103 protein-coding genes, 8 tRNA genes, 1 other RNA gene and 9 pseudogenes (2 of these 121 cut by a window edge) are annotated in these 115,343 nt (G+C 35.8%); 54 read left to right on the top strand and 67 right to left on the bottom strand.

Annotation, left to right across the window (positions count from 1 at the left end; all coding sequences use genetic code 11):
• From ACJ5H0_RS22010 to rpsU, 15 genes and pseudogenes are all read right to left on the bottom strand, one after another.
• A protein-coding gene (locus tag ACJ5H0_RS22010; RefSeq protein ID WP_411252053.1) for an efflux RND transporter permease subunit crosses the window boundary here: on the bottom strand, window positions 1–2,047 show its 5' portion. It extends 1,052 nt beyond the left edge of the window; the window shows 2,047 of its 3,099 coding nt (coding positions 1–2,047); its start codon is at window positions 2,045–2,047; its stop codon lies off the left edge, out of view.
• A 50-nt stretch (window positions 2,048–2,097) separates the two neighbouring features.
• Entirely contained in the window at window positions 2,098–3,102 is a 1,005-nt protein-coding gene (locus tag ACJ5H0_RS22005) for an efflux RND transporter periplasmic adaptor subunit (protein WP_411252052.1), read from the bottom strand.
• 83 nt (window positions 3,103–3,185) lie between these two features.
• Entirely contained in the window at window positions 3,186–4,427 is a 1,242-nt protein-coding gene (locus ACJ5H0_RS22000; protein WP_411252051.1) for a TolC family protein, read from the bottom strand.
• Between the two features lie 72 nt (window positions 4,428–4,499).
• On the bottom strand, window positions 4,500–5,867 hold the full coding sequence (locus tag ACJ5H0_RS21995) for an ATP-binding protein (protein WP_273649603.1): 1,368 nt from the start codon (window positions 5,865–5,867) through the stop codon (window positions 4,500–4,502).
• On the bottom strand, window positions 5,868–6,548 hold the full coding sequence (locus ACJ5H0_RS21990; RefSeq protein WP_172280689.1) for a response regulator transcription factor: 681 nt from the start codon (window positions 6,546–6,548) through the stop codon (window positions 5,868–5,870).
• Between the two features lie 159 nt (window positions 6,549–6,707).
• Window positions 6,708–6,779, bottom strand: a tRNA-Thr gene (locus ACJ5H0_RS21985).
• A 42-nt stretch (window positions 6,780–6,821) separates the two neighbouring features.
• Window positions 6,822–6,894 (bottom strand) — tRNA-Gly (locus ACJ5H0_RS21980).
• A gap of 87 nt (window positions 6,895–6,981) precedes the next feature.
• Window positions 6,982–7,062, bottom strand: a tRNA-Tyr gene (locus ACJ5H0_RS21975).
• A gap of 19 nt (window positions 7,063–7,081) precedes the next feature.
• A tRNA-Thr gene (locus ACJ5H0_RS21970) sits at window positions 7,082–7,155 on the bottom strand.
• Window positions 7,156–7,246: 91 nt separating this feature from the next.
• A tRNA-Gly gene (locus ACJ5H0_RS21965) sits at window positions 7,247–7,319 on the bottom strand.
• Between the two features lie 86 nt (window positions 7,320–7,405).
• Window positions 7,406–7,486: transfer RNA gene (locus ACJ5H0_RS21960), tRNA-Tyr, on the bottom strand.
• Between the two features lie 16 nt (window positions 7,487–7,502).
• A tRNA-Thr gene (locus ACJ5H0_RS21955) sits at window positions 7,503–7,576 on the bottom strand.
• 109 nt (window positions 7,577–7,685) lie between these two features.
• On the bottom strand, window positions 7,686–7,976 hold the full coding sequence (locus tag ACJ5H0_RS21950) for an HPF/RaiA family ribosome-associated protein (RefSeq protein WP_172280691.1): 291 nt from the start codon (window positions 7,974–7,976) through the stop codon (window positions 7,686–7,688).
• Window positions 7,973–8,862 (bottom strand): annotated as a pseudogene (locus ACJ5H0_RS21945) (tyrosine-type recombinase/integrase). Before ACJ5H0_RS21945 ends, ACJ5H0_RS21950 begins: the two are co-directional and overlap by 4 nt.
• Window positions 8,863–8,949: 87 nt before the next feature.
• Window positions 8,950–9,147 (bottom strand): 30S ribosomal protein S21, encoded by a 198-nt coding sequence (rpsU, locus tag ACJ5H0_RS21940; protein ID WP_172280693.1) that lies wholly within the window; start codon window positions 9,145–9,147, stop codon window positions 8,950–8,952.
• A gap of 159 nt (window positions 9,148–9,306) precedes the next feature.
• Between rpsU and ACJ5H0_RS21935 the strand changes: the two genes are divergently transcribed.
• From ACJ5H0_RS21935 to ACJ5H0_RS21920, 4 genes are all read left to right on the top strand, one after another.
• Entirely contained in the window at window positions 9,307–10,062 is a 756-nt protein-coding gene (locus ACJ5H0_RS21935; protein ID WP_411252050.1) for a hypothetical protein, read from the top strand.
• Window positions 10,063–10,187: 125 nt separating this feature from the next.
• Window positions 10,188–10,590, top strand: a transfer-messenger RNA (tmRNA) gene (gene ssrA / locus ACJ5H0_RS21930).
• 329 nt (window positions 10,591–10,919) lie between these two features.
• Window positions 10,920–11,417 (top strand): hypothetical protein, encoded by a 498-nt coding sequence (locus tag ACJ5H0_RS21925; RefSeq protein WP_411252049.1) that lies wholly within the window; start codon window positions 10,920–10,922, stop codon window positions 11,415–11,417.
• Window positions 11,347–13,152: a reprolysin-like metallopeptidase gene (locus tag ACJ5H0_RS21920; protein WP_411252048.1), complete on the top strand. Its 1,806-nt coding sequence runs from the start codon at window positions 11,347–11,349 to the stop codon at window positions 13,150–13,152. The genes ACJ5H0_RS21925 and ACJ5H0_RS21920 overlap by 71 nt, the downstream gene beginning before the upstream one ends.
• 142 nt (window positions 13,153–13,294) lie before the next feature.
• On the opposite strand, the gene ACJ5H0_RS21915 is transcribed toward ACJ5H0_RS21920, so the two are convergent.
• Window positions 13,295–14,104, bottom strand: coding sequence for a helix-turn-helix domain-containing protein (locus ACJ5H0_RS21915; RefSeq protein WP_411252047.1), 810 nt, complete (start codon window positions 14,102–14,104; stop codon window positions 13,295–13,297).
• 86 nt (window positions 14,105–14,190) lie between these two features.
• A complete protein-coding gene (locus ACJ5H0_RS21910; protein ID WP_411252046.1) occupies window positions 14,191–15,087 on the bottom strand; it encodes an oxidoreductase in 897 nt (298 codons plus the stop codon).
• Between the two features lie 210 nt (window positions 15,088–15,297).
• Between ACJ5H0_RS21910 and ACJ5H0_RS21905 the strand changes: the two genes are divergently transcribed.
• The 9 genes from ACJ5H0_RS21905 to pyk all read left to right on the top strand — a co-directional run bounded on the left by ACJ5H0_RS21905 (window position 15,298) and on the right by pyk (window position 21,584).
• Window positions 15,298–16,122 carry an SDR family NAD(P)-dependent oxidoreductase gene (locus tag ACJ5H0_RS21905; RefSeq protein ID WP_411252045.1) on the top strand — a complete coding sequence of 275 codons (825 nt, stop codon included), beginning with the start codon at window positions 15,298–15,300 and terminating at the stop codon, window positions 16,120–16,122.
• Between the two features lie 89 nt (window positions 16,123–16,211).
• Window positions 16,212–16,454: a hypothetical protein gene (locus ACJ5H0_RS21900; protein ID WP_411252044.1), complete on the top strand. Its 243-nt coding sequence runs from the start codon at window positions 16,212–16,214 to the stop codon at window positions 16,452–16,454.
• The gene (locus tag ACJ5H0_RS21895) at window positions 16,414–17,106 is read left to right on the top strand and encodes a helix-turn-helix domain-containing protein (RefSeq protein ID WP_411252043.1); all 693 of its coding nucleotides are present in this window, start codon (window positions 16,414–16,416) and stop codon (window positions 17,104–17,106) included. The genes ACJ5H0_RS21900 and ACJ5H0_RS21895 overlap by 41 nt, the downstream gene beginning before the upstream one ends.
• A 300-nt stretch (window positions 17,107–17,406) precedes the next feature.
• On the top strand, window positions 17,407–17,646 hold the full coding sequence (locus ACJ5H0_RS21890) for an acyl carrier protein (protein ID WP_002976354.1): 240 nt from the start codon (window positions 17,407–17,409) through the stop codon (window positions 17,644–17,646).
• A 32-nt stretch (window positions 17,647–17,678) separates the two neighbouring features.
• Window positions 17,679–18,923, top strand: a complete 1,245-nt coding sequence (gene fabF, locus ACJ5H0_RS21885) for a beta-ketoacyl-ACP synthase II (protein ID WP_411252042.1) — start codon at window positions 17,679–17,681, stop codon at window positions 18,921–18,923.
• A gap of 9 nt (window positions 18,924–18,932) precedes the next feature.
• On the top strand, window positions 18,933–19,694 hold the full coding sequence (gene rnc, locus ACJ5H0_RS21880; protein ID WP_172280708.1) for a ribonuclease III: 762 nt from the start codon (window positions 18,933–18,935) through the stop codon (window positions 19,692–19,694).
• Window positions 19,672–19,953: an IPExxxVDY family protein gene (locus ACJ5H0_RS21875; protein ID WP_411252041.1), complete on the top strand. Its 282-nt coding sequence runs from the start codon at window positions 19,672–19,674 to the stop codon at window positions 19,951–19,953. The genes rnc and ACJ5H0_RS21875 overlap by 23 nt, the downstream gene beginning before the upstream one ends.
• A complete protein-coding gene (locus ACJ5H0_RS21870) occupies window positions 19,844–20,146 on the top strand; it encodes a hypothetical protein (protein ID WP_411252077.1) in 303 nt (100 codons plus the stop codon). The genes ACJ5H0_RS21875 and ACJ5H0_RS21870 overlap by 110 nt, the downstream gene beginning before the upstream one ends.
• Window positions 20,139–21,584 (top strand): pyruvate kinase, encoded by a 1,446-nt coding sequence (pyk, locus tag ACJ5H0_RS21865; RefSeq protein WP_172280712.1) that lies wholly within the window; start codon window positions 20,139–20,141, stop codon window positions 21,582–21,584. The genes ACJ5H0_RS21870 and pyk overlap by 8 nt, the downstream gene beginning before the upstream one ends.
• 138 nt (window positions 21,585–21,722) lie before the next feature.
• Here the strand turns inward: pyk and ACJ5H0_RS21860 are convergent, their stop codons facing one another.
• The 5 genes from ACJ5H0_RS21860 to hutI form a co-directional block, all read right to left on the bottom strand.
• Window positions 21,723–23,015 carry an aldehyde dehydrogenase family protein gene (locus ACJ5H0_RS21860; protein ID WP_411252040.1) on the bottom strand — a complete coding sequence of 431 codons (1,293 nt, stop codon included), beginning with the start codon at window positions 23,013–23,015 and terminating at the stop codon, window positions 21,723–21,725.
• Between the two features lie 135 nt (window positions 23,016–23,150).
• Window positions 23,151–24,065, bottom strand: a complete 915-nt coding sequence (hutG, locus tag ACJ5H0_RS21855) for a formimidoylglutamase (protein WP_172280716.1) — start codon at window positions 24,063–24,065, stop codon at window positions 23,151–23,153.
• Between the two features lie 21 nt (window positions 24,066–24,086).
• A complete protein-coding gene (locus ACJ5H0_RS21850; protein WP_411252038.1) occupies window positions 24,087–25,172 on the bottom strand; it encodes a DUF695 domain-containing protein in 1,086 nt (361 codons plus the stop codon).
• A gap of 102 nt (window positions 25,173–25,274) precedes the next feature.
• Window positions 25,275–27,290 (bottom strand): BCCT family transporter, encoded by a 2,016-nt coding sequence (locus ACJ5H0_RS21845; RefSeq protein WP_411252035.1) that lies wholly within the window; start codon window positions 27,288–27,290, stop codon window positions 25,275–25,277.
• Between the two features lie 199 nt (window positions 27,291–27,489).
• Window positions 27,490–28,719 carry an imidazolonepropionase gene (gene hutI / locus ACJ5H0_RS21840; protein ID WP_411252032.1) on the bottom strand — a complete coding sequence of 410 codons (1,230 nt, stop codon included), beginning with the start codon at window positions 28,717–28,719 and terminating at the stop codon, window positions 27,490–27,492.
• A 148-nt stretch (window positions 28,720–28,867) separates the two neighbouring features.
• On the opposite strand from hutI, the gene ruvB reads away from it, so the two are divergent.
• The 4 genes from ruvB (at window position 28,868) to coaE (ending at window position 32,110) form a co-directional block, all read left to right on the top strand.
• Entirely contained in the window at window positions 28,868–29,890 is a 1,023-nt protein-coding gene (ruvB, locus tag ACJ5H0_RS21835) for a Holliday junction branch migration DNA helicase RuvB (RefSeq protein ID WP_172280723.1), read from the top strand.
• An 83-nt stretch (window positions 29,891–29,973) separates the two neighbouring features.
• A complete protein-coding gene (locus tag ACJ5H0_RS21830; RefSeq protein WP_411252029.1) occupies window positions 29,974–30,585 on the top strand; it encodes an FMN-binding negative transcriptional regulator in 612 nt (203 codons plus the stop codon).
• 21 nt (window positions 30,586–30,606) lie between these two features.
• Window positions 30,607–31,473 (top strand): MBL fold metallo-hydrolase, encoded by an 867-nt coding sequence (locus ACJ5H0_RS21825; protein WP_411252026.1) that lies wholly within the window; start codon window positions 30,607–30,609, stop codon window positions 31,471–31,473.
• A 7-nt stretch (window positions 31,474–31,480) separates the two neighbouring features.
• Window positions 31,481–32,110 carry a dephospho-CoA kinase gene (gene coaE, locus ACJ5H0_RS21820; RefSeq protein WP_411252023.1) on the top strand — a complete coding sequence of 210 codons (630 nt, stop codon included), beginning with the start codon at window positions 31,481–31,483 and terminating at the stop codon, window positions 32,108–32,110.
• 101 nt (window positions 32,111–32,211) lie between these two features.
• Here the strand turns inward: coaE and ACJ5H0_RS21815 are convergent, their stop codons facing one another.
• The 5 genes from ACJ5H0_RS21815 to ACJ5H0_RS21795 form a co-directional block, all read right to left on the bottom strand.
• On the bottom strand, window positions 32,212–38,667 hold the full coding sequence (locus ACJ5H0_RS21815) for a GEVED domain-containing protein (protein ID WP_411252020.1): 6,456 nt from the start codon (window positions 38,665–38,667) through the stop codon (window positions 32,212–32,214).
• Between the two features lie 169 nt (window positions 38,668–38,836).
• On the bottom strand, window positions 38,837–41,326 hold the full coding sequence (locus tag ACJ5H0_RS21810) for a reprolysin-like metallopeptidase (protein WP_411252018.1): 2,490 nt from the start codon (window positions 41,324–41,326) through the stop codon (window positions 38,837–38,839).
• The gene (locus ACJ5H0_RS21805) at window positions 41,274–41,858 is read right to left on the bottom strand and encodes a hypothetical protein (protein WP_411252015.1); all 585 of its coding nucleotides are present in this window, start codon (window positions 41,856–41,858) and stop codon (window positions 41,274–41,276) included. The genes ACJ5H0_RS21810 and ACJ5H0_RS21805 overlap by 53 nt, the downstream gene beginning before the upstream one ends.
• A 361-nt stretch (window positions 41,859–42,219) precedes the next feature.
• Window positions 42,220–45,138 (bottom strand): reprolysin-like metallopeptidase, encoded by a 2,919-nt coding sequence (locus ACJ5H0_RS21800; protein ID WP_411252014.1) that lies wholly within the window; start codon window positions 45,136–45,138, stop codon window positions 42,220–42,222.
• Window positions 45,139–45,414: 276 nt separating this feature from the next.
• The gene (locus ACJ5H0_RS21795) at window positions 45,415–47,433 is read right to left on the bottom strand and encodes a M43 family zinc metalloprotease (RefSeq protein WP_172280736.1); all 2,019 of its coding nucleotides are present in this window, start codon (window positions 47,431–47,433) and stop codon (window positions 45,415–45,417) included.
• Window positions 47,434–47,790: 357 nt separating this feature from the next.
• Between ACJ5H0_RS21795 and ACJ5H0_RS21790 the strand changes: the two genes are divergently transcribed.
• The gene (locus ACJ5H0_RS21790; protein ID WP_411252010.1) at window positions 47,791–47,967 is read left to right on the top strand and encodes a hypothetical protein; all 177 of its coding nucleotides are present in this window, start codon (window positions 47,791–47,793) and stop codon (window positions 47,965–47,967) included.
• A gap of 30 nt (window positions 47,968–47,997) precedes the next feature.
• On the opposite strand, the gene ACJ5H0_RS21785 is transcribed toward ACJ5H0_RS21790, so the two are convergent.
• The 10 genes and pseudogenes from ACJ5H0_RS21785 to lpxB form a co-directional block, all read right to left on the bottom strand.
• Complete coding sequence (locus tag ACJ5H0_RS21785; protein ID WP_411252007.1) at window positions 47,998–48,546, bottom strand: DUF6048 family protein; 549 nt, start codon at window positions 48,544–48,546, stop codon at window positions 47,998–48,000.
• Window positions 48,547–48,623: 77 nt separating this feature from the next.
• Window positions 48,624–49,103 (bottom strand): DUF6452 family protein, encoded by a 480-nt coding sequence (locus tag ACJ5H0_RS21780; protein WP_172280742.1) that lies wholly within the window; start codon window positions 49,101–49,103, stop codon window positions 48,624–48,626.
• Between the two features lie 29 nt (window positions 49,104–49,132).
• Window positions 49,133–50,539: a 23S rRNA (uracil(1939)-C(5))-methyltransferase RlmD gene (rlmD, locus tag ACJ5H0_RS21775; protein WP_273649648.1), complete on the bottom strand. Its 1,407-nt coding sequence runs from the start codon at window positions 50,537–50,539 to the stop codon at window positions 49,133–49,135.
• 115 nt (window positions 50,540–50,654) lie between these two features.
• Window positions 50,655–51,341, bottom strand: coding sequence for a TlpA family protein disulfide reductase (locus ACJ5H0_RS21770; protein ID WP_411252003.1), 687 nt, complete (start codon window positions 51,339–51,341; stop codon window positions 50,655–50,657).
• On the bottom strand, window positions 51,328–52,197 hold the full coding sequence (locus tag ACJ5H0_RS21765; protein ID WP_411252001.1) for a hypothetical protein: 870 nt from the start codon (window positions 52,195–52,197) through the stop codon (window positions 51,328–51,330). Before ACJ5H0_RS21765 ends, ACJ5H0_RS21770 begins: the two co-directional genes overlap by 14 nt.
• 137 nt (window positions 52,198–52,334) lie before the next feature.
• Window positions 52,335–53,099, bottom strand: coding sequence for a succinate dehydrogenase/fumarate reductase iron-sulfur subunit (locus ACJ5H0_RS21760; RefSeq protein ID WP_411251999.1), 765 nt, complete (start codon window positions 53,097–53,099; stop codon window positions 52,335–52,337).
• Window positions 53,100–53,127: 28 nt separating this feature from the next.
• The gene (locus tag ACJ5H0_RS21755) at window positions 53,128–55,140 is read right to left on the bottom strand and encodes a fumarate reductase/succinate dehydrogenase flavoprotein subunit (RefSeq protein WP_172280749.1); all 2,013 of its coding nucleotides are present in this window, start codon (window positions 55,138–55,140) and stop codon (window positions 53,128–53,130) included.
• Between the two features lie 15 nt (window positions 55,141–55,155).
• Entirely contained in the window at window positions 55,156–55,818 is a 663-nt protein-coding gene (locus ACJ5H0_RS21750) for a succinate dehydrogenase cytochrome b subunit (RefSeq protein WP_172280751.1), read from the bottom strand.
• Between the two features lie 537 nt (window positions 55,819–56,355).
• Window positions 56,356–57,067 (bottom strand): annotated as a pseudogene (locus ACJ5H0_RS21745) (ComEC/Rec2 family competence protein).
• An 820-nt stretch (window positions 57,068–57,887) separates the two neighbouring features.
• Window positions 57,888–58,992, bottom strand: a pseudogene (lpxB, locus tag ACJ5H0_RS21740) (lipid-A-disaccharide synthase).
• A gap of 79 nt (window positions 58,993–59,071) precedes the next feature.
• On the opposite strand from lpxB, the gene ACJ5H0_RS21735 reads away from it, so the two are divergent.
• On the top strand, window positions 59,072–59,581 hold the full coding sequence (locus ACJ5H0_RS21735; protein ID WP_345991765.1) for a DUF2480 family protein: 510 nt from the start codon (window positions 59,072–59,074) through the stop codon (window positions 59,579–59,581).
• 118 nt (window positions 59,582–59,699) lie between these two features.
• The gene (locus ACJ5H0_RS21730) at window positions 59,700–60,350 is read left to right on the top strand and encodes a DUF937 domain-containing protein (RefSeq protein ID WP_172280759.1); all 651 of its coding nucleotides are present in this window, start codon (window positions 59,700–59,702) and stop codon (window positions 60,348–60,350) included.
• A gap of 54 nt (window positions 60,351–60,404) precedes the next feature.
• On the opposite strand, the gene ACJ5H0_RS21725 is transcribed toward ACJ5H0_RS21730, so the two are convergent.
• The gene (locus ACJ5H0_RS21725) at window positions 60,405–60,524 is read right to left on the bottom strand and encodes a 30S ribosomal protein THX (RefSeq protein ID WP_172280761.1); all 120 of its coding nucleotides are present in this window, start codon (window positions 60,522–60,524) and stop codon (window positions 60,405–60,407) included.
• A gap of 257 nt (window positions 60,525–60,781) precedes the next feature.
• Here ACJ5H0_RS21725 and ACJ5H0_RS21720 point away from each other — a divergent pair, with 257 nt between their 5' ends.
• From ACJ5H0_RS21720 to aspS, 3 genes are all read left to right on the top strand, one after another.
• On the top strand, window positions 60,782–61,012 hold the full coding sequence (locus tag ACJ5H0_RS21720) for a hypothetical protein (RefSeq protein WP_411252076.1): 231 nt from the start codon (window positions 60,782–60,784) through the stop codon (window positions 61,010–61,012).
• A complete protein-coding gene (locus ACJ5H0_RS21715; protein ID WP_411252075.1) occupies window positions 60,972–61,220 on the top strand; it encodes an ankyrin repeat domain-containing protein in 249 nt (82 codons plus the stop codon). Before ACJ5H0_RS21720 ends, ACJ5H0_RS21715 begins: the two co-directional genes overlap by 41 nt.
• A 143-nt stretch (window positions 61,221–61,363) precedes the next feature.
• A complete protein-coding gene (aspS, locus tag ACJ5H0_RS21710) occupies window positions 61,364–63,118 on the top strand; it encodes an aspartate--tRNA ligase (protein ID WP_411251998.1) in 1,755 nt (584 codons plus the stop codon).
• Between the two features lie 33 nt (window positions 63,119–63,151).
• Here aspS and ACJ5H0_RS21705 read toward each other — a convergent pair whose 3' ends face one another.
• The gene (locus tag ACJ5H0_RS21705; RefSeq protein ID WP_411251997.1) at window positions 63,152–64,441 is read right to left on the bottom strand and encodes an adenylosuccinate synthase; all 1,290 of its coding nucleotides are present in this window, start codon (window positions 64,439–64,441) and stop codon (window positions 63,152–63,154) included.
• Window positions 64,442–64,524: 83 nt separating this feature from the next.
• Entirely contained in the window at window positions 64,525–65,094 is a 570-nt protein-coding gene (locus ACJ5H0_RS21700) for a Crp/Fnr family transcriptional regulator (RefSeq protein ID WP_411251996.1), read from the bottom strand.
• Window positions 65,095–65,273: 179 nt separating this feature from the next.
• On the opposite strand from ACJ5H0_RS21700, the gene ku reads away from it, so the two are divergent.
• The 3 genes from ku to ligD (ACJ5H0_RS21685) are packed head-to-tail and all read left to right on the top strand — an operon-like array spanning window position 65,274 to window position 68,612.
• Window positions 65,274–66,059, top strand: coding sequence for a non-homologous end joining protein Ku (ku, locus tag ACJ5H0_RS21695; protein ID WP_172280771.1), 786 nt, complete (start codon window positions 65,274–65,276; stop codon window positions 66,057–66,059).
• Window positions 66,059–67,723: a non-homologous end-joining DNA ligase gene (gene ligD, locus ACJ5H0_RS21690; RefSeq protein WP_411251995.1), complete on the top strand. Its 1,665-nt coding sequence runs from the start codon at window positions 66,059–66,061 to the stop codon at window positions 67,721–67,723. Before ku ends, ligD (ACJ5H0_RS21690) begins: the two co-directional genes overlap by 1 nt.
• Window positions 67,665–68,612 (top strand): non-homologous end-joining DNA ligase, encoded by a 948-nt coding sequence (ligD, locus tag ACJ5H0_RS21685; protein WP_411251994.1) that lies wholly within the window; start codon window positions 67,665–67,667, stop codon window positions 68,610–68,612. Before ligD (ACJ5H0_RS21690) ends, ligD (ACJ5H0_RS21685) begins: the two co-directional genes overlap by 59 nt.
• A gap of 65 nt (window positions 68,613–68,677) precedes the next feature.
• Here the strand turns inward: ligD (ACJ5H0_RS21685) and ACJ5H0_RS21680 are convergent, their stop codons facing one another.
• The 6 genes from ACJ5H0_RS21680 to ACJ5H0_RS21655 all read right to left on the bottom strand — a co-directional run bounded on the left by ACJ5H0_RS21680 (window position 68,678) and on the right by ACJ5H0_RS21655 (window position 72,561).
• A complete protein-coding gene (locus ACJ5H0_RS21680) occupies window positions 68,678–69,373 on the bottom strand; it encodes a mechanosensitive ion channel family protein (protein ID WP_411251993.1) in 696 nt (231 codons plus the stop codon).
• Window positions 69,294–69,527, bottom strand: coding sequence for a mechanosensitive ion channel family protein (locus ACJ5H0_RS21675; protein WP_411251992.1), 234 nt, complete (start codon window positions 69,525–69,527; stop codon window positions 69,294–69,296). Before ACJ5H0_RS21675 ends, ACJ5H0_RS21680 begins: the two co-directional genes overlap by 80 nt.
• A gap of 351 nt (window positions 69,528–69,878) precedes the next feature.
• Complete coding sequence (locus ACJ5H0_RS21670) at window positions 69,879–70,613, bottom strand: SDR family NAD(P)-dependent oxidoreductase (RefSeq protein ID WP_411251991.1); 735 nt, start codon at window positions 70,611–70,613, stop codon at window positions 69,879–69,881.
• Between the two features lie 154 nt (window positions 70,614–70,767).
• Window positions 70,768–71,142 carry a preprotein translocase subunit YajC gene (yajC, locus tag ACJ5H0_RS21665; RefSeq protein WP_172280780.1) on the bottom strand — a complete coding sequence of 125 codons (375 nt, stop codon included), beginning with the start codon at window positions 71,140–71,142 and terminating at the stop codon, window positions 70,768–70,770.
• Window positions 71,143–71,147: 5 nt separating this feature from the next.
• Window positions 71,148–71,654 carry a DUF1573 domain-containing protein gene (locus ACJ5H0_RS21660; protein WP_411251990.1) on the bottom strand — a complete coding sequence of 169 codons (507 nt, stop codon included), beginning with the start codon at window positions 71,652–71,654 and terminating at the stop codon, window positions 71,148–71,150.
• 1 nt (window position 71,655) lies between these two features.
• Window positions 71,656–72,561 carry a transcription antitermination protein NusB gene (locus tag ACJ5H0_RS21655; RefSeq protein WP_172280784.1) on the bottom strand — a complete coding sequence of 302 codons (906 nt, stop codon included), beginning with the start codon at window positions 72,559–72,561 and terminating at the stop codon, window positions 71,656–71,658.
• Between the two features lie 90 nt (window positions 72,562–72,651).
• Here ACJ5H0_RS21655 and ACJ5H0_RS21650 point away from each other — a divergent pair, with 90 nt between their 5' ends.
• Both ACJ5H0_RS21650 and ACJ5H0_RS21645 read left to right on the top strand, forming a co-directional pair.
• Complete coding sequence (locus ACJ5H0_RS21650; protein ID WP_172280786.1) at window positions 72,652–74,313, top strand: ABC transporter ATP-binding protein; 1,662 nt, start codon at window positions 72,652–72,654, stop codon at window positions 74,311–74,313.
• Window positions 74,314–74,413: 100 nt separating this feature from the next.
• Window positions 74,414–74,749 (top strand): DUF3276 family protein, encoded by a 336-nt coding sequence (locus tag ACJ5H0_RS21645; RefSeq protein WP_034679055.1) that lies wholly within the window; start codon window positions 74,414–74,416, stop codon window positions 74,747–74,749.
• Window positions 74,750–75,125: 376 nt separating this feature from the next.
• Here the strand turns inward: ACJ5H0_RS21645 and ACJ5H0_RS21640 are convergent.
• The 11 genes and pseudogenes from ACJ5H0_RS21640 to ACJ5H0_RS21590 form a co-directional block, all read right to left on the bottom strand.
• Window positions 75,126–75,201, bottom strand: a tRNA-His gene (locus ACJ5H0_RS21640).
• Between the two features lie 35 nt (window positions 75,202–75,236).
• Complete coding sequence (bshB1, locus tag ACJ5H0_RS21635) at window positions 75,237–75,956, bottom strand: bacillithiol biosynthesis deacetylase BshB1 (protein ID WP_411251989.1); 720 nt, start codon at window positions 75,954–75,956, stop codon at window positions 75,237–75,239.
• A gap of 83 nt (window positions 75,957–76,039) precedes the next feature.
• Window positions 76,040–77,689, bottom strand: coding sequence for a tetratricopeptide repeat protein (locus ACJ5H0_RS21630; protein ID WP_411251988.1), 1,650 nt, complete (start codon window positions 77,687–77,689; stop codon window positions 76,040–76,042).
• A gap of 89 nt (window positions 77,690–77,778) precedes the next feature.
• Window positions 77,779–78,651: a PstS family phosphate ABC transporter substrate-binding protein gene (locus ACJ5H0_RS21625; RefSeq protein WP_411251987.1), complete on the bottom strand. Its 873-nt coding sequence runs from the start codon at window positions 78,649–78,651 to the stop codon at window positions 77,779–77,781.
• A complete protein-coding gene (locus ACJ5H0_RS21620) occupies window positions 78,641–78,838 on the bottom strand; it encodes a DUF308 domain-containing protein (protein WP_373428030.1) in 198 nt (65 codons plus the stop codon). The genes ACJ5H0_RS21625 and ACJ5H0_RS21620 overlap by 11 nt, the downstream gene beginning before the upstream one ends.
• 75 nt (window positions 78,839–78,913) lie before the next feature.
• Window positions 78,914–79,756, bottom strand: coding sequence for an energy transducer TonB (locus tag ACJ5H0_RS21615; protein ID WP_172280794.1), 843 nt, complete (start codon window positions 79,754–79,756; stop codon window positions 78,914–78,916).
• A 23-nt stretch (window positions 79,757–79,779) separates the two neighbouring features.
• Window positions 79,780–80,352, bottom strand: coding sequence for an ExbD/TolR family protein (locus ACJ5H0_RS21610; RefSeq protein ID WP_172280796.1), 573 nt, complete (start codon window positions 80,350–80,352; stop codon window positions 79,780–79,782).
• Between the two features lie 12 nt (window positions 80,353–80,364).
• Complete coding sequence (locus ACJ5H0_RS21605; RefSeq protein ID WP_172280798.1) at window positions 80,365–80,973, bottom strand: ExbD/TolR family protein; 609 nt, start codon at window positions 80,971–80,973, stop codon at window positions 80,365–80,367.
• A 62-nt stretch (window positions 80,974–81,035) separates the two neighbouring features.
• The gene (locus tag ACJ5H0_RS21600) at window positions 81,036–81,899 is read right to left on the bottom strand and encodes a MotA/TolQ/ExbB proton channel family protein (RefSeq protein WP_172280800.1); all 864 of its coding nucleotides are present in this window, start codon (window positions 81,897–81,899) and stop codon (window positions 81,036–81,038) included.
• A gap of 243 nt (window positions 81,900–82,142) precedes the next feature.
• A pseudogene (gene leuS / locus ACJ5H0_RS21595) lies at window positions 82,143–84,957 on the bottom strand (leucine--tRNA ligase).
• 174 nt (window positions 84,958–85,131) lie between these two features.
• On the bottom strand, window positions 85,132–85,599 hold the full coding sequence (locus ACJ5H0_RS21590; RefSeq protein WP_273649692.1) for a lipocalin family protein: 468 nt from the start codon (window positions 85,597–85,599) through the stop codon (window positions 85,132–85,134).
• 146 nt (window positions 85,600–85,745) lie between these two features.
• Between ACJ5H0_RS21590 and ACJ5H0_RS21585 the strand changes: the two genes are divergently transcribed.
• Together ACJ5H0_RS21585 and ACJ5H0_RS21580 are read left to right on the top strand one after the other, a co-directional pair.
• On the top strand, window positions 85,746–86,498 hold the full coding sequence (locus ACJ5H0_RS21585; RefSeq protein ID WP_345991736.1) for a glycosyltransferase family 2 protein: 753 nt from the start codon (window positions 85,746–85,748) through the stop codon (window positions 86,496–86,498).
• Window positions 86,498–87,124 (top strand): deoxyuridine 5'-triphosphate nucleotidohydrolase, encoded by a 627-nt coding sequence (locus ACJ5H0_RS21580; RefSeq protein ID WP_411251986.1) that lies wholly within the window; start codon window positions 86,498–86,500, stop codon window positions 87,122–87,124. Before ACJ5H0_RS21585 ends, ACJ5H0_RS21580 begins: the two co-directional genes overlap by 1 nt.
• Here ACJ5H0_RS21580 and ACJ5H0_RS21575 read toward each other — a convergent pair.
• From ACJ5H0_RS21575 to ACJ5H0_RS21555, 5 genes and pseudogenes are all read right to left on the bottom strand, one after another.
• Window positions 87,116–88,352, bottom strand: a pseudogene (locus tag ACJ5H0_RS21575) (3-deoxy-D-manno-octulosonic acid transferase). The gene ACJ5H0_RS21580 and the pseudogene ACJ5H0_RS21575 sit on opposite strands and share 9 nt — an antisense overlap.
• Window positions 88,353–88,355: 3 nt before the next feature.
• Window positions 88,356–88,700, bottom strand: coding sequence for a cupin domain-containing protein (locus tag ACJ5H0_RS21570; protein WP_411251985.1), 345 nt, complete (start codon window positions 88,698–88,700; stop codon window positions 88,356–88,358).
• Window positions 88,681–89,148, bottom strand: coding sequence for a DUF1648 domain-containing protein (locus tag ACJ5H0_RS21565; RefSeq protein WP_411251984.1), 468 nt, complete (start codon window positions 89,146–89,148; stop codon window positions 88,681–88,683). The genes ACJ5H0_RS21570 and ACJ5H0_RS21565 overlap by 20 nt, the downstream gene beginning before the upstream one ends.
• Before the next feature lie 10 nt (window positions 89,149–89,158).
• Window positions 89,159–89,875 carry a C40 family peptidase gene (locus tag ACJ5H0_RS21560; RefSeq protein WP_411251983.1) on the bottom strand — a complete coding sequence of 239 codons (717 nt, stop codon included), beginning with the start codon at window positions 89,873–89,875 and terminating at the stop codon, window positions 89,159–89,161.
• A gap of 69 nt (window positions 89,876–89,944) precedes the next feature.
• Complete coding sequence (locus tag ACJ5H0_RS21555; protein WP_411251982.1) at window positions 89,945–90,592, bottom strand: O-methyltransferase; 648 nt, start codon at window positions 90,590–90,592, stop codon at window positions 89,945–89,947.
• A 180-nt stretch (window positions 90,593–90,772) separates the two neighbouring features.
• Between ACJ5H0_RS21555 and ACJ5H0_RS21550 the strand changes: the two genes are divergently transcribed.
• Complete coding sequence (locus tag ACJ5H0_RS21550) at window positions 90,773–90,919, top strand: hypothetical protein (RefSeq protein ID WP_172280819.1); 147 nt, start codon at window positions 90,773–90,775, stop codon at window positions 90,917–90,919.
• A gap of 58 nt (window positions 90,920–90,977) precedes the next feature.
• Here ACJ5H0_RS21550 and ACJ5H0_RS21545 read toward each other — a convergent pair whose 3' ends face one another.
• Window positions 90,978–91,811 carry an OmpA family protein gene (locus ACJ5H0_RS21545; RefSeq protein ID WP_172280821.1) on the bottom strand — a complete coding sequence of 278 codons (834 nt, stop codon included), beginning with the start codon at window positions 91,809–91,811 and terminating at the stop codon, window positions 90,978–90,980.
• An 86-nt stretch (window positions 91,812–91,897) separates the two neighbouring features.
• Here ACJ5H0_RS21545 and tilS point away from each other — a divergent pair, with 86 nt between their 5' ends.
• The 10 genes and pseudogenes from tilS (at window position 91,898) to ACJ5H0_RS21495 (ending at window position 99,967) form a co-directional block, all read left to right on the top strand.
• Entirely contained in the window at window positions 91,898–92,488 is a 591-nt protein-coding gene (gene tilS / locus ACJ5H0_RS21540; RefSeq protein WP_411251981.1) for a tRNA lysidine(34) synthetase TilS, read from the top strand.
• Entirely contained in the window at window positions 92,439–92,771 is a 333-nt protein-coding gene (locus tag ACJ5H0_RS21535) for a hypothetical protein (protein WP_411251980.1), read from the top strand. Before tilS ends, ACJ5H0_RS21535 begins: the two co-directional genes overlap by 50 nt.
• A 13-nt stretch (window positions 92,772–92,784) precedes the next feature.
• Window positions 92,785–93,213 (top strand): tRNA lysidine(34) synthetase TilS C-terminal domain-containing protein, encoded by a 429-nt coding sequence (locus ACJ5H0_RS21530; protein ID WP_411251979.1) that lies wholly within the window; start codon window positions 92,785–92,787, stop codon window positions 93,211–93,213.
• 3 nt (window positions 93,214–93,216) lie between these two features.
• Window positions 93,217–95,292: a protein-disulfide reductase DsbD family protein gene (locus ACJ5H0_RS21525; protein WP_345991723.1), complete on the top strand. Its 2,076-nt coding sequence runs from the start codon at window positions 93,217–93,219 to the stop codon at window positions 95,290–95,292.
• A gap of 135 nt (window positions 95,293–95,427) precedes the next feature.
• The gene (locus tag ACJ5H0_RS21520; protein ID WP_411251978.1) at window positions 95,428–96,954 is read left to right on the top strand and encodes a T9SS type A sorting domain-containing protein; all 1,527 of its coding nucleotides are present in this window, start codon (window positions 95,428–95,430) and stop codon (window positions 96,952–96,954) included.
• Between the two features lie 196 nt (window positions 96,955–97,150).
• Window positions 97,151–97,665 (top strand): annotated as a pseudogene (locus ACJ5H0_RS21515) (biopolymer transporter ExbD).
• Window positions 97,666–97,731: 66 nt separating this feature from the next.
• On the top strand, window positions 97,732–98,241 hold the full coding sequence (locus tag ACJ5H0_RS21510) for a hypothetical protein (RefSeq protein WP_411251977.1): 510 nt from the start codon (window positions 97,732–97,734) through the stop codon (window positions 98,239–98,241).
• A gap of 10 nt (window positions 98,242–98,251) precedes the next feature.
• Window positions 98,252–99,035: pseudogene (locus ACJ5H0_RS21505) on the top strand (alpha/beta fold hydrolase).
• A 127-nt stretch (window positions 99,036–99,162) separates the two neighbouring features.
• On the top strand, window positions 99,163–99,474 hold the full coding sequence (locus ACJ5H0_RS21500) for a patatin-like phospholipase family protein (protein WP_411251976.1): 312 nt from the start codon (window positions 99,163–99,165) through the stop codon (window positions 99,472–99,474).
• Window positions 99,425–99,967, top strand: coding sequence for a patatin-like phospholipase family protein (locus ACJ5H0_RS21495; RefSeq protein ID WP_411252074.1), 543 nt, complete (start codon window positions 99,425–99,427; stop codon window positions 99,965–99,967). The genes ACJ5H0_RS21500 and ACJ5H0_RS21495 overlap by 50 nt, the downstream gene beginning before the upstream one ends.
• A 52-nt stretch (window positions 99,968–100,019) precedes the next feature.
• Here the strand turns inward: ACJ5H0_RS21495 and ACJ5H0_RS21490 are convergent, their stop codons facing one another.
• A complete protein-coding gene (locus tag ACJ5H0_RS21490) occupies window positions 100,020–101,024 on the bottom strand; it encodes a DHH family phosphoesterase (protein WP_411252073.1) in 1,005 nt (334 codons plus the stop codon).
• Window positions 101,025–101,256: 232 nt separating this feature from the next.
• Between ACJ5H0_RS21490 and rpmH the strand changes: the two genes are divergently transcribed.
• Both rpmH and ACJ5H0_RS21480 read left to right on the top strand, forming a co-directional pair.
• Window positions 101,257–101,415, top strand: a complete 159-nt coding sequence (gene rpmH, locus ACJ5H0_RS21485; RefSeq protein ID WP_172280837.1) for a 50S ribosomal protein L34 — start codon at window positions 101,257–101,259, stop codon at window positions 101,413–101,415.
• A gap of 157 nt (window positions 101,416–101,572) precedes the next feature.
• Window positions 101,573–102,284, top strand: a pseudogene (locus ACJ5H0_RS21480) (cell division ATP-binding protein FtsE).
• Between the two features lie 3 nt (window positions 102,285–102,287).
• Here ACJ5H0_RS21480 and ACJ5H0_RS21475 read toward each other — a convergent pair.
• Genes ACJ5H0_RS21475 through ACJ5H0_RS21465 form a run of 3 tightly spaced genes read right to left on the bottom strand, consistent with a single transcriptional unit; the run spans window position 102,288 to window position 105,023 of the window.
• Window positions 102,288–102,983, bottom strand: coding sequence for a tRNA1(Val) (adenine(37)-N6)-methyltransferase (locus ACJ5H0_RS21475; protein WP_411251975.1), 696 nt, complete (start codon window positions 102,981–102,983; stop codon window positions 102,288–102,290).
• Window positions 102,983–104,437 (bottom strand): sensor histidine kinase, encoded by a 1,455-nt coding sequence (locus ACJ5H0_RS21470; RefSeq protein ID WP_172280843.1) that lies wholly within the window; start codon window positions 104,435–104,437, stop codon window positions 102,983–102,985. The genes ACJ5H0_RS21475 and ACJ5H0_RS21470 overlap by 1 nt, the downstream gene beginning before the upstream one ends.
• Window positions 104,427–105,023, bottom strand: coding sequence for a riboflavin synthase (locus ACJ5H0_RS21465; RefSeq protein WP_273649719.1), 597 nt, complete (start codon window positions 105,021–105,023; stop codon window positions 104,427–104,429). The genes ACJ5H0_RS21470 and ACJ5H0_RS21465 overlap by 11 nt, the downstream gene beginning before the upstream one ends.
• A 49-nt stretch (window positions 105,024–105,072) precedes the next feature.
• Between ACJ5H0_RS21465 and pdxA the strand changes: the two genes are divergently transcribed.
• The 11 genes and pseudogenes from pdxA to ACJ5H0_RS21410 all read left to right on the top strand — a co-directional run.
• Complete coding sequence (gene pdxA / locus ACJ5H0_RS21460) at window positions 105,073–106,164, top strand: 4-hydroxythreonine-4-phosphate dehydrogenase PdxA (RefSeq protein WP_345991708.1); 1,092 nt, start codon at window positions 105,073–105,075, stop codon at window positions 106,162–106,164.
• An 85-nt stretch (window positions 106,165–106,249) separates the two neighbouring features.
• A complete protein-coding gene (locus tag ACJ5H0_RS21455; protein ID WP_411251974.1) occupies window positions 106,250–106,774 on the top strand; it encodes a YceD family protein in 525 nt (174 codons plus the stop codon).
• A 75-nt stretch (window positions 106,775–106,849) separates the two neighbouring features.
• A complete protein-coding gene (gene rpmF / locus ACJ5H0_RS21450) occupies window positions 106,850–107,053 on the top strand; it encodes a 50S ribosomal protein L32 (protein ID WP_172280851.1) in 204 nt (67 codons plus the stop codon).
• A 123-nt stretch (window positions 107,054–107,176) separates the two neighbouring features.
• Window positions 107,177–107,656 carry an acetyl-CoA carboxylase biotin carboxyl carrier protein gene (gene accB, locus ACJ5H0_RS21445; RefSeq protein ID WP_172280853.1) on the top strand — a complete coding sequence of 160 codons (480 nt, stop codon included), beginning with the start codon at window positions 107,177–107,179 and terminating at the stop codon, window positions 107,654–107,656.
• 98 nt (window positions 107,657–107,754) lie between these two features.
• Window positions 107,755–109,110, top strand: a complete 1,356-nt coding sequence (gene accC / locus ACJ5H0_RS21440) for an acetyl-CoA carboxylase biotin carboxylase subunit (RefSeq protein WP_411251973.1) — start codon at window positions 107,755–107,757, stop codon at window positions 109,108–109,110.
• Window positions 109,111–109,272: 162 nt separating this feature from the next.
• The gene (locus tag ACJ5H0_RS21435; protein WP_411251972.1) at window positions 109,273–110,295 is read left to right on the top strand and encodes an MAC/perforin domain-containing protein; all 1,023 of its coding nucleotides are present in this window, start codon (window positions 109,273–109,275) and stop codon (window positions 110,293–110,295) included.
• Window positions 110,296–110,468: 173 nt separating this feature from the next.
• A pseudogene (gene rocD, locus ACJ5H0_RS21430) lies at window positions 110,469–111,717 on the top strand (ornithine--oxo-acid transaminase).
• Window positions 111,717–113,270, top strand: coding sequence for a glycosyltransferase (locus ACJ5H0_RS21425; RefSeq protein WP_411251971.1), 1,554 nt, complete (start codon window positions 111,717–111,719; stop codon window positions 113,268–113,270). Before rocD ends, ACJ5H0_RS21425 begins: the two are co-directional and overlap by 1 nt.
• Window positions 113,271–113,309: 39 nt before the next feature.
• The gene (locus ACJ5H0_RS21420; RefSeq protein ID WP_172280862.1) at window positions 113,310–114,059 is read left to right on the top strand and encodes a glycosyltransferase family 2 protein; all 750 of its coding nucleotides are present in this window, start codon (window positions 113,310–113,312) and stop codon (window positions 114,057–114,059) included.
• 4 nt (window positions 114,060–114,063) lie between these two features.
• Window positions 114,064–115,044, top strand: coding sequence for a glycosyltransferase family protein (locus tag ACJ5H0_RS21415; RefSeq protein ID WP_411251970.1), 981 nt, complete (start codon window positions 114,064–114,066; stop codon window positions 115,042–115,044).
• A gap of 23 nt (window positions 115,045–115,067) precedes the next feature.
• Window positions 115,068–115,343 carry the start of a hypothetical protein gene (locus ACJ5H0_RS21410; protein ID WP_411251969.1) on the top strand. The gene runs 714 nt beyond the window's last position, so only the first 276 of its 990 coding nucleotides appear in the window; it begins with the start codon at window positions 115,068–115,070; its stop codon lies beyond the right edge, outside the window.

Raw genomic sequence — 115,343 nt, 5'->3', positions numbered from 1 at the left:
AAATCTTGATCCCGTTTTCGGCTTTGAAGCCGGCTACCGCCTCAGCAACATTATCAGAAATAGGCTGTGAATAATTAAATGTGATTCCCTGATAATTTCTTAGTTTATTATCAATCTCTTTGATCAGTTCATCGTATGAAATTTTCCGCTTCCATTCTTCCCGGGGTTTCAAATTTACAGCGAATTGAACAAAACCAAATCCATTAGGATCTGTTCCGTCATTACTTCTCCCAGTTTGTGCAAGAACATCTGTAACTTCCGAAAAGCTCATAATATCTTTCTTCAAAAGATCTGCGGTCTTTAAGGATTCTTTCAGAGAAGAGCTCATTGGCATTTCGGCGGTGATCCATAAAGATCCTTCATTAAGCTGTGGCAAAAATTCAGTTCCCAGAAATTTCCCCGAAAACAAAGTAACGACCAAAAATGAAATGGCAACGATTAAGCTCATCTTCTTATGTTTAAAAGTATAACGAAATCCTTTTAAAACAATCCGGTCCCAGAAGTTCACAAAAGGATTATTTTTTTCTTTTACATTCTTATTTAAAAGGATATGGGTAAGAACGGGTACTAATGTTAAAGTAAATATTAATGCTCCTGTCAAAGCAAATCCCAATGTAAATGCCAGAGGTGAAAACATCTTACCTTCCACTTTCTGGAATGAGAAAATAGGGATCAAAGAGGTAATGATAATAAGTTTGGAAAAGAATATCGCTTTACCCAAGCCTGTTCCTGTTTGTTTTATCCATCCTCCTTTAGCCAGTTTATTGAACTTCTCCATTCCATATTTATGGGCTTTATGATCAAGCATTACAAAAATACCTTCTACCATGACGACGGCTCCATCAATAATAATCCCAAAATCCACAGCACCTAATGAAAGAAGGTTCGCACTCATTCCCGCAAGCTTCAGACATAAAAACGCAAATAATAATGACAATGGAATAATAATAGAAACAATCAACGTAGTTCTCCAATCTGCCATAAAAATCAGAACCATTACAGTAACAAGCACAATTCCTTCGATAAGGTTATGCATTACGGTACGGGTTGTGAAATCCATCAGGTTATCCCTGTCATAGAATGTAACCATCTTCACATCTTTCGGAAGAATTTTCTCATTAAGCTCTTTGATCTTGGCTTTTACACCTACCAAAACTTCACGCGGATTTTCCCCTTTTCTCATTACGACAATACCTTCCACCGTGTCTTCGTGGTTATTCAGTCCTGCCTGTCCTACTCTTGGCATTGAGCTTTCATGAACATCAGCAACATTTTTTACCAAAACAGGGTTACCGCTATCATTTTCAATCGTAATATTTCCAATATCAGCTACCGATTTAACCAAACCGATTCCCCGTACTACATAAGCCTGTCCGTTCTTTTCAATAACATCTCCTCCCACATTCAAATTGCTCTTTGTAACAGCATCGTAGACCTGAAGCGGGGTCAGGTTGTATTTATCCAATGCCCGCGGATCAATACTTAATTCAAAAACTTTATCCTGTCCACCAAAAACATTAATATCAGCCACACCTGGCACTCCCCTTAAAGCACGATCCACTACCCAGTTTTGCAGGGTTAATAATTCCCGGGAATTTTTGTTTTTACTCTCCAGTGTGTACCTGAAAATCTCACCGGTTGGTCCGTAGGGTGGTTGTACTTCGGGATCTACCGCATCAGGAAGGCTTATAGTTCGTAGTTGGTTATTAACCTGATTTCTGGCAAAAGTATCGTCCACCCCATCATCGAACAGAATCTTTACAATCGAAAGACCAAACATGGTGGTACTTCGTACACTTGTCTTTTTCTGAACCGGACTCATTGCCAATTCTATGGGTGTCGTTACAAAACGTTCTACTTCTTCTGCGCTTCGTCCGTTCCATTGGGTGATAATCACAATCTGGGTATTGGTTACATCCGGAAATGCTTCAATCGGCATGTTTTTGAAACTGATAAAACCCGAAATGGCCAAAATTGCGACCCATATGAAGGTGAACGCTTTATTTTTAAGCGAAAAAGCAATTATATTTTTAATGAATTTATTCATAATAGTTTAAATTGATGACTCGAAAAGCCGTTTAAAAAAATGACTTTGATTTAGTTATTAAGAGAACGATAAATCAGCAATTGATTCTCTGTAATTACCTGTTCCCCCTCAACTAATCCATCAGATATATATGTTGTATCGCCTACTTGCTTCAAAACCTTAACTTCTTTAACCTTGAGATTAGTTCTGGATTTAAAAACCACCACAAAACTTCTGTTATCATCAAAAATAACCGCCTTGGAAGGAACCGTTAATGCCATATCATTTTCGGAAGTTGAAACTTTGATTGTTGCTTTACTATCAGGAATCAGCAGCCCGCTTGCATTGTCCAAAACAACTCTCGCCTGCATGGCGTTGGTTTGAGGATCGATAATTTTAAATATTTTATCAATTTTCCCATAAAACACCTTGTCAGGATATGACAATGTAGAAACTTCAGCCTTCATTCCAAGACTTATTTTATCAATATCCGATTCATTAACGTTCATAATTGCCCATACATTGGTTGTATTGGCTACGTCAAAAATATTATCACTCCTATCTGTTCTAAGCTGCATATCCTTATTGATATTTTTTTGAACAATGTATCCACTGATAGGAGCTAAAACATTATAGATATTTCCTTTTTTCACATTATAAACCGTACTTATCGCACTCGCTCTCTGCAGTTGGTCCTGTGCCTTTTGCAGCTGGCTCTTGGCTTCCAGAACATCTCTTTCAGTATTAAGCTTACCTTCGTACATTTCCTTGGCAACACGAAGATTGTTCTGAGCAACGACCAGATCCGTTTTTGCATCACTTACATCTTTCTGTACCTCAGCAAGCTCAGTACTTCTGATTGTCGCCAAAACCTGACCCTTCGTTACATGATCACCCAATTCCACATTGACACTTAAAACATTTCCTCCTACCAAAGGGTATACATCGATGTAACTGTTTTGATCTGCGGATATTTTACCGTAAAAATTATAATTATCCTCAATGTACTTCTTCTCAACTTTTGCAAGGACGATCGATTTAAGCATAGTATTGCTTAGTTCAAAACCTTTCGGCATTGCCACTTTCTGTTCTTCTTTTTTTTGAGCAGGACAATAATGCAATGGCTACCAATAATACAATTATATATTTTTTCATTTTTTTAATAGAAGATTTTAGTTTGTACTAGCTGATTAAGTTGTTCAGCCGATTGGATGATATCATTTTTCATATCATAGATCTGAAGGGCTGTTTGTCTGTAACTTTCCATAAAGTCAGTAAACTCAATAAGGCTTACATTTCCCTTTCTGAAATTGTTTAACATCCCATTATAAACAAGATCCAGATTATTGAGATCTGTTGCTTTAATTTCTGCTAATTGATCATATTGATTTTTCCATGTCCTGTACAAGGATTGTACTTTTGTTTCCAAATTGAGTTTTTGATACTCTGCATTTTTTTGGTTCTGTTGGATAGCGTAATTTGCTTTTTCAACATTTCCCTGATTGCTTTTCCATAAGGGTAATGGAATTCCTACCATTAAATTGATCTCATTTCTGAATGTTCCTCCATTCTGATCCCATCCGGCTCCCACATTAATATCCGGAACATTTAATGATTTCTGCCATTGAGCATAGAGTTTGCTATTATCAATTAACTTCATGTTATATTGATAATCTGCATTATTCTCCAATGCTTTTCGCTTCAGATCTTCTTCATCTCCGATGGGTTGGGTAGCCAAAATTTCCCGTGCCTCAGCCTCAGAAAGTTCAGGTTCTATATCTTCCGTAATTCCGGTTAAAACTTTTAAATTTTGTTCAACATCCAGAATATTTTTATTGATTTCTACTTTGTCGTTATTTAGCTGAATTACAATACTCTGCAGCCTCACCTCATCTTTAAGCGATACATTTCCCTTTGCAGACTGGACCTTATAAGCGCTTAAAAGCTCTTTCATATAACCCAATTGCTTGTTGATATTTTCCAACTTCAATTTTTGGAAGTAGAGATTGTAATAAGTAGTATGCAATTGTGTTTTGAGGTCAACGAGAAGTTGGGAAAATTGAAGTTGAGCCAGTTCTTTATTAGATTTTGCAAATGCAATCTCATTTTTCTTTTTTCCACCCATATGAATGAGCTGGGTAACCTGTGCTCCCTTTGCGTGTCCAACATCAAACACTTTCTTACCTTCAGGATTATAAGCATTGATCTGCCCGCTCAATTGTGGAAGATCCCAGATCTTAGCCTGTAAAATATCAGCATCGGCCATGTTGATATTATACTGCTGGGCGAGCAGCTGAAGGTTGTTCGTCTGGAAAGCTTTTTCACAATCCAGAAGAGACATTTGCTGTTGTGCTGTCATGAATGAGGAAATGACAACAAACAATCCTGCAATTTTGTTCATTCTTTCAATTTTATGAAAACAAAAGTGCTAAGACATGATTAAAACGAACTTAAATGAGCCTTAAAAAAAAAATTAAATTTTAGAAAATATCACACTAAACTTGTTAATATTTTCCGATGGCGAAGAGTAAATAATATCTGCACCATGGTATTCTAAAATTCTTTTTACAATCCGAAGTCCCAATCCGGAACCCGAAATATTCTGTGCATTATTCCCCCTCATAAAAGCCTCAAATAATTTCGACTGTTCATTCTCAGAAATTGTACTCCCCTGAGAAATAACATCCACAATCAGTTTTGAAGCAGTTTCAGTAATGAGAACATCTACTTCAATATTATCCGAATAAACCGCCGCATTTTTGAACAGGTTAATAAATACGATGTCCAGCAATGATTGTATTCCTTTTATAGTTAATAATGCTTGTTCTGAAGTTTCTTCAGAAATTAAAAAATCCATTTTCAGATCCGGATAACTTTTTTCTACTGTTTCGAAGGAACTGAATATAACTTCATCAATCCTTACTTCTTCATATAAACTTTGAATGTTCTCTTTGTCAAATTTAGTCAGAAGCAGCAGGGAATTAGTCAGGTCAGATAATTGATAAACATCTTTCTGAATCTGCTTTAATGAAGATAAGGTCTCCGGAGAATGCTGTTCGAACTTGATCAGATTCTCCAACTGGAATGCCATTCTTGTAATAGGCGTTCGGATCTCATGCGAGGCACTCGCCGTGAAATCTTTTTGCGATTGAAAAACATCGTTCAACCGTACAATCATGGTGTTAAATGATTGTGCTAATATACTAATTTCATCTTGTGATTGTTGTACGGGCACTTGTGTAGTTAACTTATGTGCGGTAACCTCTGAAATCTCTTTATTAAGATCTTCCAGGGGACGTAGAAACTGCCCCATAAAATAATAACTGAAAAGCCCAATGAGAAGCGTACTCATTACATAAGCCGTAACAAGCAAATATTTTAAATAAGATAATTTGGATTTTCCATTGCTGTCGTAGGCACTGGTTAGAATATAGTAGTTTTCTCCTTTTATATTTTTAAGTGCAGCATATATTTCGGGAATGGTTTTCTCGGTGTATATCGTTTTTCTTTGATCCAGCTCTTTTAATAAGGCAGCATCCCAGGTAACATTCCGGTCTTTTATTGTACTATAGATTAATTCTTTGTCTGCATTAAAAATCAAGATTTTCTCATTGAGAAGGATATTATCTGCATTTTCATTGAAAAAAAGAGGAGCTTCAGCTTCGAAGTTTTTAGATTCGGAGATAAAATGAGAGGTAAACTCGAGTCTTTGGCGAAACCTTTCTTTAAATTCATCTCTTCTAAAATCATTAAAAGACATATATATAATCATCATCACTATACCAAAAAGTAGTGAGAAGGCAATACTTAAATTTAAAGCAATCTTCCTTTTTAATGACATTTATAGTGGACTTAAATAATATCCAAAGCCTGATCGGGTATGAATAAGTTTAACTTTAAAATCTTTATCGATTTTCTTTCTTAGAAAATTAATATATACCTCAACAGTATTTGTATTTGTATTAAAATTGTGTTCCCATACATTCTCCGTAATCTGTTGTTTGGATACCGTTCTTCCCTGGGCTTCTGCCAGGTAAGCTAACAATTGAAATTCTTTCAGAGTTAGGGTAATTTCGTTTCCTCCTCTATAGACTTTTTGTTCAGTCTTATTGATGATGAGATCATCAATTCTTATGATTTCCTGATCTGAAGTATCTACCGGCATTTTTCTCCTCAAAAGAGAATTTACCCTTAAAAGTAGTTCTTCAAACTGAAAAGGCTTGACAAGATAATCATCAGCAAGTCTTGTAAAGGCATCTTTCTTATCAGAAAGATCTCCATATGCCGAAATAATGATGATAGGTGTATTTTTATCGAATGAACGAATGGTTTGGCAAACATCCAATCCGTTTATTTTGGGAACATTAATATCCAGTAAATAGAGATCGTACGAATTATTTTTTATCTGACGAAGAAAAGTCTCACCATCATAAATCTTATCACATGAAAAATTGTTTGATTCCAAAAACTTACAAAGTTCCGCGGAAAGAATGAGGTCGTCTTCTAATAAAAGTATATTCATCAAAAAATATTTATACGAATTTAACGAAAATTTTTATGATTTTTAAGGAAAATCATCTGCAGATGATTGAAATGAAAAGCATCAGAAAAAAGAATATATTTTATTAACAGAAAATACATTAAACAAAAAAATCCCGAAACAATTCGGGATTAAAGCCAGAGCCAACTACGGGACTTGAACCCGTGACCTCTTCCTTACCAAGGAAGCACTCTACCGCTGAGCTAAGTCGGCATTAAGCAAAAAAATCACACTTTAATAGCATGATTTTTTTTGAGCGGAAGACGGGGGTCGAACCCGCGACATTCAGCTTGGAAGGCTGACGCTCTACCAACTGAGCTACTTCCGCAATTTTGTTTCCAAAACTATTGGTAAACGCTGTGCAAATCTATAAAAAACCTTTTAAATCTGCAAGTTTTTTTTCAAATATAAAATGTGGGAAGAGCAGGATTCGAACCTGCGAAGCCGAAGCAACTGAGTTACAGTCAGTCCCATTTAGCCACTCTGGAATCTTCCCTCATGTTTATATTAAATTGAGCCTCCAGAGGGATTCGAACCCACGACCCCGAGATTACAAATCACGTGCTCTGGCCAACTGAGCTATGGAGGCAATTTAAACTGTCTGAGGCTATCCGAAGGCAATCTATCTTAAGCTGTATCAGGTTTAAAAAAAAATCACGCCTTGTGGTGTGATTTTACTGAGCGGAAGACGGGGGTCGAACCCGCGACATTCAGCTTGGAAGGCTGACGCTCTACCAACTGAGCTACTTCCGCAATTTTGTTTCCAAAACTATTGGTAAACGCTGTGCAAATCTATAAAAAACCTTTTAAATCTGCAAGTTTTTTTTCAATATAAACAGTGGGAAGAGCAGGATTCGAACCTGCGAAGCCGAAGCAACTGAGTTACAGTCAGTCCCATTTAGCCACTCTGGAATCTTCCCTAGTTTATATTAAATGAGCCTCCAGAGGGATTCGAACCCACGACCCCGAGATTACAAATCACGTGCTCTGGCCAACTGAGCTATGGAGGCATTAAAAAAAAAGAATTCAAAAGATCACTGTTCCCTTTTTGCGAGTGCAAATATAGAACGGATTTTTTGAATTCTCAAATTTTTACGCGATTATTTTAAACTTTTTTTTCTAAGCTGTTTCTTTTTTCTTGATTAATAGCTTCTTAGCAGTATCAACACAAAGATCCAAACTCTCTTCAAAACTTACAGCCGTCTTTTTTACTACGATATCGTCACCTGGAACCGCCAAAATAAGTTCAGCAGTTTTGTTTGATTTATCCGAATTATTTTCAACCTTCAGAAAGATTTTGCACTCGTGAATTTTGTCATAAAACGTTTCAAGTTTGCTTACTTTTTTTTCGATGTGTGATTCCAATGGTTCGTGTGGAGTTAAACCAATTGATTGTACTGTGATCTTCATAATTCTTCTTTTTTAGACGCTCTAGGATGAGCCTGATTAAACACTTTTTTCAATTGTTCTATATTAGCATTCGTATACACCTGCGTACTGGCCAGACTCGAATGTCCTAATATTTTTTTTTACTTTTGAGATCTCCGCCCCATTATCCAAAACGTGTGTAGCAAAGCTATGTCTTAGAATATGGGGACTTCTTTTTTGCTTCGAAGTTATAAGACTAAGGTACTTATTTACGACTACATAAACAAATTTTTCCGTGAGTTTTTTCCCCTTCTTATTAACGAAAAAACAGTTCTGAAACTCATCGAGAGGTTTTCTTAATGTTAAATAACTTCTTAATAAAACAGTCAAATCTTCAGATATGGGAACATATCTTTCTTTGTTCCCTTTACCTATAATTTTCAACTCATTTCCATCTAAGTTTACATTCTCAAATATCAAGCCACAAAGTTCGGACTTACGGATTCCGGTCTGGTACAGAACTTCTATGATACACTGATCAAGAATATCATGCGGCTCTTCAAAAATGGTATTATTAAGCACCTCCATTTCTTCTTGTGAAATAGGAATTTGTTTTTCGGTATAAAACTTAAGAGAGGAAATACTTTCAGTGGGCGAAACAGTAATTTCACCGATCTTTAAAAGAAAAAAAATAAAAACTTCGAAGAGAGGAAAGCTTTCGGTTAATACTCCTCTTGGATATATTATTTTCACTTAGTGCCACTATGAAATTCCTGACTACCCTTTTATCGGCTTTGGAAATATCATCGGAAGATTCTGTTTTGAGAAAAAAATAAGAAAAATCTTCCAGGTCTTTTTTATAGCTTGTAATAGTATGAGGTGAATACCTCTTTTCGAATTGTAAATATTCTAAAAATTTATTCAGCATCATGGATTACATATAATATAAAAAATTCACTCCTCAAATATAAGTATATTTAAGAAGTGAATTTAATATTTGTTTAAGAAAAATTTCTTAAGCTTGCTCCTCTTTGCTTAACGCTCTTTGTTTATAAGCCGCTTTTAATCTAGCTTGTCTCAAAGTTACAGAAGGCTTAACAAACTGTTGTCTCGATCTTAATTGACGAACTGTTCCAGTTTTATCAAATTTTCTTTTATATTTTTTTAGTGCTCTATCGATGGATTCACCATCTTTTACAGGAATTATTAACATACTTTACATCTCATTTTGGATTGCAAAAGTAGATATTTTTTTATTAATATGCAAAATTTATTTCTTTTAATTTAAAATAACTCATGTTTCAGAATTGCATACATTTTTCATACCTTTGGGATATACGATTTTAAAAACACAGTTTAAATAACAAAAAACATGAAAAATTATCTATCCTTAAAAGCTTTGCCTTTAGTTTTTGCTTTGACATTTCCTGTAATAACCCTTGCACAGGTTGGCATTAATACAACAAATCCCAATACTAATGCCGTATTGGATGTAAATTCGGCAAGCAAAGGACTTTTACCTCCCCGGGTTGCTTTAACAGCCACCTCCCAGCCCGCTCCTCTTACTGCACATGTAGCCGGAATGGTAGTTTATAATACAGCTTCTGTAAACGGACTATCTCCTGGCCTCTATTTAAATGACGGAACAAAATGGGGACAATTGAATGTAGTTTCAGAAACGGAAGGTACCGTATTGACTAAAGTAAAATACAGAGGTCGAAATCTTGACACCAATGGATATGATAAACCAACACTCAAGGTTCCTTCTATGAATATGGAGTTCAGATTTGCAACAACTTCCGGATCTACTTATCTTGAAGTAAGATTACTGTCAGCACCTGCAGCTACGATCACCTACTATGCAAATGAGCTATGGTTTGGAAACAGTACAAATGGAGGTAAACAATCAGTTACCTTTACTACAACAAACTGGGATACGTGGTCCAGAAGCCTTTCCAATGGAGTTTGGAATAATTCATGGGGCTATCAATATCAGATCTCCACAGGCAGCGGTATAGTACCGGGAAGTAATGACTTATTAGCAGGAAATTTTTATGGCTTTAATAATTATGGAAATGGTGCAGGCCCGGATAATGAGATGTATGTACTCGCATTTGAACAGTATTAATCTTATAACATTATTAAAATACATTACAGTGCCGGAAAAATTTCCGGCATTTCTCATACAATAGAGTTTATGAATATGAAATTTATTTAAACAAAAAGTAGTATCTTTGCACTCACTTTATTCATGGGGTTGACTGGTTTCGACAGCAAGATCAATGGGTAAGTAAGCATGCAGAGAACCGTAGCGCGATCTCTATAATCCCTTGCTACAAAATTTTAACTGGCAACGAAGAGTTCGCTCTTGCAGCTTAATATCGAAGTTTAGTAGATTCAAGCGCTTTCCCGAAGATTTTAGTAGGGAAGCAAGATATTCCACAAATGCTCTGTTCTGCGGCGTTTGATCCTGGGATATAGGAATGCAGAAATAAGGTTTTAGATGCTTCGGCTAAAACTCGAAAACCTCAGAAGATAAGCTGGAAGTTGGGTGTCTGCTCTCTGCCTCCAGTCGAAAACCAATAGTAGAATAAGCATGTAGAAAGCTTATGTATTGCTTGTTTGGACGAGGGTTCGAATCCCTCCAACTCCACTTAAAATAAACTCCTCATAGTTATTAATTATGGGGAGTTTCTATTTGCTCACATTGATAAACTACAAAAATGTCATTTTACATTCAGATTAATATTCTCACTATATCTCATATTTATTGAGAATTCTATCTCAAATTACTTAATATATAATTTTTACAATAATAAAAAACGCCTCATATTGTATTTTCCTTATAACTATTCCAAATATTTAATTAATTTTATAGTTATTTGTATTTTGAATTATTAAAATTAATTTAATAAAGATTTTCATTTTTTTTATTTCCACAAAAGCTAATAAAACCGAAACATCATAAAATTAAACATATAAATTATGAAAATTAAACAATTATTTTATCTGGGAATCTTTATTCTTTCCATTTCCCTTGGGAAGGCACAGGATTTTTTTACCACGATTAGTGAAAGATCCATTAAAGCAGATCCTAAAAGCAGAACGGTACAACCTGAAAAGTTCCTTACGTACAGCCTGGATGTCAATGGCATAAAGGGCTATTTCAGTACTGTTCCTGAACTAAAAGACAATGACCCTAAAGACAAAGCACCTATCATTGTCCTTCCAATGCCAGATGGTACAAAAGCAAAATTTAAAATTTGGAAATCTTCAGTGATGGCTCCCGAACTTGCTCAGAAGTTTCCACAATTGGTTACCTTTACAGGGCAAGGAGTTGACGATCAATACGCTACTATAAAGCTGGATTTTACAGAGCTTGGATTTCATGCTCAGATAAAATCGATTGTAAATGGAGATGCTTACATTGATCCTTACGCAAAAAACAATATCAACAATTATATCATTTATAAAAAAAAGTGATCTGATTGACAGAAAACCAAGAACTTGCGCAACCAAAGACGAAGATATTGTTCCTGAAAAAAAAAGCGTACAAAAAAGTGTTACCCCAAGCGTAGGTACCCAAATTAGAATTTTCAGATTTGCTGTAGCCTGTACCGGTGAGTATGCCCAAGCTGCAACAGGATTAACATCTCCTACGGTTGCTCAAACTCTTTCAGCTATTGTTACCTCAGTAAACAGGGTAAACGGAGTATACGAACAAGAGGTTGCGGTAAGGCTCATATTAATTCCCGATGAAACTAATATCATCTTTACAAATCCAACAACTGATCCTTTTACAGGTAATGATGACGCATATACTTTGATTGATGAAAGCCAGGCTCAGATTGATGCACTAATAGGCAATGCCAATTATGATATAGGACATACTTTCAGTACCGGAGGTGGTGGACTTGCCGGATTAGGAGTAATATGCAGTACAGGAAATAAAGGAAGCGGAATTACCGGATCTTCTAATCCCGTAGGAGATCCGTATGATATAGACTATGTTGCTCACGAAGTAGGACATCAGTTTGGAGGGCCACATACATTCAATGCAACAACAGGAAATTGCGCGGGTAATCGAAGCGCTTCCAATGCTGTTGAACCAGGAAGTGGTGTTACCATCATGGCTTATGCCGGTATTTGTGGGGCAACCAATAATCTGGCACCTAATAGTATTCCTACTTTTCATACCAAATCATTTCAATCAATCACTACAAAAGTTCAATCGACAAGCTGTCAGGTAACAACTCCGGTTACCAACACAGCACCTGTTGTGAATGCAGGGAACGATTACACAATTCCTAAAGGAACTCCGTTTAAATTAACAGGCTCTGCTACAGATGCGCAGAATAATGCGCTTACTTATTCATGGGAACAAAATGATGTAGGACCGGCAGGAAACTGGAATGCACCAACAGGTAATGCTGCTATATTCAGATCATTTTTACCGGTAACAGTTCCATACAGATACTTTCCAAAACTTACAGACGTAATCAACAACGTTACCACCAAAGGGGAAATCCTGCCTTCGTATGGAAGAACTATGGAATTCAGATTAACAGTAAGGGATAATAACGCAGGCTGTGCCGGAGTTGCTAATGATGACGCCATTATAACAGTAGATGGAAATTCTGGTCCGTTCACTGTTACAGCACCTATGACAGCCGTAAACTGGACAGGTAATTCCACTCAGACCATTACCTGGAACGTAGCAAATACGACCGCTGCTCCCGTTAGCTGCGCTAATGTGAGTATTTTACTTTCAACAGACGGAGGTCTTACTTACCCAACGACGATAGTTGCTTCTACCGCTAACGACGGTACAGAAACAATTACTATTCCTAATGTAAATACAACACAAGCCAGAATTATGGTTGCGGGACAAGGTAATGTATTTTATAATATCAATCCCGTAAACTTCACCATTACTCAGAATCTGGCTGTCAATGAAGTAAATGGAACCAAAGATGCATTTGTAGTGTATCCTAATCCAAGTAAAGGAATTCTAAATATCAGGTTTACCAACTCTAATGAAAATTATGACATCATGATATATGATACGAGTGGAAGACTGGCATTCAGTCAATTGAACAATACATTAAATGCTGGTAAAATCGGCACTTTCAATTTAACTCACCTGATGACAGGAGATTATCTTATTAAGATTAAAACCAGAAATATAGAGAAAACCGTGAAATGGGTTAAAGAATAAAAAAGAGCTTACTCTGAATTTAGTATAAAAGGTTGTTTTCATTGTAAAACAACCTTTTGCATTAAAAAAAATAACTGGTATTTAATTCCGGTGATTACTAACTAAAAAAAAGCCTGAGTCTAATTGACTCAGGCTTTCTATTTTAAAATCCGCCAATTTTACTCGGTGATAATCCATACTGTTTTTTAAATGCAAATGAGAAGTGAGAAAGATCTTCAAAACCGAGATCCATATAGATATCCGAAGCCATTCTTCCTTTTTCAGCAAGAAGATAATGTGCTTCCTGAAGTCTTTTTTGCAAGAGCCATTTTCCAGGAGTTTTTCCAAATATTTTTTCAAAATCCCGTTTAAAGGTAGCCAGGCTTCGTCCTGTGAGATAAGCAAAGCGGTCGAGATTTACATTAAAATGATAATTTTTACTCATGAACGCTTCAATATCTATTTTTCCAGGCTCATTAAAATCAAATAGAACATCTTTTAATTCTGGATTTGCCTGAAGTAACAGAAGAATTGCTTCTTTAATTTTGAGTTCGACCATGCGCGGATCTGAAAGCTGACCGGACTTCTGGTACATCATCAGAGCATCCATATATGTTTTCAGTTGAGGGCTGGAGTCAAATACAACTAAAGAGTTCGTAGAACATTTTTTTTCAGAAGCCACATCATAAGCAAGACTGAAATCCTGCAAGGTCTGCTGGTCCAGATGAATGGATAATGATTGGAATTCACCACCGGGAGGGGGTTGTTTCGTAAACTTTAAAAGTTGATTGCGCTTCAGAAAACGTATGGAACCTTTTTCGGACCGGTAGTCATTGACCCCATCACTTAAAATTAAATCTCCGGCAACCTGATAGCTGATTACATGATCGGATACAAAATGCTCTCCCTGCCTGCTCAACTGAACATAACAGGAGTACACAATATTTCCGTAATCTTGTCTTGTGGTTTTCATTTCATTACAAATATAATAAAGGATCTTCAGAATAAATTAATAAATAAGTGCAAGTATTTCTCTTGCACTTATTGAAGATTTGGACATTAATCCAAACGAATTCCTTTTTTAGCTAAAAACTGTTTCCCTTCTTCCGAATGCAACACATTTACCGCTTCATCATGATCGGTTGAAATACTTACATCGCGCCATTGTTCAAATTCTTTCTTCCTGTTTTGATCTGCACTTTGAAGGATAGCTGCAGCTTCACTTCCTAAAACCAAATGCATGGGTGGTGAAGGATGATCAACCAGGTCAACCATTACTTTTGCAGCCTTTGCCGGATCACCCATCGGAAGAAATTTTCCGGAAGTTAAATATTCTTTGATGCTGCCTACTGTTTCTTCATAACCCTCCACATCTTTAGCAAAACTCATAGAAGCTCCGGCCCAATCAGTTCTGAATCCTCCGGGCTCAATAGAAGTCACTTTAATTCCTAAAGGCAAAACTTCCTTGCTTAGAGACTCTGAAAAACCAGCGAGACCAAATTTTGCCGCCTGGTAAATAGACAAGCCAGCATTCCCTACTCTTCCTCCTACTGAGCTTATTTGCAAAATATGTCCGGATCGTTGCTTACGCATATAAGGCAATACTGCTCTTGTCACCTCAATAGGTGCAAATAAGTTAACTTCCAGCTGGCTTCTCACCTGCTCATCGGTAAACGCTTCTGCAGCTCCTGTAATTCCAAAACCGGCATTATTCACTAAAATATCAATTCTTCCAAAATGATCAACCGCTTCCTTAACCGCTGAATAAATCTGCTCCTTTACCTGAACATCAAGTTTTACTAATAATAATTGTGAAGAGTATTCCTCTAATAAACCTTTTAATATTTCGGGGTTTCTGGCTGTAGCCACCACGTAATCTCCATGTAATAATACTGCTTCCAAAAGACTTTTTCCAAGACCTTTTGAACTTCCTGTTATAAACCAAACTTTTTTCATTGTTTTTTATTTTAAATTTTATTGAGACAAAGTTCCGCCAAACCGGATAACATTCGTTTTGTTAAAAAGCTCAAATGCACTTTGTTAAAACAATCATTTATTCCCATTCCCATTGCATGTATTTTTGTGCTATTATTCAGCTGAAATGAACTAGTTATCTACACCTCCCCTCAATAAATTTGTATCATTAAATAATGTAAATACAAAATCATGAGTAAAACAATTTTTATTACAGGAGCATCCAAAGGGTTTGGAAAATTATGGGCAGAAGCACTTTTAGAACGCGGAGATAATGTGGCAGCCACTGCCAGGAATATTTCTGCCTTGGATGATCTTAAAAAAAAATATGGAGATCAGATTCTCCCATTAAAACTGGACGTAAACAACCGTCAGGATGTTTTTGATACTGTAAATACTATAGAAAAACACTTCGGAAGTATTGACGTTCTGATCAACAATGCCGGCTTTGGATTATTTGGGACAGTAGAAGAAACTACAGAACAACAAGCCAGAGAACAAATGGAGACTAATTTCTTCGGTTCACTATGGGTAACCCAGGCTGTATTACCAGTAATGAGAAAACAGAAAAGTGGTCACATCATTCAGATTTCCAGCTTCCTAGGCTTGACTACATTACCTTTACTGGGTCTCTATAATGCTTCTAAATTCGCAATTGAAGGATTAACGGAAACTATAGGAACGGAAACAGCCCATCTGGGAATCAAAACGACATTAATAGAGCCCAACGGATATGCTACAGACTGGGCAGGAGCTTCGGCGGTACAAACTCCATCTGATATTTTCGATTACAACCCTGTAAGAGAAGAATTCGCCAAATCCGGAGATAATCCTGACATCTGGGGAAAACCAGAAGCTACAATACAACCTATAGTAGATATTATTGATTCCGTAAACCCACCAAAACGTTTACTGCTTGGCAAAATAGCATACCACACAATGAATCAGGTATACAGAGACCGCCTTGAAGATATTGAAAACTGGAAAGAAGTGAGCGTTAGGGCACACGGCTACTAATAATATATTGTACCTCTTAATTGACAAATTCAATAATCTGCAGATAGATCCTGTCTGCAGATTATTGTAAATTAGTTTTTTGAAATCTGATGAAACATTATAATACTCTTACCGAACTTCATTCAGAAAGCAACTGGGAAGCTCCACAGCACCCTCTTTTGGGCATCGTGGGATGCTTATCCGGATGCACGATGGGAAACCGGGAGTTCACCACAGACTGTTACATGGTCGCCTTCAAGAAAATCAAATCCGGAATTTTTATGTACGGACGTACACCTTATGATCATGACAATGGCTGTCTTTTTTTTTACAAAACCAAGGCAGGTCATTGAGATGAGAGACCTGGAGTTCGAGGAACAAGGATTCATGTTGCTCATCCATGAAGACTATCTTAAAGGACATGAGCTGCATAAAGCTATTGAACAATACAGCTACTTTGATTACGAAGTTACTGAAGCCCTTCACCTTTCTCCAAAGGAAGAGCAAAATATCATTGAACTTCATGATAAGATTAATAATGAATATAGAAATAACCCTGATGAATACAGCAGAGAGATTATATTAAGCCACCTTTCAACAATTCTGAAATACGCACAACGGTATTATAAAAGACAGTTTATAGAACGGGAACAGATCACCGGAAAAATGGCATCAAGATTTAATGATGCTCTAAAAAATTATATCCATAATGGCCATTTAAAAAAGGATAGCGGACTACCCAATGTCACCCAATTGGCCAGCCAGCTTTCTGTTTCCCCCAGATACCTGAGTGATCTTCTAAAACAGGAAACAGGTAAAACAGCCATGGAACTAATCCACATCTTTTTGATTTCAGAAGCTAAAAACCTTTTAAGACTGGGTGAAAAAGGCGTTTCAGAAATTGCCTATGAATTAGGATTTGAAAATGCATCTTATTTTACCCGCCTTTTTAAAAAGCAAACCGGAATGAAGCCTTTAGAATTTAAAAAACTGCAGATTAATTAATCTCAACTATTCTATAAAACTTCAGTCTCTCAGAATAACAATAAAAGCTGAATATACAGCAGCAAAAGAACGGAATTCCATACCTGGATAAATGCATAAGTTTCAAAACCATGTTGTTCAATCTATGATTAATTTCATCTTCTGCTGAGCATACTAATTATAAACACCTGAAAACGAAAACACTATATCCCATCCTGATAAAATACGGATAGTCTATCCACAAAAAAGACTAAAAAAAATGTTTTATCGTAAAGAATTTTATATATTTGCACCATCTAACAATTAAAAAAATAATTTACTATGTCAGACATTGCATCAAGAGTAAAAGCTATCATCGCTGATAAGCTTGACGTTGAAGAAACAGAGGTAACTCCTGAAGCTAGCTTCACTAACGATTTAGGAGCTGATTCACTGGATACAGTTGAACTTATCATGGAATTTGAAAAAGAATTCAATATTCAAATCCCTGATGATCAAGCTGAAAAAATTACTACTGTAGGGCACGCTATCGCTTATATCGAAGAAGTAGTAAATAAATAATATTCTTCAACAAAGGAAAATTTAAAAAGTTTATGGAATTAAAAAGAGTAGTTGTAACCGGTTTTGGAGCAATAACACCGATTGGAAATAATGCGAAGGAATACTGGGGAAATCTTGTTAAAGGTGAGAGCGGTGCAGCTCCGATTACTCTTTTTGATGCCACAAACTTCAAGACAAAATTCGCTTGCGAAGTCAAGAATTTCGATCCGTTGCAACATTTCGATAAGAAAGAAGCAAAAAAAATGGACCGGAATACCCAGCTTGGGCTTGTAGCTGCAAGAGAAGCTGTAGAACATTCCAGAATTATCGAAGATTCTGTTGATAAAAACAGAGTTGGTGTAATCTGGGGCTCCGGGATCGGTGGTTTGGAAACTTTTGAAACAGAAGTTTTAGGATGGGCGAATACGGATATTCCAAGATTCAACCCCTTCTTTATTCCAAAGATGATCGCGGATATTACGCCTGGACATATCTCTATTGAGTATGGTTTTCACGGACCTAATTACACTACTGTATCTGCGTGTGCTTCTTCTGCAAATGCACTAATCGACGCTAAAATGCTAATCCAATTAGGAAAAGCAGATGTTATTGTATGTGGTGGCTCTGAAGCCGCTGTTACAGCGAGTGGTGTGGGCGGATTTAATGCTATGATGGCACTTTCAACAAGAAATGATGATCCGAAAACAGCTTCAAGACCTTTTGATAAAGACAGAGATGGCTTTGTATTGGGTGAAGGAGCAGGATGTATTATTCTTGAAGAATATGAACATGCAGTAAAAAGGGGCGCAACAATTTATGCAGAATTAAAAGGAGGCGGTCTGAGTGCAGATGCACATCACATGACAGCACCTCATCCTGAAGGTTTGGGAGCTTATCTGGTAATGAAAAGTTGCCTGGAAGATGCAGGGTTAACTGCTGATGAAGTAGACCATATCAATATGCATGGTACGTCTACTCCATTAGGAGACATTGCAGAATCCAACGCAATTTCAAAATTACTTGGAGAGCATGCTTACGACATTCAGATTAATTCTACAAAATCAATGACAGGGCACCTTTTAGGGGCGGCCGGTGTAATTGAGGCTATTGCTGCTTTAGGAACTATTATTCATGGTATTGTTCCTCCTACCATTAATCATTTTACTGATGATGAAAATATCGACAGCAGACTTAATTTTACATTTAATGAAGCTGTGAAAAAAGATGTAAAAGTAGCCATGAGCAATACTTTTGGATTTGGTGGGCACAATGCCTGCGTTCTGTTTATGAAAATCTAAATTTACTGAATGGAGTTACAGAAATACTTTTCTAAATTCCTTCTCAAACAAAGAAAAAGAAAATTATCGGAGAGAGACTATTTCCTTAGTACCGAGCTAAATAAACTGCTGGGTTCTGAGATACAAAATGTTGCGCTTTACCGGGAAGCTTTTTCTTTGAAAAATTCTTCTAAAAATCAAGACAGCAATTACGAAAGACTTGAATTCTTAGGAGATTCCGTTTTGGGTACAATTATTTCTTGTCATTTGTTCCAGACTTATCCTCAAGCGAATGAAGGATATCTTACACAAATGAAATCTAAGATTGTTAATAGGAAAAATCTTAATAAATTAGGGGAAGATTTAAAGCTTACAGACCTTTTAATTAAACAAAATTCTGTAGCTTTAGGTGAAAATATCTCCGGAAATTTATTTGAGGCATTAATCGGTGCTGTTTATTTAGACTTCCAATATGACACCTGTAAAAAGATCATTTTGGAACGTTTGCTGACGCCATCTGAAATTAATAAGCTCGAAAATAAAATTGTGAGCTATAAAGGCCTTCTTCTGGAATGGAGCCAGAAGAAAAAAGTAAATATAAAATATGAAACCTGTGAAGAAACTCAGGGGAATAAATCAATCGTTTTTCGTTGCCACGTCTGGCTCGGAGAAGAGAAGATAGCCAATGCCACTGAAACTTCAAAAAAGAAAGCCGAAGAAAAAGCAGCACAACGAGCATTTTATATTTTAAACAAAAAAGAGAACATACTTGGAAATTCAAAAACTTTATGATCACGACGATATAGAATTTGAAGATATTGCCATCGGATTGGTAAGATTAGCAAAAAATGTATTCGATCATGAATTTTTTTTCAAAATAAATCAAAATAACGATCTTAAATTTTCAAGGATAGACGACCTCGTCTTTCACGGATCATATTATGATTATTATTTCTCAAGATTCGAGGGTTATCACAAGTTTTCAAAGACTTACTTTACTTTCATTTCCAACAAATCCTGTGAAAGTAGACAAAAAAAAAATACAAACTGAGCTCTTCGCAGAAGAAGAAAATATTAAATTTTTATTAAATAATCAGGTAGATGTAGAATATATTCTGCATAGTTCGGAACAATTTCCTGATTTTTCCGTAATTTTGCTCCCTGAAAATCTTGTGTTTCCAATTCAAGATTATACATTGAGTTCTGAAGAGGAACTATATCAAATTATCCATTATTATGAATAAGTATTTAAAGAAGACAAAAATTATTGCAACGCTTGGCCCTGCATCATCATCTAAAGAAGTCATGTTAGGACTTATGAAAGCAGGAGTAGACGTTTTTAGAATAAATTTTTCACATGCAGATTACGACTTAGTTCGAACTAATATTGATATCATTAGAGAACTTAATAAGGAACATGGCTACTCTGTAAGTATTTTAGGAGACTTACAAGGTCCTAAATTGAGAGTGGGAGTCGTAAAGGAGGGATCATATCTTAATCCTGGAGATATTTTAACCTTTACGAATGAAAAAATTGAAGGGGATTCTACAAAAGTTTATATGACTTATCAACAGTTTCCTCAGGACGTAAAAGTGGGGGAAAGAATCCTTATCGATGATGGAAAGCTTGTTCTAGAGGTTATTGAAACCAACGAAAAGGACACTGTAAAGGCCAAAACCATACAAGGTGGACCTCTGAGTTCTAAAAAAGGAGTAAACCTTCCTAATACGAATGTTTCTCTTCCTGCCTTAACGGAGAAGGATATCCAGGATGCTAACTTTATGCTGGACATGGAGGTAGATTGGATTGCTTTATCTTTTGTACGTCATGCACAGGACATCATAGATCTTAAGGACCTTATTGCCAAGCATCCGAACGGCAAATTTAAAACGCCGATCATAGCTAAAATCGAAAAGCCTGAAGGGGTAAAAAATATTGATGAGATCTTATTGGAATGTGATGGATTAATGGTTGCACGTGGTGACCTGGGAGTAGAAGTTCCTATGGAAGAAGTTCCTGCGATCCAGAAAAACCTGGTTGAAAAAGCAAGATTCTATTCCAAACCGGTTATCATTGCCACTCAGATGATGGAAACCATGATCAATAGCTTAACACCAACAAGAGCTGAAGTAAATGACGTTGCCAACTCCGTATTGGATGGTGCTGATGCTGTAATGCTTTCAGGAGAAACTTCGGTGGGAAGATATCCTATCCAGGTAGTTGAGAACATGGCTAAAATCGTTCAGAATATAGAAAAGACAAATTTCTATCAGCACAAAAACGAGCCTATCGAAAAAGATTATAATTGTATTGATGAAAGGTTTATTACCAACAGGGTATGCCTTGCCGCAGTTAGAATTGCTAAAACAACAAATGTTACTGCAATTGTTACTTTAACACACTCCGGTTATACGGCATTCCAGCTTTCAGCCCACAGACCTAACTCACATATTATTGTGTACAGCGGTAATAAAAGGGTAATTACGATGCTTAACCTTCTTTGGGGTGTTCATGCTTATTATTATGATATGAACAAATCAACGGATGAAACAATTATCCAGGTTAATATGCTTACACATAATTACGGATATATTGAAAGCGGGGATTTTGTAATCAACATCAATGCTACTCCGTCATATGAAGGAGGAAAAACAAATACGCTGAGATTAACGACAGTATAATAAAGTAAAGGCGAAATCGCAAAAATGGCGAAACAGCTTTTCAAAATTGATATAAAAAAGAGCTCCTGAAATGTTCAGGAGCTCTTTTTATAATTATAATTTAGTATTAAAATCTTTAATACATCTACTGTTCAAAAATCAATTTCCCACAATTGTCTTCGGAGTAACAAACTCTTTTAATGCAATTAAAGAAAGCTCAGTACCGTATCCTGATGCTTTTGTTCCTCCAAAAGGAAAACGGGGATCAGAGCTGGTCATTCTATTGATGTTGACAGTCCCGGATTCCAAATTTTCAATAAAAAACATCTGACGGTCTGCATTTTGTGTCCAAACCGAATTGGAAAGTCCGAAAGGAATATCATTTGCCATTTTTAAAGCCTCATCATCATTCTTAGCAATCATCACCATACCTAATGGTCCAAACAACTCCTCTTGTAAAATAGGATTACCTTCCTGTACTCTTATTAGTCCAGGATTGAATTCATGATCGGAAATCCTTTCAAGAGGGATAATAATTTCTGCTCCGTTTTCTAAAGCTTTATTAAATTGTTTTTCAAGATCATCAGCCAGATCAGGTCTTGCCATACCGCTGATCTTTGTTTCCTTATTCATCGGATCAGCCGGAACAAATTTTTTGTACTCCTCTATGAATTTCGGTAAAAACTCATCCTCAACTTTCTCATTAATAATGAACCTTTTAGCAGCAACGCAGGTCTGTCCGCAATTTTGAAGTCTTGCCTGAGCTCCGACTTTTGCAGCTTTATCAAGATCAGCATCATCCAGAATGATAAAAGCATCGCTACCTCCCAATTCAAGCAAAGATTTCTTAATATTCAATCCTGCAATAGAGGCTACCTCCCCTCCTGCTCTTCCACTTCCGGTTAAGCTTACTCCTTTCACGGCATCGTGTTCCAGGATTTCTTTCACCTCCTTATGTCCCACTTCTAAATTCTGGAAAACTCCTTGTGGAAAACCAGCTTCCAAAAATACCTGCTCTATGGCATTACCACTTCCAAAGCAGATGGAAGCATGCTTCAATACAACAGTGTTTCCGGATAGAATAGCCGGGGTTGCAAATCTTAAAACCTGCCAGAAAGGAAAATTCCATGGCATCACACCAAGAATCACTCCCTTCGGAATATAATGGACTTCAGAAAATTTATATTCAGATTCTATTTTTTCCGCCTTTAAAATATTTTCAGCCTCCGCATAATAATTCATCATTAATGCAGATTTCTCTACCTCAGCAATTGATTGTGAAATGGGCTTATTCATTTCCCTTGTAATGATCTCTCCGAATTTTTCTGAATTCGCTTTTAGCACCTCCGCAGCTTTTGCAATTAATTTTTGCCTTTCTTCAAAGGGCACTTTTTTCCATTCTGAAAAAGCCTTATCTGCAATAATAAGTTTATTTTCAATTGATTGTTCCATAATGTAATTTTTGTTTCAAATTCAAAATAAATGAATTAGAATGCTTTACCGTAAAGCATGGATGAAAGCAACAAATTTTGTTCCTTTAAGCAAAATAAAATAATGATTTTCTCTATTAAAAGAATATATTTTTTGCTATACCATAAACCATTCGTTGATCAGGCTAGCCGCAAGTCTTGCTGTTCTCTCCTGAATATCGTAAGAAGGGTTAACTTCTGCCACATCGAGTGCGACCAGTTTTTCATTTTTCAAAATATGCCTGTAAAAATGCATAAATGTGCTATCTGCAAAAATACCATTATAGGCGGAAGCTGAAACTCCTGGTGCTACAGATGCATTAAAAACATCCATACAAATGGTAAGGTAAGCAACATCCACCTCATCCAACAAATCATTAATACGTTGGTATATGGACGGCAGATTCTCAAAGAATAGTTCGTCTGCCAAAATATATTTCATTCCGTATTGATGGGCCGTATCGAACAATTTCAGTGTATTGGAATTTCTTTGGATCCCGATATGCAGTGAGTGAATATCTCCTTCCTGGGCAATTTGCCAGAATCCGGTTCCGGAACTTGCTCCTACCCCTTCTTCCGGTTGGCGGTTGTCGAAATGAGCATCAATATTTATAATCCCGATCTTCTGTTCGGGAAATGCCGTTTTTACACCCAGATAATGGGCATATGTAAGTTCATGTCCACCACCGACAACGAGAGATTTACCTCCTTTTAATAAAACTTTTGATACATTTTTAGCAAGACTCTGCTGTGCTTTTTCAAGATGAGTATCCTCGCAGGTAATATTTCCAAAATCCCACAACGAAAAATCGGGAAGGATTACAGGAAAATTAGACATGTTCTTTCTTATAATATCCGGAGCATCTTTCGCTCCTAATCTTCCTTTATTCCTTTTTACTCCTTCTTCTACAGCAAAACCATGCAAAACGAAATCATTAGTAGAAATAACATCGTAATCATTTTCAATTTTTACTCTTTGAAAAATTCTGTGATAAAGTAATTCTTCACCATCCAATCTTCCTTGCCAAATCATGATTTTATTTAATTTTTTAATTTATATAGTGTAACGTTCAAAACTCTGCCAGTATTTGTCTTTATAAATTTCAAGAGAAATTTCGTATTCAGGATGCTCAACGATTATTTTCGGAATAACCCTGGAAGGATCGCGGAAATCTTTACTTGCAAAATAGCATTCTCTGAGATTATCTGCACTCTCGTGTCCTATATACAAATGTCCTTCTTCTACTTTTAATTTATTTATAATTTTTTCTTCAATCTCATTCAGCCTTTCATGATCATCATTTTCCGGAAGTCCGTTATTGCTTCTTCCTTCATATTGCATTCTTATCACTGAAATCCATGGATAGGAAGCTTTGGCATCATAGGTCAGCAGTGATGTATTCACTGTAGCAATAAGTGGCAACCCGTTTTGCAAACTTGCTTCCAACACCGAAAACTGTTCTTCGTCATCAATGTTCTTTACATTTTTATATTTTTCTGTAAACTCTCTCTCCCTCCATGCAAGGAAATCTTTTAATTTAATGACTGGAATCAGTTCTTTTTTCGCTTCTTCCTTACTTATAATATTAAATGTGTCAATCTGTGTCGCAAAATTCAATTCGCCTAAAAAATTATCCAGAAAAACACAGATCCCTTTTACAACAGATTCTTTATTCCCTGGGATTAAACCTTCATACACAAAGGTAATGTCTATTTCATCAGGATATCCCTCGCTTTCATTCGGATAAAATAAAATGTTTTCACCGGTAAACTCTAGGCCGTCCATTTGAATTCCGTGAGCAGCATCCATCTCAGGTTTTAAAGCGGTAAATTTCCAACGCTCCAAAACAGGAGAAGCATCAACAATTTCTTCTGCAAAAACAATATTTTTAATTTCGCCATCTACGGTAATAATGAGTTCTACAGTAGAATCATCGTACATCCCAACGAGAAAGTAATATCCTTGATTAATCTGTTTAAGTTTGGGAGAAATAATATCGAAAAAACCACTTTCAATATGATCATGATTTTTTATAATTTCATAAAAATCCTTTTCCTTAGTCAGAAACCAATCCCAAAAATCATTGTAATTCCTGGTCGCATTACCTATATTTCTTATTTCCTTACCGAAGAATCCCATACTGTTTTATTTTATTTTCATCAATAGAGTTTTGTCCGGTAAAACTATATAATATTGTGCATATACTCAAACTCCTTTTAATCAATTACACGATGTTCCTTTTTATACTTTATTCTGATTGGCATTGCTGCTGATAAACATTTCATTTTTTTCTTCCGAAACAATCTCCAAAAACCTCTCATAATGTTTCAGAACATCGGAGATCAGTTCGTTTTTAGTAAAATATTGTACATCATAACCTTCTCTTGCATCGCCAAAATATGATTTCGGATAATGGGTGGTATTATGTTCCAGGTCCGGAAGATTTTCCTCGTGGATAATATATTCTGATACCGTCTTTTCCTGGTTTTTAATTCCATAAATAAAGTTATTAACAACTCCATGATGAATTTCTATTTCTATTTTTGTAGGATTATCGCCGTAATTCATCTTCACTTCAATCCCATTATCTGCAAATTCTTTCTGCAGTTCCTGAAATCCTTCTTTCACTGTGGTATGGATAAAGCTATCCACGGATGAGTTGTCCTTAAATGAAACAATACGCTTCAAACGTTCTTTCCAGAATTCACCGGACCAGGGAACTGCAGAAGCCGAAAAGTTCCTGTCATAGTATTTCTGATCAATGATCAACGCCTTCATTAAACTTACAATGAATAAAAGTACAATAATTGAAAATGGCAGGGCTGTGATTAATGTCATACTTTGGAGTGCTTTCAGGCCTCCTACATTAAGCAATAATAGTGACAGTACAGCTAGCAAGAGCCCCCAGAATATCAATTGCCATTTTGGAGATTTCTGTGCATTTTTGGTTGCGATACTATTCATTACAAATATTCCTGAATCTGCTGAAGTCACAAAAAAGATTATAATGATAACGATGACGAAGAAGCTTGTAATCGTAGATAAAGGCATGTATTCGAGAAAACGAAACATTAAAGCATCAGGATCAGATGCAAATTGGCTCAACTTACCATGCGCGATATTGAAATCAAACCAAATGGCACTGTTCCCGAAAACGGACATCCATATAAAATTAAATAATGTAGGCAGTATTAAAACAGCCAGAATAAATTCTTTAATGGTCCTTCCTTTTGAGATTCTCGCAATAAACAATCCTACATAAGGGGACCATGAAATCCACCATGCCCAATATAAAATCGTCCAGTCATAAAACCATGGCAGTGTATCTTTTTCGTAAACATGGGTACTAAAAGTAAGATCGAAAAAATTATTGATATAATTTCCCAAACCTTCGGTAAAGCTTCCGATCAAGTAAACGGTTGGTCCTAATATCAGTACAAACAACAGAAGAACAATTACACTGATGACATTGATATTACTCAATATCTTAACACCTTTGTTTACCCCGCTGATCGCTGAAAAGACCGACAGAGAAATGAGAATGAAAACAATAATGATCTGGTATATGAATTTATTTTCCGGGATTGCTCCCAATATGTGTAAGCCGGAATTGATCTGGACGACCCCAAAGCCTAATGTGGTGGTAATTCCAAAGAAGGTACAGCAAAGGGCAAAAATATCAATAACGTTTCCCCATTTTCCATTGATTCTATCTTTAAGCAAAGGATAAAAACAACTTCTCAGAGATAGTGGCAACCTGTATCGATAAGCAAAATAAGAAAGTGATAATCCTACAATCCCATAAATAGCCCACGCGTGGATTCCCCAATGAAAAAAGGTATAAAGCTGTGCCTGTTTCGCCCTGTTTACATAATGGTTATTACCAAAAACTTCAGAGGAGTAATGCTGCATAGGTTCCGCTACACTAAAATATATTAAACCAATCCCCATCCCTGCAGCGAACAGCATCGAAATCCATGAAAACAGAGAATACTCCGGCTTGCTGTCATTGGCTCCCAGTTTTATATTAGCATATTTACTAAACATAAGGTACACGAGAAAAATCACAAAGATGGTGACTGCCCAAACGTAAACCCAATTCAGGTTAACAAAAATGAATTCCTTAATTCCATTTAAGATACTTTCTGTAGATTTCGGGTAAAGAGCTGACAGAAAACAAGTTCCTATGATAAAAATAAGACTTGGAATTGTTACTCCTTTATTAAATGTTGATCGCATACTTCGAAATTTCATCATATCTATTTTTCAAATTAAATTATTGATACATTATTCAGGCATAGCCGCAACAAAAGCATTCAAAAAGTAAGAAAAATAATATGATCTTTCTTTATCAGTACACTTAGGAACTACAGAATTACTTTTCACCCATGGAAAAATAACAGGAGCATATTAAGGAAACTTATAATAAGATAAACGGGAGAAAAGGTACTTTACATTACACTTTCCACTTTTTCCCATTGATATAAATATTTTCAGCGGTTAAACTTCCCTGATTATATAATACGTTTTGAAAATTATCGGTTTTAAAAGTTACAAAATCCGCTTTTAATCCCTTTTCTAATCTTCCCCTGTCTTCTAATCCCAGAGCATATGCCGAACGAAATGTAATACCTGCTAAAACTTCAGCGGTTGTTAACTTTTCGTATGTTGCTAAAATGGAAGCCTGGGTAATCAAGTTACCCATTGGTGCGGAACCCGGGTTCCAGTCACTGGCTATTGCAAGAATAGCTCCTGCATCCAACAACTTTCGTGCCGGAGTGAACTTCTCCCCCAGTCCTAAACTCGCTCCGGGCAGTGCTGTGGCCACTGTATTGGAATGAGCAAGAAACATGATGTCGTCATCAATTGTTGCCTCTAAATGGTCCGCAGACTGTGCTCCTACTTCTACTGCAATCCTTGAACTTCCGGGAGTAAATTGATCTGCATGAACAGTTATTTCAAAACCGAGCTCTTTAGTTTTTAATAAAAAATCCTTACTTTCTTCCGGTTGGAATGCTGACTTTTCAATAAAAATATCAACTCTTTTAGCAAGTCCTTCTTCTTTTACTTTAGGCAAAATTTCTGCGATAATAAAATCTAAATAAGATTTATTATCTCCCTCAAAATCTTTCGGTTTCAAATGTGCGGAAAGACAGGTAGGAATTAATGTGGCTTTGGTTAATGTTTGTGCTTTTTTTATTATTCTCAGCATCTTGAGCTCATTTTCCACATCCAGACCATAGCCGCTTTTCACTTCAATGGTTGTAATTCCCAATGAAATAAGAAAATTGATCCTTTCTGATAAAGTTTTAAGCAACTCTTCTTCTGACGCATTTCTTGTATGTTGTACAGAACTCCAGATGCCTCCTCCGCTTTCAGCAATTTCAAGATAAGTTTTTCCTTCATTTCTCATGGCAAAATCATTTGCTCTGTTTCCTCCAAAGCAAATGTGAGTATGGGAATCTATGAAAGCAGGAAGCACGATCTGTTCACCTTCAACCTCTTCAATTGTTACATTGGGATATTCAGATCTTAATTCTTCGAAATTTCCAACTTTCTGAATGGTTTCACCTTCAATCAAAATGCCTCCGTCAACTATAATTTCAAGTTGTTGATCAGATAATTTTCCTCTCAGTGAAAGATTTGCGAGTGTAATGATTTGCTTAAATGGTCCTATTAATTTCATAAGTAAATGGTCAGAAAATATTGTATTGGGATTTAAATTTCCATTCCAAAAATACTTAAAAAATATCTTTTAACCTTGATTTTTTAGCATAACCTTTTCCCCAACCTAAGTCTAAAATCCCTATCTTTGAGGTAAATGAAATGAATTAATGCCTGATTTTTTACATCCAGATAAGGAAAACTTTTCTCATGAAGAGCTCATGCAGGAAGAACAGATTCGTCCCCAGAGTTTTAAGGATTTTGCGGGACAGAGAAAGACGTTGGAAAATCTTGAAGTATTTGTAACTGCGGCTAAAAAGCGAGGCGGAGCCCTTGACCATGTTCTTCTTCACGGGCCTCCGGGACTTGGAAAAACAACTTTAGCGAACATCATTGCGAATGAATTGGGTGTGAATTGTAAAATAACATCAGGTCCAGTTCTTGATAAACCGGGAAGTCTGGCCGGCCTTTTAACCAATCTGGAAGAAAATGACGTTCTCTTTATTGATGAGATCCACCGTCTATCTCCTGTTGTGGAAGAATATCTTTATTCTGCGATGGAAGATTATAAGATTGATATTATGCTGGAAACAGGTCCTAATGCAAGGAGTGTACAGATCGGACTCAATCCTTTTACACTGGTTGGAGCAACTACAAGAAGCGGAATGCTTACCAAGCCCATGTTGGCGAGATTCGGTATCCAAAGCAGGCTTGAATATTATACCATAGAACTTTTATCCATGATCATCATAAGAAGTTCCAGAGTTCTTGGAGTAAAAATTTACGAGGATGCAGCCATTGAAATTGCAAGAAGAAGCCGCGGAACTCCCAGAATTGCTAATGCTTTATTACGAAGGGTACGAGATTTTGCAGAAATAAAAGGTAATGGAGAAATAGAGATCAATATCACAAAATATGCGCTCAACTCTCTGAATGTTGATGAATTTGGGTTGGATGAAATGGATAACAAGATCATGCGTGTCATGATTGAAAATTTTAAAGGAAAACCTGTAGGTATTTCAGCACTGGCAACCTCTATCGCTGAAAACCCGGAGACATTAGAAGAGGTTTATGAGCCTTTCTTAATTCAGGAAGGATTTATTATCCGTACCCCAAGGGGAAGAGAGGTGACAGAAAAAGCCTATAAACACTTGCAGATTCCGATACCTAAAAATCCAGGGGAGCTTTTTTAGGCTTGTTATTTAAAATATAATCGAGCTGATAAAGGTGTTGATCTTTTAGCCTTATGATAAGAAATATAAAGAGTTATTAATTAATGTTTATACCGAAGCTATACAGAAGTGAGGATTATAATGTAATGCGTGAAATCATTAGAGACAATGCTTTCGCTTTACTTATTTCTTCAGTCGACAAGATACGGGCCACTCATTCCATGATGATGCTTAATGAGGATGATCCGGATCACATTTATATTGAAACTCATATTTCCAAAGCCAATCCACAGGCAAAAACACTGAAAAAAGGAGATGAGGTATTATGTGACTTTTTAGGAGCACACACTTATATTTCCAGTAGCTGGTATGATCATATCAATGTTTCAACATGGAATTATGAAGCTGTACAAATTCATGGTAAAGTAGAATTTATGACTAATGGAGAACTTTACGCGCATCTGGAAAAGTTAACCAATAAGTATGAAAAGTTTCAAAAATGCCCTGTACTGGTAAAGGATATGGGTAAAGAGTTTGTAGAAAAAGAAATGAAAGGAGCATTTGGAATAAAAATAATACCAACGGAGATCTTTATTAAACAAAAACTTTCCCAAAACAGGAAAGAAAAAGATTATCAAAATATTATTTCCCATCTTGAAAATTCGGATGAGCAGGGAAAAAAGATTGCTGAAAAAATGAAACTTAATAAAAATTAAATACATAAAACATAATATTATATGAAGCTATATCCAATACAATGTGGAAAATTTAAGCTGGACGGCGGCGCTATGTTCGGAGTCGTCCCAAAGAGTCTGTGGGAAAAAACCAATCCTGCAGACGAAAGAAACCTGATAGAACTGGGAACTCGATCTTTGCTTATTGAAGATGGTAAGAAACTGATTTTAGTGGATTGCGGTCTGGGAAATAAACAGGATGAGAAATTTTTCGGACATTATTCTCTTTGGGGAGATGATAATTTAGATAAAAACCTTAAAAAATATGGCTTTGTAAAGGAAGACATTACTGATGTTTTTCTTACCCATCTTCATTTTGACCACTGTGGAGGAGCCATCGAATGGAATGACGATAAAACGGGGTACAGACCGGCTTTTAAAAATGCTTATTTCTGGACCAATGAAAACCATTGGCAATGGGCTACTGAGCCTAATCCGCGAGAGAAAGCAAGTTTTTTAAAAGAAAATATCATTCCTATGCAGGAAAGTGGTCAACTGAATTTTTTACCACTACCGACGACAGGAAACTATGGTTTCGCCCCGGACTTGAAAATGGATGTTATTTTTGTTGACGGACATACCGAAAAGCAAATGCTTCCTGTAATCCAATATCAGGAAAAAACAATCGTTTTTGCTGCAGACCTTATCCCTACAGCCGGACATATCAACCAGGTTTATGTGATGGGATACGATACAAGACCCCTCTTGACAATGGAGGAAAAAGGAAAATTTTTAAAGCAATGTGTTGATAACGAATATTTATTGTTTTTCGAGCATGACGCACATAATGAGCTGGCCAGTCTGAAAATGACAGATAAAGGAGTAAGGCTTGATGAAGTTCACAGTTTTAATGACGTTTTCGGATATTAATTGAAGTATGGAAGAATTGAATTCAGAAACACAAAAAGCAGAACCGGAACCAGCACCCAAGATCATTGGCCTTACTGGTGGAATAGGTTCAGGAAAAACAACGGTAGCCCATTTTATTGAAGAATGCGGATTTCCGGTTTATTACTCCGATGACAGAGCAAAAACCATTGTCAATGACAATGATATCCTAAAAGAAAAGATTAAAGAGCTCTTAGGAGCACAGTCTTATGATAATACCGGCCTTTATGATCGGAAATATGTTGCAGACAAAGTTTTTAATAATTCGGATCTACTGCAAAAATTAAATGAAATCATACACCCCGCTGTACGAATCGATTTTGAACAATGGGTAAAAGAACAGTCAAAATATTTAGTCTTTAAGGAAACTGCCTTATTATTTGAATTAAAGCTTAATCTGCAGTGCTACAAATCACTTTTAGTAACTGCACAAGACAACATAAGAATAAAAAGGGTAATGGACAGGGACAACAAAACTTACCGCGAAGTACAGGCTATTATGGAGCGGCAAATGCCTGAAAAAGAGAAAATAAGGCTTGCTGATTATATCATCTATAATGACACTAATTTAGAAGATTTAAAAGAGCGGACAGAACGCACCATCTTTGAAATAGAATAAAAAAAGAGCTCGTTAGAAAATAATTCTAACGAGTTTTTTATGTAAAAAAAAAATAAGCTCTCATTTCTGAGAGCTCATTTTTTTAATAGTAAATAATTTAATTATTCTTTGATAAACTTCTTTTGAGCTGTGCCCTGAACATCATCGATATCGATAACATATACTCCATTTATCAATCCGCTTACATCAATCTTATTATTGAGGATAATTCCTCCGGAAACAAGCTGACCTGCTGCGTTGTATAGCTTATAATTAGCTTTCTTGCTAATATTTTTCACATACAATATGCTGCTTACCGGATTAGGATAGATCAGAATTTCAGTCTGGTTAACAGGATTAGGTACTGCCTGCTTAGAAATTCTTACGGTATAATCTTCAACTTCTCCGTTTGCAAAACTTACACAATTCACAGGAATCGCATCTTTCTGCATGGCAACTCTCATCACAACATATTTAAAATCCGTCATGCTGATGAATGCATCCGCCGGTACACTGAACGTTCCTTTAACAGGGGTTGTTGAGTTAGGCGAAGACACAAGGATTCTTTCATTAGGATCAAATGTTCCACTTCTGTCGAAATCTATCCATACAGCAATACCTTCATTATTCGTTGTTCCTGTCCATGATTTAGCAATTGAAATCTCATTACCAGTAGATCCCTGAATCAATTCGATAAACTTGGTAGGATCTCCGGTAAAGTCTGAATAATTCTGTGCATTTGAATCATTTGACATTTGCGGTTTACCAGTAGGTTTTACCGTAACGTTTGAAATGTATTCACTCACTGAACTTCCAGACGACATCTGACAATAAATAACGGTAGGTGTTGTAAAGAAGTATGGTTGTGTATACGTACCAGGAGTACCGCTACAAATATTAGCAACCTGTAATTCGTATTTCGTCAGCTCTGTTAATCCCGTAAGGGTAAGTGTATTGGTAGCCACCGGAACCGTTGTCCAGCTCGGAATACCTACTTTTCTGTATCTTAAGATATAAGTAGCTCCCGGGAATGGATCCCAAACGACAACAGCTGTTGTAGGAGTCAGGTTAGTGATGGTTAAGCCCGGAGGTGGTAATTCACATGTCCTTTCTGTAGTAAATACTTTAGGATTTGAATATGGATTGATTGTAGTCTCACCCACACACTTGTTAGCCACCTGAACCTCATAAGTAGTGTAAGGGCTTAATCCTGTCAACTGATAAGAGTTCCCAGGTGTTACCGGCACAGTTACATCCACCCACGTGGTTGTTCCCACGACTCTGTATCTTAATACATACGTTGAACTTGGCGCAATTGGTGCCCATGTTACTAATGCAGAGTTTGTTGTTACGTTACTGATTGTTACAGTAGGAGGCGTAGGATCACATCTGGTAGAGAATGTTTTAATCGCGGTAAATGTACCTGGTGTTGTACCACAGCTTGCAGCAACCTGCACCTCATAAGTAGTAGCAGGAGTTAAACCTGTTAACTGAATTGGAGGGTTACCAAGAAGAGTAGAAACGTTAATACTCGTCCACGCAGTAGATCCCAAAGGTCTGTACTGTAAAATATAGGTAAGCCCATTGGTTACACCAGTCCAGTTTACTATTGCTGAAGTATGGGTAATCGTATTAAACGCAAGGTTTGTTGGTGTACCTGTTGCACATGGTCTTATTCTCACTGCATAATCTTCCACTTCACCATTCACAGCTACCTGACACATTACAGGAGAACTGGAACGTTTTAGCACCACTCTCATTGTTGTTGTAAGAGGTCCGCTGTATGCAGTAGACGGAACATTGAACAATGCATTAACAGTACTTGTTGAATTGGAAGCTACTGCCATGATTTGTTCATTTGTCTCGAATACCCCATTTCGGTTAAAGTCGATCCAGGCACTTACAGCATCACTGTTGGTTGCTCCTGCCCATCCTTTAGTTACGGCGATTTTATTTCCCGTTGAGCCAAGCTCAAGGTTAATCAACGTAGCTGGTGTAGTATAACTGATATAGTTTGTCTGTAATGAGGTATTACTCATTGGAGCAATTCCCGGATTTACGGAAGTCACTGTTACATTAGCTATATAATCGTTGGTTCCTGTTCCTGTCATGTTACAATAACTGATAGCAGTCGTTGTAAATGGAATTGAAGCAGAGAAGGCACCTAATGTACCACTACATCTTGTGGCAACCTGTACCTGATATCCGGTTAATTCGGTAAGCCCAGTAATCGTGTAGCTATTTCCAGGTGCAAGTACAGGATCAATTGTTGTCCATGCTCCTGTAGCCCCTAATCTCCATCTTAATACATAAGTAGCCCCCGTAGATGCTAACCAGGAAACATTAGCAGTAGTCGCAGTAATGTTGGACACTGTAATATTGCTTGGAGGAGCTGTCGTACATGGTTGAATGTCTACAAATTTAACTGCATAATCTTCTACTTCACCATTACTTGTTAAGTTCTGACATGCATTATCAATTGTATTATAGTATACGATAACACGCATTTTGACAATGTTCGTTCCTGTATATGCATTAGCAGGAACCGCGAAAGTAGCAGTCACAGGAGTAGTACTGGAATATCCAAGATTCATTACTCTCTCCGTACCATTATCAAACACGCCGTCTCCGTTATAATCAATCCATACTGATGTAGCATACGTACTTGATAAGATCACTCTACCAATAGAAATATTATTTCCGGTAGAACCGCGAACAAATGTAATAAGTTTAGTAGGGTCAGTAGAATAATCTGTATACGTCGTTGCTCCAGAATTATTGATCATCATAATCGAATTCGTTGGAGTAACGGTTACATTATTAATATATCCGTCACCTACAGTCGCAGTACCGGAGTTACAGTAACTAACGGCCAGTGTTGTGAAATTCACAGATGTAGACCAAGGTCCCTGAGTTCCTCCACAAATGGTTGCCACCTGCACTTCATAAGCAGTGGTTGCATTTAAGTTAAGGATCGTATAGGTATTTCCAGGCGCCGGAACAGGATTAACTGTTGTCCAGGCTGCTGCTGCTGTAGCCTTATATCTTAATACATAAGTAGCACCTGTAGAGTTTAACCAGGAAACCGTCGCAGTAGATGCACTAACACCTGTTACAGAAATTGGCGAAGGCGCAGCGGTAGAACATGGTTGTAGGTCTACAATTTTAACAGCATAATCCTCTACTTCACCATTAGTAACATTGACACATGGATCATTGATATTTGATGAAGAAATGATGACTCTCATTCTAAGGGTAAGCGGACCATTATACGATGTGTTTGGAACCGTATATGTTGCCGTAATCGGAGTTGTAGTACTCGTTGTACTGTTGATTACCCTTTCATTGTTTTCAAAAATTCCGTTTCTGTTAAAATCGATCCATGCTCCGACAGCCAGAGATGGAGGGAATGTACTTGGTGTGATCCATGATTTGCTCACAGAAATTGCATTATTTGCAGATCCACGTACTAACGTAATCAATTTAGTTGGATCGACGGAATAATCCGTATAAGAGTTTGCTCCGGAATCATTATTCATAATATATGAATTGGTCGGAGTCATCTTAACATTTGAAATATATCCGTTGGTACTGTTACCTGTTACTGTACAGTAGTTAACCGCCGGAGTACTGAACTGAACAGGAGCTGTAAATGTTCCAGTAGTCCCGGAACAAATATATGCCACACGAACTTCATACTGTGAAGATTCTGTTAAACCTGTAATCGTATAAGCACTGGTTGTTAATGGAACAGGTATCCATGCGGTTGCGCCAACAGCTCTGTATTCAAGTATATAGGTTGCTCCTACAGCTGGATCCCACATTACGTAAGCTGATGTAGCCGTAATATTTGTTACGCTTAAATTCAATGGAGCATTACTTGTACAAGGTATAGGCTGAATTAATTTCACAGCATAATCTTCTACTTCTCCATAAGTAAAGTTCTGACACATCACAGAAGGAGAGCTAAAGCTTAGAGCCACTCTCATTCTTGTTGTAGAAGGTCCATTATATGCATTGGCAGGAACTGGGAATGTAGCTGTAACCGGTGTAGTTGTACTTGCCGGAGAAGTCATTACCTGTTCATTTGTTTCAAAAATTCCGTTTCGGTTAAAGTCAATCCATACATTCACAGCTTCACTATATGTACTACCCGTCCACCCTTTCGAAACAGAAATTGTATTGTTAGCAGACCCGATTACAAGATTTACCAAAGCACTTGGTGTCGTCGTGTAATCAGTATAGGTAGTTCCTAAAGAAGTATTACTCATTACGGCAGCTCCCGTAGGTGTTACTGTAACATTAGCAATATACTCATCATTAGAATTGCTTGACTGCATCTGACAGTAGTTTAGTCCCGGTGTTGTAAAGTTAACAGAGGCAGAGAAAGTACCCTGCGTTCCTGAACATACATTAGCAACCTGAACTTCGTATTGAATTCCATCCGTAAGCCCTGTTAATACTGTAGTATTGGTCGTAGCATTTACTGTAATCCATGTTGTGCTTCCAACAGGACGATACTGAACAACGTAAGTTGCTCCGGCAGAAGCTGCCCAGGAAACAGTAGCCTGAGTCTGAGTAACTGCAGAAACTGTAATACCAGTCGGCGCAGCTCCAGTACATGCAGCTAAACTCGCTACTGTAGCACTGCCAATGGCATAAAATACATTTCCGATCGCACTTACTCTGATTTTCACGGTAGACCCTAATGTTAAAGCTCCAAAAGTTAAGCTTTCACTTCCATCATTAGGAGTAGATGGCGCCAAAACATTCCAGGTAACTCCATTGTCCGTAGTGTAATCTATTTTAACATTAGCAACACTATAAGGAGCAGCTGTGGTATTTACCACATCCCAGGTTACAGTGCTTGGTCCGTTATTATAAGCTGTTGCTGTTGTAACCTTAAAAGGTCCTGCACTACCTACGATAATTGTTTGTTCAGCAAACTGTGTCTGCTGTTGATTCGCAATGGGACTATTATCTCTTACTGTTACAGAGAATTTGGTTGTTCTCGCAACATTAGAAACAGATTCCCATCCATTATTCGAATTGTTAAGAACTCCGGCAAGCACAGAAGATAATTTAGGAAAATATCTAGTTGGACTTGTCGTTGGCAATACCGATCTAAAGGTTGCACCTGAAGTTGTTGTTCCTAAATTATTCTTGTTAATAGTAACGCTTGCATTATCCACTTCTTCCCAGGTATAGGTCATTGGATCATTTTCCGCATCGGTGGCAGAAGCTGTTAATACGAATGCTGTTCCTTTAGGAATATTATAAGTTGGTAATGCAGAAATCACAGGTGGATTGTTGGCAACTGTAGTTTCAACATCACAGGTTTTAGAAATTAGGTTAGCCTGTACCTGCTTGATACTGGCGATATGAAAATAATCATCTGAGTGAGGCTGAACATCGGTATTAGCTCCGGTAATTCCTGCATACCCCATAATTGTGGATCCAGAACCGGGTTCCATATTCACCCCTGTTCCTTCAAGACCGTGAGAAAATGTATGGTTTGCTCCTAACTGATGACCCATTTCATGGGCAACATAATCAATATCAAAATTATCTCCTTGTGGAATCCCATCTGCTGGCGATGTATATCCGGATCCTTTTCCTTTCGGAACTCCTGTAGTTGGATCTACGCAAACGCATCCGATACATCCTGCATTACCTCCACCTCCGGAAGCACCAAATAAATGCCCTATATCGTAATTGGCATTACCTACATTAGCCGTTAAAGTATTTTGCAATTCTAGATTCCATGCACCTCCAGCTCCTGCAGCAGCCGGAGAATAGGGGTCGGTTGCCGGGTTGGTATAAATTACACCCGGAAAGTTCTGTAAATTTAAGTGTAAAGCAAAATCTTTTTCAAATACACCATTTACCCGGGTAAGCGTTGCATTAATAGCCGCCATCGCCCCAGGAACTGTTCCTCCATGGAACTGGGTATACTCTCCTGTTACAGACATTACCAATCTCATTGTTCTGTACTTCTTATCTGAAGACTTCGCAAAATTAGTGGTCTGATTGCTAAATGCAGATCCCTTCTGATAAAGTTTGTTGATCTCTTCCTTATCCAAAAGGCTTTCATTCATGGAGCATAGAAAACCTTCTTTGCTCTTATCAGTTTTCGGATGCACACCGTAAACTGTCTTTTCTCTATTTAAAGGTTCTACAAATTCAGCGATCCCGTTTTTGATGATCATAGACTGAAAATCATTCGGCGCCAAACTGAACCTCAGATACTTACCCGGATCATCGATTCCGACTCCGACATAAGATCCAAGTTGATACTCGTCTGCCAGTTCTTTTACAACAACCGGAAAGCTGTAAACGGCAAACCTTTCAATTTTCCCATCCATGGTTGGCAATGAAATTGTTACGGGTCGGGCATTCTTGCCCGTCTCCTGTGCATTGGCCAGTTGGGATTTTAATAAGGGAATGTCTAGAGAGTAATAGTTCTTAATTTCAGAACTTCCTCTGATTTTATCTCCTCTGAAAGATGTCGGGCTCCATTGTGCACTGGTGACCACAAACAGACAGAGAAGAAAGAAAGAAGTAAAAATTTTCTTCATAAGCTTCTCAATATATTATATTAATTACACAAATCTAATCATTTTTCATTATTAATTTGTGGCTACAATCATTTTTTTTATACAAATTTCACAATAATATATTTTATAAGTTCAAAATAAAAAAATCCCCAGGATTACCTGAGGATTTTTTATTGATAAAAATAATATCTTACTTTTTAATGAATTTGGAAGTAAATACATCTTTTCCTTTGTCATCAATTGTAATTACATAGCCACCTTTGATCAAAGCAGAAACATTAATTTTTCCACCATTGATATTCCCGCTGTCTACCAACTGACCCGCAGCACTATAAATTTTATATGCAGCTTTATCAGAAACTTTAGTAATGTTTAACACATCACTTGCCGGATTAGGATATATCTGGATACCATCATTTTTAATAGCAGTATCAGAAGTTCCTAAATTAGAAGCAATGATCACATTATAATCCTCAACTTCTCCGTTCGGGAAACCTCCACATGCAAAAGAATCTGGAATAGTAGCGCCTATACCTGCAGGATTTATCAGAACAGTAACAACTCTCATTCTTAAAGGAGTATTAGTCATAGCACTTGCAGGCACCGTAAAGTTTCCTGTCTTAACTGTAGCTCCAACCGGTAATGCTACCACAGGCATATTTAAAACTCTTTCATTAGCTTCAAAAACCCCATTCTTATTATAATCAATCCATGCAGCCATACCATTAACTGAAGCACCACTGATTGTTGTAGTAACGGAAACACTTATTGAATTCGTACTATTAGGCAACAAAGTAGGTTGTAATGCAGCATTAGTGGTAAAGTTTGAGTATGAACTTCCTACAGTAGTATTATTTACTGTTCCCAACGTTACATTGGAAATATAATTAACTTGTCCACTTGTACTTGATGAAGTACAGTAAGTTACAGCTGAAGTGGTAAAGTTTGTCGAAGCTGAATATGCACCTGGAGTTCCAGAACAAACTGCAGATATCTGCACTTCGTAAGCTGTTCCATCTGTTAATCCTGTTAATGTTACTATTGGAGAAGTAGAAGTTGTTTGTTGCCAAACAGCCTGCCCTACTTTTCTATAACGGATATTATATGTTGCATTAGCTACCGGAGTCCAGCTGATCGTTGCTCCGTTAATTGTAATATTACTTGTAGTAATTCCGGTAGGAGCCGTACCATCACAAGGAGCAAAAGCTTCAACAGTAATAGGCTTCACAGCATAGAAAATATTTCCGATAGCAGAAATTCTCAATTTAATCACCTGCCCGTTCAATGAAGTCGGGAACGTATAAGATTCTGATCCGTCATTAGGTGTTGAGGCAGAAAGCACAGTCCATGTTGTCCCGTTATTTGTTGTATAATCAATTTTAACGTTTGCTACACTGTAAGGAGCTGCTGTAGTACCTGCAACATCCCACTCTATTGGTGTAGGAGTATTGACGTTGGCATATTGTGTATTAACCTTAAATGGACCATTGTTCCCAACAACAACTGTTTGAATATTATAATCTGATTGTTGTTGAGCAGGATTAGTATTATTATCTCTTACGGTTACGGCAAAATTAGTAGTTCTTGCAACTTGTGAAACTGATTCCCATGTATTATTGCTATTATCTAAATATCCATTTAATACAGATTCTAATTTAGGAAAATAACGGGTTGGGCTTGTGGTTGGATTCACAGATCTGAAAGTGGCACCACTACTTGTTGTCCCAAGGTTATCTTTATCTATCTCAACGGAGGCATTATCAATTTCTTCCCATGCATACGTCATAGGATCGTTTTCTGCATCCGTAGCAGAAGCCGTTAATACAAATGCAGTTCCTTTAGGGATGTTATAATCCGGCATATCTGCAATCACAGGAGGATTATTGGTAATTGTAGTTTCTACATCACAAGTTTTATCAATCAGGTTTTCATTAATCTGGTCAATACTTACAATATGGAAATATGGATCAGAATGCGGCTGAACATCAGTAGTAGCTCCGGTGATACCAGCATATCCCATAATGGTAGACCCTGACCCTGGCTCCATATTTGTTCCTGCACTCTCTAAAGAATGAGCAAAGGTATGAGTTGCCCCTAATTGATGTCCCATTTCGTGAGCAACAAAATCTATATCAAACGTATCCCCTGATGGCGGAGCTGCTGCACTAGGATTTACACTCCCTGTTAAAGGAGAAGTAATACCAGACCCCTTCCCATAACCCGCTACAGGATCATAAGTAGTCCCTACAGGGTTAAGGCAAACGCAACCAATACAACCAGCATTTCCTCCTCCTCCGGAAGCGCCAAATAAATGTCCTATATCATAATTAGCCTGTCCAACATTAGTTGCCAGTATATCTCTAAGAGACGTATTCCATGAAGATGGAGGTTGATTGGCATTTGTTACTGTAGCATATGGATCCGACGTAGGATCGGCATAAATAAGCGCCGGATAATTTAATACATTTAAATGCAAAGCAAAATCTTTTTCAAAAACAAAGTTTACTCTTGTTATCGTAGCATTAATTTGCGCAAGAGCCTGAGGTACTCCTCCAAAATACTGGGTATACTCTCCTGTAACAGACATTGCTAATCTTAGTGTTCTATACTTCTTATCATAACTTTTATTAGTAAAGCCTAACTGACTTGATGCAGATTTGCCTTTTTTTAAGCAATTCATCGATTTGCTTTACGGAAGATGGAGCTTCTGCTGTACTACATACAAATGCTTTATCTCCTGTTTTTGCTGTTTTAGGATGCACATAGTATAATCCTGTTGATTTGTCTACAGGTTCTACAAATTCATAACTTCCATTATTGAATAACATCGATTGGAAATCATTTGGAGCAACAGAAAATCGGATACTTTGTGAAGGATCATCAACTGCTGTTCCTACATATGAGCCTAATTCATATTGATCAGCAAGCTCTTTCACCACAACAGGAAAACTATAAACATTAAAGTTTTTAATCTTACCATCCAGTGTCGGAATAGAAACAACAACCGGTTTAGCATTACGCCCAGCTTCCTGCGCGTTTTTCAATTGAGATCTTAATTGGTTCAAATCCAATTTGAAATAAGATGCAACAGCCACAGCCTTTACATCACCACCTCTTTTTTTGTTATCTAGTTTAGCAGCAGCTGGCGTCCATTGTGCAACGGCAGAACCACCGACTAAACTGCAAAACAAAATAGTAAGTAATTTCTTCATAAATTAATATATTTTTAAATTCACATTTAACAAAAATATAAAATATAGAAGAGATATTTTACATAAAACACAATAAATATACAGATAAACTCAATACAACTAAAAGACTAACTAATTAGTTAAAAAATAACATATTTTTTAAAGATAAAAAATCATATTTAAAAAAATACAAAACACATCATTTTAACAACAATTAACACAAAAGACTTTTATATCACCAGGTAATCATAAAAAACCAACATCCATACAAAAACCCCTATACTGTAAAATATAGGGGTTAAATATTTTAATATAAAATTAATTAAACAAATTCAGTGATTATTATTAATAATATTCAAAAATAAAAATCACCTTTCATTATTTATTTTTTTATAAACTTGAGACTTTCTGAAATAGTATTATCTTTTATTGAAATGATATAAGCTCCTTTCAATAATTCAGCTACCCTTACCTGGTTATTGGTAATTACACCGCTTTTCACAAGCTGTCCAACCGCATTGTGAATCTCAAAATTTGCCTTGTTGGAAACCTTAGTAATATTCAACACATCATTCGCCGGATTAGGATAGATCTGGATCCCTTCATTTTTGACGTAAGATTCTGAAGTTCCGAGATTAGATGTTACCATCACATTGTAATCTTCAACTTCTCCATAAGAAAAAGTTCCGCAGGTATTAGCCGCCCCCAATGAAGCCCCGGCACTTGTTGAATAACGAAGGATAACCCTCATTCTTAAAGCCTGGCCTGTTACCGCAGACTGTGGAACTGTAAATGATCCGGTAACAGGAGCAGATATAGCAGCTACTGGGAAATTAAGAACCTTTTCAGAGTCTTCAAACGCTCCATTTCTGTTATAATCTATCCATGCTGCAACTGCATCAGTATCAGGATCACCTATAGTTACAGAAATCGGATAAGTACTGCCTTTAACCAAATTGATCTGTAAAGCAGGGTTAGTTGTATAGTTGGTATAAGAACTTGCCAGAGACGAATTGTTTATATTAGCAACCGTTACATTAGAAATATACTCATATGTAGAATCATTTGCAGAAGAAGTACAATATGCTAAATTTTGTGTTGTGAAGTTTATGGATGCTGAATAAGTTCCTGTTGTACCACTACAAACAGTAGCCACCTGTACTTCATAAGCTGTACCATCTATCAAACCATTCAATGTAGTATAAGGAGTAGTTACATCCACCGATGTCCATACTGTTTCAGACACCTTCTTGTAACGAAGCTTATATGTAGCTCCAACAACTGGCTGCCACGCAACATCCGCAGAATTTGCTGTAATATTAGAAACAACAATATTAATTGGTGCCGCACTCGTACAAGGAGCAAGAGTAGTAACCATGATTGATTTAACGGCATAAAAAACGTTTCCTATTGCTGAAATTCTTAATTTAATAGTTTGTCCGTTCAGAGCAGAAGGTAAAGTAACGTTTTCTGAACCGTCATTTGGTGTAGTGGCAGCAAGCACTGTCCATGTAGCCCCGTTATCAGTTGTATAATCAATCTTCACATTGGCAACACTATAAGGAGCCGCAGTCGTATTGGCAGCATCCCATTCTAAAGATGAAGCTCCGCCACCGTTAAGATACAAAGTATTAACCTTAAACGGACCGGTATTACCCACGATAATCGTTTGATCGGCGTATTGCGTCTGCTGCTGATTAGCCGCAGGGTTATTATCTCTTACCGTTACTGTAAATTTCGTTGTTCTTGGCACCATGGAAACAGATTCCCATTGGTTATTTGAGTTATTAAGAACCCCTGATAACACCGAGGATAATTTAGGGAAATATCTTGTAGGACTTGTCGTAGGAACTACAGATCTGAATGAAGCTCCGGTAGTAGTAGTCCCTAGATTATTCTTATTAATGGTAACACTTGCATTATCCATTTCTTCCCAGGTATATGTTAAAGGATCATTTTCAGCATCTGTAGCAGAAGCTGTTAAAACAAATGCTGTCCCTTTAGGAATATTATATGTAGGTAAAGCTGTAATTACTGGAGGGTTGTTAGCAACCGTAGTTTCCACATCACAGGTTTTAGCTATTAAATTAGCCTGCACCTGTTTGATTGTGGCAATATGAAAATATGCATCAGAATGAGGCTGAACATCAGTATTCGGACCTGTAATCCCCGCATACCCCATAATAGTGGTCCCTGAACCTGGTTCTACATTGACACCCGTTCCTTCAAGACCGTGAGAGAATGTATGATTTCCACCTAACTGATGCCCCATTTCGTGAGCAACATAATCAATATCAAAAGAATCTCCCTGCGGAACATTATTAGCAGGTGAAGTAATTCCGGAACCTTTACCTTCCGGTTCTGCCGTTGTAGGATCTATACAAACACATCCTATACATCCTGCATTTCCTCCTCCTCCGGAAGCACCAAATAAGTGTCCGATATCATAATTAGCATTGCCTACCACCGAAGTCAGTGTATTTTGAAGCTGTAAATTCCAGTTCCCCATCTGAGCTGCAGGAGAATATGGGTCTGTTGCAGGATCTGCATAGATAAGAACAGGATAACTTAATACATTTAAATGCAAAGCAAAATCTTTTTCAAAAACACCATTTACCCTTGTCATTGTTGCATTAATCTGGGCAAGCGCCTGAGGAACCCCTCCGAAATACTGAGTATATTCTCCGGTCACAGACATAGCCAATCTCATCGTTCTGTATTTCTTATCAGAAGATTTAGAGAATGAAGTAGGCTGATGGGCAAAGGATTTCCCTTCCTTCAACAATTCTTTAATCTGTTGCTGAGAAACAGCACTTTCTTTTGTTGAACAAACAAAAGCTCCCTCTTTTTTTGTTTTCGGATGTACACCATATACTGTTTTATCAGCATTTACAGCATCAATGAATTCGTATTGCCCATCCTGTATAATCATCGCCTGAAAATCATTAGGAGCCACAGAAAATCTTAAATATTTACCCGGATCATCCATGCTTACCCCAACATAAGACCCCAGCTGGTATTGCTCTGCAAATTCTTTTGTCATTACAGGGAAACTATACACCGCAAATCTTTCGATCTTTCCTTTCAAAGTAGGCAGTAAAATCTCTACCGGTTTAGAATTAGTACCCATTTCCTGAGCACCTCTAAGTTGTGTTTTAATTTTCTCGAGATCCAGCTTATAGTAATTTCTCACATTAGTGGATTCAAGTTTGTCACTTCTTTCAAATTTAGTTGGAGTCCATTGCGCAAAAGCTGAAACCCCAATTAAACTACAAAATAAAGTAGAAAATAGTTTTTTCATAAATTAATATCTTTTTAAAAATTTGGTTAAACAAAAATATGAAACCAATACATATTTATACTACAAAACATCAATAAAATCAAAAAATTATTTATACTTATAAACTATTAAATGAAAATATCAGGATATTATTGAATTTTTAATAAACTATTCAATCCATAATAAAATCAGTCCTATAAAGCAATTGGAAATCATAATTCACAAAAGCAATTGTCAAATTATAAGTAAAAAAAAATACCTCAGTAAACTGAGGTATTTTCTATTGTTCTATTGAATCTATTTTTTAATAAACTTAATGCTTTCTGAAACAGCATTATCTTTTATTGAAATGACATACGCCCCTTTCACCAATTCAGCTACTCTTATCTGATTGTTGGTTATAGTACCACTCTTTACAAGTTGCCCAACAGCATTATGAATTTCAAAATTGGCTTTATTGGAAACTTTAGTAATGTTCAATACATCATTTACCGGATTAGGGTACACTTGAATTCCACTGTTTTTAATGTTAGATTCTGATGTTCCCAATACCTGTACTTTTAAAGATCTGCTTTGCGTTGAAGCAAAATGAGATCCGGAAAGAAGGGTTGTTCCTGATAAAGACTTAATATTGTAATATCCTCCATACGGATAGAATCCATCACCAAATTCATCATTAACTGTTAATGTATAACACTCATCAGGACTTAAGGTCCAGTTAAATGTCTTCAGGGCAGGAAGAGCTCCCGTTGATGAATCAGTATAAGGACCTCCACTCTCCACAGTAGCCCCTGAGCTATTCTTTAAAGTCCAGCTTGTTTCAGAACCATATTGATCCAACTGAAGATTAAATACAACATTAGCGTCAGCTCTAACTACAGCTCCCAGATAATTTACTGTGATATTACTGTTAGATGCTCTTTGATCCGTAGTACCATTTACTGATGTTACATTGATATTCATTTGGCCACCTAATACATTAGCATCCATTGGTAGTGTAATTATCTGGTATTTATCTTGAGCAAGATTTCCCGACCAGTTGTATGTTTTCGAATTACCATTTACAGAGTAAGTAATTACCGCAGATGTTAATGGGCTTGTTCCTCTATTATATAAAGATATTTTTGGATTTTGAGCTGCTGTAGTAGCACAGGTTGCTGTAGCACATTCTCTTTCAAGCTTTACTTCTGCATCATTTGGAAATAAAGGAATTGGCTGATCTGCAATTGAAGTCTTCAGCTCCATTCTTCTTGGAGAATTATTCATTACGGCAGTAATTCTATCTTTTTGATTGATTGTAAAGATATTCATACAGGTATCATTCGTATAATCCATATAGTTCTGAACCATTTCGAATACAGAAGGATTGGTACAACTTGCGATTGCAGGATTACAAGTATAATTGGATGTATGAGCTGTAGGAGTATCTGCACAGAAATCATCACCACAATTTGCATCCCCCCAGATATGTCTTAGACCTAAGAAATGCCCTACTTCATGTGTCATCGTTCTCCCTTTATCATAAGGGGCCCCAAGAAGGAATGTATTATTTACATTATAATCGCTGCTCCCAAATGTTGCATAATTAGCCACAACACCATCTGAATAAGCTTCACCTCCCTGTACATTCAAGCCAGGTAGTCCTGACGAAGAAGGGAACTGCGCATATCCTAACAATGTATTATCACTAAATTTCACACTCCACATATTCATGTATTTGGTAGGATCCCAAATAGTTGCAGGCTTTACAAAAGTTTCGATATCAGCTCTTGCCCATGAAGCCTGACATAAGTTAATTCTATCAATACCATTCGTAGGATTTCCATTTGGATCTACCTTAGCCAAAGCAAACTGGATTTGCACGTCTGCCCCCACTGCATTATTATTAAAACCAGGAGTTCCCGCAAGTCTACGGTAATCGTTATTCATTACGGTAATTTGAGAAATAACCTGCTCATCAACTATATTAGGAGCAACTCCCAGATTCTGACCATTATGGATAACATGCACCACAACAGGAATTGTAATGATATTACCATTTTGGGATTTATTAGCTTTAGCATTTTGAACCAATGGAGCCAACCATGCTTCAAATTGGTCAGCATTCATTCTGCCAGGGAATTTTGCCTGCAAATAGTTCTCATACTCTACTGTAGAGCATCTTTCAAAACCATGCGATTGTGTAAGTTCTTCAGAAGATTTGCTTACAAAGTCCGCTTTCTTTTTAACAGCTCCATTTTTGCTCTGAGCGCTTAAAGCAACCGTAGCAAATAGAGGTAATAAAAAAAGAAATTTCAAAGTAGTAGATTTTTTCATTCTATAAATTTCTATAAGATTCGCAAATATATCAGTTTAGATTAATATATTTAACTATATTTAAAATAAATAAAATAAAAAAATACAAAATGAAAAAACATTATCATATTATTATTCTCAATAACAACAACTATTATTGGAAGTTGTCACTCTCAAAAAAGCACAGAAAACAAGCATGTTATAAAGAATAATCAGAAAAACGATCTGGAAAAAATTGAATTAACAGAGCAAACGCGAGGTACCGATAGAAAAATAACTTTTACCTCAGATTCTATAGTAACGTATCTGAATGGAGAATCAAAGATCACAAAATCAAATGATACTCAATGGACAAGTATTGTAAAACAAACCAGTTCATTGAATCTGGATAAACTATCTTCCTATACCGCTCCAACAACAGGTCGCTTTTCGGATAGTGCTTTATCTTCAGTAATCATTATTACCCATAAGGGAAAAACTTATCAATCTTCCGGATTCGATGCCGGAGCACCTCCAAAAGAACTGGAAGCTCTTTATCTGCTGCTAAAAAAATAAACCTGAAGAAAACTTCAGGTTCAGATATTTTTAAAATTTATAGGCTATATTCCAGGAGAACCCCATATTGAATTTGGACGAACTCCTTCCAAATCCAGGGACGATCATGGGCTGTATATCATCTTGTTTGGTTGTAAATACCATATATTTAGGCTGAAGGTTGACATCAATATAAAAATTAGATTCAAATAACTGTACTCTTCCTCCTATCACTCCTTCAAGCCAATAAGAAGATTGGGTAGAAGACGGAAAAGCTACAGAAGAATTACTACCTCCAAACCCCCGGACAGGCACAGCCATATACTCCTGAGTATAAAATGATCCTGCTGCCTTTCCTCCGGCATAAAAACCATTAAATTCATTCTCCGGATCCTGGGCTAACATGTAAAAAGCTCCCAGCTTAACAAATGGCCCAGTCACTTTAGCGTCATATCCGTTTTTCTGGTATACATTTTTTTCAAAACCAGCTTCTGCAATTGCATGTACATTTCCGTTTATTTTGGAAGATATAAAACCTTGGTAGAGTTTTCTATCCGAAAAAAAGGCACTCCCAGCATTGAGAAGATCCAAACCAACCATAAAATTTGGTTCATATTTCCATTTTTCTTTTTTTTTCCACAGGCTTTTTTTGCTGAGCAAATCCAAGCAGGTTTATGCTAAAAAAGAAGGTAAAGATTAGTTTTGTCTTCATTCTCTATATTATTTTGTCCTATTTCAACTTTCTTTACCGGATTGCTCGGTGTTGGTGAATCAGAGTTCAGGTTTTCATATGTTTTTTTCAATCCACATCCGGGAGATACATATGTAGATTTAGTGGTATAACTTATCCTTACCTTTGACTCAGTCCCTTTGTCCGCTAACCGGAAATATACGTCTGTATAAGGGGAGTCGTCAACCCTTAATGGAATGAGTCTTGAACTTATTTTTTGCTGTTTTCCCAACTGCACTTTTCCGTTTCCATAATCTACGGCTACGTAAAGAGAGTCTAATGTTATGATTTTGTCATTATCTGCATTTTTAAAAGCAATTTTAATTCGTGGCGTACCTTCACCACTCTCACAGATATCATCATCTCCGCCACAGGAGCAAAGCATTCCCAACATCAGGGTTAATAAGAGAAATTTAAAATATTTCATAATAATATTTAAACTCAAATTTAGGTAAATTATTTCTTTATCAGCAATGCAATATTCTCCACATGGTGGGTTTGCGGAAACATATCCACAGGTAATATCTTAACAACCTTATATTGATCTTTCATCAACGCAAGATCTCTTGCCTGGGTAGCTGAATTACAGCTTACATAAACCACTTTTTCAGGGGAAAGCTTTAATATTTGTTCTACCACTTTCTGATGCATTCCGTCTCTCGGAGGATCAGTAATCAACACATCCGCCTTTGGATGATTTTCGAGAAATTCATCATTAAAGACATTCTTCATATCCCCACAATAGAATGTACAATTCGTAAGACCATTGAGTTCAGCATGTTCAATAGCTGCATCAATAGCCTCCTGAACAGATTCTATACCTATCACCTGCTTCGCCTTTCTGGCCACATACTGTGCAATAGTACCTGTTCCCGTATAGAGATCATAAACTACTTCATCTCCTTTCAGATCTGCAAATTCCAATGTCTTTCTATATAACTCTAATGCCTGCTTATAGTTGGTTTGAAAAAAAGATTTAGGCCCGATTTTAAATTTCAGCCCATCCATCTCTTCCATTAAAAATCCTTCTCCGGAGTAAACATTAATATCCAAATCGTAAATCGAATCATTTTGTTTTGGATTAATTGCATACACCAATGTTTTGATCTGTGGAAACTGACTCAATAAAAATTCAAAAAGCTTCTCTCTGTTTTCAGTTTCTTCCCTGTATAACTGAAACAAGACCATCCATTCTCCCTGGGAATTCTGCCTCATCATCAGAGTTCTTAAAAAACCTTCCTGATTTTTTACATCAAAAAAGTCCAAACCATTTTCAACAGCATAATTTTTTACGGCTAAACGAATTGCATTGGACGGGTCTTCTTGAAGAAAACATTCTTTCAGGTCTAAAATCTTGCTCCACATTCCCGGAATATGAAATCCTAAAGCATCTTTATTTCCAAAATTTTCTTCGGAACTGATTTCGTACTGAGTAAGCCATCTTGCATTGGAAAAAGAAAACTCCATTTTATTTCTATAATAATATTGCTCTTCAGCACCCAGAATTGGCAACGTTTCAAAGTTCTCTATTCCTCCTATTCTCTTAATATTATTATATACCTCTTCCTGTTTAAAATCCAGTTGCTTTTCATAGCTCATATTTTGCCACTTGCATCCTCCACAAGTACCAAAATGAATACACTTTGGATCTACTCTGTACGGAGAACTTTCCACAACTTCTACAGCCTCTGCTTCGTAATACTTAGACTTCGATTTCTTCACCCTTGCATTTACCACATCTCCCGGAATAGCTCCTGAAACCAATACCGTTTTGCCTTCTTCCGTTCTACCTATGGCAACTCCTTTTGCTCCGGCTGCTATTAATCTTATATTTTCAAGAATAATATTCTTCTTCTTTTTCATCCGTAATTTCTATTTTTTCTATCTGTTCTAATGTAACCTTACGGTTTCATTTTGCAAAAATACAATAAAAAAAACCTTATCCTAGGACAAGGTTTTTCATGTATGTTAAAGTTTACTATTTTGTTGGAGCCGGTTGAGGATTCGCAGGTTGCGGATTTACTTGCTGAGCAGAAGGATCAGCTCCCAAACCAGGCTGTAATTGTACATTCGGATTAACTTTTGGCGCAGAAAGTCCGGTTAATTTATCCAGTATCGTTACCAATTCAGGCTCTCCAAGATTTACAAAAGATCTGCTGGCAATTTTACCGTCTTTATCAATAATTACAAAACAAGGTAACTTGAATCCATAAACACCGTATTTTTTAGCAATATCAGAGTTCAGTCCCCCATCACCATAAACATTCGTTCCCGGAATTCCTTTCAATAAAGAATTGCTTGTTTTTACAAACTGATCTTTTGTATCGTCAACATTTACAAATACAAAATTCATTTTTGATTTATAGAAATTAACAACTTCTTTTAGTACCGGTACAGCAGCTTCACTGATATACGGATTCCATGAAGCATAGAAAAACAGCATATAAGGTTTTCCTTTATTTTCAGAAAGCTTATAGGATTTTCCATCTTGCTTTATTAAAGAGGCATCTGGCGCTACTTCTCCGATTTTAACCCCATTTACAGCTATCTGAATCTTATTAAGGTCGTTTTTAATGGTTGCATCTTTGATATCCTCATCAATAATCTTCTTGATTTTATCCGTCACCTTTGCCGGTGATCCAGGATGGATATCAGACTGAGCCATAACAAATGCTAATAGATAGTCTTTCGTAGTTTGAGAAATATCTTTTTTTTGTTTTTAAATACTGGGCAAATAATTCAGAAGTAGTGATGTCTGTTTTATTTTTGCTGTTGGCTTCAGCATATTTTTGAAAATCAGGACTCATTTTAGCCAATAAGTATTGTCTGTAGTAAGGATTCTCCTTTATCATAACATCCTTATTTTCCTGAAGTTTATTTTCATAATCAGTGAAAGTCTTACTGGCTTTAAAAGATGGATTTCCAGGCGTTTGACCTTGTCTCATTTCATACTGATTGATGATGGACAACAAAGTGCTGGAAAGATCATTCTTCTTCCAATTCACTACCTCGCTGTCAGGACTAAATTTTTTAACGTTTTCCTCAATATTATTATTGATATCCTTTTCAACTTTCTGAATTCCCTGAAGAAACCCCTTTTCATCTTTCATCATCAGCTCATTCATATTAACTGTTTGAGCGTAATTGGTAAGATATTTTTGAGTTGCCGTGAAGAAATCATTATTCTTTTTTGCATCACCTGTAATTACATAATCATTCGGAAAATTCATTCCACTACCTGAAATGTTAAGTGTTTGCCCTCCTTTTAGATATACAAGATTTTGTTTTCCGGCGTAGGAAATAAGATACATTCCGTTTTTTGGAGCCTCAAAGCTCCCTGAGAATGTTCCGTCATTTTTCACTCCAATGTTTGCCAACGGTAATGTAGCAACTCCTGAAGCTTCAATGAACTCTATTCTCTCCAATGGAGATCCACCTGTGATTTTTCCTTTTACTTCAACTTTTTTAGAGCAAGACATTACAAATATTGCAATGATAAACAATAAAAGATATTTTTTCATTTTGATTTTTATAATTAAACAAAAATAGGTTTTTCAGTATTACTAAATACAATTTAATAGTACTTTTTATGAAAGATTTAACTAAAAAAATCGCCATCCTATAAGGAGACGATTTTTTCTATTTACTTTAGCTGGTGTTATCCTTTATCTACCAGTGCTGCCATATATTCTCTGTTCATTCTTGCAATGTTTTCCAGAGAAATTCCTTTAGGACATTCTACTTCACAAGCACCTGTATTTGAACAGTTACCAAATCCTTCTTCATCCATAGCCTGCACCATGTTAAGAACTCTTCTTTTCGCCTCAACTCTACCCTGAGGAAGCAAGGCAAACTGAGAAACTTTAGCTCCAACAAATAACATCGCAGAACCATTTTTACATGTAGCAACACAAGCTCCGCAACCAATACATGCTGCAGCATCCATTGCTTTGTCCGCATCATCCTTAGGAACAAGGATTGCGTTAGCATCCAATGTGTTTCCTGAAGTATTCACAGAAATAAATCCACCTGCAGCCATTACTCTGTCAAATGCACTTCTGTCTACCATTAAGTCTTTAATTACCGGGAAAGCAGCACTTCTCCATGGCTCAATAACGATTGTTTCACCGTCTTTGAACATTCTCATGTGAAGCTGGCAAGTTGTGATACCTGTATCAGGTCCATGCGCTCTACCATTGATATAAAGAGAACACATTCCGCAGATTCCTTCACGGCAATCGTGATCGAATGCGATCGGTTCTTTTCCTTCGTTAATTAAATTCTCATTAAGGATATCCAACATTTCTAAGAATGAAGAATCTGTTGATACATCCGATATTTTATAGGTCTCAAACTGACCTTTGGTTTTATTATTTTTTTGTCTCCAAATTTTCAGCGTAAGATGTAAGCCTTTTTTTTGCACTCATAATTTTATATTTATAGGTTGGAGATTATTTGTAGCTTCTAGTTTTAACCTCAATGTTTTCATATATCAGGTCTTCTTTATGCAGAATTTCATTATTGATATCTGCTCCCTGATATTCCCAGGCTCCAACGTATTTGTAGTTTACGTCATCTCTTTCAGCCTCTCCATCCGGAGTTGAGTGATCTTCACGGAAATGTCCTCCACAAGATTCGTTTCTATGTAATGCATCGATAGCCATTAACTGTCCAAGCTCTAAGAAATCAGCTACTCTGAAAGCTTTTTCAAGCTCAGTATTCATTCCTTCTCCTTCTCCCGGAACCTTTACATTTTTCCAGAAATCGTTTCTTACTTCTTCAATTTCTTTTATCGCTTCTCTTAAACCTTCAGGAGTCCTTCCCATTCCTACTTTGTTCCACATAATGTTTCCTAGTTGCTTGTGGAAATGGTCTACAGAGTGGGTTCCTTTATTATTTAAGAAGAAATCTATTTTCTCTTTAATTCCTTTTTCAGCTTCTTCAAATGCTCCTGTATTCGTAGGAATAGCTCCTGTTCTGATATCAGCAGAAAGATAATCTGCAATGGTATAAGGAAGAACGAAATATCCGTCCGCAAGACCTTGCATTAATGCTGATGCTCCGAGTCTGTTTGCTCCGTGATCAGAGAAATTAGCCTCACCAATTACGAAACATCCAGGAATTGTTGACTGAAGATTATAATCTACCCAGATTCCCCCCATTGTATAGTGTACCGCAGGATAAATTTTCATCGGTGTCTTATAAGGATCATCTGCGGTAATTTTTTCGTACATAACGAATAGGTTACCGTATTTTTCCTCCACCCATTTTTTTCCTAAATCATAAAGCTGCTGATCTGTAGGATTATGAATATGCTTTTCAATTGCTGCTTCTCTACCTTTCTTCATGATCTCTGTAGAGAAATCAAGATAAACACCTTCTTTGGTATCATTATTTTCGATTCCGTAGCCAGCATCACATCTTTCTTTAGCAGCTCTAGAAGCAACGTCTCTAGGTACTAAGTTACCAAATGCAGGATATCTTCTTTCTAAATAATAATCTCTGTCTTCTTCTTTTATATTTTCAGGTCTTAATTTACCTTCTCTGATTGCAACAGAATCCTCTATCTTTTTAGGAACCCAGATTCTTCCTGAGTTTCTCAAAGATTCGGACATCAAAGTTAATTTAGACTGTTGTGTTCCATGAACAGGAATACACGTCGGGTGGATCTGTACATAACAAGGGTTTGCGAAATACGCTCCTTTCTTATGAATTTTCCATGCTGCGGAAACGTTTGAACCCATTGCATTAGTGGAAAGGAAATAAACATTTCCGTATCCTCCAGATGCAATAACCACTGCGTGAGCAGAATGTCTTTCAATTTCTCCGGTTACAAGATTTCTGGCAATAATACCTCTGGCTTTTCCGTCTACAATAACAAGGTCCAGCATCTCATGTCGGTTGTACATTTTGATTCTACCTTTACCGATCTGACGGCTCATTGCAGAATAAGCACCTAACAATAACTGTTGTCCTGTTTGCCCTTTTGCATAAAATGTTCTTTTTACCTGAACACCACCAAATGAACGGTTGTCTAACTGACCACCGTAATCTCTCCCGAAAGGTACTCCTTGAGAAACACACTGGTCAATGATATTGGCAGATACTTCAGCCAATCTGTATACATTAGCCTCTCTTGCTCTGTAGTCACCCCCTTTAATAGTGTCATAGAATAATCTATAGGTAGAGTCACCATCACCCTGATAATTCTTAGCTGCGTTAATACCTCCCTGCGCTGCAATAGAGTGTGCTCTTCTTGGAGAATCCTGGTAGCAGAATGCCTTTACATTATATCCCTGCTCTGCTAAAGTAGCAGCTGCAGAACCTCCGGCCAAACCAGTACCTACAACAATAATATCAATCTTGTCTCTGTTGTTTGGTGCAACAAGGTTCATATGGTCTTTATGATGCTTCCATTTATCCTTAAGAGGACCTGCTGGAATTTTTGAATCTAATTTACTCATACTAGTATAGTGATATTATTGAGTTATAAAATGATAAATCGCGATGAAAATAAATCCAAAAGGAATAAGGATTGAATACCATGTTCCTATCGCTTTAATTACCGGAGTATATTTTGGATGTCTTGCTCCAATTGACTGAAAAGAAGATTGGAATCCGTGAGCAAGGTGTAGTCCCAATAAAACAAATGAGATTACATATAAAGCTACTCTCCAGATATCTGCAAATTTTTCATGCAATTCCGGCCAGAAACGCTCTGCATCAGGTGCAAGCACTTCTACGTACTTATAATTGATTTCGTGAATCCAGAAATCATAAAAGTGAAGCGCTAAAAAAGCTAATATAACAGCTCCGGAAATGATCATGTTTCTGGACATCCATGTAGAATTCGCAGAAGCATTGTTGGAATCATATTTAATCGGACGCGCTTTATTATTCTTAACTTCCAAAACAAATCCCATAATAAAATGGAAAAGTACTGCGAAACCAAGAATAGGTTGCATTAAGAATTGAACAAAAGGATTATACCCCATAAAATCGGACGCTGTATTGAATGCATCTCGATTTATAACAGATAATAAATTTGTTGTTAAATGCAGTATAAGAAAAATCAGCAAAAACATAGCTGATAATGCCATAGCATATTTTCTACCTATTGTAGAACTCGTTAAACCTGCCATATTAAGTTTAAATTTGAATTTCTACAAAATTAGGAAATGTTAACAATACTGAAAAGTGAGAAATCTCACTATTAGCCAGTTTGTAATCTTTCTAAATAAGATTGTAAAAGCTTAATAAATAAGCGAAAATCAGAGAATGACAAGCATCAATTTATCTCATAAATCTTACCCCTGTAAATAATCTTTTTCCTTGTTACGTCCAGACTTTTTAATTCAGCACTTTTTATTCTTCGTGAAGTACAATAAGGATTAACCATATATTTAATAATTTTCTCCCTGTCAGTGGAGTCTGATATCCAAAACAAGGCTTTATTGCCATATTTAATTGAAAGCACTTTATTTTTTTCTGAATCGTGTATTAAAACCTCATCCTTTTGATTTTCTACAATCGTAAAGATAGCTCTTGCAATAAAAAACAAAAGAATAAAACAAGTCAGTATCATCCTGTTTTCAAAATTGAATTTCAGTATAACAAACCTCAACCAATAGACAGACACAGATAAAATAAAGACTTCAACAAGATTCATCGGAATATTTTCAAAAAAAAAGAGTATTAAAATCAGCAAACCAACGGATACTTGTAAGCAGTCCGTTAATCATGATATCATATCCTTGGTTGATCAAATTAAAATCTATATTAAATGCAGCTAAAGCTGCAATAACAAAAGAGTATATAATAATAAGCTCTGAAAAGGGTATCACGATGAAATTAGCAACAATGGAAATAAATGAAAACTGATGAAAGTAGTATAAAACTAAAGGAATTGTTGCAAGCTGAGCAGAAACAGAAACAGATATCGTATTGAAAAGCAATTTTTTTAAAATAGCTATCCTGCTTTGGAAAGCATTTTAACAATGGCTGATTCAACCAGAATATTCCTATGACAGCTATAAAGCTTAATTGAAATCCAATGGTAAATAACTGTTGGGAATCCATAAATAAAATGATAAAAGCGGACAAAGCTACAGAATGCAGTACATCTGGTTTTCTCTGGAGTAAAACATAGATAAAATAAACAGTAAGCATAATACATGCCCGCAGAACAGAATTTCCAAATCCAATAAACAAAGCAAACATCCATATAAATATTAAACTCAGTATTACTGTATATTTCCTGAATTTCAAAGGAAGGATCATTCTGAAAATAAAATAAAACAGACCAAAAACCACCATTATATGCGTTCCCGAAATGGCAAGAAAATGCACCAATCCTGATTTGCTGAAATCCTGTATTACCGATGAATCCATTTCCGTTCGATCAGCAAGGATAATTCCCTTTAAAAACTCCCTGTTTTTAGGAGAGATATTTATTCCGTCAATTTTTTGCAAAACTTCAAGCCTTCTCTGCCGAATAGATTCCTTTAAACTCATATCGTTTCTGGCAACGGATAACAGTTCTTCCGATAGGTACATCTGGTACCTTATATTTTTGCGATTAAGGTAACCGGAATAATTAAATTGAAAATCATATACAGGAGGTTTCAATTCCTGCATAAAAACCCATCCTTTATAGTAATAATTAAAGTTAAGCTGATGAACATTCTTAGGAATAAATAAAATTGACTTGATGTTTTTTCCTTCTGCCTGAGCAATAACCTCATATTTCTTGTATTTTTCAGTTGAGTTTAGCTTTCTGACTATTTTAAATGTTACAAGTTCTCTGGATTTCATTACATCAGAATTCAAAGGAAACGTATTCAATGAATGTAAAATAATGCCAAGAAAAAAGAACATCAACGCTAAAAAAAATTGGTCTGCCCCTATGGGAAAGATAGGACCGGAGAAACAAAGCGAGCAAAAGAACTGAACATAGAATTGTTACAATGACAATAAATCTCTTATCAAGTGATACATAGTCCTGAAAAAAGATTCCAAGAATAAAACATATAACGAGAATAAAAAGTGGCTGCTTATTCAATTCGAAAATTTGTGTTACTCAAAAATATTTATTGAGACAAAAATTAACACATCAAAATTTCAGAATCTTTAAAAGACTATTAAATTCGTTTTAAAAAATAAAAATCGCAGAAAAAAATTCTACGATTCATGTTATTTATTATTGAATATTTCAAACTTTCAAAATCACATCTGCAGCATGATCACTTGCCCCGCTTCCACCAAGCTTTTCTTTTAAAAGAACATAATCATTTAATACCTGTGATCTTTTGTTACCCTCCAGTATCTTCTTTAATTCCTCGATTAAATTTCCGGTGTTCAGGTCATTTTGGATTAGTTCCTTTACGACCTCCCGATCCATAATCAAGTTTACTAAAGAAATATATTTTATATTTTTAACCAATCTTTTAGCAATAGCATAAGAAATCTTACTTCCCCGGTAACAAACTACTTCAGGAACATTCAGTAAAGCAGTTTCCAGTGTTGCTGTACCCGACGTTACCAAAGCGGCTTTTGAACATCTAAGTAAATCATAGGTTTTATTTGAAACAAAATGCACATTATCATCTACATAAGATTCATAAAAATCTTTTGGTAAACTTGGAGCTCCGGCAATCACAAACTGATACTCTTTAAAAGATGATCTCACAGAAAGCATCATTTCCAGCATTTTTTCAACTTCCTGCTTTCGCGAACCTGGTAATAAGGCAATAATTTCTTTGTCATTTAAGCCGTTTTCCTTCTTAAAAGCATCAATATCGATTTCCTGTAAGCTGGATATGGCATCTAACAGAGGATGCCCTACAAAATGGGAATGAACTCCATGTTTTTTATAAAAGTCTTCTTCGAACGGAAGAATGACCATCATTTCGTCCACATATTTTTTTTATGATCTCTACCCTGCCTTCTTTCCATGCCCAAAGCTGTGGTGAAATATAATACACTACTTTTATTCCAAGTTCTTTGGCAAATTTGGCTATTCTTAGATTAAATCCCGGATAATCAATTAAGATTAAAATATCAGGTTGATTATTTTTAATGTCTTCTTTACAGAATTTAATATTATTTAATATCGTCCTGAGATTCATAGCAACTTCCAGAAATCCCATAAAAGCAAGGTCACGGTAATGTTTTACAAGGGTTCCTCCCTGCTTAGCCATCAAATCACCTCCCCAGAATCTGAATTCAGCATCCGGATCTTTCTTTTTTAAAGACTTCATTAAATTACTCCCGTGTAAATCTCCTGAGGCTTCTCCGGCAATGATATAATATTTCATTTCTATAATAAGGATAGAGAACAAATTAAAACTTTGTTGGATCTTAATTTGTAAATTTGTTCAAAGATAATGATAAAAAATGTCAGAAGAATTTGAAATCAGAAATAAAGTAAACGAAAGCGGTCTTGTAAATTTTGATCTTGCCACGCTTCTTCCAAAAGGCACAAGAAAAGGAATCGACCTGAAAGATTTTCTTTTTCAGGAAATGATTTTGAAAGAAAAAGAATTTCGTGCACAGGTGGCCGCTATCAATACTGATGAATATATTGATGCTTACATATACATTTACAATTCGGCAGATGCTATTGTTCCATTGTGGGCTTATTTTGTCCTTACAGCCAAACTTACTGATGTTGCAAAGAAAATAGTCTTTGGTAACCGTGAAGATCTTGAAGTTATTTTAATGCACAATGCAATACAGACTTATGACTTTGATGATTTAAGAGATAAAAGGGTATTGGTAAAAGGATGTTCGGATAAGGAAATTCCTGAGAATGCGTATGTAGAATTGGTAGAACAATTGAAGCCGATCGTAAAATCTCTGATGTTTGGCGAAGCATGTTCCAATGTCCCTATTTTAAAAAACTAAACTCAGTACCAGCTGCTTAGAAAAAATAAAAAACTTTAACAGTAATTTTAGATTAAAAAAATTATTAGGGAATATTTTTTGATAACTTTGGTTTATTAACAATTTAAATAAACACAACATGAGTTTAATCGATTTGCTAACAGGAAACACAAGCAACCAGGTTGCGGTACAGGCTGAAAACAAATTTGGAATCAGCAAAAACCAGATTATTGCTTTGTTAGCTGTAGCAGCACCCCTAATTATTTCGTACTTAAGAAATAAATCTCAGGATTCTAAAGAAGCTGAAGCATTAAACAATGCTCTGGATAAAGACCATAACGGAAGTATCCTGGATGATGCTTCACAAGTTGAAGCAAGACAGGCAGAAGGAGGCTCAATCCTTAGCCACATTTTCGGTAACGACAAACAAAATGTTGAAAATCAGTTATCACAAAATACGGGAATTTCCATTGATAAAATAGGTCCTGTTTTGGCAATGCTTGCTCCGGTTATTATGGGCTATATTGGCAAAGAAAAACAACAGAACAATGTTGGAGCAGGTGGATTGGGAGATCTATTGGGTGGAATTCTTGGAAACGCCTCTAATCAGGCACAGGCCCAGCAATCAAGTCCGTTAAATGACATTCTTGGTAGTGTTCTTGGCGGTGGCGGGCAGGCTCAATCTTCAGGAAATCCATTAAATGATATTTTAGGAAGCGTTCTTGGTGGAGGCCAAAAGCAACAACAAGGCGGACTGGGTGGTATCCTGGGAAGTATATTCGGAAAATAATTTAATTTGTATAAAAAAAAGACCGGGGATTTATTTCCGGTCTTTTTTATTTTGTTACTTCTTTGATTTTTCCTCCGAAGTTTCTAGCGATTTAGAGGCTTTTCTTGGTCTTCTTTTTCCATAGCTGCCATTATTAATTTTACCTCTTCTTGATTTTTTGTCTCCTTTTCCCATAATAAATTATTTGTTGGTTACGTCTAATGTAAGAAAACTTGTAAAAAAGCACAAAATATTGCCGTTAAAATTTTTATAAAACCAGTATACAAAAGACTAAATTCTCACAAACAATCCTTTAAAATTAGCAGATTTACATTTTGTCATTATTAACAAATAGCATATATTTTATTTAATTTCAAAAATTGAAATCATAATCATAGTAAATTGTATCAAAAAAATAAATTAACTTTGTGTATTCTTAAAATAAAATTTTCATGAAAAAAATAATCTCTACTACATTGGTTTTCGCAATTTCTATTTTTGCTGGTTCATTATTCGCTCAGCAAATTTCAAGTGAACAGAGAATAGCTTTTCAAACAGATAATATTGAAACATTTAAAAAAGCTTTTCCAAAAGAAGACTACGATAAATGTCTGGGAGAAAAAAAATATCAGCTACAATCTTTTGGCGTACAGTGTAAGATTCGACAAAAAAAATATTTTTAATTATTTACTTACAAATAATGTAGACGTCAATAAAATCTGCAGCAATCTAAGTCCGCTTATGGCCGCAGCTAAATTTGGAAGACCTGACCTGGCTAAAATATTATTAAAAAAAGGTGCTTCAAAAAATCTGAAGAATGAAAACGGAGAAACAGCTAAAGACATTTCAGTAAAATATAAACAGGCGGCTCTTACAGAAATTCTAAAATAATTTTCTTAAAAAATATATTCAAAAACTTCCTTTGGGAAGTTTTTTTTTATTTATAAGACTTTCAAAAATCTTATCTTTGCACTTTAAAATTCAGACCTTAATGAGTCTGGTATATAAAGTATAATATCTAACATCTAAAACTAATGTTTCGATCGCACACAAACGGAGAATTATCTCTAAAAAATCTTAATGAAGAAGTTACACTTTCAGGATGGGTACAAACTATCCGTGATAAAGGATTTATGATTTGGATAGATCTTCGGGATCGTTACGGAATTACACAATTGGTTTTAGACCAGGATCGCTCTTCAGCTCAATTAATGGAAGAAGCTAAAAAACTGGGACGTGAATTTGTGATTCAGGTTACCGGAAAAGTAATTGAGAGAGTAAGCAAAAATCCTAATATTCCAACCGGAGAAATTGAAATTTTAGTTGAAAAACTAAGCGTTCTTAATGACTCTCAACTTCCACCCTTTACAATTGAAGATGAAACAGACGGAGGTGAAGAATTAAGAATGAAATACCGTTATCTTGATATCAGAAGAAATCCGGTAAAAGATAAATTAATCTTCCGTCATAAAATGGCTCAGAAAGTAAGAAGTTACCTTTCTGAAGAAGGATTCATTGAAGTGGAAACACCTGTTTTAATTAAGTCTACTCCGGAGGGAGCGAGAGACTTTGTGGTGCCCAGCAGAATGAACCCAGGGCAGTTTTATGCACTACCTCAATCTCCACAGACATTCAAACAACTTCTGATGGTAGGTGGAATGGATAAATATTTCCAGATTGTAAAATGTTTCCGTGACGAAGATCTGAGAGCAGACAGACAGCCTGAATTTACACAGATCGACTGCGAAATGGCCTTCGTTGAACAGGAGGATGTGATGAATGTATTTGAGGGAATGACCAAAACATTGCTCAAAGATATTACCGGGCAAGAATTCGGAGCTTTTCCGAGAATGACTTTCGCAGAAGCGATGCAAAAATATGGGAATGACAAACCGGATATCCGTTTCGGAATGGAATTCGTGGAGCTTAATGAACTGGTAAAAGGAAAAGATTTTAAAATATTTGATGATGCGGAATTGGTAGTTGGAATTAATGTTGAAGGCTGTGCAGACTATACCAGAAAACAGATCGACGAATTGGTGGACTGGGTAAAACGTCCTCAAATCGGAGCCTCAGGGATGGTGTGGGCAAAATTCCAGAATGATGGCGTAAAAACATCATCTGTTAACAAGTTTTACAACGAAGAAGACTTAACAAAGATCATTGAAAAATTCGGGGCGAAAGAAGGAGATTTGATGCTTATTCTTTCAGGAAATGAAAATAAAGTAAGAGCTCAGCTTTCCGCATTGAGAATGGAACTGGGAAACCGTTTGGGATTAAGAAAAGGAGATGTATTTGCTCCTCTTTGGGTAGTCGATTTCCCACTATTGGAATTTGACGAGGAAACTCAGAGATACCACGCGATGCACCATCCTTTCACTTCTCCTAAGCCGGAAGATATTCACCTGCTGGAAACTGATCCCGGAAAAGCCAGAGCAAATGCTTATGATATGGTTCTTAATGGAAATGAAATCGGAGGAGGATCAATCAGAATTTTCGACAGGGAACTTCAATCTAAGATGTTTGATTTATTAGGTTTTTCAAAAGAAGAGGCGGAAGCACAATTTGGGTTCTTGATGAACGCATTTAAATATGGAGCTCCTCCTCATGGTGGTTTAGCTTTCGGGTTTGACCGTTTGGTGGCCATTCTTGACGGAAATGAAGTGATCAGAGATTATATTGCCTTTCCTAAAAATAACTCGGGACGTGATGTGATGATTGACGCACCGGCATCAATTGCTGATGCACAACTGGATGAGCTGGAATTACAATTAAATTTAAAAGCATAAATTAAAGCGAGGTTTTTACCTCGCTTTTTTATTTTATACTATCTGAGATATCAGTTTTGAAGTCAGCTTTATCATATCTTCCCTGCCAGGTCCTGTAGAAAGATAACTCACAGGAATTTCAAGCTCATTTTCAAGAAATTGAATAAACTCCAATAATTCCTCGGGTAAAGAGGAAGGATCTTTACATTCTGAAAATTCAGTTTTCCATCCTTTCATCCGACGGAAAACCGGACGTGCTTCATCATCAGTCATTAAACCTGACACTACAGTCTGATCTTTGACTTTATAGTGAGTACATATAGCTACAGACTCAAAGCCATTCAAGACATCAGCTTTGGTAATGATCAATTGAGTCACTCCATTAATCATTACAGCATATTTTAAAGCAGGCAGATCCAGCCACCCTACTCTTCGGGGCCGTCCTGTATTAGAACCAAACTCATTACCTATTTGCCTTATCTTCTCACCTGTTTCGCCAAAAAGCTCCGTAGGAAAGGCACCATTTCCTACCCTGGTACAATATGCTTTTGTAACCCCATAGATTTCGCCTACCTTTTTAGGCGAGACTCCCAAACCGCTGCACGCTCCTGAAGCAATCGTTGTAGATGATGTAACGTAAGGATAGGTTCCGTGATCTATATCGAGTAATGTTGCCTGTGCACCTTCTGCAAGAATTTTTCTTCCACTCTTAATCGATTCATTTAAAAACTCTTCAGCTTCTATCCATCGAAATTTTTTCAGAAACTCTATAGCATCGAAAAATGTATCTTTCAGATCTGTTATCGGAGGAAGTATCTGACCATAATCTAACAGCTGCTGATAGTCTCTTTCTACAATATGATTTACTATTTCACTAAAATCGGATCTATCAATATCACCCACTCTTAGATTCTGCCGCAGAATTTTGTTAGCATAGGCCTGTCCTATACCATTTTTAGTTGTACCAATTGTATTATAGGATGAATTCTCTTCCATAAATACGTCCATTAATGTATGTGTGGGTAACACAAGATGTGCTTTCCTAGATACAGCCAGGCGTTTTTCAACCTGAATATTCATATCAAAAGCATTTAGTTTCAAAACTTCCTGCTTGAAATTAACAGGATCCAATACGATCCCTGCCCCGATTACATTGTCTACTCCTTCTATAAATATTCCCGAAGGAAGAGTTTTCAATGTTATTCTTTTTCCATTTCGTTCAATACTATGTCCTGCATTCGCTCCTCCGTTGAAACGTGCGACAATGTCATAATTCCGACTGATCAGGTCAATGAATTTACCTTTCCCTTCATCTCCCCACTGTAATCCTAATACGATATCCATATTTTATAATTTATCTCTTTTTACAGAGCAAAACTATAGCATGAATACGAGGGAGCAATTGTCATTTGACAAGAAAGGGAAATCTATATTATATTTTTTCTGATCCGGCTGAATGAGGAGGGAGTAATTCCGAGATAAGACGCCAACATTGCCTGAGGAACACGGTTTGCCAATCCTGGATAATGATCCAGAAAATGAAGATACCTGGATTTCGCATCCAGGCTCAGCATCGTGCTGGCAACCTTTAGCTTATTCTCTGCTACAAAAGCATGCAACTTAGCGATCAGAACCGGCCAAACAGATATTCTGCTTTCTATGGTTTTAAAATGATTAAAATCTATGACCCATAAAGTTCCATCCGTAATTGCTTCTATATACTCGTTAGAAGGGGTCTGATTAACAAAACCCTGAAAATCTCCGATAAACCGGCCTTCATAAATAAAATATCGTGTGCAATCGTCTCCTTGTTTATTATAATACAATGAACGAAATACACCTTCTTTTACAAAAGCAATCATCTGGCTTATCCTGCCCGCCTCTACAAATACCTCTCCTTTTTGGATAGTTAGTTCCTGTACTCCAACAGCAATCAGGTCTTCCTCTTCTTCACTTAGTTCCGCGAATTTCCTTATGTAACTGAATAGCTCTTCCATTCTTTATTCATTGGTATTTTAAAGATATACAAATACTTTTATTTTCAATTGACAATTGAGAATAAAACAAAAACACATTTTTCTTTTTACATTTTATAAAATCATAATAAAGTACCACATTACGTAAATATTTTTCATACGGCACAATCATTGTACGTTATCTAAACAAACATAGTACAATGAAAGCAATCTGGAATGGCGCCATTGGCTTTGGCTTAGTAAATATCCCTGTTAAAATATATTCAGCAACAGAAACCAGCAAACTGGATCTGGACATGCTGGATAAATCTGACTTTTCTAATATTAAATTCAAAAGAGTTAATGAAAAAACAGGGAAAGAAGTAAAGTGGGAAAATATTGTGAAGGCTTACCTGATGGAAGACCGGTATATTGTTCTCGACGATGAGGATTATGCAGCGGCAAGTCCTGAAAAAAGCAAAATATTATCGATCGACCAGTTTGTAAAAGAATCTGAAGTAGATAGTGTTTATTTTGAAAATCCATATTTTCTTGAGCCCCAGAAAAATGGGGAAAATGCTTACAGGCTTCTCATGAAAGCTTTAACAGAAACCGAAATGGTAGGTGTAGGAACATTTGTATTGCGCGAAAGTGAAGCAATAGGGATGATCAGGCCATACAATGAAGAGGTTCTTATTCTCAACCGATTACGCTTTGATCAGGAAATAAGAGATTACCATGATTTAAAAATCCCGGCTAAAAAAGCTCCTAAACCTGCAGAATTAAAAATGGCAGTAAGCCTTATTGAGCAGCTTTCCCAGAAGTTTGATCCTACGATGTATAAGGATACTTACTCTGAATCACTCATGAAGATCATTAAACAGAAAGCTAAAGGTAAGAGTGTTAAGGCTCAGAAAGCTGAACCCGCAAAAGAAGGAAAAGTAATTGATTTGATGGCTCAATTAAAAGCCAGTTTACAAAGTTCAAAATCTAAAAACGCATCCTGATGGCTCTTAAAGATTATAACGAAAAAAGGAAATTTAACGAAACAAGTGAGCCTAAAGGCAAAACAAAAAAGAGTAAGGATCAGCTTATTTTTGTCATCCAAAGACATGCGGCCTCACATCTTCACTATGATTTTCGTTTAGAGATGGAAGGGGTTCTAAAAAGCTGGGCAGTTCCTAAAGGTCCTTCATTAGATCCAAAGGATAAACGTCTGGCTATGATGGTTGAAGACCATCCTTATGACTATAAAGATTTCGAAGGAAATATACCCGAAGGAAATTATGGAGCCGGACAAGTCGAGGTCTGGGATAGTGGAACTTATGAACCTTTAGAGAAAGACAGCAAGCTTTCTGACGAAAAAGAATTGTTGAAAGAACTACATGCAGGATCTTTGAAATTTATTTTACACGGTAAAAAGCTGAAAGGTGAATTTGCTTTGGTAAAAATGAAAAACACGGAAGGGAATTCCTGGTTACTCATAAAACATAAGGATGACTTTGCAGAAGCTGGCTATAATGCCGAAGACAATACCTCTCCCAAATCTTTGGTGACAAAATTCTTAGAGGAAAAAAAAAAGCCCAAAAAACAACAAAAAGAAGTCATAACATCAAAGCCTGAATTTAAAAAATTCAATGCATTAGCCGATGAAAAGAAGCTTACCTCTTTCATTAAGCCTATGTTGGCGAAGTCCTATGAAAAAGCATTTGATTCTCCGGAATGGATCTTTGAAATCAAATGGGACGGCTACAGGGCAATAGCCGATCTGAGCAAAAATGATCCTTTATTTTATTCAAGAAACGGAATTTCTTTTTTATCAAAATTCAGAAAAGTTACCCAAGACTTTAGTCTTCAAAAGCAAAAAATGATTTTGGATGGAGAAATTGTGGCTTATGATGAAAATGGAAAGCCCAATTTCCAACTATTACAACAGATTGGTGATAATCCTGATCTCGCCCTGGTATATCAGGTTTTTGATCTGCTTTGGCTGAATGGTCATTCTACCGAACAACTCCCATTATTGCAAAGAAAAGAGTTATTAAAAGAAGCGTTAGTAGAAACAGAAATGATTAAATATTGTGACCATATACCTGAAAATGGAATCAGTTTTTTTAATCAGATGGAAAAAATGCAGCTTGAAGGTATGATCGCAAAAAAATCCGATAGCCAGTATGTTGAAAATCATAGAACTTCTGATTGGTTAAAAATAAAATTCACCAGTACTGAAGAAGTCATTATTTGTGGATTCACAGAACCCAGAGGCTCCAGAAAAGGCTTCGGAGCATTGATATTAGGAAAATATAAAGGTGGAGAGCTCATTTACTCCGGACATACAGGAACGGGATTCAATAGTGAATCTTTGAATCAACTTCATCAGCGTCTGAAAAAATTAACCATAAAAAATTCACCGTTTGACAAGATCCCCAAAACCAATATGCCAGTCACATGGGTAGAACCGAAACTGGTTTGCGAAATCAAATATTCTGAAATCACCAAGGACGGAATTTTCAGACATCCTGTTTTTATCACGATCCGGGAGGATAAAAACCCTGAAGAAATCAATGATTCCGTCAATAAAGTGAACCAAAAAAATGAAAAACCTAAAAAAAATGAAAGCCACCACATCATCAAAAAATACAGAAAAAGAAAAGGAAGTTACTTTAGATAAGCATAAAGTAAAATTGACAAATCAAGATAAAATATATTTTCCGGAAGATGGTATATCAAAAGGAGATGTGATTGAATACTATCAATCGGTTGCCAGATATATTTTACCGCATCTGAAAAACCGTCCGTTATCCTTAAACCGTTTCCCAAACGGAATTGAAGAACAAGGTTTTTATCAGAAAGATGCCAGTGACAATACTCCGGAATGGGTAAAAACAACACAGGTTTATTCAGAATCCAACGATAAATACATTGATTATATCTACTGTAATGATAAAGCCACACTCGCATATCTTAATAATCTAGGTTGTATAGATCTCAACCCCTGGAACAGTTCACTCCCTGATCTTGAACATCCCGATTATTTAGTGCTTGATCTCGATCCCTCTAAAAAAAATACATTTGATGATGTTATTGAAACCGCTTTACAGGTAAATGAAGTCCTGAAGTCAATTAAAGTGAAAGGGTATTGTAAAACATCAGGAAGTACCGGAATTCACATCTATATTCCGATGGGAGGTAATTATGAATTCGATCAGGTAAAGGATTTTGCTCATATTGTCATGAAACAGGTCAATGAAAAACTTCCTAAAATAACCACCTTAGAAAGAAGCCTTCAAAAAAGGGATGATAAGAAAATCTATCTGGATTACCTTCAAAACAGAACAGGACAAACGTTGGCAAGTGCTTACAGCTTACGTCCAAAACCGGGAGCTTCGGTTTCTATGCCCATTGCATGGGAAGAATTAAAGCCCGGATTAAAACCTACAGATTTCAATATCCACAACGCACTTGACAGGATTAAAGAAAAAGGAGATTTATTTAAACCGGTTTTAGGAAAAGGAATTGATATGATGAAGGCATTGGATTTATTGCAGAATTTAGGATAAATCAACGCCTTGATGAAATAAAAAAACCTGCATTTTATCAATGCAGGTTTTTCATTATAAGGTTTTTAGTTATTATTATATACATGTACATCCCTTTGTGGAAAAGGAATTTCAATTCCTGCCTTATCAAGGGCTGCTTTACAAGCTATAATCAATTCTTCATTCATTGCCCAGAAATTTTCATTAGTGGTCATCACCCTTACAGACAAATTCACTGCACTATCTCCTAGCTCGGTTACAACTACTTGTGGCGCAGGTTCTTTAAGAGCATATTCATTCTGATGTATTGCCTCCAGCAGTATTTCTTTAGCTTGCTTTAGATCTGCATTATAAGAAACTCCTATATCAAACCACGTTTTTCTTGTTCCCAACTGCGTATAATTGGTAATACTCTTGTTGGAGATTTCACCATTAGGGATTACGATCAACTGATTCTGAGGCGTAATAAGCCTTGTATGGAAAACGTCTATAGCATTTACTGTTCCGGATACTCCGGAACTTGCCGAAATAAAGTCTCCGATCTTAAACGGTTTTAATAATAAAATAAGAATGCCTCCCGCAAAATTCGTCAAAGATCCCTGTAAAGCCAATCCAACCGCTAATCCGGCAGCACCTATCATGGCGACAAAGGCTGAAGTCTGTACTCCTAATTGGGTAACCACTACAATAAAGAGCAGGATATTAAGTCCCCAGTTGATAATATTTAATAAAAAAAAGCTGTAAGGACGGCTCCATATTACGCCTTTTAAAAGCTTTTTCAACAAGTCTTTTAATCATCCTGATCATCCATGATCCTACCAGATATATCAGGAATGCTGAAATCACAGCTGTAATAATTTTCGGTGCCCATGCAATAGCTGAGGTCAAGAAGGTGTCCCACTGTTGTTGAACGTTGTCTAATTTTAAATCATCCATTTTTGTATTTATTTAAATTGATATGTTATTTTTCTGATAAATCCTGAAACGATCCACATCCCATAAAAAAATTAACCTTAAACCCTGGTTTAAAGTAATCTATATAATAAAAAGTATTGGATAGCAGAACGACCTGTTCAGGTGCACTCAATGATCATTTTTTGAAATTTATTCAGGTAAAAGAATCATTTCAGATTTTAAAAATACTGAAAAAAAGAATGATTTCCAATTTCCATACCGTACTCCTTTTTTGAAAAAGAGCAGTCTTTTTGAGACTTAAAAATTAAAAATAAACAGATTTAAGAGTTTAATTAAAATTTATTTAGAAAAATAAAAATTCAGCGAAAAATATCATGGTAATTTTGCCACCATACTTTCAGGTAAAATTTTCAAAATAAAATAAATAATTTTCCATTTAAAATTCGGGACTATAGTAAATGAGCTCCCTGCATTGACCACAAAGTTCGCAACATAATCCGGTTCCATTATCAGGGATTCCGTAAGCTTCAGACCTGTATTCATTTTAGTGCGAATATATCCGATGACCAATGCATTGACAATAATATTTCTTGAAGATAATTCCTGTCGGAGACCGGCTAAATATTGTGTGAATGCAGATTTTGTGCTTCCATATATAAAATTACTTTTTCTTCCTCTTACGCCGGAAAGTGAAGAAAGTCCGATAATTCTCTCAAGGTTATTATTACTTTTGTCCATAGCAATAATATTAAGAATTGAAACCCCACCCATATAGTTTACCTGCATCATCTGGTATGCACCTTTAAAATCAAGCAAAGCTTTTTGATTGTCAACCAGAAATCCGGCTGCATAAACTACAATAGCCGGTTTTATCATCAGGTTATCATAAAATTGCTGATGCGAAGCAAAATCGGAAGCATCAAAATATATAATCTTAATTTTCGCTTGATCTAATTGATTTTCTTTAACAAAATTTTCCAGCGAAGCCGTATTTCTGGAAGCCGCAATTACGGAGTATCCTTTTTGCAGATACTGCTTAAAAGATTGTTTTGCAACATCGGAATTTGCTCCTAAAATCAGAACCGTTTTGTGTATACTTTGCTTCATCGGACAAAGATAATTTAAAACTATAAAAATAGTAAGGATTTTATGCCAACAGGGATTTATTGGTTACCATTTTTGTCGGCTTATCTCTATATAAAAGACCGGCGCGGTGAACAAAGTTCGCCGCGCCGGTTATATTATCTTTTAAACTAAAAAATTATTTCTTTTCAGTATCAATTTCTTTTTTCTCAGCAGTTTTTTCAGCTGCTTTAGTTGCTTTTTCTCCAAAACGATTGTCTGTAAATTCTCTTGATACAGCCGCTTTTTCGAACTTTAACTTTCCTGATAATGTTTCAATAACAAAACCATCATCCTGGATTTGAGCAATTCTTCCATGAAGGCCTGAAGTTAGTACTACCCTGCTTCCTACTTTCAGATTTTCCTGAAAGGTTTTCTCCTGCTTCTGTTTTTTCATTTGTGGCCTTATCATTAAGAAATAAAAACCTACAAACATCACACCCATCATGATCAGCATCATTGAAGATGATCCTCCTGCCGGCTGTGCCTGTAAAAAAATGGTTAATGTATTCATTTTAATTAAGGTTGAATATTCGCAGTGAATGTTAATTTAATTGGAGATTTTTCTACGTTCGCATATACGTCAGCATATTTCTGAACATTTCCATCGAAACTTGAAGAATCAAAATGTAAGGTAATCTTTCCTTTTTTACCTGGTAAAATAGGCTCTTTAGTAAAGTCAGGAGCTGTACATCCGCATCCAGGCTTAACTTCAGAAATTACCAATGGATTTTTACCTGTATTGGTTACTTCATAAACATGCTCTACTTTATCTCCTTTTTTGATATTTCCAAAATCGAAGTTGCTTTCAGATAAAGCAAGTGAAGTTGAAGGTTGGTTAGATTGAGCCGGAGTTGCCGCTTCTGTTGTTGCAGGAGCTACCGCAGAATCAGCGGGAGTTGTTGCAGCAGCAGTGGAATCTGTTGCTACAGATTCAGCAGTTTGAGCCTCTTTGTTTTCTTTTTTACAAGAAACTAAACCAAAGCCTATAATAGACAAAGCGATAATTGATAACGTCTTTTTCATGTTAAATTCTATTTTGATCTTTACAATATTTATCTAAAATTCCGTTAATGAAGATATTGGATCTGTCTGTAGCAAATACTTTAGCAATTTCAATATATTCATTGATAATAACTCTTGAAGGTGTAAAAGGAAAATTATCAAGTTCCGATATAGCGGTAGACAAAATAACTTTATCCATTAAAGAAACTCTTTCCAAATCCCAGTTTTCCAATCTTTCACTTAGTTTCTTTTCATTATTTTCCCAATTGTTCAAAGTATCTCTTAGAAGTTTAGCTGCAAAAGCCTTATCATCTTCATCCTTGATCATTTTGATTAATGTTCTGCTTTCTTCATCTTCTTTCAGAAATCCAATTGTCTTTTGAACCATTGAATTGGAAATGTGAATATCATCAGACCAGGTCAGTTCCTTGTCTCCAAGGTAATCATGAAAATCTTCATTTTCAGCGATATAGCGCAAAAATAATTTTCCGATAAACTTCTGGTCCTCTTCAAAAGAATATTCTTCTACTTTCATGAAATCCTGGTAACGTTTCCCTGCTGTAATTCTCTGGAAAGTTTTTACTAATAGATCATCATGTAAATCCCATTTCAATTCTTTATGTTGCCCTGTAAAGAATAGCCTTTCAGGGTTTTCCTCTAGTTTGATCAACACCTGATTGTTAATAAATTTCTGGTTGGGATTAATATCAGAATCTGTTTTCAGATATTTTTTCTTCCCAATTTCCATCTGGTTTTCAGCAAGCGCCTTTAGACCTACTAAAAAATTCAGTTGGTAAATATAGAGATGATAGATTTTCTCTATACCCGAAAACATGTTTTTCTCTAAAACATCAAATTTAATCGGATTCTGGTAGTATGAATACACATTTTCCACCACTTTTTCACGGATTTGTCTTCTTCCTAACATTCAAAGAGCTTTTTATGGGTGCAAAGATACAAAATTTAAAATTTATCGAATTCGTAGTGTGAAGGTATTTTTGTAATTTTGTAAAACTATATGAAAGCTTTAAAAACCCTGAACCCCTACTTTTGGAAACACAAGATATTGTTGTTTTGGGGGCTGTTATTTATCATTGCCAGTAATTTTTTTAATACATATAAAGTTCAGTTTGTAGGAAAATCGGTTGATGAACTTACCAAAAACGGACAAATGGGATTCAACAGGCAGGTATTGATTTACGTTGCCATTATTGTTGGTTGTTCGTTATTGACGGGATTCTTTACTTTCATGATGAGACAGACCATTATTGTAGCGTCAAGGAGAATTGAATATGAGCTTAAAAATAAAATCTACAGACACTATCAGGAGCTTTCACTTACAGATTATAAGCAGACGACTATCGGTGACCTCATGAACCGATTGAGCGAAGATATTGTAGCGGTAAGAATGTACCTTGGACCGGGAGTCATGTATGTCGTAAATTTACTGGTGTTACTTCTTATTACCAGCATCTATATGATAAAAACGGACGTATCCATGACTTTATGGACATTACTACCACTTCCGATTTTGTCATACCTTATTTTTAAAGTAAGTTCAATTATTAACAAGAAGTCAAAGATAATGCAGAAAAGCCAGTCCGGTATTTCAACTTTTGTACAGGACAGTTTTTCGGGAATAAGAGTTGTAAAATTCTTTGCCAGGGAAAATTATATCAAAAAGAATTACGGGGCAAAGGTAACCGATTACCAGGATAAGGCATTAGACCTCGCAAAGACAGAAGCTTATTTTTTTACTATTATTTTATTTGTAATTGGATTGCTTAACGTAGCCATCATCGTCATCGGTGGACAAAAATATATTGCAGGACAGCTAAGTATCGGTAAAATAGCCGACTTTTTCATGTACATCAATACCCTTATATTTCCTTTTTCAATGGTAGGATGGGTAACATCAGTCAATCAGCGAGCAGAAGCCTCCATGCAGAGAATCAATGAGTTTCTGGATAAAAAATCTGAAATCATTAACAAAAATTCTGATCAGTATAAAATCAAGGGAGATATTGAATTTAGAAATGTTTCATATGTGTACCCTAACACAGGAATCAAAGCTTTAGAAAATTTAAGCTTTACGATTAATGCGGGACAATCATTGGCGATTATGGGGAAAACAGGAAGCGGAAAATCTACGATCGCCTTATTGCTATGCCGTTTGATAGACCCTACTGAAGGTGAAATTCTGATTGACGGGAAAAATCTTAAGGACCACAATCTCGAAGTGTACAGGGATTTTATTGGCTATATTCCTCAGGAGAGCTATTTATTCTCGGATACTATAGAAAATAATATTGGATTTGCGATCGACCATCCGTCCCATGAGAAAGTAGTAGAATATGCTAAAATCGCAGACGTTCATAAAAACATCATAGGATTTAAAGAACAGTATAAAACGACGGTTGGAGAGCGTGGAGTGATGCTTTCGGGAGGACAAAAGCAAAGAATTTGTATCGCCAGAGCCCTGATTAAGGATCCAAATATCATTATTTTTGATGATTCTTTATCTGCATTAGATACCGAAACCGAACAAAATATACTGCAAAATATTGAGTCAAAAATCCACAATGCAACCTCCATAATTATCACACACAGAGAGTCTAGCGCACAAAGAGCTGACAAAATCCTTAATCTTACTGAAATTACCAATTCTGTAACTGCTTAGCCGATTCATTCAAAATTGTTAAATAAATCATAAAAAAAAATTTTGTGATTAAAAGAAATCTTTTATATTTGTTCTTAACAAGATTAAAAAATATCTAACAATGAGTGAATACAAGGAACGCCATGAAAATGAAATTTTCACGAAGGTGTTAAAAGCAGGAAGAAGAACATATTTCTTTGATGTGCGTGAGACGAAAGCGGGGGATTATTATCTTACGATTACCGAAAGTAAAAAGAACTTCGGTGAAAATGGAGAGGCTACATTTGAAAAACACAAAATTTACCTTTACAAAGAAGATTTTAAGAGTTTCCAGGAAATGTTCAATGAGTCAACAGATTTCATCATTAATGAAAAGGGTGAGGATGTAATTTCAGAAAAACATGACAAAGACTTCAAAAGCAAATCTTATACTATAGATTCTGACGACGAAGTATAAAAAAAAGAATATCTAAAAACACAAGCATCTGAAAAAAGGTGCTTTTTTTATGTCTATTTTTTTACAGGATTATTCTAAGAACAATGGATTTAAAAGATGCAAAAGAGTACTTTTAAATCTAAATACCTATGATGTACCACTCATTAACAGTAATTATGCTAGAAATATGCTATAAAAATCTCTCTAGAATATTCTCTTATTATTTATCACTTCACATTCTATTTCAATCAAGTATTCCCCTTAAAACAGCATCAAAATAAAAATCTATCCTGATCCTAAAATAAAATTAAAAGTTTTTGATATTTTTTTGGATAAAAAAATGAAACATCAGAAAGGTATAAAATAAAAAAGTACACTTTAAAAGTGTACTTTCTTTGGGTGAATGATGGGTCTCGAACCCACGACCTTCGGAACCACAATCCGACGCTCTAACCAACTGAGCTACAATCACCGTTTTGTGGTTGCAAATATAAGAAAGATTTTTTAATTACAAAACAATTCCTTCAAAATTTTTCAAAGCAATTAACTTCTCTGTCGTAAATCCCTCAGCGTAAGCAACTCCCGATAGACGCCCTAAATCCTGAGCTCTGTATGTTAAGCTTTCCAGAAAGTCTTTTGTAGCAATCGGAGTTACTGGTTCGGTAGAATTCGGATCATAAAACTGAGTTTTAAATGCAAGGCATGCTTCAATTTTCTTATCCAGATATTCTGAAATATCAATTACAAATTCAGGTTGAATATGTTTCCATTGGATATAATGAAAAATGTGTTTAGGTCTCCATACGTCCTGGCTTTCTCCTCCCTCTACAGTTTCAATCTTTCTAAGACCAGCTAAAAAGCACGCATCGGAAACTAATTTCGCTCCTTTTGCATGATCCGGATGTCTATCATCAATCGCATTGGCTAAGACGATTTCCGGGCGGTATTTGCGGATCATTTTTACAATCTTCATCTGGTACTCTTCTGAATTAACAAGAAACCCGTCTTTCATACCTAAATTTTCCCTTGCGGAAACCCCAAGAATTTTTGCAGATTCAGCAGCCTCCGTTTTTCTGGTTTCGTCTGTTCCTCTTGTTCCCAGTTCACCTTTTGTAAGATCTACAATAACACATTTTTTTCCTTCTGATATCAATTTGGCAATGGTACCTCCACAACCCAGTTCTACGTCATCAGGATGCGCTCCAAAAGCAAGTATGTCTGTTTTCATATTTTTCAAAGATAAGGCTTAAAATAAAAACTTCCCAAACATTATGAATGGGAAGTTTTAATATATATAATTTAAATTTTAAATTACTTATTGATCTCACCGTTAAGTTTAACAGCATCCTGATAAGTCGGATCCAACTGAACAGACTTAGCAACATAATCTTTAGCTTTAGCAAGATCAGAATCTTTGCTCATATAAGCTACGGCAAAGTAAGCATAAGCTAAAGTTTGTTTATTAGCCTCTACATCTGCTGGCTTTACAGTAGTGATGAATTTTTCATACGCTATTTTCGCAGCATCATTATTCCCAGCTTGTTGGTAAGAATAACCTAAACTGTAATAAGCAGGAGCCCAATCAGGAAGAAGTGTACTCATTTTCTGCCATGTTAATATAGCTCCGTTCCAGTTTTTAACATCCTGGTAAGCAGTCGCTAATTTGAATAATGAATCTGTATCCTGTGCATTAGCTGCTACTTTTTGCTTTAATCCTTCAATGGTAGGGTTTGTAGGTCCCGCATCAGCTGATCCCTGAGAAGCTCCTCCTCCGGCAATCTTAGCTAATTCCATATCCCATTTCATTGTTTCATCTTTTGCAGCTTTTGCGATAGCTATTTTCTGCTGAGCTTCAGTTGTTAAAGCAGTTTTCTTTGCTGCATCTTTTTCATCCTTAGCCAATCCAGCGGCAATTAAACCTTGTAATCCCTGGTCAGCAGGTTGTACTCTTGATTTATCCGCCTGAGAAACGAAAGTATCCATGTTTTGCTTAGCATCTGCATATTTACCTTCAGAATATAATTGATAAGCTCTCAATTTGAACTTAATAGGATCATCAATTTTATCAAAGATCTTATCTAAAACAGTTCTTGAATTGTTATAATCTTCGTTTGTAAAATAAAGCTTAGCGATTTCTAATTGTGTATATGGATCTTCATCCGCATATTTAGTATAATTGATCAAGTCCTGAGTCGCTTTATCATTTTGCTGATATTTAATATCATAGGCAGCCAAAGCTTTATAAGCAGGTGCATATGTAGCATCTACAGCAATTGCTTTATCAATATTTTCTTTAGCTAATTTCCATTGCTGAGCAGCCATCCATAAAGTACCCATTCTGGTATAAACAGAAGCTTTATTTTTAGCCAGAGGTAACGCTTTATCATAAGCAGTCATAGCATCACCAGGGATTTTTTTCAATCTGTAAGCGTCTCCCAGTGTATAGTAATAATTCGCAGGAACTTCTTTTTTCTGTGCCCTTTCAATTGCCTTATTAAGGAATTGAATGGCAAGATCAGGAGAGTTATTTTTCTCAAATAAAGTTAAAGCCTCTGCAGCTCTGAACAATACTTCAGCATCTTTTTCTCTTGAATCGCTAACAATTTTCTGTATTTCTGCAACAGCTGCCTTATCACCTTTTCCAAGCTTTACAGCTGCCAATCCGATCTTGTTTAAATAGCTTTTGCTATCTGCTGCAAGACCTTTATTGAAGCTTTCAGTTGCTTTAGCAAAATCCGGCTCACCTTGTCTTAGAAAAGTATTTCCTAAATAGAAATAGTTTTCAGCAGTAGGAGTTTTAGCAATCATATCGGTGAACTGAGTCTTTGCCTGGGCAAATTTATCACTGTCGATACTGTTAATACCATCTTGCAATGTTTGTGCAAACGAAAAATTGGCAAAAAATACCACCGCTGCTCCAAAAGCAATCTTTTTTACATTCATAATCATTATATCTTTCATTTTATATTTTCTAAATCGAGTAATATTATACACAATTTTCAGACCAAAATAGTGTATTTATTTGGGGGATAAAGTCAATTTAATATTTTTTAACGCATTTGCACCTCTCTTTTGTAAATATTGTAGGGTTGCAAACCTTCCTTCTGCACAATCATTTGCCCTAATTGGGTACATGAATATCTGATGAAACCATTGGCAATGTTAAAGTTTCCTTCATTTGTTAAAAAATACAAAACTCTAGTAAAAGGATATTTCATTTCACGTAGTCCTGCAGAATCCGGAGTATATAATTTTCCTTTGTTTTCAACCGGCAATATTTTAACCATATCCCTTAATTTTTCAGAAGTTTTATCATAAGGGCGGCTAAAGGTATTAAGACCTATGACACCAATTTTATCGGGATATTTATTGAGCTGTTCTATGATATTTTCACTACCTGGAATCACAGAAAATTGGAGATCTTTAGGCTGCTTCTTAAGCTTCTGAGCCACATAGTTTAAGTTACTAGAATTAGTCCCGTCAAAAACAAATCCCTTTTTATCAGAAAGAAGACCGTTTTGAATTTCATCCATTGAAATACTGATCCTGGTAGAATTTTTTGGAACAATAAAAACAACTGCGTCAGCAGCAAATCTGGCAGGCAAAAATTTAGAACCCACCTGCTCTTTAAAAGCTTTAAGCTCTTCAGGACTTAAGTCTCTGGACATTACCGCTACTCTGGCCTTTCCTTTCAGAAGATCTAAAAAGCCCAGGTCTTCCTTCCTTGTAACTACCTTTAGGTGTGCTTCGGGATAATTAATCATGTATCCGTCGGCTAAAGCTTCCGTAACACTTTTAAAGGATTCATCAGTAAGGATTGTAAGATCTCCCTTATAATAGGATGGGGATTTGTCTTCTTTTTTACAGCTTACTGCAATTATACATAAGACAAAAAGTATGATTACTTTAAAATTATTCTTCATTTCCTGAATTTTTTATTCTTGAAACCGCTCTGTAAATTCTAAAGATTCCATACAGAATCATAACACCTCCAAGAGGGTACGCTACAGTAGGCTCTAAAATAATAAAGAAGAATTTGTAAAAAATAACTACAATTCCTAAAACGATATAAAACAATCCCGTAACCAGGGATAACCAATTGAACATCATATAACAAAAATACCAAAAAAAAATAAAAAGAGAAGCATATGCTTCTCTTTTTTAATTATTATTTAAAGATAAAAATTATCCTTCAAAATTCATTGTTAATGGTAATCTGAAACGGTAACGTACAGATTGTCCATTAATCTTAGCAGGAGCCCATTTAGTCTTAATAGACTTAATAGTTCTTACTGCTTCAGCATTAAAGTCTGAGCTTTTTCCACTCGCTTTAACGTCTGTAATACTACCGTCTCTTTCAACAACGAAAGTTACTTCAGCTTTTACAGTTCCTTCATCACCATTCATTGCAGATCCGTCAAAGTTACTAGACACTTTATTTCTAAAGGCATTAATACCTCCTGGGAATTCTGCAGTTTGCTCTACCTCTGTATACACCTGAGTGTCACTTACCTGAGGCTTAACTTCAGCAGTTGAAGTTTTAGTCCCCGTTGATGGTGGAGGTGGTGGAGGTGTGTAAGCCGGAGCTTTAACACCCTCCTGATTTTGCAAACCAGTTGTTGTTTCTAATTGCTTAGAAATCGGTGGTGGTGGAGTTTCAATTTTCGGAGCTTTTACAGGCTCTGGAACCACATTCTGAATTACCTCGATTTTCTCTTCTTTTGGAGGTGGAGGTGGTGGAGGTGGTTCTTCTTCTTTTGGCTGCTCAATAATTTTATCTTCCTGAAGAATTTCCACCAAATCAGCTTTTACTTCTTTCTTCTCTGGTGCAGTAAGTCTTTTAATCGTAAGATAAATAAAAGGAGACAAAGCCAAAATCAGGAATAGTGCCGTTCCGATAAGAAAAGATCTCGTCAGAAGCTTTGGATACTGATGTCTCAGATCATAGGCACCATATTCTTTGTTTCTATTTTCAAATACAATCTCGTCTAAAGTAAGATTCTGACTGTATACATTTTCATCTGCCATAGATTTACAATTTTATGGTTAAATTACTTTGTAGCTGGTGCAGCCGCAGCTCCATTATTCCCAACTTTCTTGTTATAAATAGCTACCTCCCAAGGTTTCAAATCGGTAACCCCGTATTGTTCACTTTTGGTAATTGCCATTTCATCAAGAATATCAACAAAGTTTTTATATACAGCATCATCTGTCGGCTTGATAATTACAGTAAATTTACTTTTATCTGCCGCATTTGCTTTTGCTTGCTCAATTACCTTTCTAACACCTTCTCTATCGAAAGTAGTTTCATTCAGATTCTGATCAGTTAAAGATGTATTATCTTGCTGATGCCAGAAAATTTTATTGTCTTTACCCAATAACAATGAAATTGAGTTAGAAAGTTTAATTTCAGTTGGAGGTGGTTTTTTATCTTTTTCTTTCGGTTTTGCCGGAAGACCCAAATCCATTACGTTAGGTTTACTAAACGTGGTTGTGAACATAAAGAAGGTGATCAATAGAAAACCCAAGTCCACCATCGGAGTCATGTCAACTCTGGTACTCTGCTTCTTGGAACGTACCTTGCCGCCCTTGGCGCCCTTTTCCTGTACTTGTACTTCTGCCATTTCTGCTCGATATTATTCGTTAGGTTTACCTTCTTGTGATGTAATCAACCAAAATTTAAGAAAATCAATATCTCTTAAACCTTCAAATAAGCTTTTCACTTTAGGGTATTGAGTAGTAACGTCTCCTTTAATCGCTAATTTGTATTCAGGATTTACGCTCAAACTTTGTTGTACCCAGTCTACTAACTGCTTATTTGTACTATCCATAGGAATCCCTGTAGGACTCTTAAAATTCTTCTGCTCGTCATCTGGCAAATCAAGATAGCTTTTAAGTTGGTTCATTGGAACCCCAATCGCTTGTACTTTTTGAAATGCAGCTTTTTCGTTGTTGTCAAAAGTAATACCATATTTTTGACCCATTTTATCTAAAAGCTGTAATCTCTCTGATGCATTCTCTACCGGTTGGAAATAGAATTTCCCGTCCGGAGTAGCGTTGATAGTCATTAAACTAGCATCAGGAAGTAACTTCTCTGATATTGAAGATGGCGGTTTAATCTGCTCCACGTCAGGTTTTTTAAACTGAGTGGTCAATATAAAGAATGTAAGTAGTAGGAACGCAACGTCACACATCGCGGTCATATCCGTCACTACTCCATGTCTTTTTGGTTTGACTCTCGCCATTATTTTTATTATTTTTAATTAAACTTCTTTTATTGCTAATGCAAATTCCTTGCTGGAAATTCTTAGTTGAATTCCGCGAAAGATTGTTGGATACTCATTGCGATCTCATCGATCTTATAAGTTAATCCATCAATTTTAGATGTAAAGAAGTTATAAAGGATAATAGCGATAGCTGAAGTACCAATACCTAAAGCCGTGTTGATCAATGCTTCAGAGATACCTGTAGAAAGTGCAGCAGCATCTGGAGTACCACCACCTGAACCTAATGCGAAGAATGCTTTGATCATCCCGATTACGGTTCCCAAAAGTGCTACTAATGTTGCAACTGTACCTAAAGTAGAAAGAATCATCATGTTCTTTTCCAACATTGGCATTTCAAGAGTTGTAGCCTCTTCGATAGCTTTGTTAAGAGCCACCATTTTTTGCTCTTTGTTTAAAGTCGTATCATGAGATAAAGCTTTGTAAGTCGTAAGACCTTCTTTTACTACATTACCTACAGAACCTTGTTGTCTGTCGCACTCTTCTAAAGCCTCATCAATTTTGTTTTGGTTTAATAAGCTTCTTACCTGAACAACGAAGCTATCCAAGTTTCCTTTTCCAGCTGCTTTACCAAGTACGAAATATCTTTCAAAAGAGAAAACGATTACAGTGATCATGAAAGTAATCAAGATTGGTACGATAACCCCTCCTTTGTAGATAATACCTAAAAACGACTCTGGGTGAATGTCTTTTCCTTCAACACTTGAAAAAGCTACAGATCCACTACCTAGTTTATCTGCATCTTTGAAGTTACCAGGACTCCCTAGCACGAATAAATAAATACAAACTCCTATAACGAATAAAATAGGAATAATAATAGCCGGGTTTAAACCTCCTGCCTTTCTAGCAATTACTTGCTCATCATTTTTTGAAACATTCATTTCCATATTTAACTAAATTATATTGTTTTAAAATTTTATCAAGTTGTAAATTAAAGGCAAAATTAATTAAAATACAATAGTCTCAAATAAACATTTTGCATTTTTTTGATAACGAAATATTATTACGATTTCGATAAATCAATTATTCTCTTTTTTTTTTAATGATATTTCTCAGTATTTTTAAATACTTTAAAAATTTCAAAAAATTAAGCCTTCATTTTTTTTAATTTGCCAATGTTAATTTTTTTTTTAAATTACAATATTCACAATTCTGTGAGGGACTACAATGATTTTTTTCGGGGTTTTTCCTTCCAAAATCTGTTGCATTTTGGGGTCATTAATCACCAAATCTTCTACTTGCGCGGGTGATAATTGAGCAGATAGGGATAATTTGAACCTCATTTTACCATTTACACTCACCGGATATTCAATTTCATCTTCTACTAAATATGATTCTATTAATTCAGGGAATTTTTCAAATTCAATAGAATCGGTATGTCCTAACAAACTCCAAAGCTCTTCACAAATATGTGGTGCATAAGGAGAAATGATAACGGCTAACGGCTCAAGAATATTGCGTTTGTTGCATTTTATTTTTTGTAATTCATTTACAGCGATCATAAATGAAGATACAGAGGTATTGAAAGAGAAGTTTTCGATATCGTAAACTACCTTCTTTATCAAAGTATGCAGGACTTTATATTCTGCTTTTGTCGGTTCTTCATCAGAAACTTCAAATACATCTCCGTTAAAATAAAGGTTCCAGAATTTTTTAAGGAATCCGTACACTCCACTTAGTCCCTGGGTATTCCATGGTTTCGATTGTTCCAATGGTCCTAAGAACATTTCATATAATCTTAATCCGTCCGCTCCATATTCTGCACAGATATCATCCGGATTTACGACATTATATTTAGACTTGGACATCTTCTCTACCTCGCGATCTGTAATATACTTTCCGTCTTCCAAAATAAATTCAGCATCAGCATAGTCGGGTCTCCATTGTTTGAATGCTTCAGTATCCAATTCATCAGATGTTCCTTTTAATAAGGATACATCCACATGAATCTTCTGTGTTTTATATTGAGTTGCCAATGATTTGGAAACATACTGATTTGTTCCTTCTATCCTGTACACAAATGCACTCATTCCCAAAATCATCCCTTGATTGATCAACTTTTGGAAAGGCTCATCCTGACTGATGTATCCTCTGTCCTTTAGGAACATATTCCAAAAACGGGAATACAGCAAGTGACCTGTTGCATGTTCACTTCCTCCTATATATAGGTCTACCTCTCCCCAATAATCAGTGATATCTTTTTTAGCAAAAACTTCTTCATTATGAGGATCCATATATCTTAAGAAGTACCATGAGCTTCCAGCCCAACCAGGCATGGTGGACAACTCTAATGGAAATACATTAACCTCATTGATTAATTCTGTAGCTACAACTTTTTGATTTGTCTCATCCCACGCAAAAAACTTAGCGTTTCCTAATGGAGGATCCCCGTCTTCTGTTGGTAAATATTTTTCAACTTCGGGAAGCTCCAAAGGCAAAGAAGACATTGGTAAAGTATATGGCATTCCATCCTTATAATATATAGGAACCGGTTCACCCCAATAACGCTGTCTTGAGAAAATAGCATCACGCTGTCTGTAATTTGTAGTTCCATGACCGATATTACGCTTCTCAACTTCGGCAATCATTTTTGCTTTAGCCTCATCGTAAGATAATCCATTCAGGAAATCTGAATTAACACAAACGCTGGTCTTAGAGTCAAAAGATTTTTCCTGAACATCTTCATCGGTCTCAACAACCTTTTTAATTTCAAGATTAAACTTCTTTGCAAATCTGTGATCACGTTCATCGTGAGCAGGTACTGCCATAACAGCTCCTGTTCCATATCCCATCAATACATAATCTGAGATATAAATCGGCATCTTCTCATTGCTGAAAGGATTGATTGCATAACTTCCGGTAAATGCACCACTCACGTTTTTTACATCAGACATTCTATCCCTCTCTGTTTTCTTAGAAGTCTCTTCTATGTAAGCATCAACTTCAGCCTTCTGAGCAGCCGTAGTAATGGTATCAACTAATGGGTTTTCCGGCGCAAGTACCATAAAAGTCGCTCCGAAAATAGTATCAGGTCTTGTGGTGAAAACCTCGATCTTTTCGTCGTGATTCTCAACATTGAATTGAACCTGCGCTCCTTGTGATTTTCCAATCCAGTATTCCTGCGAATCTTTTAAAGGTTGTGGCCAGTCTATTGTATTTAATCCCTGAAGTAATCTCTCAGAGTATGCGGAAATCCTCATACTCCATTGCATCATCTTTTTCTGAAATACTGGAAAACCTCCTCTTTCAGACTTCCCATCTTTTACTTCATCATTGGCTAATACTGTTCCAAGAGCAGGACACCAGTTAACCGTCGTTTCAGCTCTGTAAGCCAGACGATAATTTAATAAGATATCTTCCTTATCAATATCTGAAGCATTCTTCCACTCTTCTGCCGTGAAATCAAGTTCGTCATTTTGATTTGCATTTAAACCTTGTGTCCCTTTTTCTTCAAAATGCTGAATCAGCGTTTCTATAGGCTCTGCTTTATCGGTATCTTTATTGTACCACGAATGGAACAACTGGATAAAGATCCATTGTGTCCACTTATAATAGGAAGCATCTGAAGTTCTCACTTCCCTGCTCCAGTCAAATGAAAAACCAATTTTTCTTAATTGTTCTTCATACCTGTTAATGTTTTGTTCAGTAGTAATAGCAGGATGCTGTCCTGTTTGAATAGCATACTGTTCAGCAGGAAGTCCAAAGCTGTCATAACCAACCGGGTGAAGCACATTAAATCCCTGATGTCTTTTATACCTTGCATAAATATCAGATGCAATATATCCAAGAGGATGTCCTACGTGTAATCCTGCTCCTGATGGATAAGGAAACATATCGAGAACATAAAATTTGGGTTTATCTGTTGTATCGGAAGTTTTGTATGTCTGCTTTTCTTCCCAGTATTTCTGCCACTTTTTTTTCTATCTGCTGATGATCGTAAAACACTTTATGTATAGATTTTATTTAAAATTAATCTTCAAAAAATTTGAAGAGGTACAAAAATAAAGATTTTAAAAGAAATAGAACTTTAATTTTTAATTAATTAGCATACTTTGATTTAAACAAAAAAATCTCATCCGAAGATGAGATCTGTATTCTTTATTTTCAACCTTATATATATTACTGAGGAATTCTCTTTAGTGTATATGTGGTAGACTTGTATAGATTAGGATCTGTAGTATCTTCAATGGTAAGATTCAGCGTCGTATCAGTGAGTGTAGTTACTTTTCCTTTGTCCGGAACTACTGTACCCTGATACTTGATTTCAATCCTCTTATCACTTGTACTATAGGTATAGGTAAAATTTCGGTCTGAAACAGTACTACATATTGCAGGGGTTCCTATTTCATCCTTATCGGTTCTTTTTCCGGTATTTCCTTCATTGAACAACCATCTTGATTCTTTCTGGCAAGTGGTAAAAGTAATTTCATCTGAAACCCCGGATCCGTTTGCCGGAATAGTGGTAATCACTTCTTTAACAGGTTGCCAAAGTCCGTTAATTGGAAATACCTGTTGAGTATCGTCGTCCTTACATCCGGTTGCTACTAATAATGATAAACCTGCAAATAGTAATGCTAATTTCTTCATGTATCAAATTTTTCAAGGCCTAAAATTATGATTTTTTTTAAATACTCTGTCATTTTTTTTAGGTTTTGCAATTATAATTTTCATTTTCTTAAAATTCCTTCAATAAAACAGATATTTTAAAACCTTATATTTGCATAAAAACACGTATGCCCGAGGTTTCCATAATCACTCCATGCTATAATTCTTCCAGATTTCTGGAAGAGACCATTCATTCTGTAATGAGCCAAACTTTTACAGACTGGGAGTGGCTAATCACTGATGACAAGTCTTTGGATAATTCTGTGGATATAATCCGTAAGGTAAATGATCCAAGAATAAAGTTATCTGTTGCGGAAAAAAATGGAGGTGCAGGACATGCTCGAAATTTATCCCTTGAAAAAGCAACCGGAAGATTTATTACTTTTCTGGATGCCGATGACTACTGGGAGCCTGATTTTTTAGAAGAGATGATCAACTTCATGAAGCGCGAAAATGCTGAAATTGCCTATTCCAATTATGCGAGATGCAATGAACAGCTTATTCCTCAGATTGAAGATTTCAAAGCAGACAAGGAAGTAACTTTTGACAATTTACTGAAAACATGTCGATTATCCCTCCTATCATCGATGTATGATTCCCAGAGGGTAGGCAAAGAATACTTTCCGGAAGGCAGCAAACGGGAAGATCATGTTATGTGGCTCAATTTACTAAAGAAAATTCCTGTGGGAAAACCCCTACCAAAAACTATGGCAAAATACAGGATGCATTCAACGAGTGTTTCCAGAAAAAAACAGCATATCGTAAAAGATCAGTACCTTGTGTACAAAGATTTCATGAAGTTTTCTACGTTAAAGTCTCTATATTATACTGCCAACTGGGCGTTGAACGGGTTTATGAAATATTCTAAAATTTTTAATTAATGGAGTATTCAAAAGAATTCAAAGCAGCACTGAGTAATTTCTCTTCTATAGAAAAAGACCGTTTGATCTTCAGACTTCTTAAAAAAGATAAGCTCCTTTCTAAAAAACTATATTTTGAGTTAATTGATACAGAAACAACGGATCAGAAAAGATCCCAGATGGAAGATATCATTGAAGAAAAAGTTCTTTTCGCATCTAAATATATAACTAATCCAAAATATTTCCTGGTTCTTATTAGAAAAATAAGCGCTGAAATAACTGAACACATAAAAGTGACTACCGATAAATTTGGTGAAGTATCACTTCACCTGTTTCTCATCAACAGAATTTTAGACCAAAATTCTCAGCTCAACCATCAAAGGTTCGATGCTGTATATAAGCTTTACATTTATATAATCAATAAAGCAATAAAGGCGCTTCTTACTATACAAAAGCTTGATGAAGATTACTGGATTGAGTTCGATGAGCAATTGAGTGAACTGGAAGATAAAATTCAAAATAACCGCTACCTACAGAAACTTTGTATCAATAATAGTTTTGATATGAGATGGCTTAAATCTGACCGTATTCCTGAAAATCTGGATTTAATCATTAAAGAGATCAAAAGCCAGGGATTCTTAAAATGATGTCATCTTTTCAATAATAAGCTCCGAAGAATCGGGTTTATCATCTACAAATTTTCTGGCACTTTGAGACATATCTTCAATTACCTCTTCATTATGGGTTAAAAAAAGAATAAAATCCGCAGCCAAATATTCGGTTTCAAAAGATTTGCCTCCATCTGCTGAAATCAGTTCATCTGCTTCAGGATTTTTCCTGTAGTGGTTTCCGAAAACAACAGGAACACCAAAAGCTGCCGCTTCAAGAATATTATGAAGACCTGCATCATGAAACCCACCTCCCACTACGGCAATATCAGCATAAGAATATAATTTTGATAGCAGCCCGATGCTATCAATAATCAACAGCTGAGGATTGAAAGCCGAAAATCCGGAATCAGAAATTTCACTATACAATAAGGCATTGGGAAACATCTGCTTTAAGTTCTGGACTCTTTTTAAATCATGAGGAGCAATAATAATTTTCACATCCTGATTCATTACAGAAACCAGCTCTGCAATTTTTTCTTCAGCATGCCACGAACTTCCGAAAACAATGGTTTTTTGATCTCCTGTAAAGTCTTTGATAAATTTCACATGATGATCCCTGCTCCTAAGTTGCTTAACCCTGTCAAATCTTGTATCTCCTGTTATAGAAGATTTTACCAATCCTATACTTTTAGCCAGAGCGTAGGAAAATTCAGTCTGATGAAAAAACCAATCAACGTTTGACTGAAGCTGTTTAACAAACCATTTCCCGTAAGATGTAAAAAATGATTGCCTTTCATAGAACAGTGCAGAAATCACATAAATTCTGGCATTCCTTTTTTTTTAGTTCAGCTAAAAGATTATACCAATAATCATATTTAACCGTAAAGAATAGTTCAGGAGTGAACTGTGCAACAAACTCGCTCACAGATTTTTTTGTATCAAAAGGAAGATAGCAAATAACATCAGCGATATGTTTTTTCCTGATAACATTTTCATATCCTGAAGGTGAAAAAAATGTAATCAGAATTTTATGTTGTGGAAAAATTTCTTTCAGCCTTTCAAGAACAGGAAGCCCCTGCTCATATTCCCCCAGACTTGCTGCGTGCATCCAGATTACCTTATCCGTTTTTGAAAATGAAGATTTTACAAGCGATAAAGAATGTTTTCGTCCCTCAATTCCTTTTTTAGTTTTCTCATTGAACAACGAAAATACTTTCATTCCGAAAATGAGGATATTAATCAGTATGTTATAAATAAAAGACATCATCTATTTTTCAATTTCAACCCGGTCATTATTTGTTGAAGGACAAGAGATCACTAAAAACTCAAGTTCTTCTCCTGTATCATTAAAAATATAATGTTGCGCTTTTGGCTCAATAGAAATACTTTCACCCGCTTTTATAAAAAACTTTTCCTGCTCAATTTCAAATGAAGCCTCTCCCTTAAGAATATAAAAGAATTGGCTAGCTCTATTATGAAAATGAAGTTTTTCAGAGGTTCCCGAAGGCATTTTTTCCTGCTTTACAGAAAGCTCCTGGGTATCCTTCAGTACCCAGCTATCACAATGCTCTCCCCATATATAGTGATCAGAATTATTTTTGGATTTTATCATATTTTCCTTTTTTAAACATTACAAATATGTTTGTCCCTATTACAAGGATCATCAAGCCTAAAAAAACGAAAAACATATTACCCAAAGTATTTGTTCTGTTTTCAGCTATCCAAACGGTTTCTAAAAGAGTATACCCAAACAACAATAGCAGAGGTAGCAGAATACTGTATGCAAAAAGCTCTAAAGATTTTTTATTTCGGAAGTGATCCGGAATAGTAAGCATGGGAGAGTTGGAATCTCTGGTAACCGCAAAAAGAATAAAAGATAAGAAGGTAGCAATAGAAGGTAAAATCCAAATTGTCCTTTTATGATCATAACCGTCAATTCTTCCGTTAACCATAAAATTAGTAGGAATAATTTCCGGTAATTCTGCATATTTCCATCCGGTAAAAATCCAAATTGAAATAAGCAAGAGAATATTTACAATAAGTAATAGTTTACCAGACATGCTTCGGTTATTACAAAACTTTTTTAATCACTCTTAATTTATGGGTATGACTGTTCAATTCCTTATTGAAAATCCCGGAGGAATCAAGGGTGTCAATTCTTACCTTACCAGAGGCATGAATGATCTTCTGATTTTCTAACATAATTCCAACGTGAATAATTTTCCCTTCGGTATTTTCAAAGAATGCCAGGTCTCCGGGCTGACTTTCCTCAACAAAGGTTAAAGGCTCCCCCATCTCTGCCTGCTGATAGGTATCTCTCGGAAGCTTGATGTCGTGAACTTTATACACCAATTGTGTAAAGCCTGAACAATCTACCGCAAAAAAGCTTTTTCCTCCCCATAAGTAAGGAACATTAAGAAATTCTTTTGCCGTTAAAGCAATGCTTTCCCGAATATCATGACTTCTCCTTGAAGCCACAGCCGGAAATTCAACTTCTGATCCCATAGAAAGCAATGTTTTACCATCATTCATCAATACAGAGGAGAAATCTTCCGTAATCAGAGTAACTTTTCTCTTTTCAAGTTCTTCGTCTGATACCGGTTTTATCTGTTTAGTATCCATCCATCCTTCATAGCTATCATAATGCATTTTTATTTTGGTCCAGTTTTTATTCACTTCCAAAATATCAGCACTTTCACCAAACAATATTTCTGTTACAATCTCTGCTTTGTCCGAGTTTTCTGCCCGGACAGGAGCTACAGTAACAATACAGATTCCTTTATTCATCAACTTTCTTTATATATTAAATGACTAAGGATTTGAAAATTAAAAAATTTAAATTTCAAACCTCTCTATTTACTTCCTTCGAAGGAAATTAACCCCATCACGCAAAGGTAAAATAAGATTTTCAAAATCTTCATCTTTTGCAATCAAATCATTTAATTCTTTAATGACCTGGGTAGATCTTTGTTTTGGGTTTTCTTCCAATACTTTACCGTACCATAGAACATTATCAAACAATACTACTGATCCGGATTGGGTATGGGGTTTTATTAATCTGAAATATTCTGCATAATTATCCTTATCTGCATCGATAAAAACAAGATCAAAAATCTCATTTGTTTCTTTTAAGAAGTCTTTTGCATCCTGAAGTTTAAAATAGATCTGCTCCGAAAATGCACTTTCAGAAAAATACTTCCTTGGAAGGTAAGCCAGGTCTTCATTAACATCCAATGTTGTAATTTTTCCTTCTTTGGATAAGCCCGCAGCTAAACAAAGGGTGGCATATCCCGTAAAAGTTCCTATTTCAAGAATATTTACTGGCCGCAGCATCTGGGAAATAATCGTTAAAAGCCTTCCCTGCTGATAACCGGATATCATATGCGGCTGTGTTGTTTTCTGGAAAGTTTCTTTTCTTAATCTCTTCAGAATTTCAGGTTCGGAAGAAGCGTGGGTCTCCAGATACCTATCCATTTCCGGGTTCTTTTCTTCAAAAAAACTCATGTTATCGATTTTTGTTATTCAAATTTAATTAAATAAAAGAAAAAATGGTGGTATTGTGGATAAAAGATACAATTTAACCATGGGAAAATCACCCTGCTAAAATACCGTAAAAACACGGGTGTTTTAGCAGACTGGACATTAGTACCTTTGCTAAGCAGCAAACGCAAAAACATCATAAACATGGAAACAGAAGAAAGCCTAACTAAGAAAAAGAGAAAAGCTACAGGATCATTAGAGAATGTATCTTCTGAAAAAACTAAACGCAAATTATCCGATTCATTTATTAAGCGAATTATTTCATTATTGAAACAAGAAGAATTAGTTTGATTAAAATAATAAATCCCGAATTTCTCCGGGATTTATTTATGTTTATGTATTTCAAGTATTATTTCTTAGGAGCAATATCCATCAGTTTCATGAACTCATCAAGCTTAGGCATAATGATAATTTCAGTTCTTCTGTTTTCTGCTCTTCCTGAAACACTCATGTTCGTTGCTTTAGGATTGTATTCTGAACGACCTCCAGCTGTAATTCTTGAAGGATCTACACCAAACTGAGTTTGCAGCACCTTCGCAACCGCAGTTCCTCTCAATGCAGAAAGATCCCAGTTGTCTCTTGGTAAATTAGCAGAGCTCAAAGGAGCATTATCAGTATTCCCTTCAATAAGTACGGAATATTTATCGTAATCGTTGATCACTTTAGCTACTTTTCCTAGTACTTCCTGAGCTGCGGGCAGAATGTTATAATCTCCTGTTTTGTACAACATTTTATCTGAAAGGGAAATCATTACAACTCCTTTCAATACTTTTACCTGAACATCCTCATCGGTTACATTATCCAAAGATCTTTTCAGTTTATTTGACAATGCTAAATTCAGACTGTCATTTTTAGCATTATTAGAAATCAATTGTTTGATGTATGAGTTTGAAGCATTAATCTCACCTACCAGTTTATCAATATTTGCAGAGCTTTTTCCTGTATTGGATAAGCATGCATCTAAAGATGACTTCAGAGCATCATGCTGGCTTTTTAGTAAACTATTTTCACCGGATAATGCGGAGTTTTGAGATTTCAGATCCTGAATCTCTCTTTGTCTTTCGCCAATATTTTCAATGCACTGTTTGTAGTTCGAACTTAGTGCATCATACTGTTTTTTGCTGACACAAGATGTCATTCCCAACGCCATCGCAGAAACTGCTAAAATTTTTAATATCTTCATAAATAATCTTTTTTAGACGGATCAAAGTTAGAAAATTCAATTGAATTATATGAATTATCTTTGCACAAATGAAATTCTCAACAGTTATGTTGAAAAAATTAAGTATTAAAGAACAGCTGCAAAATCTGGTTAACTCACCCGAAAAACACAATTATCTTTTAGCGGTAAGCGGAGGTGCAGATTCCATGGTTTTAGCTTTTTTATTCAGTAATCTGGGTCTTAATTTTCAGATTGCACATATCAATTACAAACTTCGGGGTAAGGACTCTGATTCGGATCAGAAAGTTGTTCAGGATTTTTGTCAGGCCAATGACATCAGATTTCATTTATATGAGGTTTCGGAAGAAGATCAACAACCTGAAAATTCCATTCAGCTTTGGGCCAGGGAACTCCGGTATCAATTTTTTAAAAAGGTACAAGAGGCCGAAAAGCTGGAATACCTGGTAACCGCACATCACCTGAATGATCAACTAGAAACATTCATCATTAATCTGTCAAAAGCAGCAGGGATTAACGGATTGAGCGGCATTCCTGCTAATGAGAACAAAATCCTGCGCCCTCTTTTAGGTTATTCCAAAGAAGAGATTTATAGTTTTGCAAAAGAAAACAATATTGAATACAGAGAAGATGCGTCTAATAAAAAAAAACGATTACTTAAGAAACAAAATCAGAAATGAAATTGTCCCGAAACTTCTTGAAACTAATGATCATTTTTTAGAAAATTTTAAAAAAAGCTCTTCCTACCTGAATCAGGCAAAAGATTTTATACAAAAACAAATAGAAGAAGTAGAAAATAGTATTTCTACATTTAACCTGGAAAAGAGAATCCTATCAAAGCAAAAGCTGGCTAAAGAAAGTGATTTTATAAAGTTCGAGATTTTAAAAAAATACGGATTCAACAAAGAAGAAGAAATCAGGAAAATTTTCACCGCCTCTACAGGAAGTTCTTTTTTTTTCTAATGATTATCAACTGATGGTTAATCGGGATGAACTTATCATAATCAATAAGGTTGATAAAAAAGAGGAAGAACAGATAATTTTAATTGAAAAGTTTGATTTCAATAAAGTTTCAGTTGATATCAATCTTGCCACATTCATTACAGACAGTAGTGAGCATAGCAAGAGTTTCCAATGGTCTTTTGATGCAGAACAGCTTCAATTCCCATTAATTTTAAGGAAAAAAGAGGAAGGTGATTTATTTTATCCATTACTCTTTTCGGGAAAAAAGAAAGTTTCCAAGTTTTTTAAGGATGAAAAATTATCTATTTTAGCGAAGCAAAAAATTTGGGTATTGGCGGACGACAATAAAAACGTCTTAGGCATTATTCCTTACAGACAAGACAGAAGATTTGTGTGTACAGAAAAAACAAAGCATACCCTAAACCTTTTTAATGAAAAGTAAAAAATGAAAAGTAAATTTAAAGCATGGCTGTTATTAGCTTTGGTATTCTTATTTTCAGGACTCAATGCACAGATCAAAAATCCTGTAAAATTCAAGTTCACGATCAATGATCTGGGAAATAATCAATACGAGGCAGTTCTTAATGCAACGATGGAAAGTGGTTGGCATATTTACTCGAGAGATATTCCTGAAGATACAGGGATTCCCACAGAATATAAAGTTTCGGGAAAAAATATTGAACTGATTGGAAAATTTCAGGAGGTTGGAAAGAAGCATGAAGAATTCTCTGAAGCTTTTGGCGGAACGATTGTTTTCTATTCAAACTCGGCAGGCTTTAAACAAAAATTCAAACTTAAAGACCCTACAAAACCCGCAGATGTTACCTCTGAGATCACTTATCAAACGTGTGATGACAGGGTATGTCTGGCTCCCAATACATTAGAATTCAATCAAAAGGTCACTCCAAAAGGAGCGACTGAAGAAGCAACCCCTGAAGCTGTTGCAGAAACAGTTAAAGATTCTGCAAAAACGACTGTAACCGCTGTAGAAAATCCGTCTAAAGACGAAATTGTCGTATCCCAGGTTTCGCATCTGGATCCTAAAAAATTGAAAATAGAAACAATAGATTTTAAAAAGCCTTTAACGGATTGTGGTACTAAGTCTTCAAAAGTTGATGAAAACTACTGGACGTATTTATTTTTAGGATTTATCGGTGGATTAATAGCCTTATTAACCCCTTGTGTTTTTCCAATGATCCCTCTAACGGTATCATTCTTTACTAAAGGAAATAAAAATAAAGCTAAAGGAAAAAGAGATGCTCTTATCTATGGTTTTTTCATCCTGCTTATATTTGTATTGTTAAGTGTTCCGTTCCATTTAATTAATGGAATTGCAGGAAATATCTTTAATGAAATTTCAACAAGTGTTTGGCTTAATATAGCGTTCTTTATCATATTTATTTTCTTTGCCGGAAGCTTCTTCGGATACTATGATATTACACTACCAAGCGCTATTGCTAATAAATCATCTAAGGCTGAAGAGGCAGGAGGTATCATTGGAATCTTCTTTATGGCTCTTACACTGGTGATTGTTTCCTTCTCATGTACCGGACCTATTTTAGGAAGTTTATTAGGGAGTGCTGTTACCGGATCTACCAATGTACCGATGTTGCTAACTTTTGCATTGGCTGGTTTTGGTTTGGCCTGGGCAATTATTTTCGGACTTTTAGCATTATTTCCTCAAGCTTTGCAGAGCCTTCCTAAATCAGGAGGATGGATGAATACAGTAAAAGTAGTGCTAGGTTTCGTGGAACTTGCATTGGCTTTAAAATTCCTATCAAAAGCAGATCTTGTTTCTAAAACATTTTTATTAAAAAGAGAATTATTTATTGTTATCTGGATCATCATTACAATTGGTCTTGCTTTATATTTATTTGGACTGATCAGATTCCCTCATGATGATAAAAAACCCAAAATATCCATCACCAGAAAGATATTGGGAGTATTGGGAATTGGATTTGTTATCTATCTAATCCAGGGATTAATCCCTTCTGAGCGTCCAAAACTTCAGTTACTGAGTGGTATCCTTCCTCCGCTTAACGTTAGCTATTTCCATAATGAAAAGGACGGAATTCTGGGAATGCATCCGGAACATGACTTTTTCAGCGCTGTAGAATTAGCCAAAAAAGAAAATAAGCCCATTTTGATTGACTTCACAGGATATGGTTGTGAAAACTGTAGAAAAATGGAAGAGTTTGTCTGGAGCGAACCCGACATTTTACCCATCCTTCAAAACGATGTCATTCTTGCTTCTCTGTATGTTGACGACAAAGAAGAACTTCCGGAAGATCAGAAAACCAAAATTGATCTGGGAGACGGTCAAATTAAAAAAGTAAAAACAATCGGAGACAGATGGAGTTTATTCCAGCAGGTTAATTTCAATAACAATTCGCAACCCCATTACGTTTTGGTAACTCCGGGCGGAAAGGTAATCAATACTCCTGTATCAGGTTATATGCCGAAAGAGGAGTTTAAAAAATTCCTGGAATGCGGAGTAAATTACTACAAACAGAATAAATAGTTTACCAATTAAAATATTACAGCCCTGTCAATTAAATTGACAGGGCTTTTTACACTTATTAGAAAAATGTCTACACTTACTTATTGAAATAAATAAACCCAATAATTTTTATTTATTTTTAGAATAAAAGTATACATGAAAAATCTATTTTATCTTTTATTTTTCACTTTAAATTTTCTTTCTTTAAGCGCCCAGGCACCTTCCATAGTATGGCAGAAGACTTTTGGCGGTACGGGTAGAGAAGAGTTTTTTGATATCCAGGCAACCAATGATGGTGGATACATCACTATTGGGGATACTACCTCTTCAAATGGCGACGTAACTACAAACCATGGAAGCACAGACCTTTGGATTGTAAAAGTAAACAGTAGCGGTACCATCCAATGGCAAAAAACGTATGGCGGAAGCAATATAGACAGAGGATTTAAGATTCAGCAGACCACTGACGGCGGATATATTACCATTGGATCTACAAGTTCTACGGATGGGGATATTATGGGAAATCATGGAGGATATGATTTATGGATACTTAAACTTGATAACTCCGGCAATATTGTATGGCAAAAAACACTGGGTGGTAGTGCTGATGAAGATGGAGTTGATATCCAGCAGACAAATGAAGGAGGATATATTGCTATAGGATCTACCTACTCTACAGATGGTGATATTACAAGTAATCACGGACAAAGGGATATGTGGATCATCAAATTAGACAGTTCCGGAAATATACAATGGCAAAACACGTATGGTTTTCTTTATCAAGACGATGGAAATCAGATCAGGCAAACTCCGGATGGAAGTTATGTCGTTATCGGAAGTTACAACTTTTCTTCAACCGACACTTCGGATTTCTGGATTCTGAAATTAGACCCATTAGGAGTTGTTATCTGGGAGAAAACATATGGCGGAACATCAAGGGAAAACCCGTACGATATACAAAACACCAGTGATAACGGATATATACTTGTAGGCTACACTCAATCCAGTGATGGAGATATAACAGGAAATCACGGTCAGGGTGAAGTATGGATGCTGAAACTCAACTCGTCAGGTGACCTGCAATGGCAGAAAACATTTGGAGGAACGTCTTCTGATTATGGAGAAGCCATCCAACGGACCTTGGATGGCGGATATATCATTGCCGGAAACGCCCAATCAACCAATGGAGATGTGACGGGTAATCATGGAAGCAGTGACTTCTGGATTATTAAGACTGACTCTTCCGGAAATATCATGTGGCAAAAATCGTTGGGAGGCACCAGTAATGAAATGGGCAGAGGTATTATAGAGATTGCTGACGGGACCTATATTGTAGTTGGCGGAACCTATTCTACCGACGGGGATATCACCATTAATAAAGGGCTTAACGATGGCTGGATGGTAAAAATCCAAACTGAACAGCTAAGTACCGCAGAAAATAATATTAAAAACAATATTTCCTTGTATCCTAATCCTGCAAAAGATCTTATTTATCTGGATAACCTGCCTACGGGAACTACTGTACAGATAACAGATATGTCGGGAAGAAAATTACTAAGTCAAAAATATGATAATAAAAAAAGCTCTATTAATACCTCTCAATTAACCAATGGCATTTATATTATCCACGCTGAGCATAAGGGAAAAAATATTTTATCTGAGAAATTGATCATAGAGAAATAATACACAACCTCTTAATTAATCATAAAACATTAGTAAAATCAAAAACGCTAAGGTTTCTTTATGCTAAACATTTAATAAATTTTAAAAAATTGTGAGATTTTGAAAATTAGGTACAAACTTTGTATGGATTCCTTCAGATAAAGAACAATAATTCAATCTTTGTCAAATAACCGTTTAACATTTAAAAATTGTACTTATGGCTGAAGTTATCGCACAAGAAAAATCAGGAGGAAAACAACGGAAAAAATTAATCCGCGTGGACATGACTCCAATGGTAGACTTAGGTTTTTTATTAATTACCTTTTTCATGTTTACAACCAATTTTACAAAACCCAATGTAATGGATCTGGGATTACCGGCAAAAAGCCCAACTCCGCCAAAAAATGTAGTTGACAACAAAAACCAGGTTACATTTATTATCGGAAAGGATAATAGGATATTTTATCATCAAGAGGCAAAGGAGATTTAAACACCAGCAATCTCAAGGAAACCGATTATAATGGGGTTAATATTTCAAAAATCATTTCGAAGGCTTACAATGACGCACCTATAAAAGATAATTTCACAATTATCATTGAACCTACAGATGATTCTAATTATAAAAATTTTGTAGATATGCTGGACAACATTGCTATCTCTAAAAAGGAACGTTATGGAATCACCGACATGAAGCCTTGGGAAAAGAAAGTTTATGAAGAATTAATAAAATAAAACATAAAGGGCATTATAATAATGCTCTTTTTTATTTACTTTTGAGAATACAATTTTTATTCTTCGATGAAAAATATACTAATGATCGCGGCAATTACAGCCCTACTTTTTTCTTGTTCAAAAAAAGAAACACAATCAACCCCAAGCCAAACAGACAGCGTCAAAATTATCGATTCTATTAATGCTGCCCGTACAAAAATAAATGACAGCATTAGAAGTAAAAACCATTTCAAAAACTTTAGCGGAGATCATAAATTCACGCATAATCTCATCAAAAAAGCAGGCTCTGTCAATTTCAAAAAAACAGAAGGTGAAAAGGATCATTATAAAGTTCTTGGAGATATAAAATCAGGGAAAGATTATGTACATATTGAAGGCTATATGAAAGTTGTTTCCGACAAGCATATGAATTTCACAGGAAGTATTTCGCAAAGCATCTCTGAAAACGAAAACGGGAAAATAGATATAAGAAAGGGTACAAAAACTTTCTTATCTAAAGACGGCGGAAAAACCTGGAGGCTTCAGGATATGGTAAACGGCTCAGGATTTGTAGACTATATCGATATTCACTTTTAATTCTGAACACATGCTGAATTTTGAAAAAACAGGAAACGGAAAGGAAATTTTAGTACTACTCCACGGCTTCATGGAAAATCTTTCTATCTGGAGTGATATGGAGCCGCACTTATCTAAAAATTTCACCCTTTTAAAAATAGATCTCCCTGGTCACGGAAAATCAGAAATTTTGGCTGACGTTCATACGATGGAGCTTATGGCTGATGAAGTAAAAAAGGTTCTAAACGATCAAAAGCTTGAAAAAGTTCACCTGTTAGGACATTCTATGGGAGGCTATACTTCATTGGCATTTGCTGAAAAATATCCCGAATCAATAAAAAGTCTTACCTTATTTTTTTCCACCTACTTTCCGGATGATGATGAAAAGAAAAAAACAACGTATAAAAAGCTACAGAATTATTCAGGAAGCATTTCCTAATTATGCAAAGGCCGGAATTCCTAATTTATTCAACCCTAACGAAAGAGATATCCTTGAAGGCAAAATAGAAACAGCTCTGGAAATTGCACTGTCTACCAATAATATGGGAGCATTAGCCTGCGTAAAAGGAATGGTAGAACGAACGGACAAAAAACATGTTCTGGAAAATCTTGAGGCTAAAATATTAGTCCTCTCAGGAAAGCATGATAATGCAGTAAAAACAGAAACAACCATCAATAACCTTCCGGACAGGACGAATATAAAATCATACATTCTGGATTGCGGACATAACGGACATTGGGAAAAACCAGGCATTTGTGCAGAGATCATTAATACTGAACTTCTTCATAATATGCCGAAAAACTTAGTTTTATAAACATTTAGGCTTTTTGTTTTCCAACACGAGCCATATTATTACTAAATACAGTCAAGCTATTTTATCCTCAATAAGCCCAATTAAGGTTCTGAAATTTCTTGTATATTAGTGAAGATTAATTTTCTCAATGAGCTTATTCTCCTTCAACAAAAAGAAACCTGTAATCGGCTTGACACTTTCCGGTGGAGGCATGCGTGGAATTGCCCATATCGCTGTTTTAAAAGCGTTGGAAGAATTCAATCTTAAACCCGATATTATTTCAGGAACCAGCGCCGGTTCTATTGTTGGCGCTTTTTATTCTTTTGGAAAAACCCCCGATGAGATGATGGACATTGTAAAAAGCACCACTTTTTTTTTCCAGGTCTTATTTAAAACTTTCCAAAAATGGCATTTTCAGCTCAAATTTTATTTTAAAACTATTTACAGATCACTTTCCTGAGGATGATTTTAAAATCCTGAAAATCCCTGTTTATGTGGCTGCAACAGAAATGACCCATGGCATTGTAAGCTTCTTTTCAGAAGGACCCCTTTTCCAACCTCTTTTAGCATCTTCAAGCGTTCCTTTTATACTTCCACCCGTAAGGATTGGAGAAAAAATATATGTAGATGGTGGCGTTTTAGACAACTTACCCATAGAACCAATCATTCATAAATGCGATTTCCTGATTGCATCACATGTGAATTCGATCAGTTATGATGAACTTAAAAAAATGAGTCTGCTAAAGGAATTTGATAGAATTCTCCATTTAGCCATTGCAAAATCGGTTTATTCTAAAGTGAATTCATGTAAGATCTTTCTTGATCCTCCTAAAATGACCAAGTTCAGCTTATTTAACAAAAAATATATGGATGAAATGTTTCAGCAGGTGTATGAATATACATGTGCAGAACTGGAAGACAAGGGATACAGAAAATTAAAAATAGACATTTGAGGCAAGGTTAAGGCTATTTGTTCAATTTGTATTTCCCTTCTTCTATTTAATTTTACAAATTCTCTTCAGCCACTCTGTTTTTAAATATTTCAAGGGTATCCGGTAAAGAATCATTTGATTTACCTCCTGCTGCGTTGATATGCCCTCCTCCATTGAAATACTTCCTTGAAAACTTATTAACATCAACATCATCTTTACTTCTGAAAGAAATTTTGATAAAATCTTCATACAGGTCTTCCATGAAAAATGCAGACATCTTCACTCCGATAATACTCAATCCATAATTAACAAAACCTTCAGTATCTCCTTTTTGGAAGCCATATTCCTGAAGTTCTTTTCTTGTTAAGTATAAAACAGCTACTGTACCCTCATTTACCACTTCTATTCTTCCTAGTATCAGAGCTAAAAGATGCAGACGGGAAACGGTATTGGTATCCCACGTATTAGATGTAATAACGGAAGGATCAGCTCCTTTTTCAATGAGGTTAGCAATAATACGGTGTGTCGTAGCGCTTGTTGAGCGGAAACGAAACCCTCCTGTATCAGTCATGATCCCGGTATAAAGACACTCTGCAATATCTTTATTAACCAAATCCTCATCCTCCATTGCTTCAATAAAATGATAGATCATCTGGGAAGTTGCAGGGATAATGGTATCTGAATATACATAGTCAAACTCTTCAGGTTGCTGATGGTGATCAATGAGAATTTTTTTTGCGGTAGCTTTTACCAGCCAGTCTCCAAGAATGCCAATTCGTGAAGGTGAATTGAAGTCTAGGCAAAAAATAACATCTGCATCACTAATAAGATCAAATGCAACCTTTCTTTTATATTCAGCAACGATATTCTTTCTGGCTTCAGGCATCCATTTCAAAAATTTAGGAAAATCATTAGGCACAACCACTTCTGCCATTATACCTTTTGCGTGCAAATAATGTTTTAATCCTAAACTGGAACCAATAGCATCTCCATCCGGATTATAATGGGTAAGGATAACTATTTTATTTTCAGTCGTAAGAAGATTCTTTATTTCTAAAAGTTCAGTAGGTGTAAACATCATTATGTTCTTTAAATTTGAGTCTCCAAAGATAGAGCTTTTAAATAAATGAGACATACATTAATTTAAATAAGCTGAGGGGCCCTATTTATAGTGAACTTTTCTAATATCACCTTCAGAAACGCTTAAATTAATTTCAAAAAAAAAACAATATAAATTTGTAACTTCTAAAAAAATATTTATCTTTGCAACCTGAAAAATAAATAGATAATTACGATTTAAATATATAGTAATGAGTAAAAGAACATTCCAGCCATCAGAAAGAAAAAGAAGAAACAAACACGGTTTCAGAGAAAGAATGTCAACGCCAAACGGTAGAAGAGTTTTGGCTGCAAGAAGAGCTAAAGGCAGAAAGAGTTTAACGATAAGTGCATCTCGCGCTAAGAGATAATCTCGAAATTATCATATACAAATCATGCTTGAAAAGAAGTTTTTCAGGCATTTTTTGTTGTTAAAATTTACTAAAATTTAGGTTCTTTAAGTTTCTTTTTTCTATTTTTAAAATCTGAAAAGATTTTTTTTAGAAATCGCCCTCTTAAAATTAAATTATGCCACATACAAATATCTCAGGAGACAGCATTATAAGTTTACAGCATGCAAAGATTGCTCAAAAAAAACTTTACTGTTCTTTCTGACGTTAATCTCAATATTAAAAAAGGAAGATTTTGCTATCTTATCGGAAAAACAGGATCAGGAAAAAGCTCACTTTTAAAGACATTGTACGGGCATATTCCATTGGCATCAGGACACGGAGATGTAGTAGGTTTTGATCTTGCTAAAATGAGAACCTCTGACATCCCTAACCTGAGAAGAAAATTAGGAATTGTTTTCCAGGACTTTCAGTTACTTTCAGACAGAACAGTGGAAAAGAATTTAAAATTTGTTCTTGAGGCTACAGGATGGAGTGATAAAATCAAAATGGAAGACCGTATCAACGAAGTTCTTGGAAGCGTGAACATGAAGAGCAAAAAGCATAAAATGCCACATGAACTTTCAGGAGGAGAGCAACAACGTATAGCTATTGCAAGAGCTTTATTAAATCATCCGGATCTTATTCTTGCGGATGAACCTACCGGAAACCTTGATCCGGAAACGTCTAATGAAATCATGACTTTACTTAAGCAGGTTGCTTTAGAAAACGGAGCTGCAGTAGTGATGGCTACTCACGATTATCATATGATCCAAAACTTCCCTGGTGAAGCGATCAGATGTGAAGATGGAAAGGTATCCGTACTTGATACTACGGAATTATTCGAATAATTTTCATTTACTAAAAACATGAAACTCTTTAGTGAGTTCTAAATATTGGTCCGAGTATTTTCTCGGACTTTTTTCTATCACCAATTCAGAGTCTTCAACCTCACCTTCCCTTAAGGAAAATTCCAATATCAGTCTTTTAACTTTTGAATGTTCAATTCCTTTGATCTGAATTCTTCTGAACAAAAACAAATGATATTCTTTTGCAAGACCAATAAAATCCACTCCCACCTCAACAGGAATGATCACCGAAAAAACACCCTTTTCAGACAACAACGACGGAATTCTGGAGATTAGTTCTCTGAAATTCAACTCAATTGTCTGCCTGGCAATTTTATCTTTACCGGAATCAGACTCTTCAAAATACGGAGGATTGGAAACAATAAGATCAAATGTATCTTTTGATTCAAAAGTTTTAAAATCCTGATGAATATTTTTCAATCTTTCACTGAAAACCGAATTCCGGAAATTCTTCCGGGTTAATTCAACAGCACTAATCTGAATATCCAACCCTAAAAACACAGCATTAAGATTCCTTTGAGCAAGCATTAAAGATATCAAGCCTGTACCGGTTCCTACCTCAAGAACTTTGGCTGCCCGATCGACACTAGCTAAAGCACCTAACAAAACACCATCAGTCCCTACACGAAAAACATCCGGGGATTGCTGAATATCAAACTGCTTAAACTTAAAAGGTTTCACTATAGATTGGTCGGTAGTGTTATAGTAAATGTAGAACCTTTATCAACTTCTGATTTTACAGAAATTTCACCTTTATAATCTTCCACCATTTTTCTTACCATGGAGAGCCCTAATCCCATCCCACTGTTTTTTGACGTAAAATTAGGTTCAAAAATCCTTTCATACATATTATCCGGAATACCTACTCCGTTATCCTGCACAGAGATCATTACTCTTCTTTGATGCTGCTCTATATCAACATTGATAATTAATTTTCTATCTTCGCTCTGAGCCTGCTTTGCATTGGTAACAAGGTTGGTAATAATCCTGGAAAGATAGATCCTGTCCATGTTGATCATGATATTTGCCTTGTTGGTATGAACGAAAACACTGTCATCACTGAAAACACGTAGAATATCAGCAACCTCTGCATTCAGGTTGATGGTCTCATTATTTTTTTCGGGAAGCTTCGCAAATTCTGAAAAAGCAGAGGCTACGGTAGCAATCAAATCGATCTGATCAACCATCGTTTTACTCATCATTTTCACCCTTTCCGTCACATTAGGATCCTGAGGATCAAACTTCCTTTCAAAATTCTGGATGGTAAGTTTCATCGGAGTCAAAGGATTCTTTACTTCATGGGCTACTTGTTTCGCCATTTCTCTCCACGCTTCCTCTGATGCTTTGAACCTAAGCCTTTCTTTTTGATCCTGAATCTGAAGTATCATTCTGTTATAAGCTCTTGCCAAAGCATTTAGCTCATCATTTTTATAATATCTGATAGGACGCATTTCATTCTCAAAAAGAGTAATACGCGTAATCATATCAGAGAATTTCGTAATATTTTTAGCCAAACTGTTTGAGGTTACCCAACTAATCCAGATACTGAATATAATAAGAAAGAAATCAACCAAAAGGATATATTTAACATATTGGTGAAGCACTTCCAGATAAGCGGATTCATTATGATACAAAGGAATATATACAATTCCTATAGGCTCCAGAACATTATTTTTTAGGATCATATAAGAGGATGTGAATACCGCATCCTTTGCCTGATCATATCCTTTAATATCCACTCTGGCATCAGTCGCCAGGATTCGATTAACAATATCTACGGGAATTGATTTTTGAGATACTAACCCCTGATCTCTGTTGGAAAGAAGATAATGTCCTTTCAAATCATAAATCACAATATCATGCTGATTGATATCTGCAATTTCAAAAATTTTATTTCCTAAAACCTGAGGGAGATCTTTAGTTTCGAGTACCGTACTGCTTACTTCATAATCCAGAAAGCGCATTACAGCACTGGTTTTCTCCTGCATGTCAATTTTGCTTTGTTGCAAAGAATGGTTTCTCAAAACAAAGTAAGGAACGAGGGATGAAGCAACAACACTTAAAAGACATACCAGCAAGAAACCGAAAAACACTCGATTCCTCAAGCTATATCCTTTGTACTTATTAATTGCCATTCTGTTTTTTAATTAACCTAGCAATATACTTACCAATTATGTCAAATTCAAGATTAACTTTATCACCTATTTTTAAATATTGCATATTCGTAAACTCCCAGGTATATGGAATAATCGCGACAGAAAATTGGAAATCCTCACTTTTAGCAACGGTAAGACTTATTCCATTCATAGTAATTGATCCCTGAGGTACTGTTACAAAATCACCGTCATTATCATATTTCACTGTAATGAAATAGCTCCCGTCTTTATTTTCGATTCCTACAACCTCACCTGTCTTGTCCACATGTCCCTGTACAATATGCCCATCCAGTCTGCCATCCATCTTCATACAACGTTCAAGATTTACCACTGTTCCCACTTCCCATTTACCAAGATTAGTCTTTTCCAGAGTCTCATTAATTGCTGTTACAACATATTGGTCATTCTTAATTTCCACAACCGTCAAACAACATCCGTTATGTGCAAGACTTTGATCTATTTTTAACTCATTGGTAAAAGGGCAGGTTAATGTAAAGTCGATATTACTTCCTTTTTCTTCAATTTTCTCAATAACTCCAACTGCTTCAATAATTCCTGTGAACATATTATTTTTTGCTAAATTTGTAAAATTATAATCTTCAAAGATAATCAAAATGAGTCCAAAAAACTATAAAGTACGAGTAGGAATTTCAATAGGTGATTTCAATGGCATCGGCCCTGAGATCATTATGAAGTCTTTGAAAGACAAAACGATCACAGATTTTTTCACTCCTGTAATCTTCGGATCCGGGAAATTATTTACCTATCAAAAGAATATTTTCAAACTGAATCTTAATTTCAATTATATCAATGAAGCCTCTCAGGCTCAGACGGGAAAACTGAATATGGTCAATCTTGCCAAGGAAAATTCTAATGTAGAGTTGGGAACTCCTACCGAAGAATCCACCCAAATGGCAATATCCTCTCTGGAGGCTGCTACAGAAGCTTTAATCAAAGGAGACATTGACGTACTTGTTACCGCGCCTATCAATAAGGATGAAATGATGAAACTAGGCTTTAAACATGCTGGACATACTGGATATTTTGAAGAAAAATTCAATAAAAAAGGCTTAATGTTTTTAGTAACGGATGATTTAAAAGTAGCCGTTTCTACGCATCATATTCCTTTAGCTAAGGTGGCCGAAAGTATTTCGAAAGAAAAAATCAAAAAACAGATCAAAGCCTTAAACCAAACTTTAATTGAAGATTTCTGTATTCAAAAACCAAAAATTGCCGTATTAGGACTGAATCCCCATTCCGGAGACGGAGGAGTAATTGGCAGCGAGGAAATAGAGATCATCGGACCAGCCATCAAAGAACTTTCAGACAATGGAGTTTTAGCTTTCGGACCATTTCCTGCGGACAGTTTTTTCCAACCCAATAAATATAAAAACTTCGATGCTGTTTTAGCAATGTACCATGATCAGGGCCTTGCTCCTTTCAAAACACTGGCTTATGAAGAAGGTGTAAATTATACTGCAGGACTACCTTTTATCAGAACTTCTCCCGACCATGGAGTCGCTTATGATATTGCAGGAAAAAATATCGCCGATGAACAGAGTTTTACAGAAGCTATTTTTACAGCTATTAAAATTTTTAAGAACAGAAGCGAATATAACGATCTCATGAGCAATAGGATGCAGCCAAGAAAAATGGCTGTAGATAATGGAATAGATGAAGATCTTCCTGATGAAAATGAAGCATAACTCTTCCAAACACATTTAAAATTAATTTGTTTGATATTTTATTTGTAATTATAAAAAAAAATGCATATTTTTGCACACTCATTTTATGGACAAGTTAAGAAACTATGACGTAAGCTTTTCCGGATTAAAAAACGGCAAGCATCAGTTCAAATTTGAGATAGACCAATCGTTCTTTCAATTATTTGACACTGAACAGGAATTTACAAATCCTAGAATAACAGTAGATGTTCTTTTGGAAAAGCATACTACTTTTTTAGAGTTTGAAATAAAAATTGATGGAACCGTAGAATTGGTTTGCGATATTACAAGCGCCGATTTTGACCATCAGATTGAAAATGAAATTAAAGTCCTGGTCAAGTTTGGAGAAGAATATGATGATAGTGACGAAAACGTTATTACTATTCCAAGCTCGGACCACGCTTTCAATGTAGCACAGTTGATTTACGAAAATGTAGTACTTTCCATACCTATGAAAAAAGTATCTCCTGACGTAAGTGATGAAGATTTAAAAATTTTGGACCAGTTCAGTCCTAAAGATATTGAAGAAAAGGAAGAGGAAGAACATGAGAGTGACCCAAGATGGGAAGCTTTAAAAAAAATTAAAAGATAAAAATTAAAATAATTTAAATATGATGAGATGATGAAAAAATCTCATCGCTCATCAAATTAAAAAAGTTATTACACAATGGCACATCCAAAGAGAAGACAGTCGTCCACAAGAAGAGATAAGAGAAGAACTCACTACAAAGCAGTAGTTCCTCAATTAGCGAAAGATGCAACTACAGGTGAACACCACCTTTATCACAGAGCTCACTGGCATGAAGGAAAACTTTACTATAGAGGTAAAGTAGTACTAGAGAAAACAGTGGAAACTACTGAAGAAAACTAAGAGGTAAATTTAAAAAAACCTCATTTTAATACAAAAATCGCCCAATTTCATCAAAATTGGGCGATTTTTTGTTGTTTTTTATGTTTTTTTGGTATCTTTGGCTCAAAATCAAATATCAAATTTATGGACATTAAAGACATACAAAATCTTATCAAGTTTGTATCTAAAGCCGAAGTTTCAGAGGTTAAATACAAGACTAAAGATTTCGAAATCACTATTAAAACTCCATTAGCAGGAAGCGAAGTAAACTATGCACAACCAGCAGTTTACCACACTGCTCCTCAGCAAGTAGCAGCTCCTGTACAAACTCCTGCTGCCACTACCCCAACTGAAAAAGTAGAAGCAGCTTCTGATGACAGCAAGTATTTAACTATTAAGTCTCCAATGATTGGTACTTTCTACAGAAAGCCATCTCCAGATAAAGACGTTTTTGTAAATGTAGGTGATGAAGTTTCCAACGGAAAAATCGTTTGTGTAATTGAAGCAATGAAATTATTCAATCAGATAGAATCTGAGATCAGCGGTAAAATCGTTAAGATATTGGTAGACGATGCTACTCCTGTAGAGTACGACCAACCTTTATTCCTAGTAGATCCATCTTAATTTAGAAGTTAGATGTTAGACATTGGATGTTAGATTAAATTCTACATTAAAATAACATTATCTAATTTTCAAATTATCTAATTTTCAAATTGAAGAAGATGTTCAAAAAAATATTAATAGCCAACCGTGGCGAGATTGCAATGCGTATTCTTCGTACTTGCAAAGAAATGGGGATCAAAACCGTTGCAGTTTACTCTACTGCAGATAAAGACAGTCTTCACGTAAGATTTGCCGATGAAGCAGTTTGTATTGGTCCTGCAATGAGCAAAGACTCATACCTTAAAATTCCAAATATCATTGCTGCTGCAGAGATTACTAATGCAGATGCAATTCACCCTGGTTATGGATTCCTATCTGAAAATGCAAATTTTTCTAGAATCTGTCAGAAAAATGGGATTAAGTTTATTGGTGCTTCCCCAGAACAAATTGAGAAAATGGGTGACAAAGCGAACGCCAAAGCAACCATGAAGGCTGCAGGTGTGCCATGTGTTCCAGGTTCTGACGGTCTTATTGAATCATATGAGCATGCAGTGAAAGTTGCTGAAGAGATAGGATATCCTGTAATGATCAAAGCAACTGCCGGTGGAGGTGGAAAAGGAATGAGAGCTGTCTGGAAAGCAGAAGATCTTAAGGAGCATTGGGATTCTGCCATTCAGGAGGCTGTAGCTGCTTTTGGAAACGGAGGTATGTACATGGAAAAATTAATTGAAGAGCCTAGACATATTGAAATTCAGGTTGCAGGAGATCAATATGGTAAAGCCTGTCACCTTTCTGAAAGAGACTGTTCTGTACAAAGAAGAAATCAAAAATTGACAGAAGAAACTCCTTCTCCGTTTATGACCGATGAACTTCGTGAGAAAATGGGAGCAGCAGCAGTAAAAGCAGCTGAATTCATTGGTTACGAAGGTGTGGGAACAATCGAATTCCTGGTGGACAAACACAGAAATTTCTATTTCATGGAAATGAACACAAGGATCCAGGTAGAACACCCTATTACCGAGCAGGTAATTGATTATGATTTGATCAGGGAACAGATCCTGTTAGCTGCAGGAACTCCAATATCAGGAATCAATTATTACCCGAAATTACATTCAATTGAATGTAGAATTAATGCTGAGGATCCATATGCTGACTTCAGACCTTCTCCAGGAAAAATAACAGGATTAAATATCCCTGGGGGACATGGAATAAGAGTAGACACTCATGTTTACTCAGGATATACGATCCCTTCTAATTACGACTCTATGATTGCAAAGCTAATTACTACGGCTCAAACCCGTGAAGAAGCAATTGCTAAAATGAGACGTGCATTGGAAGAGTTTTATATTGAAGGAGTAAAAACAACGATTCCTTTCCACAGACAATTAATGGATGACGAAAATTATCTTGCAGGAAACTACACTACAAAGTTCATGGAAGACTTTGTAATGGATAGAAAATATGATAATCATTAAGATTATTTAATATAAAAAACAGAAACTGCCTCAAATCGGGGCAGTTTTTTGTTTGAGTTACTTTCATTTTTACATTACAAAATGATTTGTCATGACTTTTATCAGACCTCATTATTTCCCATTTTTTTGATTTAATGTTATTTTTGTCGCGATAAAAAAATTATGATGAAACAAATCTTATTCTGCATAAGCACCTCGCTTATTCTTTTTATGTCATCCTGCTCTAGTGATGAAGTTATTGAAACGACCCCCGAAACTTCAAATGAAAATCCGATATCACTTGAAGATAGTAAGGAATTTGGTTACTACAATGCTTTAGGATATGGTTATAATGTTACTGGCGAATATGCAAATTCTAACTCTACGGGTTTTAAAGTTCTTGATATTGATAAATTTAAAACAGAGCAAAGCGCAAGATTAGTTGATGAAAATACATTGACGCAGGAATATTCTGATGAATATGGTGAAGATGCTGCAGCTTTTTCAAAAGTGATTTCAAGAAAAGTGAGCGCAACTGATCAAATGCTATTATATGGAAAGACGATATCAAGTCCTTTCAAATCTGCTCTAATTAATAATCACAGTTATTTCGATCCGAAATTTATTTATGGAAGCTACAATATTTTAATTAAGCAAAAAAGATTCAGAATCAACGCAACAACAGATTTACTTACGAGTTATGTAACCCAAAATTTCCTGAAGGATCTACAAATAAAAACACCGGAACAAATAGTACACGATTACGGCACACACGTTACGGTGGATATTTATACAGGAGCTAAATTAGATATCTTTTTCCAGGCGCAAACAACAAATCATGATCGTAGCAAAGCGGCCAGAGCAGGTATAGCAATTGCGGTAAATGGTTTAAAATCAATCACATCCAATGATATTGACGTACAGGAAGCCTCTAAAAATTATTCTAAAAAACTATACTATAAAACAAGGGGAGGTGAACTTTCAAAACGTTTTGCTAATATCTTAAACATAGATCAAAGCATCCCAAAAATCAATATATCAGATTGGCAAAGTACTTCTACGAAAGATAATTCTGTACTAGTTGATTTTGGACCTCATGGTTTGGTAATACTATATGATTTCATAAAAGATCCAATAAAGAAATCTCAAATGAAATCATACATTGATCAATATCTTGCTACCAATCAAGTGCTTTTAGCCAAGTAATATATCATCACTTCTATTTTATAATATTCCGCTTTGTAAAAGGCGGATTTTTATTTATAAAATATGGGGAGAGTTCAGAAACTACCCCCTTCCTGAAATTCAAAATTAAAAATAAACATATCACTGATCAATCCAACATTATAATTATTAACTTTGTACAAAACCAAAAGAATATGTCAACAGTAGAAACAGAAAAAAATTCACAGTATTTTATCGACCTTGAAGACAAGCATGGAGCACATAATTACCATCCTCTTCCCGTAGTTTTAGACCGAGGAGAAGGTGTATTTGTATGGGATGTAGAAGGCAGGAAATATTATGATTTTCTTTCAGCTTATTCTGCCGTAAACCAGGGCCACTCCCATCCAAAAATCGTAGATGCCTTAGTAAATCAGGCTAAAAAGCTTGCCCTTACCTCAAGAGCTTTTTACAATTCAAAATTAGGAGAGTACGAAAAGAAGATTACTACTTTATTTGGTTTTGATAAAGTGTTACCCATGAACTCTGGTGCTGAAGCAGTAGAAACAGCAGTGAAACTTGCCAGAAAATGGAGTTATGAAGTTAAAGGTATTTCAGAAAATGCAGCGAAAATAATTGTTTGCGAAAATAATTTCCATGGTAGAACAACTACTATTGTTTCATTTTCTAACGATCCGGATGCGAATCAAAATTATGGGCCTTTTACCCCGGGTTTTATTAAAATCGCATATAATGATCTTTCAGCTCTGGAAGAAGTATTAAACAATGAAGCAGAAAATATTGCCGCATTTTTAGTTGAACCCATTCAGGGTGAAGCCGGAGTGTATGTTCCGGATGAGGGCTTTCTTAAAGGAGCTTCTGAGCTGTGTAAAAAACATAATGTTCTTTTTATTGCGGACGAAGTACAGACGGGTATTGCAAGAACCGGGAAATTGATTGCCTGTTACCATGAAAATGTGCAGCCAGATATCCTGATTTTAGGGAAAGCACTTTCCGGAGGAATGTATCCTGTATCTGCTGTTCTTGCTAACAATGAAATCATGAACGTTATTAAACCCGGACAGCACGGTTCAACATTTGGAGGAAATCCAATAGCCTGTGCAGTAGCCGTAGCAGCTTTAGATGTTGTAGCAGATGAGAACTTATCTGAAAGAGCCGAACAATTAGGACAGCTTTTCAGAAATGAGATTCAAAAATTAATTGAAAAATCTGACCTTATTACTAAAGTACGAGGTAAAGGATTGTTAAATGCGATTCTAATCAATGATACTCCTGACAGTTCTACAGCGTGGAACCTGTGTTTGAAATTAAAAGAAAACGGACTGCTTGCCAAGCCTACTCATGGAAATATCATCAGATTAGCACCACCTTTGGTCATTACAGAGGAGCAGTTACTTGATTGTATAGAAATCATTAAAAAAAACGATTCTCGAGTTTAAATAATGTCTCTTACTCTGGCTGTCATTACTTATAATGAAGAGCATAACATTGCAAGGCTTTTAGATTCCCTTTATAATATCGTCGATGAAATTATAATCGTCGATAGCTATTCAACTGATCGCACAAAAGAAATTGTTCTTCAACAATATCCCGAAGTCAAGTTTTTTGAAAAGAAATTTAACGGGTATGGTGAACAGAAAAACCATGCCCTTTCATTATGTTCTGGTGAATGGATTTTATTTCTGGACGCTGATGAAATCCCTGATACGGAACTAAGAAATTCTATCAGGCATGTAACGTCGTTAAATAATCCTGAATATCATATTTATAAGGCGAAATTTAATAACCACCTAGGGACTCATTTGATAAGGTATGGAGGCTGGGGAACTGTATCCCGAGAAAGATTGTTCAGGAAGGATTCGGCAAAATATTCAGATGATAAAGTACATGAATATCTAATCTCTGATAAAAAAGCAGGAAATCTCGATGGCAAGCTAGATCACTATACCTACAGAAGTATACATTGCCATGTATCAAAAATCAATAAATATTCTGATATGATGGCCGAGAAAATGTTTGAAAAAGGAAAAAGAATCAAGCGTTTTAAGGTTATCGTAAGCCCTGTTTTCGAATTTATAAAAGTTTTTATCTTTAAATTGGGCTTCCTGGATGGGTTTGCCGGATATTATATCGCTAAAACCATGTCTTATTATACATTTCTCAAGTACATTAAACTTCGTGAAAAAATAAAATTAGAAGAACTTGAAAAAAAAATACCACAAGAAAGCCGTATGATGTTATCCCTAATTATTATATCTGTTATATTGGTATTCTTAGTGATACATTTCAGACTCTATCTCATTTTCTTCACTGAAAACAGATTGATTATCCTCATGTACCACCAGATAGGAGAAAAAAGTACAGATGACCTCATGGTAAGCCTTGATAATCTTGAGCGTCAGTTTAAATATCTGAAAGACAAAAATTACACTTCTAAATTCTTTTCGGAAATCAACATTCCGACTAGGAATAGCATTATATTAACCTTCGATGATGGTTATAAAAATAATTTCGACTATCTCCCTTCCCTATTGGAAAAATACAACTTAAAAGCTGTTATATTTATTCCTACAAAATTTATTCAGGAGGGATACAAAGATTATCCCATGATGACTTTTGAAGATATCAGAAATCTTGATCCGAATTATTTTGAGATTGCCTTGCATACTCATGCTCATGAAAATCTGAGAACATTAACACCAGAAGAAACCGAAAAGGATCTTGAAACAAATATGCAAATTCTCAGTGACCATCATATTAGGTATAAAAAGGTCCTTGCTTATCCTTATGGGAAATACCCCAAGAAAGGTGAGGATAAGAAAAAGCTTTTTTTTACCTTAAAAAAGTTGGGAATTGATTTTGCCGTAAGAATTGGAAACAGAGTAAATTACTATCCATCTAAGAAATATGAGCTATGTAGAATAGATATAAAAGGGGATGACTCCATAGAAAAATTCAAATTAAAACTTATCTTTGGAAAATTAAAACTGTTTTAGAAGACCTAACTTTAATGGTTTTCAAACATCTAAATGGTTATGATAAATATAAGCGGCTTAATCATAACATATAACGAGGAAAAAAATATACAGGAAGTCCTTGAATGTTTTGATTTTTGTGATGAGATTATAATTGTAGATTCTTTTAGCACCGATAAAACCTTAGATATTGCTAAAGCTAATCCCAATGTAAAAATCATCCAAAATAAATTTGAAGATTTTACTAAACAAAGAAATATAGCTCTGGATCAGGCTAAAAATGATTGGGTCCTATTTCTGGATGGTGATGAAAGAATTACCCCGGATCTTAAAGCTGAAATAATTAATGAACTCGAAAAACCGGACAAAAAAGATGCTTATTATTTTTACAGAAAATTCTTCTTTGCAGGGAAACCTATTCATTATTCAGGAACCCAGACTGACAAGAACTTCAGATTGTTCAGAAAGTCAAAGGCAAGATATATTTCAGAAAAAAAAGTACATGAAACATTAGAAGTTTCCGGAACAATTGGAGAATTGAAGAATAAACTACTTCATTTTTCCGTTTCAGATTATGAGTCTTATAAAAATAAAATGATTCATTATGGAATTCTGAAAGGACAGGAACTATCAAATAAAGGAAAAAAATTTAATCTAATAACACAATATTCCAAAACAGCGTTCAAGTTTTTCAAGGCATACATTTTGCGGTTAGGAATATTAGATGGAAAAGAAGGTTATCAGCTTTCATATTTGCAGGCGTTAAGCACTTATGAAACGTATGAATCATTAAAAAAGGAACAAAAATAGTTGAATGAAGATTTGTGTAATTAGTTATGATTTTTGGGGCTACGACAAACATATTGTAGATACACTATGTAAAAAGGGTATTGATGCACATCATATTAAAATCGGAAACGTTACGCATTCAAACTTTCAGGAGAGAGCAACTAATGCCATCAGTAAGGTTTTTTTAAATAAGAACCTGAAAACGGAGAAAAGACAACAGTTTGTTATCGATTCGCTTGCAGCATTAGGCCCTCAGGATCAAATTTTGGTTCTAAATCCTGACACATTTGATATATCTACTCTTCAGGAAATTAAGGCATACAGCAAAAGACTTATTACTTATCTATACGATAGCCTTGAAAGGCTCCCTGTTGAAATTGAAAAACTTAAGCTTTTTGATAAAATTTTTTCATTTGATATTATTGATGTTAAAAAACACGCTTTTGAAAAGCTGACCAATTATATTTATCTGGATCACCATTCTTCGGAGGAGCAGAATCCGGAAATGGATCTTTTCTATATTACATCCTACGATAATAAAAGAGTCTCTTTTATTAAGTTACTTACGAAGAAGTTAATCGCTTTGAATTTAAAATTTCAAATTATGATTATCGGTAAGAAAAGCTGGAAAAATCAACTAAAGAATTTATTTATTACAGTGCCGGAAAGCTTATCCATTATCTTTAGTATCAAGAAAATTTCCCATCAGGATCTTCCGGGATATTATAAAAACTCGAAAGCCCTACTCGATCTTACACGGGAAAACCAACACGGATTAAGTTTCAGGGTTTTTGAAGCAATGGCACTCGAAAAGAAAATCATTACCGACAACATAGCTATTAAAGACTACGATTTTTATAATCCCAACAACATCCTAGTTCTAGATGAAACCTGCAGTAATCTGAATACCCAATTTTTTGAACAGCCGTACGAGAAGATTCCAGACAATATTTATTACTTTTACACAATTGATAGCTGGGTTGATCGTGTTTTTAAACTGGCTTAAAAAATTATTTCAACTATAAACCAATGATTACACTTACTGATCAGTCTAAAATCATCATATTTTGTCCACCCAACAGTGTTACAGGAGGTCCTGAGGCATTACATCAGCTTGCAGATAAACTCTATCAACTACAGGTTAAACATGTTTTTATGCATTATATTCCAAAACGGAAAAATGCAAAACCTGCTAATTACTCTATTTATCAGACTACTGAGATAGAACAGATTGAAGATCATCCGGAAAATATTCTTATCGTTCCCGAATCGATGACCTTTTTGATAAAAGAATATCCGCTAAGT

This window comes from Chryseobacterium proteolyticum (assembly GCF_046591535.1).
Classification (GTDB): Bacteria; Bacteroidota; Bacteroidia; order Flavobacteriales; family Weeksellaceae; genus Chryseobacterium; species Chryseobacterium proteolyticum.
The sequence above is the reverse complement of the archived record's forward strand: the minus strand, read 5'-3'. Positions and strand labels throughout refer to the sequence as shown.

Coding starts and splice junctions, on each gene's coding strand:
- ACJ5H0_RS21565 (WP_411251984.1), bottom strand. CDS start 89,148: ATGTCTGGTAAACTATTACTTATTGTAAATATTCTCTTGCTTATTTCA.
- ACJ5H0_RS21620 (WP_373428030.1), bottom strand. CDS start 78,838: ATGATGTTCAATTGGTTATCCCTGGTTACGGGATTGTTTTATATCGTT.
- ACJ5H0_RS21650 (WP_172280786.1), top strand. CDS start 72,652: ATGAAAGCTTTAAAAACCCTGAACCCCTACTTTTGGAAACACAAGATA.
- bshB1 (WP_411251989.1), bottom strand. CDS start 75,956: ATGAAAACAGACATACTTGCTTTTGGAGCGCATCCTGATGACGTAGAA.
- ACJ5H0_RS21920 (WP_411252048.1), top strand. CDS start 11,347: ATGGAGATGCTTACATTGATCCTTACGCAAAAAACAATATCAACAATT.
- ACJ5H0_RS21765 (WP_411252001.1), bottom strand. CDS start 52,197: ATGAAAAAATATCTTTTATTGTTTATCATTGCAATATTTGTAATGTCT.
- hutG (WP_172280716.1), bottom strand. CDS start 24,065: ATGATTTGGCAAGGAAGATTGGATGGTGAAGAATTACTTTATCACAGA.
- fabF (WP_411252042.1), top strand. CDS start 17,679: ATGGAATTAAAAAGAGTAGTTGTAACCGGTTTTGGAGCAATAACACCG.
- ACJ5H0_RS21570 (WP_411251985.1), bottom strand. CDS start 88,700: ATGATAAAATCCAAAAATAATTCTGATCACTATATATGGGGAGAGCAT.
- rnc (WP_172280708.1), top strand. CDS start 18,933: ATGGAGTTACAGAAATACTTTTCTAAATTCCTTCTCAAACAAAGAAAA.
- accB (WP_172280853.1), top strand. CDS start 107,177: ATGGACATTAAAGACATACAAAATCTTATCAAGTTTGTATCTAAAGCC.
- aspS (WP_411251998.1), top strand. CDS start 61,364: ATGTTTCGATCGCACACAAACGGAGAATTATCTCTAAAAAATCTTAAT.
- ligD (WP_411251995.1), top strand. CDS start 66,059: ATGGCTCTTAAAGATTATAACGAAAAAAGGAAATTTAACGAAACAAGT.
- ACJ5H0_RS21780 (WP_172280742.1), bottom strand. CDS start 49,103: ATGAAATATTTTAAATTTCTCTTATTAACCCTGATGTTGGGAATGCTT.
- ACJ5H0_RS21915 (WP_411252047.1), bottom strand. CDS start 14,104: ATGAAAACCACAAGACAAGATTACGGAAATATTGTGTACTCCTGTTAT.
- ACJ5H0_RS21625 (WP_411251987.1), bottom strand. CDS start 78,651: ATGAAGAATAATTTTAAAGTAATCATACTTTTTGTCTTATGTATAATT.
- ACJ5H0_RS21895 (WP_411252043.1), top strand. CDS start 16,414: ATGGCTGTCTTTTTTTTTACAAAACCAAGGCAGGTCATTGAGATGAGA.
- ACJ5H0_RS21725 (WP_172280761.1), bottom strand. CDS start 60,524: ATGGGAAAAGGAGACAAAAAATCAAGAAGAGGTAAAATTAATAATGGC.
- ligD (WP_411251994.1), top strand. CDS start 67,665: ATGAAAGCCACCACATCATCAAAAAATACAGAAAAAGAAAAGGAAGTT.
- ACJ5H0_RS21545 (WP_172280821.1), bottom strand. CDS start 91,811: ATGAAGATATTAAAAATTTTAGCAGTTTCTGCGATGGCGTTGGGAATG.
- ACJ5H0_RS21845 (WP_411252035.1), bottom strand. CDS start 27,290: ATGATGAAATTTCGAAGTATGCGATCAACATTTAATAAAGGAGTAACA.
- ACJ5H0_RS21470 (WP_172280843.1), bottom strand. CDS start 104,437: ATGGCAATTAATAAGTACAAAGGATATAGCTTGAGGAATCGAGTGTTT.
- ACJ5H0_RS21415 (WP_411251970.1), top strand. CDS start 114,064: ATGAAGATTTGTGTAATTAGTTATGATTTTTGGGGCTACGACAAACAT.
- ACJ5H0_RS21560 (WP_411251983.1), bottom strand. CDS start 89,875: ATGAATAAAGGAATCTGTATTGTTACTGTAGCTCCTGTCCGGGCAGAA.
- ACJ5H0_RS21550 (WP_172280819.1), top strand. CDS start 90,773: ATGGAAACAGAAGAAAGCCTAACTAAGAAAAAGAGAAAAGCTACAGGA.
- ACJ5H0_RS21520 (WP_411251978.1), top strand. CDS start 95,428: ATGAAAAATCTATTTTATCTTTTATTTTTCACTTTAAATTTTCTTTCT.
- ACJ5H0_RS21935 (WP_411252050.1), top strand. CDS start 9,307: ATGAAAAATTATCTATCCTTAAAAGCTTTGCCTTTAGTTTTTGCTTTG.
- ACJ5H0_RS21700 (WP_411251996.1), bottom strand. CDS start 65,094: ATGGAAGAGCTATTCAGTTACATAAGGAAATTCGCGGAACTAAGTGAA.
- ACJ5H0_RS21770 (WP_411252003.1), bottom strand. CDS start 51,341: ATGGCTCAGTCTGATATCCATCCTGGATCACCGGCAAAGGTGACGGAT.
- ACJ5H0_RS21735 (WP_345991765.1), top strand. CDS start 59,072: ATGTCAGAAGAATTTGAAATCAGAAATAAAGTAAACGAAAGCGGTCTT.
- yajC (WP_172280780.1), bottom strand. CDS start 71,142: ATGAATACATTAACCATTTTTTTACAGGCACAGCCGGCAGGAGGATCA.
- ACJ5H0_RS21630 (WP_411251988.1), bottom strand. CDS start 77,689: ATGAAAGATATAATGATTATGAATGTAAAAAAGATTGCTTTTGGAGCA.
- ACJ5H0_RS21585 (WP_345991736.1), top strand. CDS start 85,746: ATGCCCGAGGTTTCCATAATCACTCCATGCTATAATTCTTCCAGATTT.
- ACJ5H0_RS21925 (WP_411252049.1), top strand. CDS start 10,920: ATGAAAATTAAACAATTATTTTATCTGGGAATCTTTATTCTTTCCATT.
- ACJ5H0_RS21860 (WP_411252040.1), bottom strand. CDS start 23,015: ATGGAACAATCAATTGAAAATAAACTTATTATTGCAGATAAGGCTTTT.
- ACJ5H0_RS21610 (WP_172280796.1), bottom strand. CDS start 80,352: ATGGCAGAAGTACAAGTACAGGAAAAGGGCGCCAAGGGCGGCAAGGTA.
- ACJ5H0_RS21995 (WP_273649603.1), bottom strand. CDS start 5,867: ATGTCATTAAAAAGGAAGATTGCTTTAAATTTAAGTATTGCCTTCTCA.
- ACJ5H0_RS22000 (WP_411252051.1), bottom strand. CDS start 4,427: ATGAACAAAATTGCAGGATTGTTTGTTGTCATTTCCTCATTCATGACA.
- coaE (WP_411252023.1), top strand. CDS start 31,481: ATGGAAGAATTGAATTCAGAAACACAAAAAGCAGAACCGGAACCAGCA.
- ACJ5H0_RS21890 (WP_002976354.1), top strand. CDS start 17,407: ATGTCAGACATTGCATCAAGAGTAAAAGCTATCATCGCTGATAAGCTT.
- ACJ5H0_RS21990 (WP_172280689.1), bottom strand. CDS start 6,548: ATGAATATACTTTTATTAGAAGACGACCTCATTCTTTCCGCGGAACTT.
- ACJ5H0_RS21655 (WP_172280784.1), bottom strand. CDS start 72,561: ATGTTAGGAAGAAGACAAATCCGTGAAAAAGTGGTGGAAAATGTGTAT.
- ACJ5H0_RS21705 (WP_411251997.1), bottom strand. CDS start 64,441: ATGGATATCGTATTAGGATTACAGTGGGGAGATGAAGGGAAAGGTAAA.
- ACJ5H0_RS21795 (WP_172280736.1), bottom strand. CDS start 47,433: ATGAAAAAATCTACTACTTTGAAATTTCTTTTTTTATTACCTCTATTT.
- tilS (WP_411251981.1), top strand. CDS start 91,898: ATGTTGAAAAAATTAAGTATTAAAGAACAGCTGCAAAATCTGGTTAAC.
- pdxA (WP_345991708.1), top strand. CDS start 105,073: ATGAGTCCAAAAAACTATAAAGTACGAGTAGGAATTTCAATAGGTGAT.
- ACJ5H0_RS21750 (WP_172280751.1), bottom strand. CDS start 55,818: ATGGCAGGTTTAACGAGTTCTACAATAGGTAGAAAATATGCTATGGCA.
- ACJ5H0_RS21950 (WP_172280691.1), bottom strand. CDS start 7,976: ATGAAGATCACAGTACAATCAATTGGTTTAACTCCACACGAACCATTG.
- ACJ5H0_RS22005 (WP_411252052.1), bottom strand. CDS start 3,102: ATGCCGAAAGGTTTTGAACTAAGCAATACTATGCTTAAATCGATCGTC.
- ACJ5H0_RS21910 (WP_411252046.1), bottom strand. CDS start 15,087: ATGAAAAAAGTTTGGTTTATAACAGGAAGTTCAAAAGGTCTTGGAAAA.
- hutI (WP_411252032.1), bottom strand. CDS start 28,719: ATGAAATTAATAGGACCATTTAAGCAAATCATTACACTCGCAAATCTT.
- ACJ5H0_RS21670 (WP_411251991.1), bottom strand. CDS start 70,613: ATGAAGCAAAGTATACACAAAACGGTTCTGATTTTAGGAGCAAATTCC.
- ACJ5H0_RS21580 (WP_411251986.1), top strand. CDS start 86,498: ATGGAGTATTCAAAAGAATTCAAAGCAGCACTGAGTAATTTCTCTTCT.
- ACJ5H0_RS21660 (WP_411251990.1), bottom strand. CDS start 71,654: ATGAAAAAGACGTTATCAATTATCGCTTTGTCTATTATAGGCTTTGGT.
- ACJ5H0_RS21800 (WP_411252014.1), bottom strand. CDS start 45,138: ATGAAAAAACTATTTTCTACTTTATTTTGTAGTTTAATTGGGGTTTCA.
- ACJ5H0_RS21900 (WP_411252044.1), top strand. CDS start 16,212: ATGAAACATTATAATACTCTTACCGAACTTCATTCAGAAAGCAACTGG.
- rlmD (WP_273649648.1), bottom strand. CDS start 50,539: ATGAAAAAGAAGAAGAATATTATTCTTGAAAATATAAGATTAATAGCA.
- ACJ5H0_RS21555 (WP_411251982.1), bottom strand. CDS start 90,592: ATGAGTTTTTTTGAAGAAAAGAACCCGGAAATGGATAGGTATCTGGAG.
- ACJ5H0_RS21525 (WP_345991723.1), top strand. CDS start 93,217: ATGAAAAGTAAATTTAAAGCATGGCTGTTATTAGCTTTGGTATTCTTA.
- rpsU (WP_172280693.1), bottom strand. CDS start 9,147: ATGTTAATAATTCCTGTAAAAGATGGTGAATCCATCGATAGAGCACTA.
- ACJ5H0_RS21830 (WP_411252029.1), top strand. CDS start 29,974: ATGTTTATACCGAAGCTATACAGAAGTGAGGATTATAATGTAATGCGT.
- ACJ5H0_RS21905 (WP_411252045.1), top strand. CDS start 15,298: ATGAGTAAAACAATTTTTATTACAGGAGCATCCAAAGGGTTTGGAAAA.
- ACJ5H0_RS21510 (WP_411251977.1), top strand. CDS start 97,732: ATGAAAAATATACTAATGATCGCGGCAATTACAGCCCTACTTTTTTCT.
- rpmF (WP_172280851.1), top strand. CDS start 106,850: ATGGCACATCCAAAGAGAAGACAGTCGTCCACAAGAAGAGATAAGAGA.
- ACJ5H0_RS21825 (WP_411252026.1), top strand. CDS start 30,607: ATGAAGCTATATCCAATACAATGTGGAAAATTTAAGCTGGACGGCGGC.
- ACJ5H0_RS21425 (WP_411251971.1), top strand. CDS start 111,717: ATGTCTCTTACTCTGGCTGTCATTACTTATAATGAAGAGCATAACATT.
- ACJ5H0_RS21500 (WP_411251976.1), top strand. CDS start 99,163: ATGAGCTTATTCTCCTTCAACAAAAAGAAACCTGTAATCGGCTTGACA.
- ACJ5H0_RS21490 (WP_411252073.1), bottom strand. CDS start 101,024: ATGTTTACACCTACTGAACTTTTAGAAATAAAGAATCTTCTTACGACT.
- accC (WP_411251973.1), top strand. CDS start 107,755: ATGTTCAAAAAAATATTAATAGCCAACCGTGGCGAGATTGCAATGCGT.
- ACJ5H0_RS21850 (WP_411252038.1), bottom strand. CDS start 25,172: ATGGGATTCTTCGGTAAGGAAATAAGAAATATAGGTAATGCGACCAGG.
- ACJ5H0_RS21420 (WP_172280862.1), top strand. CDS start 113,310: ATGATAAATATAAGCGGCTTAATCATAACATATAACGAGGAAAAAAAT.
- ACJ5H0_RS21720 (WP_411252076.1), top strand. CDS start 60,782: ATGAAAAAAATAATCTCTACTACATTGGTTTTCGCAATTTCTATTTTT.
- ACJ5H0_RS21810 (WP_411252018.1), bottom strand. CDS start 41,326: ATGAATTGCTTAAAAAAAGGCAAATCTGCATCAAGTCAGTTAGGCTTT.
- ACJ5H0_RS21645 (WP_034679055.1), top strand. CDS start 74,414: ATGAGTGAATACAAGGAACGCCATGAAAATGAAATTTTCACGAAGGTG.
- ACJ5H0_RS21675 (WP_411251992.1), bottom strand. CDS start 69,527: ATGGATGATTTAAAATTAGACAACGTTCAACAACAGTGGGACACCTTC.
- ACJ5H0_RS21870 (WP_411252077.1), top strand. CDS start 19,844: ATGATTATTATTTCTCAAGATTCGAGGGTTATCACAAGTTTTCAAAGA.
- ACJ5H0_RS21465 (WP_273649719.1), bottom strand. CDS start 105,023: ATGTTCACAGGAATTATTGAAGCAGTTGGAGTTATTGAGAAAATTGAA.
- pyk (WP_172280712.1), top strand. CDS start 20,139: ATGAATAAGTATTTAAAGAAGACAAAAATTATTGCAACGCTTGGCCCT.
- ACJ5H0_RS21755 (WP_172280749.1), bottom strand. CDS start 55,140: ATGAGTAAATTAGATTCAAAAATTCCAGCAGGTCCTCTTAAGGATAAA.
- ruvB (WP_172280723.1), top strand. CDS start 28,868: ATGCCTGATTTTTTACATCCAGATAAGGAAAACTTTTCTCATGAAGAG.
- ACJ5H0_RS21730 (WP_172280759.1), top strand. CDS start 59,700: ATGAGTTTAATCGATTTGCTAACAGGAAACACAAGCAACCAGGTTGCG.
- ACJ5H0_RS21600 (WP_172280800.1), bottom strand. CDS start 81,899: ATGGAAATGAATGTTTCAAAAAATGATGAGCAAGTAATTGCTAGAAAG.
- ACJ5H0_RS21615 (WP_172280794.1), bottom strand. CDS start 79,756: ATGGCAGATGAAAATGTATACAGTCAGAATCTTACTTTAGACGAGATT.
- ACJ5H0_RS21785 (WP_411252007.1), bottom strand. CDS start 48,546: ATGGTTGGTTTGGATCTTCTCAATGCTGGGAGTGCCTTTTTTTCGGAT.
- ACJ5H0_RS21815 (WP_411252020.1), bottom strand. CDS start 38,667: ATGAAGAAAATTTTTACTTCTTTCTTTCTTCTCTGTCTGTTTGTGGTC.
- ACJ5H0_RS21530 (WP_411251979.1), top strand. CDS start 92,785: ATGGTTAATCGGGATGAACTTATCATAATCAATAAGGTTGATAAAAAA.
- ACJ5H0_RS21805 (WP_411252015.1), bottom strand. CDS start 41,858: ATGAAGAAATTACTTACTATTTTGTTTTGCAGTTTAGTCGGTGGTTCT.
- ACJ5H0_RS21455 (WP_411251974.1), top strand. CDS start 106,250: ATGGACAAGTTAAGAAACTATGACGTAAGCTTTTCCGGATTAAAAAAC.
- ACJ5H0_RS21535 (WP_411251980.1), top strand. CDS start 92,439: ATGCGTCTAATAAAAAAAAACGATTACTTAAGAAACAAAATCAGAAAT.
- ACJ5H0_RS21435 (WP_411251972.1), top strand. CDS start 109,273: ATGATGAAACAAATCTTATTCTGCATAAGCACCTCGCTTATTCTTTTT.
- ACJ5H0_RS21590 (WP_273649692.1), bottom strand. CDS start 85,599: ATGAAGAAATTAGCATTACTATTTGCAGGTTTATCATTATTAGTAGCA.
- ACJ5H0_RS21605 (WP_172280798.1), bottom strand. CDS start 80,973: ATGGCGAGAGTCAAACCAAAAAGACATGGAGTAGTGACGGATATGACC.
- rpmH (WP_172280837.1), top strand. CDS start 101,257: ATGAGTAAAAGAACATTCCAGCCATCAGAAAGAAAAAGAAGAAACAAA.
- ku (WP_172280771.1), top strand. CDS start 65,274: ATGAAAGCAATCTGGAATGGCGCCATTGGCTTTGGCTTAGTAAATATC.